We start from the raw sequence: 114,021 nt of genomic DNA, 5'->3' as shown, positions 1-114,021 counted from the left end.
AAGGTTGTCTTGCGACGTCTGTATTTGAGTAAATCAGAGTGATGGCCCTTTGCGATACGTTCAGACGAGCGGCGAGGCTTTGGCGCAAATCAGTAAGCGGTTGCCAGACAAAACGTTACAGCGCACTGTTCAAGTCAGCGCGAATGCGTGCGAGGGTCTAGATTGAGAGTATTCCCGATCATTCGTTAACGGCAGAAATGGAACTGCCGGCCCTGTGTGTTTTTGCAGTGCGGCCCTGGCGCTGGTCGTCAGGGCTACCCGCTCTGTACAGAAGGAGACGTTGAATGCCTTATCAACCGAACGACCTCTTGAGCCGTCATTTTCAGGAAAACGGCGACCTTATCAGCCAGCTCGAAGCCCTGCTCAACCGTGTTTCCACCGACAGCCCGAACATCCCTATCTACCGCGACATGATCCTGACCGTGCTGCGCATGGCCCAGGAGGATCACAACCGCTGGAACGCCAAGATCACCCTGCAAGCCCTGCGTGAACTGGAGCAGGCGTTCCGCGTGCTTGAGCAATTCAAGGGCCGGCGCAAAGTCACCGTGTTCGGCTCGGCGCGTACGCCAGTGGAACATCCGCTATACGCGATGGCCCGCGAACTCGGCGCAGCGCTGACGCGTGCAGAGATGATGGTCATCACCGGAGCCGGCGGCGGCATCATGGCCGCCGCCCACGAAGGAGCCGGCCGCGATCACAGCCTGGGCTTCAATATCACCCTGCCCTTCGAACAACATGCCAACCCCACGGTGGATGGTACTGACAAGCTGTTGCCCTTCCACTTTTTCTTCACTCGCAAACTGTTCTTCGTCAAAGAGGCTGACGCTCTTGTGCTGTGCCCGGGCGGTTTTGGCACCCTTGATGAAGCGCTGGAGGTGCTGACGCTGATTCAGACCGGCAAAAGCCCATTGGTGCCGGTGGTGTTGCTGGATGTTCCAGGCGGGACGTTCTGGCAAGGAGCGCTGGACTTTATCCGCAATCAGCTGGAAGAAAACCGCTATATTTTGCCGACCGATATGAAGCTGATGCGACTGGTCTACAGCGTTGAAGAAGCGGTGGATGAGATCAATCGGTTTTACAGCAACTTCCACTCCAGCCGCTGGCTCAAGCGCCAATTTGTGATCCGCATGAACCACAAGCTGAGCGACCAGGCACTGGCGCGGATGCAAGAGGAGTTCGCCGATCTGTGCCTGAGCGACGAGTTTCATCAACACGCCTACAGCGGTGAAGAACACGACGATGCACAGTTCAGCCATCTGGCACGGCTGGCGTTTGCCTTTAATGGCCGTCCCCATGGTCGTCTGAGGGAGTTGGTCGACTTTATCAACCTGCCGGAAAACTGGGCCGATTCAAAACCGCCCACTGCACAACGCTCACGCGAGCCTTCCAACGTGATTTGAAAGCAAAAAAAGGCCCGCTATTTTCTAGAAAATAGCGGGCCTTTTTTGTTGAATCGGTCTAATCGTCCATCCCTCGACCGCTGAACAAGCGGTTGATCATCTCCATCGAGAACCCTCGATACGCCAGAAACCGGCCTTGCTTGGCCCGTTCTTTCGCATCAATCGGTAAATGCCCGGAGAATTTGCGTTGCCACGTATCCTGAAGCTGCGCCTGCCAATTGATACCGCTTTCGCGCAGGGCGATTTCGATATCGGTACGTTGCAAACCCCGCTGACTGAGTTCCTCACGAATTCGCAGAGGGCCATAGCCGGAACGGGCGCGGTAGGAAACAAAACTTTCAAGGTAGCGGGCTTCGGAAAGCAGCCCCTCTTCCGTCAAACGGTCGAGGGCTGTTTCGATCAGCTCCGCCTCGGCGCCACGCTGACGCAGCTTGCGCGTCAACTCGACTCGACCATGCTCGCGACGTGCGAGCAGGTCCATGGCGGTTCGCCGCACCGCGACGAGGGTATCCAGTACGGCGGTGGTCATCGCTGCAATCAGAGGTCAGCGTCGGCCAGGTCGTCTTCGGTCTCTTTGACCGCCGACGCCTTGGAGTCCGCGATCACGGCTGGCGACAGCAGCTTGTCACGCAGCTGCTTTTCGAGCTTCGTGGCGATTTCCGGGTTATCCGCCAGGAACTTGGCCGAGTTGGCCTTGCCCTGACCGATCTTGGTGCCTTCGTAGGCATACCAGGCGCCGGACTTCTCGACGAAACCGTGCAGCACACCCAGGTCGATCATCTCGCCGTTGAGGTAGATGCCTTTGCCGTAAAGAATCTGGAACTCGGCCTGACGGAACGGCGAAGCCACCTTGTTCTTCACAACCTTGACGCGGGTTTCGCTGCCGACCACTTCGTCGCCTTCCTTCACCGCGCCAGTACGACGGATGTCGAGACGAACCGAGGCGTAGAACTTCAGCGCGTTACCACCGGTAGTGGTTTCCGGGCTACCGAACATCACGCCGATCTTCATACGGATCTGGTTGATGAAGATGACCAGGCAGTTGGCGTTCTTGATGTTACCGGTGATTTTACGCAGCGCCTGAGACATCAGACGTGCTTGCAGGCCGACGTGCATGTCGCCCATTTCACCTTCGATTTCAGCTTTCGGTACCAGTGCCGCCACGGAGTCGACGATGATCACGTCAACGGCGTTGGAGCGCACCAGCATGTCGGTGATTTCCAGGGCCTGTTCGCCGGTGTCCGGCTGGGAGACCAGCAGGTCATCGACGTTGACGCCCAGCTTGCCGGCGTACTCTGGATCGAGTGCGTGCTCGGCGTCGACGAATGCACAGGTCGCGCCGGCTTTTTGCGCCTGGGCGATCACGGACAAGGTCAGTGTGGTTTTACCGGAGGATTCAGGACCGTAGATTTCAACGATACGGCCTTTTGGCAGACCGCCGATGCCGAGTGCGATGTCCAGACCCAGAGAGCCAGTAGAGATGGCCGGGATCGCCTGACGGTCCTGATCGCCCATACGCATTACGGCACCCTTGCCGAATTGACGTTCGATCTGACCCAGGGCCGCAGCCAAGGCTTTCTTCTTGTTGTCGTCCATTAAAGTCCTCACGTAATCAATAAGGCCTGACGGCCAACACCTGTATAAGTAGCCAGTATTATTCCACAGCGCTCGAAGATCGCCTACCCCTGATTTTCGATTTCTCGTGCCGCTAGTCGCACAAGCCCCTCTAGCGCGGCCTTCACCGTTTGTCGGCGGACTTCATCACGGTTGCCGGGGAAGTGCTGAACCTCACTGTAAACCTCATCGCCCACACCCCAGGCCAGCCACACTGTGCCCACCGGTTTGTTCGGCGTGCCGCCGTCGGGGCCAGCGACACCGCTGACCGCCACGGCAAAATGCGCCAGGCTCTTGTCCCGCGCGCCACGCGCCATGGCCTCGACCACCTCGCGACTGACCGCGCCAACCGTCTCGAACAGCTCGGCCGGCACATGCAGTTGCTGGGTCTTCTGCCGATTGGAATACGTCACGTACCCCGCCTCAAACCAGGCCGAACTGCCCGGAATCCGCGTGATCGCTTCGGCAATCCCGCCGCCGGTGCAAGACTCGGCGGTGGTGACGTGGGCATTGAGCACTTGTAGACGTCGGCCCAGTTCTGCGGCCAGTTGGGTGGTCTCTTTCACGGCGAGCTCCGGATCGTGTGGAATGCCTTCACCGTACACGAGCCGGACGCGCTTTCAATACACAGAATCATTCAAAATGTTCGGACGCCAGCGCTCTGACATAGGCCTGACACGCCTGCAAGGCAATCAGTCCGCGGTCGCCGGTGTCGGTGATGGCGATAATTCTTTGAGCATGCGCCGGGTCAAGTCGGGCGCGTACGGTTGCAGGATCCACGCCGCCGGTGCCGGCGGTGGCTGGCACCGCACAACCGTGGGCAACGTCGCTGGCGTCGAGAAGGACTGACAACCGAACATCGGCAGTAGCAAGGCGATCGCGCAGGCGATCCTGATCACGTTGGGCATCGCTCAGCGCTCGATAATGGATGTGTTCACTCGCGGAGAGCCGCTGCTCCAGTGCCAGGCGTTTATCCTGCTCGTCCTGCTGTGCACTCGCGGCGGTTTGAGTGAGTTGATTTTGCGTCTCGGCGTTTAACCGCGCTTGGTCGGCCAATTGCCGACCGTAGCGCCAGTCCTGAAACTGCCACGCCGCTGCGAAAGCCCCGGCCACCAGAAACAACAGACCAATCACCCGCCAGGAGCCGGACATAGCACCGCCCTCGCCCGCGCCCAGATCTCGAGCCGATCCTGCAAGCCGTTCAACCCGCCGTTGATACGGCGGGTGATGGTGTTGAATTGGTCCGCGTCGGCCAGTTCATTCAGGCTCTTCTGCGCCCAGAACCACGCCGCCGATTCGGCCGCCCATTGCGGTTGCTCGAGCAATTCGGGCAACGCCAAAAGGCGCTCATCGCCAAACAACCCGAGGCTGCATTGTCGATAGTTGGCGCGACCGGTGATTTGTATTAGCCCACGTCCTCGGTACTTTTGCCCGTCGCCATCCGCCTCCGGCGTATTGCCCAGTCGCAGCGCCAGGGTGCCGGTGTCGTATTTGCTCAGGTATTGGTTGTTGCCCAATTCGCGCACGTAACGCAATTGGCCCGACTCGTGACCGACCTGTGCCAGAAACGCCGCGATGCGCTTGCGCGTATCGATGCGCTGCCTGGCCATCGCGGTGTTGAGTGGCGAAACAAAAACGCCCGCTTGTGTGCGGGCGTTGGGCATGATGTCGATAAGGTGTTTTTCAGTTATTTGCATGATGCTTGATCCTCCCTGGATATTGTCCCGATTGAATCACGGCTGGCGGCTGAAGCTTGCCAGCCATTTATTTGCCAGAGTTTTCCGCGAAAGTATTTGTGAGCGACGCTGGGTCAGGGCGTCGCTACCAACCAGCGCGGTGCCACCGGGCGATGCTCGCTGAAGGGAAAGGAAGACCCTTGCGGCCAATCGCGCAATTCACGTCGATAGGCTTGCAGTTCGGCATATTGTCCAGTGGTCAGCGTCGTGCCACCGCCATCCTCCAATTCATCGCGATCGCGTGCAACCATGCCATCGGTGGCTGCCAATTGCGCATTGCGCCATAGACGTTCAATGTCCTCGACTTCTGCTGCCGAGGGTGGCGGTGGATCAACCAGAATCGGGTAGCCATTGTCCGCACGCACCCCAATCATTTTCGCACTCACGGCCAGTTGCTGCAGCAGCGAGATCCAGTAACCCTGAGGAATTTCGATGACGTCGTCGGGGATGTCCGTCGAGTTGATGCCAGGTACGTAAACACCTCGGGTGGTGGCGCTGAATAAAACGTTGAAGGTGTTCATTCAATAGCCCTTTACGAAATAGTTGACGGTGCAGTTGGCAGCCAACTGCGCATTCGCATCGCGAATTTTCAAGGTGCAGCCCTGCTGGTTGGCGGCATTCAGCACGATCATTGCGGTGTCACCTCCCGCATGTGTGGCCACGAGCGAGAAATAGGCCCTCGGAAACGAGATTGGAAATGTCACGTAGACCAGTCCCGCAGCATTCGACAGACCTGAGCCCCATTGATCGATATTGCCGCTGGCGTGTTTTTGATAACCTTGGGCACTCGTCAATCCGGAAAAAAGCGAGGCATATTTCAGACTCGCCGTCCCGTGTACCGCCCAGGCTCCACTTTCCCTGACGATGGTGGCGCTCTCGCCACTGTTGATCACTATCGAATTCAACAAGACGCCTTGCGGGCTTATCTTGGCGGCGCCCGGGTGTGCAATCGTGACCGGAGCATTGCTGCGGCAGTGAAATGCAATGGCGGCGCCCATTGGAACCTTGTCGATGTCCGGCAGGGTCACGGTGTAAGGCGAGTTACCACCCAGACCTAACGACCAGCCCAGGTCAGCGAGAGTTAGTTGCGTAGTTGCAAGGATGTCACGCGCGCCCGCGTAGCTGCCAAGAGCCCGCTGAACATACTCGCAAGTCGCCGCCGAACGGCTGATATCGAAGGGTGCGGCGGTCCTAAAAAGCTGAGCGCTGCGCAGTGCGCCCAGCATTTGCGTGTTGGACGCTTCACTCGGCGTCAGCCCGCCGGCTTGAACGACACTCAGGATTTCCTGGGTGACACCATTGCCCCAACTCGCCGGAATCAGCGATCCCGGTCTGCCGTTCAGCGGGTCTTCATCAACAAAGCTGCCATCCACCAACCCTGCGCTGGGGACGCTTTTTGGGTAATCCATTACTGTTCTCCTGTTTTGATAGCGAGCCATGCGGGTGCCAGAGGGCGGGCATTCAACGCCGGGAAAAGCGCTGAGTCAGGCCAGTCGCGCAATGCCTGTCGGTACTCAAGCAGTTCCAGATACTGCGTGGGCTTGAGCGATGTGACGCGTCCCAGATCCTGTTCATCGCGATGCCGCGAGACCAACCATTCGTTCGTCGCGAGAGAGGCTTGGCGCCAGACACGGGCGGCCATCGCAGGTTCCTCCTCTGCAACAATGGGAGCCTGAGCTATCACGCGGCTCTGCTGTGCAGGCAATTCTCCGGCGACTGTCGGAAGCCCGCTGATCGGCGCACCGATCTCGACCTCTTGACCATCCAGCACGCGAACCATCGTATCGACGAAAGATGGAGCAAACAGTTGGCTGATCGCGTACTCACCGGTATCGATCCGTTCGACGACCACGCCGTTCTCGACCCGTGCATAAATGGCCATTATTCGTACTCCCAGATTTCACAGAAGGCGTTGCCGCCGGCGCCGCTGACCACTGAGGCCGTGGCCAGAACCGAACATGAGCCGCTGCCCCCGGAACCACGGGTGCCGGCGCTGCCTGGGGTGTCCGACCCCGTGAACGGGCCGCCTCCGTCGAACGCACTCGCGGCTCCGCAACCGGATAGCAAGCCCCAGTTAGCGTTGCTCATGCCGAATCCACCCGAAATGCCCCGAGCATTGCAAAGATTGCCACCCGTCACGGTCCCGCCAACACCGCCCTGAATGAATCCAGATGATGTAGCCGACGTCACGATCGCCAGTTTTTGCCCACCACCACCGCCCGAAACACTCATGTAGGCGCCAAAAGAAGCTCCACCGCCCGCCAGGCCTGTGGAGTTGCTGACCGCACCACCCGCGCCCAGCGAAACCGGGACACCGGCGAGCATTTGCGTGGTGACGTCATACAGGCTTTCCGCGTAACCACCTGAACCGCCACCTCCCCCCAGAATCTGGCTGCCCGCAGGCACCGGCCCACACCCGCCACCGGAACCACCCGCGCCCACCAACCGCACTCGGATCCGCTTTGCTTTGGGATTTGGCTTGTAAACCGTAATACCGACCGTCTCGATCTGTCTGACCGCCAGCAGCCGCCCCACTGCATCGGTGATGCCGTAGCCACTCAACGTCGTCGGGGTATTCTTTAATTTGGTGAAATCGACCAAGGCAACCAATGCCGTAGCCAACTGATCGGTTTTCGCCTCATCCGGCGTAAGGCCGGCCGCCTTGATCGCGTTGAGAATCTCTTGTGTAACGCTGTTGCCCCACACCGCCGGAATCAACGAGCCCGGTGTCCCCGCCACCGGGTTTTCATCGACGAAGCGGCCATCGACCAGTCCGACGCTGGGGACGCTTTTTGGATAATCCATAAGATGTTCGCACCTTGAAATGACAAATGACCGGCATCGGCAAAACGTTCTTCGCCTACCTGTTCACGGTCTGTTGTCAGAAAATAAAAAGCCCACATCGAAGTGGGCTTGGGTGACGCAGAACTGAGTTTTTGATTTAGCTGGATGGACTGTTGACCAGTTCGCGAATGGCGACCAATGCTTCGTCAACAGCACTGCGCGCCAGATCCATGGTGCCCTTGGCAGCCTGCGCACGAATCTGCGCTTTGGCCTTCAGTCGCAACGTACGCAGCGCCAACAGATGGTCGGTCAGTTGATCGGCCTTGCTCAGAATTTGCTCGGCGGCCTGTTTGGCGCTGCGCCCTTTGGCAACCCACGCTGCGACCGAAAGCGGCACCTCCTTTTTCGGGTAACCGGCGTCGCTGAAAGCCTGAGCGTCTGCGGCGGCCTGTGCGTACTCCATGGCCTTGAGTGGATCGCCGGCCAGTGCGTTGCGAGCGTTGTCTGCGGCGGCGTCGACTTTGGCGCAAAGGCGTTCGGCTTCCTGCAGATCCAGTGCAATTTGCATATCTGCATTGAAAATCCAGTTCTGCCCATCCCACTCGTGCGCAGCCGACGGTTGCGGCAGGCGCAACTCACCGTCGCACTGATGAAGCTCCTGAATAACGATCATCGAATAAGCTCCCACGAGAATTGCACGTTCACCGCGTCGGAAAAGTTGATGGCAATGCCCGCGCTGTAATCCGTGATGGGATGGGTTTTGATGCCCATGCTCAGCAATAGCTCATCGCTGTCGGCATTGGATTGGCCCAGGTTGTGCTCGGCCTGATAGCACTGCCACAGCGAGCGCAAATTTGCGTGGTCGAAACTCGCCGCCAACGTCGAAACCGTGACGTCATTAACGATGTTGTTGGTGAACAGTACGCACGGTGAAACCGTTGCCGGGTTCCACCCTCCCGGGTTGTTTGAACTGCCCGTCAGGATCGGCGACAGGAAGCAGTAGTTGCCTCCAGCCCAACCGGTGGACGGAAAGCCGACTGAGGTGACCGCCGTCGACGATGGCGTTGGATTACCGGCGACTAGCCGTGCCGCACGCGCGTGGGGGTCGAGCGGTAAAAATATCGCCCCTGTGCCATTTACCGTTTGCGTCCAGGTCAAACGAGCGCGGTTGTAAATGGTCCGCACAACCGGCACCGAACCGGGTGCTCCGGTTATCACCCACGCCAGACACATGTCCAGAGGCGTGGACTGAAAACCGCCGCCGGCAGCGCCGTTGACGGTACCTTTGAGTGAGTCAGGCACGACATCATGAATGCCACCGCGTTGGGTGTAGAACGTGAGTACCCCAGCGATAACTTGCGCTCGCAGAAAGTAATGGCTGCTGGGCAGCAAGTCGGCGCTGCTCCACGCCATCGTCACGAAGGTGCGCGCACGCCCGAGTTGGCCGGCCACTACTTCCTGGCCAAGGCTAATAAAGGTTCCCGCTGCGATCGAAATCCGGCCACCACTGGTTGAGGCCGCCGCCGGACTGACCGGCAGACGTGCATCGGCGGTAGCAACGGTGGGCAAAGGCAAAGCAGCCAGCGGCAGCGCCAGATCCTGGTTCCAGCCTTTGGCCGTCACCGATTGAATCGCCTGCAACAACTGATCATATTTCTTCTCGTCCGGCGTCAGATCCGCCGCCTTGATCACGTTGAGAATTTCCTGCGTAACTCCGTTACCCCAATCCGCCGGAATCAACGATCCCGGCGTCCCCGTCATGGGGTTCTCATCCACAAATTTGCCATTCACCAGTCCGGCGCTGGGCACGCTATTCGGATAGTCCATCTGCTCATCCCTCCCTAGTCATAATTGATGTGCACCTTGGTATGCGCCGGCGCGCTGCGGTGGATCAGGCATTCCAGCGCCGAGCCCGGGTTGACGCCGAAGCGCTCGCCCCAGTAGCTCGCGCCGTAACGCCGGCCGAGCAGCAGGCGGCCGCCGGTGTTGAGCGTCCACATGAACTGCGCTTCCCAGGTGCCCCAATGCGCCGAGCCGAAACGTGCACGGCCCATGCGCGGGGCTTCGTGTTCGGTGATGCTGGCGTTGGGGTAGCCCTGGCTTTTGGCGATGTCGAGGTAGTAGCCGATAGCCTGGCTGCCGACCGCGAGCAGGCGACGGCGTACGGCGAGGCGGCGATCGTCGAACAGCGGCGTGGTGCCCAGGCACGGGTCGGGAAGTTGCATGACGCGTTCCCAGTCGGGCACCAATTCGCTGACGCCGGCCGGGTCCATTTCGTTGAGCAGATCGGCAGCCCGGGCGTCGAGGCGGGCCAGTTCGACGGCGACGCCTTGCAACACTTCTTCGAGTTCCGGCACGCGTTCCGGATCCCATGCCGGGCCACTGGGCAGCAAAGCGCGCAGTTGCGCCTGGTATTGCGCGGCGGTTCTTATGCCCCCCATATGCAGCCTCCGAAGGTCAGCAGTTCGCTCTGCCCGGCCGGCACGTCGGCTGCCGGTGCGCTGAGGCTGTGATCGTATTCGCCGCCGGCGCTGCTGATCGCTTCGCGGATATGGCTGATCAGCAGCGGCACACCCAAATCTGCCTCGCGGTTATGCAGATCACGCAGTTGCGCTTCGACGGCGGCGCGAACCGCAGTGGTGTCCGGTTCGACGCGCTTGAAGCGATACACCACCGGCACTTGAACCGGCCGCTGCACATGCACTTCTGCGGTCACCGGACGCAGCGGTTCGATGTACTCCTGAACCTCCGCCAACTGCTCATCGTTCGGCACCGGTTGCGGGTCTTCATCACGCATGATGAACACCGTCACCGTGCCCGGCCCAAGCAGGCCGCCCCGGCACCACGCCCGCGTCACACCCGGCACTTCCAGTGCCCAGGTTTCGTAGTCGCTGGCCGCGCCACCGTGGGGAATCACGCGGTAGGATCGAATGACCCGCGAGCGCAGCGACTCGAGGCTTTCGCGCGCCACGCCACCGCTGAGGCCCGGCGCCAGCACCACGAAGCTGTTGCCGACAATCCCGGCAATCGGTTGCACCGGGGTCAGTGTCAGACCGGCGTCGGCGTTGCCCAGACTGCCGGCCTCCAGCGCCGCAATCGTGGTGGTGTTGCTGCCATTGACCGTGGTGCGCGCAGTGGTGACTTTGTAGGTCCGGCCATCGTTCGTTTGCAGCAGCGTGTCAACGTCGAGCACGGCGCCAGGTGTTGCAGTAAAACTGATGCTGCCGGTAGCCACCTGTGCGGCTTTGCGCGGCTGGTTGAGGCGCAGTGCGGCGATGCGTTCCAGGGTTGACTCGTCAGCCTTGTCCGGCAGGATCTGCTCGGCAATCCAGTCGAGATAACCGTACAGGCCATAAGCGGCGCCGCCGAGGGTACGGGCCAACACTTGCGCATCGGACTGGCGCAGCGAATCGCCGGCCAGGTCGCTTTGGGTGCGCTTGATCAGCACCGGCAGCGAAGGGGTTTCAAACGGCATAGATCACCTGCCAACTGTTATCGGGGTTGATATCCAGACGCTCGCCGTCAGCCAGAGTCAGGACCGTGCGCAGGTTCAGGCGCTGGGCGTCGAGGCGTTCGCTGATGATGTCGATCGCGCTGCAGTGGCCGTCGTCGAGCAGCCACTGCAGGGCTTCGCGGGCATAGAACTCTGCGTCCATCTGCGTTTGCCGGGTCAGCTTGACCCGGCGCAACAGCCACAGCCGCGAGCCGATGCGATCGTCGGCAACCGTGGGAAAACTGTCGCCCCACCAGCCGAAACGCTCTTCGTCATCGAGGGAGTCGTCATCGGCGGCGCGACGCCAGGTGAACAGGCTGATCAGGACGGCGCGGGTCAGCGCGGCGTGGAGGTTCTGGCTGATGAACATCATTGGCCTCCTGCCGGCGCGCCGGTCTGACCGTTGCCGGCCTGCACGCCAACATGCACGTGTTTGATCTGGCTGATGCCGCCGGCCAGTTGATCACCGGTGGAGACGATCTTGCCGGTCTGGTTTATCACCGGCGTGTCGAAGTTCACCGCGCTGCTGGCGCGGATGTTCAGCGTGGCGGTTTCGATGTCGATGATCCGCCCGCGCTTGAAGTGAATCCTGTCGCCCTCGTCGGTGTAGATCGCCACTTCACCGGCAGCGAGTGCTTGCAGGCGATAGCGGCGGTCGGCGATGACCAGGGCGATGGCGTGGGAGCGGTCGCCGCCGATGAAGGTGACGACCCCTTCAGCGCCAGCCAACGGATGGCTGGTGAAACCGTAGGGTTCGAAGTGTTCGAGGTCGTCGTTGACTTCACCGGCGGTGAGGCGCATTTGCAGCGATTGCAGTTTCGAAGCCGAATTGGCGAGCACGACAGTGCCGCGCGCCAGCAGGCGTGTCAGTAGGCTCATGGGGTGTCCTTGAAAAGAGTCGCCCGAATGGGATCAGTGTGGGAGCGAGCCTGCTCGCGAACGCGGCGGGTCAGGCGCTGTGATGTTGAGGCTGGCGACGCTTTCGCGAGCAGGCTCGCTCCCACAGGGTTCGGGGTCAGGCTCAGGTTTTTTTCGGGGGCGCCGGATCAGGATCAAAGGTATACGGCGGCGCCACTTGCAAGGTGGTCACCGATCCCTGCGCCGACAACGAATAGGTGACCTTGGAGATCAGCATGTCGCCATCGAAATCCAGCACCGGATCCTTGACCTTGACCAGTGTGTTATGGCGCCACAAATCACCGTTGCTCTGCCGCCAGCCCTGCACCTGATAGGTGGTGGTCTGTGCGCGGCCCATGCGGGTCGCGCTTTCCCACTGGGCACGCTGCTGCGCCAACTCAAAGGTCAGTTGCGTGCCTTCGTTGATCACCGTGGTGCGCCGCCGTTTGAAGCTCAGATCCGCCGCCGTCGACTCGACTTCGCTGACCGCCGCGCCGCTTTTTGCATCCGAGCCTTTTTGCTGGCCGATCACCCGGTACTCGGAGAACACCTGGCTGAAATCCATCGGCGTACTGGCCGACAGAATGTTCTTGCCCAGCTCCAGCGCATCGCTAGCGCGCCCGCCGCTGCCGGGTTTGGCCAACACCAACTGACCCAGCTCGTTGTCGGTGGAAAACACCCGCAGCAGCGACAGCAATCGGTCGATCGACTGGAATACCGTTTCACCCGGCACGATGGTGTGTTTGGTCAGGCGTGTGGTGTCGCTGATTTCGTTGACCACCCACAGCCCATATTCGCTAGCCAAATCCCGGACGATGCTGAGCAAGGGTTGTTGCTGCCATTGACTGGGCAGGTTGCGGGCGGCGCAATCGACCAGATCCTGGGTCTTCGAACTGCCTTCGATGGTCAGGCTGATCTGCCGCCCGTCATAGCGGACAGGTGCCTTGAACACGTAGCCGGTGAGCACCAGGTCCTTGCCGATTTTTACTTCGCAGGGGTCGCCGGGTTTGATCCTTTGATCCACGGTCTGACCGGGCCACTGCCAGGTAATGTCGAGCTTGAAAGTGCGGAACTGACGCTCCAGATCGGCAGTGATTTCGACGCTTTTCCAGCCGCCGTATTCCATGTCGTTGACCGTCAGCGTGACGTGGTTATCCAATTCGTTCATGGCATTACTCCCGCGAAACTTTGACATCGTTGGGCGAGAAACCGGGATGGGTGATCGCGTTGCGCTGAGTCACTTCTTCGACCCGCGTGGCGTCGCCAAACTGCTTGTAGGCTACGACCACTGCCGGAAAACTTTCCTGAAACGATTTGCTGACTTGCCGCACGCCCGAGGACGCCACCGCTTTGAGATGAGCCACCAGCGCTTCCTTAACATCGTTGATGGCCTGGAAGTGAGCAGGTCCGGCTTTCGCCAGCATTGGATCAATGGCGGCAGTCACCGCCGTGCGCAGCGCTTGCATGTCATCGCTGACGGGGACTTCCTGACGGCTGACCGGCGACGTCGACTGTTGAGCCACTGAGGGTGTCGACGCCAGTTTTACCGGCGTGGTCGCCACCGGCATCGACGCGACCCACTGCGCGACTTTGACCAGCATCGTGTCCTGCACCAGATCGGCCATGGCTTGCGCTGCGGCGTTGGTATCCTTGCCGGTGGTGATCTTCGGCGCATCGGCCTTGCGAATCGCTTCGAGTTGCTGCGACACGTCGGCAATCACGCCACGGTAGCCTTCCTTGGCGAACGCTTTCAGCTCCTTGATATCGCCGAGCAAACCCTTGAATTCCGCCGCCACTTCCTTGGGCAGTTCTTTCACGGCTTTGACCAGTTCAGTGATCTGCCGGTACTGCTCGATCAGCGGTTTGAGCTGTTCCTTGATCACTTCATAGACACCGGTAAGGCTGTTGCGCAGGTTGGTGATGCCGATCCGCGCGGCCTTGATCAGCGTCATCGCCTGTTCGAAACGCGCCACCGCCGAACCCAGCAGCCCGTCGGCCTTGGCCAGCAGCACTTTCTGCGTACTGACCGTGGCTGTCGGAAACGGCAGGGGTTGGTCGGGATAGAACTTCAAGGCGAACGTCACCAACCCACCGTCCTGGCGAGTGTGGGTCATGTCGCATTCGCCGACCTTGACCTGCAGGCGTCCGAGCCACGGATGCACCAGTTCGCCACGGCCCTGCTCCAGCGCCTTGAGCAGCTTGTCGCGCTGCTCCAGGCAATCAGGGCCGATGATGAACGCGGTCAGATCGTGGGTCTTGGCCTGCTGGCCGAGGTCCTCGAAAAACGGCAGGTCGCGTTGCGGGTATTCATGCAACTGCCCTTTGCGCCCGACCGGGGTCTTCGCCTGGTCGATCCAGAAACCGACACCGCGAAAGGATGCCGGCAACAAACGGTCACGCCAGTTCATTGGGAACCTCCCATCGACAGCGAGCGATAGCCGATGCGCGAAGACACGGCCAGGCCCGGTTGATTGGTTTGCGGTTGCTCGGTGCGCAGGCCCGCCGGTGCATTTTCGAAGCGCACGGTCAGACCGCCTTCAAGTTGCGTACGGTTGTTCGCGGCGCTTTGCTGGATCAGCGCGCTGGAGGTTTGTGGCAACGAACCGCTTTGCAGTGTGCCGTTGCCAGCAGGCGCCGGACTGGCAGCGAAGAACGCCGGCGCCAGTTCGCCTTTGCCTTCGGCATTGGTCTGGCGTTGTGCTTCAGTGAGAGTTTCAACCTTGCCGGTGACCTTGGCGATCAGTCCGGCGAAGCCCCCCTCGAACAACTCCTTGATTGGCGCAATGACGGTTTGCAGCTTTTGCCACAACTCGCCGAACCACTCAGTGATCGGCCCCCAACTCTCGATGATCTGATCCAGAGGCTTCCACTCGAACAGGCCGTGCAAAAAATCCACAACCGGCGCGGACAGCGCCAACACAACGCCCCAGATCGCCGAAAAGACTTCACCGACTGGCTGCCAATACTGGGCAATCTGCTCCAGCGGCGACCACTCGAACAGGCTGGTGAAAAAACCTCTGACCTGCTGCACAGACGTTTGCAGCGCCATCCAGATCGGTTCGAAGAACCCGACAATCCCACCCCAGGCGCTGGTGAGCATTTCCATCGGGAAAAAATCAAACAGCGTGCGCAGGATATCCCGAGTGCTGTGTACGGCCGATTGCAGCGTTGTGAACATCGGTTCGAAGAACGTCACGACACCACCCCACGCATCGGTAATCATCTGCATCGGCGAGAAATCGAACAGGTTTCTGAGAAACGCCGTCACCGGCACACTCAGAGCCTTGAGCAACTCCCAGATCGCCGAGAACAGACCGGTCAGCGGTCCCCAGTTTTCGATGATCATGCCGGCCGGCGACCACGCGAAAACCGATTTGAAGAAGTCGATCACTGGCGCCGTCACGGCCATGACCTTGTCCCAGATAGCCGAGAAAAATCCCGTGACCGGTTGCCACATTGCAGCCAGTGCCGCGAGCGGTCGCCAGTCGAGTACCGAGCGCAGCGCCGCCATCGCACCCGCCCCGGCGTTTTTCACGCCTTCCCACATCCCTGTGAAGAACGCGCTGATCGGTGTCCAGTTGGCCACGATCAAAGCGGCGGCCACGGCAATGCCCATGGCGATCAGCATGATCGGGTTGGTCTTGAGCACCATGCTCATGACGTCCATCACCTGCGTCATACCGGTGACGGCGGTTTGCATGGCGGAGAAGGCAATCGCCCCCGCCGCCAGGCCTTCGACCAGTTTCGGGTTGTCGGCGAGCAGGCTGCCGACCTGCGTCAGCATCGGTTCCAGCCCGACCACCAAGGCCCCCACCGCCGGCACCAGCGCGGCGTCAACGGCCGCCGAAACCTTCTGCATCGACGCACTGAACACGTTCATGTTCTGCGTGGCTGCAGTTGGCGCGGCGGGCAGATCGACGGTTTTCGCCGTGTCGCTGACTTCGCTCAATTTGCCCTGAAACGCCGCCGCCGACTTGATCCCTTCCACGAACGGCGTGATGACACTGCCGCCCTTGAACAGACCACTGATGTCCAGTTTGCCGAGGCCGGTCTGCTCGAGATTGTTTTTGAAACTCTCAACCTTCACGCGCAGGGCGCCCAGTTTGGGCGAGAGTTCATCGATGCCGGTGATCAGCACCGGTTTCGGGGTTTTCTTCTCTTCGTCTGCCATCACTGCACCTGCTGCATCGCATTGATCCGTTGCGCGTGCTCCAGCGATTCGCGGAGCACATCCAGTGGCCTGGCCATCATCTGTTCAGGGTCAACCTTCCAGAACCAGGCCAGGTCATAGGCGACGGCGATCAGGTCGGTGATGGCGCCGACGCCGCACTCATGAAAAAACTCGCAACGGCCCAGCTCAGCGCATTGAGGTCAGCCAGATCGAGCTGGTTGACCGACGACGGCGGGATGCCGGCGCACACGGCGATGTATTTGGCCGCCACGTCCATGTCGAGGCTGACTTCTTCGCTCTTGTCGATCTTGTACGGCAGCGCTTTGATCGCTCGCACTTCCTGCACCGTCGGACGGCGCAGAACGAGTTCGGTCAGAGGCTCGCCGTGGGCTTCGATTGCGACTTGAAGCTTCACGGCGCCGCTCATTGCCAGGTCCCCTTGATGCCTTCGAATTTCAGTTCGATGGTGGCGTCGTCGCCCTTGGAAACCGGCTCTTCGACGAGGTAGGCGCCGGCCAGCACGTAGACTTTGCCGTTGCTGAATTCGCAAGTGACGGTGATGTCGGTGCCTTCAATCAGCTTCTTCAGCGGGAAGTCGGGGGTGTGCAGCGCGGTCACTTTGAACGACGGTGCGATGTCGGTTTCCTTGTAGAAACCGGGCACGACGGTTTCACGTTTGACGGCCATCAGCGGGGCTTCGCAGCCGCCATTGATGGTCAGTTGTGCGCCGTCGACCTTGACGTAGCAGGTGCCTGCAATCAGTTGACCCATGGTGTTTCTCCCTTCAAATAAAAAGCCCACGCGAGGTGGGCTGAATGCTTAACGCCGACTGGGCCGATCAGGCCGCGTCGTCATACTGCAGACGGAACTGGTTGAGCAGTGCGAACACGCGCAGACCGTTGATGTAATCCGGCGGGAACAGCACGTTCACGCGGCTCGGGTCCTGCACGTCGCGCTCGACGATCAGGTGTTCGGCGAACAGTTCGGCGTTTTCCACATGGCCTTCGAGTTCGAGCTTGGCGTACTGCGCGATCAGCTCACCGCGAATGGTCGCCGGGGTGACGATCGGTTGGCCGGCGCCAAAACGAGTGCCGTCGGACGCCAGTTTGTGGCGGCCGTATTTGCTGGTGATCACGCTCTGCAGACGACGCACGATGAACGCCGACTGGTGCATGGTTTCGCTGTCCAGATAGGAGTTGTCGGCCTGGCCGTAGGCGTTCTTCTGGTAGGTGGTGATCGAACGCTGGATGCGCACATAACCGCCTTCGTAGTAAGCGGTGGCGATGCCGTAGTTGAGCAACGACTGACGCTCGGTCAGGGTAAAGCGCTCGCTCGCCGGCGCCGGGTCAACACCCGGCAGGCTGCCGCTTTGCGTCGGACGGCTGGCGTCGGCGGAGATGAACACCGCCGTGCGTGCAGCCAGCGCCGCCGCTTGTACCCAGAACGGTTGCGGTACGCCCGGCTCCAGCGCCTGAATGGTCATGTGCTGATCATTACGCGCCTGGCCTGCGGCGACCAGCGTACCGACGGTGCCGCGTTTGGCGCTGTAGACGTGACCGAACAGTTGCTTGGCCCACGACCAGCGCCCGGTGCTGTCATCCATGACCGCTTGCCAGGTGTTGAGGGTGGCCAGATCGGACCACGGCAAGGCGATGAATTCGAACGGCTCATCGCCCAGTGCTGCGACGGCAGCGATCTGATCCGGCACACCGACGCCGCCGGTCATGGCGGTGATTGCGCTGGTCAGGCCAGCCGGGGTTTCTTCGCCGTTGCTCTTGCCCAGGCGATTGAATTGCAGGCTGATGTCGTTGCCGCTGTCGCCGGTCCATTTGGCGTTCAGGGTGACCACACCTTCAGCAGCGCTAGCGCTGACCGGCAGGTCGGCAGTGGCGTTGATTTTCTGCGCCAAAGCAGTGGCCGCTTGAGCGGCGGTGGCGCCGTTGACCACGGTGGCTTGCACACGGACGCCGCCGACATAAAGGTTGAGCAGGCCCGCCTGAGTTGCGGTGCCGGTCAGGGTCAGCACACCTTTGGCGATTGCGCCTTCGCTGTTGTGCAGCGGCAGGCACCAGATCTCGCCGATCGGGTCGGCCTTGCGGAAGGTCTCGTACATCGAGGCGAGCATCGAGCCTTGGCCGCCAATGCTTTTCGCCAGCGCCACGCTGGAGACCAGCACCAGTTTGCCGACTTCGGTCGGGGCAATATTGTCGTTGACCTGAGCGACGATCAAACGGCGCATGGCCGATGTCGCGCTGTTGGCGGCCGAGTTGTCCATTTCGGCATAGAACAGCGGCACACGAATGTCCGCCGGGATGTTGCTGAATCCGATCGCCATTATTTGGCTCCCTGTGGTTTAGCCGCTTTCGCGGTTTTGAGTGTGATATCGCCGTCAGCCAGACGCCGGCGCCACCAGGCGCTGTCCAGCACTTCACGGCCTGCAGCTGGCAACAGGTCGCCCGCCTCCGGGTCAGGTACGACACGGCCAGCGGCCGGCACTACGGTGATGCGGTTGCTCATGGGGTTACGTCTCCAGAGAAAGTCATTTCCACCCGTCCATCCGGGCCCGGGCGGTGCAGGTTGGGGTCGGCCGGATCGATCGCATCGACCCGCACCGTCATCCCGGTAAAGGACGACAAAGCGTCCAGTTCGCGCTCGTGCCAACTTTCCGCCGGCTGACCGGGCAGATTGCGGCCGAGCTGGAACTCGGCATAGAAACGCAGCCGATAGAACACGCGGCTGCTGTTGATCGACGCGAGTTCACCGCCGTCGTAGACGATGGCGTTGTAGTCGGCATCGGGCTTGAACCCCACCAGCGCACGCCACAGTTCGGCGCGCAGGTCGTGCAACAGATCCAGCGCTTTTGTAGGGTCGGTAGCGTCAAGCACGAGGACGATTTCGAAGCGCTCGCGGATCGGTTGGATGATAAGGTTCTGTGCGCTGCCAGGACTGGCCAGATCAGCCAGCGGCAGTACGTGAGCCGAGGGTGTCGGTAGATCGGAGTTGCCTTGCAGCAACGCCAGATCGACACCCACCGAAATGTGATTGGCAAGCCCAGGGCATTGCCCACGCAATTGCGTGAGGATCGGGGTGATCTTCATGGGGGTGTTCCGGATAAGAGAAATTACAGAGGTCGCCGCAGTCCCTGTGGGAGCGAGCCTGCTCGCGAAAGCGGTCGATCAGTCACATCGATGCTGAAGCTGACGTCCCTTTCGCGAGCAGGCTCGCTCGCTCGCATAGGGCTATGCGCGGAGAATTAAGGCTGGTCGCGCGGCGGCACTTCGCAGACACCAATACGCTTGGCCGCCCAGCGTTCGTAAAGGCCGATGGCGACATCAGCGCCAGCCATGGCTGTCAGGCAGCCAAACGCGCCAGCGGCCCAGATCGACATGCCGGCGGCATACAGCAGCATGATCGCCGACACGCCGCAGATCATGCAGGCACCGGAGCGCAGGGCCAGGCGTCGTACCAGTGACCAGCCGCGGGCGCCCTCCTTGTCGGCGCGCCACATTTCGCCGGAAACCCCGCCGACGACGGCGAGGAGGATGACCAGCCAGATCGGCATGTCAGCCAACGCTTGTTGCTCGTTTGTCATGTCACGCCTCCATGGGTGATTGATGAGTGATGGGTGGGTTCAAACGATTTCTCTTGAGGCAGGCATTCCAAAAAGCCCGGCGCTTGTACACCGGGCTTTTCAGTAATGCGCTCCTTCGCCTTCCTTCCAATCCTGAGTTCGAGAAGGAAGCTGACTTTTCGGCGCTACTGGCGCGGTACGAGTCCATTCAGATTGTTTTTCCGACCGCGGTCCCTGCCCGCCGGATAACTGCTTCTGGTGCTTTACGCTGCACACCCGGGTCAGTTGCCAACCCTCTGAACCGTTGAGGCCGGTTCATCGCTGCCTGTTCTTGTGGAACTAAAGAGCTTGTTTTGCCAACCGCTTTGTCGAGCGGCTTGGTGGCAAGAATATGCATGGATGCATATACAGTCAATGCGTAAATGCATTTATTTATGCATTAAATTTGCGTATGCGCATGACACGCAAGCGGGCCAAGGGGTGGGGAGACTTCTGCAGGCGAAAAAAAACCTGCCGAGGGGCAGGTTTCAGTTGAATCGACAGGGGCTAGCGGGCGTACATGCCCCACCAGAAGACGTGACCGAGGATGACGATCTGCTCTTCCTGGATTTCCTGGAAGCTGTAGTCCTCATCCGGATGCTCGTCGCGATTGAAGCTGCGCAGACGGATGCCGGTGGGCAGCCGATAGAGTTGTTTCACGCGCAGCTGGCCGTTGTGATTGATCGCATACAGATCGCCATCAATGATGTCGCCGATACCGCACTTGCCGGCGTTGACGCCGACGGTGGCGCCATCACGCAGGACCGGCAACATGCTGTTGCCGCGCACCGTCACGCATTTGGCCTGGTCGAACTGCACACCGTTGTGGCGCAGGCTGCGCTTGCCGAAGCGCAGGCTGGAGCGCTCGCTCTCTTCGATGACGAATCTTCCTGATCCAGCAGCCAATTCAACCTCACGTAGAAAGGGCACCGACACCTCGTCGTCATCGACAGGCGTGTCGTCGTCCCACAGGCTTATGTCCTTGAGTTCCGCATGCACGTCAGCGCGCGTGCCGCCGGTCGTTGGCGCGACATCCGCGCGCCCGCGCAACTGATCGGTGCTGACGTTGAAATATTCAGCGATCTTCGAGATGTGTTTATCCGAAGGATCGACAATCTTCCCACTGAGAATCCGCGAGAGCGTTGATTGAGGCACGCCCGTGCGACGGTGGAGCTCCGTGGGGGAGATCCCGTGCTGGTCGAGCAGTGCTCTTAAGACGGAGGAAACGTTGCGTTTTTGCATAACGCGCATAGTGCTTGAAGTTTTTCCTGAAGACAAATGCTGATTTGCATAAATCGTGCATAGATCAACTTTTCACTGCAAGTAAACGCTCACCCGACCGCAGTGCCTGCGTCGGGCAGACTGCCCATGGTAACCTTGCGCCCATCGCGGAAAAGCCCGGCCACTGCCCGCGCTTTGCCCTACATCTTTTAACGAGTTGCCCGACAATCCGATGAATAAAGCCGTCTCCGACCTGTCCTCCCACACTCCGATGATGCAGCAATACTGGCGCCTGAAGAATCAGCACCCGGATCAGCTGATGTTCTATCGCATGGGCGATTTCTACGAGATCTTCTACGAAGATGCGAAGAAAGCCGCCAAGTTGCTGGATATCACCCTGACCGCGCGCGGACAGTCGGCGGGGCAGGCGATTCCGATGTGTGGGATTCCTTACCACGCGGCGGAAGGGTATCTGGCGAAACTGGTCAAGCTCGGCGAGTCGGTGGTGATCTGTGAACAGGTCGGCGATCCGGCCACCAGCAAAGGCCCGGTCGAGCGCCAAGTGGTGCGGATCATCACGCCCGGGACGGTCAGCGACGAAGCGTTACTCGATGAGCGCCGCGACAACCTGATCGCAGCGGTATTGGGCGACGAGCGTCTGTTCGGTCTGGCGGTGCTGGACATCACCAGCGGCAACTTCACCGTGCTCGAGATCAAAGGTTGGGAAAACCTATTGGCGGAACTGGAGCGGGTCAATCCGGTGGAGCTGCTGATTCCGGATGACTGGCCGAAAGACCTGCCGGCGGAAAAACGCCGTGGCGTACGTCGTCGTGCGCCGTGGGACTTTGAGCGTGACTCGGCGTTGAAAAGTCTCTGCCAGCAGTTTTCCACCCAAGACCTGAAAGGCTTCGGTTGCGAAAACCTGACCCTGGCCATCGGCGCTGCCGGTTGCCTGCTGGCCTACGCCAAGGAAACCCAACGCACCGCTCTGCCCCACTTGCGCAGCCTGCGTCACGAACGTCTCGATGACACCGTGGTGCTCGACGGCGCCAGCCGACGAAATCTCGAGCTGGATACCAACCTGGCCGGCGGCCGCGACAACACCCTGCAATCGGTGGTCGATCGTTGCCAGACCGCCATGGGCAGTCGTTTACTGACCCGCTGGTTGAACCGGCCGCTGCGCGATCTGACGGTGCTGCTCGCCCGTCAGACTTCGATCCGCTGCCTGCTCGACGGCTACCGCTTCGAAAAGCTGCAACCGCAGCTCAAGGAAATCGGCGACATCGAGCGGATCCTGGCACGAATCGGTCTACGCAATGCGCGGCCGCGCGACCTTGCGCGTCTGCGTGATGCTCTCGGCGCACTGCCCGAACTGCAAGTGGCGATGACCGATCTGGAAGCGCCGCATCTGCAGCATTTGGCGGCCACCACCAGCACTTACCCGGAACTGGCGGCGCTGCTGGCAAAAGCCATTATCGACAACCCGCCGGCGGTGATCCGTGACGGCGGCGTGTTGAAAACCGGTTACGACAGCGAACTCGACGAACTGCAATCACTGAGCGAAAACGCCGGCCAGTTCCTCATCGATCTCGAAGCCCGAGAGAAAGCGCGCACCGGTCTGGCCAATCTGAAAGTCGGTTACAACCGTATCCACGGCTACTTCATCGAGCTGCCGAGCAAGCAGGCTGAATCGGCGCCGGCCGACTACATCCGCCGGCAGACGCTCAAAGGCGCCGAGCGTTTCATCACGCCCGAGCTGAAAGAATTCGAAGACAAGGCGCTGTCGGCCAAAAGTCGCGCGCTCGCCCGGGAAAAAATGCTGTACGAAGCGCTGCTCGAAGACTTGATCAGCCAATTACCGCCATTGCAGGACACCGCCGGCGCATTGGCCGAACTGGATGTGCTGAGCAACCTCGCCGAGCGTGCGCTGAACCTCGACCTTAACTGCCCGCGCTTCGTCAGCGAGCCGTGCATGCGCATCACCCAGGGGCGTCACCCGGTGGTAGAGCAAGTACTCACCACACCGTTCGTGGCCAACGATCTGAGTCTGGACGACAACACGCGCATGCTGGTGATCACCGGCCCGAACATGGGCGGTAAATCCACCTACATGCGGCAAACCGCTTTGATCGTGCTGCTGGCGCATATCGGCAGTTTCGTGCCGGCCGCCAGTTGCGAGTTGTCGCTGGTCGACCGCATCTTCACCCGCATCGGTTCAAGCGATGATCTGGCCGGCGGTCGTTCGACCTTCATGGTCGAGATGAGCGAAACCGCCAACATCCTGCATAACGCTACCGAGCGCAGTCTGGTGCTTATGGACGAAGTCGGGCGCGGCACCAGCACCTTTGACGGTCTGTCGCTGGCGTGGGCGGCGGCCGAGCGCTTGGCTCATCTGCGCGCCTACACCCTGTTCGCCACGCACTATTTTGAACTGACCGTGTTGCCGGAAGCCGAACCTCTTGTAGCTAATGTTCACCTGAATGCTACCGAGCACAACGAACGCATCGTGTTCCTGCACCACGTTCTGCCCGGGCCGGCCAGCCAGAGCTACGGCTTGGCAGTGGCGCAACTGGCGGGTGTGCCGAGCGAGGTGATCCTGCGTGCGCGTGAGCATCTGAGTCGCTTGGAAGACACCGCCCTGCCCCACGAAGCGCCGAAACCGGCAGCCAAAGGCAAACCGTCGCCACCGCAGCAAAGCGATATGTTCGCCTCGCTGCCACATCCGGTGCTCGATGAATTGGCCAAGGTCGATCTGGACGATATGACGCCACGCCGTGCGCTGGAAATGCTCTATGCACTGAAGAAGCGGATATAAGCACTGAAGAAGCGGATATAACGCAATTCGCTTCAAGCTGTTAGAATCTCGCGCGGTTCGGGATGCTGCTGGCTCATAGCCTGGTCAGCAGGTATCGCTCCCGAACCTGGCGACCCCAACCGTGAAGGGGCAACGCTGCCGCCGCCTGAGGAGAAAATTAGAAATGACCTTCGTCGTCACCGACAACTGCATCAAGTGCAAGTACACCGACTGCGTAGAAGTCTGTCCGGTGGACTGCTTTTACGAAGGCCCGAACTTCCTGGTGATTCACCCGGACGAGTGCATCGACTGCGCGCTGTGTGAACCAGAATGCCCGGCTGTGGCGATCTTCTCGGAAGACGAGATCCCAAGCGGCATGGAAAACTTCATCGAGCTCAATGCCGAGTTGGCGGATATCTGGCCGAACATCACCGAGCGCAAGGATCCTCTCCCGGATTCTGCCGAGTGGGATGGCAAGCCGAACAAGATCGAACAACTCGAACGCTGATCTACCCCCGCGCTCGACTGAAAAGGCCCCTTGCGGGCCTTTTTGCTTTTGCAGGTTCTACTTTTCTGCAGACGAAAAAAGGGGCGGTATGACCCGCCCACATTTTTTCCCTATTCCCTGTATTCCTTTTCATCGTCCTGATGAATCGCCTCCTGCGATGTCCGTTCCCCTCTTCCGTGAAGGGCGTGTCTGTCCGTCGACACAGCCCTGATATTAGAGAGTTTCCGCAGCGGAGCAATCAGGCTCAGGTGAATGACTACGCTGACATAAATACATAACAAGTGAAAAATCATCATCTAAATCAGAAAGTTACCGATTGACGGCGATTGCAATCGCCTTCTGCCGAAGTGTAAAAATAGCGAAAACTTACGACACAGTAAGCAAAGGCTTACAGCGCGAGACTACAAACTCAGAAAATGCTGACCGCTCGTCTGGCACCTCGCTTGCCAGACCCGAAGCACGAGACAGGCATAAACAAAAAGCCCCGGCTGATTGAATCAGCCGGGGCTTTTTGCGGGCGGTCGATCAGGCGCTTATTGGAACAGCGACTCGCTCGACAGGCCATTCTTCTCCAGGATCTCGCGAAGGCGCTTGAGGCCTTCCACCTGGATCTGCCGAACCCGCTCGCGGGTCAGACCGATCTCCAGGCCGACATCTTCCAGCGTACTGCTTTCGTGACCGCGCAGGCCGAAGCGGCGGATAACTACCTCGCGCTGCTTATCGGTCAGTTCCGACAGCCATTGATCGATGCTCTGCGACAGGTCATCGTCCTGCAGCAGTTCGCACGGATCGGTCGGACGATCATCAGTGAGGGTGTCCAGCAGGGTTTTATCCGAATCCGGACCCAGCGAGACGTCGACCGAAGAAACCCGTTCGTTGAGGCCGAGCATGCGCTTGACCTCGCCCACCGGTTTCTCCAGCAGGTTGGCGATTTCTTCGGGTGAAGGTTCGTGGTCGAGTTTTTGCGTCAGTTCCCGTGCGGCCCGCAGGTACACGTTGAGCTCCTTGACCACGTGAATCGGCAACCGGATGGTCCGGGTCTGATTCATGATCGCGCGTTCGATGGTCTGACGGATCCACCAGGTCGCGTAGGTCGAGAAGCGGAAACCGCGCTCGGGATCGAACTTTTCCACCGCACGGATCAGGCCGAGGTTGCCCTCTTCGATCAGATCCAGCAGCGACAGCCCCCGATTGACGTAACGCCGGGCGATCTTGACCACCAGCCGCAGGTTACTTTCGATCATGCGCTTGCGCCCGGCAGGATCGCCACTTTGCGACAAGCGCGCAAAATGAACTTCTTCTTCCGGGGAGAGCAGAGGGGAAAAGCCGATTTCGTTGAGATACAGCTGCGTGGCATCAAGTGCCCGAGTGTAGTCGATGTATTTATGTTGTTTGAGTGTGGCGGAGTGTCTGGATTTGGAACGAACGGAAGGTGGAGCAGCCCCTTCATCATTCAACATCGAATCCGAATCGATGCCGGTCTCCATAAGGAGAACCTCATCGTCGATGTCAAACTCCGGCACTTCTTTACTGAGAGCCATTGTTATAGTCCTTTGGTGAGTTCGACCCCAAGCTCAAGCGACGCCTTTATCCTTGGCAACGCTGGAGCCTGTCCCCTCTACGCGACGGAACAGGCTGGCTTACAAATCAACGTCTTGGCAGGAACTGCAGCGGATCCACAGGTTTACCTTGGCGGCGAATCTCAAAATGCAGTTTCACCCGGTCTGTACCCGTTGACCCCATTTCGGCAATTGTCTGTCCGACCTTGACCTGCTGCCCCTCCCGAACCAACAGCCTGCGGTTATGTCCGTAAGCACTGACGTAGGTTTCGCTGTGTTTGATGATGACCAATTCGCCGTAGCCCCTTAAGCCACTCCCGGCGTATACGACCGTCCCATCAGACGCAGCTAAAACAGGCTGTCCCAAATCTCCGGCGATATCAATTCCTTTATTCAAACTACCGTTTGAAGAGAATTTTCCAATCAGAACGCCATTAGATGGCCATCCCCAGCCGGTCGGGGCCGGGCCTGCCGGAGGCAGTGGAGCGGGTGCAGGTTTGCTCGCGACGGACGGTACAACCCCTTTGGAACCGGTGGTTGTAGTGGTAGTAGTGCCATTCGCCTGGCGCCGGATTACTGTGGTTTTACTCGACGAAGAAGGTGAAGAACTGGAGTTGCTCACCACCGCTGTCGGCGTTGAACCGCTGCGCCCGTCGAAGCGAATTGTCTGACCCGGATGGATCGTATACGGCGTAGGAATATTGTTCCGGGCGGCGAGGGTTTTGTAGTCCCAGCCGTAACGAAAGGCGATCGAAAACAAGGTATCGCCGGGACGGACTACATATTGCCCGGTAGTAACGGTCGGACGTTGCGCGACCGAATTATTGCGATCGACAACCCGTACGTTGCTCGATTTGGTGCTGGAGCAACCGACCAGCAAGGTGCTCAAGACAAGGCCAGTCACCAGGCGCTGAAAGCTCGTGTTACCCATACGCTGCGCAATGACTGTGAGACTCACCCGCCGCTCCCTTTGTGGTGGCTGAAAATTCTGAATGCCGCGTTGCGGCATGAGGTGTCGCAAGTATAACGGGCCGAACCGGCTTTACCTTTAATGAAGCGAAATCACCGGGCGCACACGTTTGCCTATGGCAAGTACGCTGCGTTTAAAACCTGGCTGCCGGTGTAAGACCGGCGCCGTTGAAAGGAATTCAGCGCCTGTGTACAAATGCTCAAGCCAGTGGCCCGTTGAGCAAAGGCACGAAACGTACAGCGCCCAAAACGTGTCGGGAAAAGCCATGTTCTTCGCGCACGATCAGCATCAGTTGCTGTACTTCACCGGAGCCGACCGGAATCACCATGCGTCCACCTGGAGCCAGTTGATCAAGCAAGGCTTGCGGCACGTCGGTCGCCACGGCGGTAACGATGATGCCGTTGTACGGCGCCAGCGCCGGCCAGCCTTCCCAGCCATCGCCCCAGCGAAACACCACGTTGCGCAGGTTCAACTCGACCAGACGCTCCTTGGCGCGATCCTGCAGCACCTTGATACGTTCGACCGAAAACACCCGCTCAACCAGTTGCGACAACACTGCCGTCTGGTAACCGGAGCCAGTGCCGATCTCCAGCACCTTATCCAGCGGACCCGCTTCCAGCAGCAGCTCGCTCATGCGCGCCACCATGTAAGGCTGGGAGATGGTCTGGTTGTTGCCGATCGGCAGCGCGGTGTCTTCATAAGCGCGATGCGCCAGCGCCTCATCGACAAACAGATGACGCGGGGTGCGGCGGATCACTTCCAGCACTTTAGCGTTCGTCACGCCTTCTTCATACAGACGCTGGATCAGTCGCTCACGTGTACGTTGGGAGGTCATGCCAATTCCGCAACGCAGGCGGTCGTCATGTTCACGCATCAGCTCAGCCCTCCCAGCCAGCCATCGAGACTTCTGAAGGCATCATTGAAGGTGCGATCGAGCTGCAACGGCGTGATGGACACATAGCCCTGCATCACGGCATGAAAATCGGTGCCCGGGCCGCCATCTTCAGCATCGCCGGCAGCAGCAATCCAGTAACCGGCCTTGCCGCGCGGATCGACCACTTTCATCGGCGCCGCCGCGCGGGCGCGATGGCCAAGGCGGGTCAACTGAATGCCACGGATGTGATCGATGGGCAGATTGGGGATGTTCACGTTGAGTACCGTGCGCGGTGGCAGATCGAGCCCGGCGTGGGCCTCGACCAGTTTGCGCGCAAAGTAGGCCGCTGTCGGCAGGTTGTCCACCTGACGCGAGACTAGGGAAAAGGCAAACGATGGGCGCTCGAGAAATCGTCCTTCAAGGGCTGCCGCTACGGTCCCGGAATACAGCACGTCGTCGCCGAGGTTGGCGCCCAGGTTGATTCCCGAAACCACCATGTCCGCTTCGCGCTCAAGCAAGCCGTTAAGGCCCAGGTGAATGCAATCGGTCGGTGTGCCGTTGAGGCTGATAAAGCCGTTGGCCAGGTATTGCGGGTGCAGCGGACGGTCGAGCGTCAGCGAACTGCTGGCGCCGCTTTTGTCCTGCTCCGGGGCGATAACCACGCATTCGGTGTAATCCGCCAGCGCAGCATAAAGCGCGGCAAGACCGGGCGCGGTTACCCCATCGTCGTTAGAAATCAGAATACGCATGGGCTGTCCGTCTGCCCCACCGGCACCAGATCAACGAGCTCGCGCACCAATACGGTGGCGAAGCATCCGGCCGGGAGGACGAATTCCAGTTGCAGAATGTCAGGTTGGGGATAATGCCACGTCAACCCGCCAATGGGCAGCCGCAGGATGCGACGTTCATGGCTCATGCCGGCGTGGATCAACCAGTCGCGCAGCTCCGCTTCGCGGGCGGCGATCTCCTGCTCCAGTTCATGGACAGCACCAGCAGCCGGCGAGTCACCTTCGCCCCACTGCGGACCGGTCGGGTGCAGGTCGAGAATTGCCAGACGCGGGTCGCTGCATTCGGCTTCACCGGCAGGAAAAAAACTGCGGCTGTCAGTAAACGCCAGCAAATCGCCAACCCGCGCGGTGTTCCAGGAGCCATCGGCGACACGCGCCGCCAGCACCTGGTTGAAAAGAAAGCTGCGCGCCGTCGACAGCAAGCGCGAACGCACATTGCGCTGTTCGGGCAAAGCCTTGCGCGCCGCCCACCCTCGCGCATCGACGACGTTGCCGCCGTCATGGCCGAAGCGCTGGGCGCCGAAATAATTGGGAATGCCCTGCTTGGCGATCAGTTGCAGGCGCTGTTCAATCGCGTCCTTGTCGCCATTGAATTGCGTCAGGCGCAACGTGAAACCGTTGGCCGAATGCGCACCGCGTTGCAGTTTGCGTTTATGACGCGTGGTCTTGAGAATCTTCAGCGTGTCGTTTTCAGCCGCCGACAGATCCGGATCGGCCTTGCCCGGCAACTGCACGCTGAACCACTGTCGGGTCAGGGCCTGACGGTCTTTCAGGCCGGCATAGCTGACGGTGCGCAACGGCACGCCCGCCGCTTTGGCGATACGCCGCGCCGCTTCCTCGGTATTGAGGCCGCGCTTTTCCACCCAGATCCACAGATGTTCGCCGTCACCGCTGAACGGAATATCCAGCACTTCATCGACCTGAAAATCTTCGGCAATGGCTTTCAGTACCGCTGTGCCGAGCGCTTCGCCATAGGCCCGCGGGCCGAGCAATTGCAGTTCATTCATGCGCGCAGCAACAAGGCAACGGAGTGCACGGCGATGCCTTCTTCGCGACCGACAAAGCCAAGCTTTTCGGTGGTGGTAGCTTTGACGTTCACTTGATCCAACTCAACTTGAAGATCCGCCGCGATCAGCGCGCGCATCGATTCGATATGCGGCGCCATTTTTGGCGCCTGGGCAACAATGGTGTTGTCGACGTTGCCGACTTTCCAGCCCTTGGCGTGGATCAGACTGACCACATGACGCAGCAGGACACGGCTGTCGGCGCCCTTGAATTGCGGGTCGGTGTCCGGGAAATGTTTGCCGATATCACCCAGCGCCGCAGCGCCGAGCAAGGCATCGCTCAAGGCGTGCAGCAGGACGTCACCGTCGGAATGAGCGAGCAGCCCGAAGCTGTGTGCAATCTGCACGCCGCCCAGAGTAATGAAATCGCCTTCAGCGAAACGGTGCACATCGTAGCCGTGGCCAATACGCATAAAAAAACGCCCCGATTTTTGTCAGGGCGTGATTCTACCTGCATTAACCGCGCAGAGCGCGCGCGTGATGCTGCAAGTGGTCGTCAATGAAGCTTGCGATGAAGAAATAGCTATGGTCGTAGCCCGGTTGCAGGCGCAGCTCCAGCGGATGCCCCGCTTGTTTTGCTGCGTGTTGCAGGGCTTCGGGCTTGAGCTGGGTGGCCAGGAAATCATCGCGATCACCTTGATCGACCAGCAACGGCAACTTCTCGGTCGCATCGGCGATCAGCACACAGGCGTCCCACTCTTTCCATTTCGAGCGGTCTTCGCCCAAATAGTTGGAAAAGGCCTTCTGCCCCCACGGGCAATCGATCGGATGGGTGATCGGCGAAAAGGCCGACACCGATCTATACCGCCCAGGATTGCGCAAGGCACAGACCAAAGCACCGTGGCCGCCCATCGAGTGGCCGCTGATGCTGCGCTTGTCGGACGCGGGGAAATGCGCTTCAACCAGTGCAGGCAATTCCTTCACGACATAGTCATGCATCTGATAATGATGCGCCCATGGCTCCTGGGTGGCGTTCAGATAAAACCCCGCGCCGAGACCAAAGTCCCAAGCCTTGCCCGCATCGTCCGGGACATCCGGGCCACGCGGACTGGTATCCGGTGCGACGATGATCAGACCGAGCTCCGCAGCCATGCGCATCGCACCGGCCTTCTGCATGAAATTCTCATCGGTGCAGGTCAGCCCCGACAACCAGTACAGCACCGGCAGCTTGCCGCCCTGCTCTGCCTGCGGCGGCAGGTACACGGCAAAGACCATGTCGCAATTCAGCACTTCGGAACGATGGCGGTAGCGCTTGTGCCAGCCACCGAAACTCTTCTGGCAGGAAATGTTTTCCAGATTCATAGCACTTCAGCCGCAAGCTGCGAGCTTCAAGCTGCAAGAGGGCGTTGCGCCTGCTTGCAGCTTGTGGCTTGTAGCTTGCCGCTGCTCCTTAGAAATGAATGACTGTGCGGATGCTCTTGCCTTCGTGCATCAGGTCGAACGCCTTGTTGATATCTTCCAGGCCCATGGTGTGGGTGATGAAGGTATCCAGCGGGATCTCGCCGCTCTGGGCCATGTCGACGTAGCTCGGCAATTCAGTACGGCCACGCACGCCGCCGAACGCCGAACCGCGCCAGACGCGACCGGTGACCAACTGGAATGGGCGGGTGGCGATTTCCTGCCCGGCACCGGCAACGCCGATGATGACCGACTCGCCCCAGCCTTTGTGGCAGCACTCAAGCGCGGCGCGCATCAGTTGCACATTGCCGATGCACTCGAAGGAGAAGTCGACGCCGCCATCGGTCATGTCGACGATCACTTCCTGAATCGGACGATCGTAGTCTTTCGGGTTCACGCAATCAGTGGCACCGAGTTGTTTGGCGATTTCGAACTTGGCCGGGTTGATGTCGATGGCGATGATGCGCGCAGCCTTGGCTTTCACCGCGCCGATCACCGCCGACAAGCCGATACCACCGAGACCGAAGATGGCCACGGTGTCACCTGGCTTGACCTTGGCAGTGTTGAGCACGGCGCCGATGCCGGTGGTCACGCCGCAACCGAGCAGGCAGACCTTTTCCAGCGGCGCGTCTTTGGAGATCTTCGCTACGGAAATTTCCGGCAGTACGGTGTACTCCGAAAACGTCGATGTGCCCATGTAGTGGAAAATCGTTTCGCCCTTGTAGGAAAAGCGCGAAGTGCCATCCGGCATCAGGCCTTTGCCTTGGGTGGCACGAATGGCTTGGCAGAGGTTGGTCTTGCCCGACTTGCAGAATTTGCACTGGCCACATTCCGGGGTGTACAGCGGAATGACGTGATCACCGACGGCAACCGAGGTCACGCCCTCACCGATCGCTTCAACGATGGCGCCGCCTTCGTGACCAAGGATCGACGGGAAGATGCCTTCCGGGTCAGCACCGGACAACGTGTAGGCATCGGTGTGGCACACCCCGGAAGCGACGACGCGCAGCAACACTTCACCAGCCTTGGGCATGGCGACATCGACTTCTACGATTTCCAGCGGCTTCTTGGCCTCGAAGGCAACGGCGGCGCGCGACTTGATCATGCTGACTCTCCAGTGAATCCAGTGAATAAAAAAGCAGACAGACAGTGTAGTTCAGCGCGCTCTGAGGAATAATCCGGGCGAAAGCAAAACATTATTGCCATACAGGGATAATCCAAGTGTCGGAAAACCGCTGGGAAGGCATCGACGAGTTCGTTGCCGTCGCCGAATGCAACCAATTCACCGCCGCTGCCGAGCGTCTTGGAGTTTCTTCCTCGCACATCAGTCGACAAATCGTACGGCTCGAAGAGCGTTTGCAGACGCGCCTGCTCTACCGCAGCACCCGGCGAGTTACGTTGACCGAAGCCGGGCAGACTTTCCTGCAACATTGCCAGCGCCTGCAGGACGGTCGCGAAGAAGCCTTGCGCGCGGTAGGCGATCTGACCAGCGAACCGAAAGGCATGCTGCGCATGACCTGCGCGGTGGCCTATGGCGAACGCTTTATCGTGCCGCTGGTGACTCGCTTCATGGGGCTTTACCCGCAGCTGCGTATCGATATCGAGCTGAGCAATCGCCAACTGGAGCTGGTGCATGAAGGGCTGGATCTGGCGATTCGCTTGGGACGGCTACAGGATTCACGCTTGGTTGCGACACGCCTGGCGCCACGGAGAATGTACCTGTGCGCATCGCCGTCCTACCTGGAACGGTACGGGCGCCCACACAGTCTGTCGGAATTGAGTCGGCACAATTGCCTGATCGGCAGTTCGGATATCTGGCAACTGGAACAGAACGGACGGGAGTTTTCCCAGCGGGTGCAAGGTAACTGGCGTTGCAACAGTGGGCAGGCGGTGCTGGATGCGGCGCTTCAGGGTGTCGGTCTGTGTCAGTTGCCTGACTATTACGTGCTCGAGCATTTGCACAGTGGCGCGCTGATTTCCTTGCTCGAGGCGCATCAGCCGCCGAATACGGCGGTGTGGGCGCTGTATCCGCAGCAGCGGCATTTGTCGCCGAAGGTGCGCAAGTTGGTGGATTATTTGAAGGTGGGGCTGGCTGAAAGGCCGGAGTACAAGCTTTGAGTTATTGGTTGCCTGTGCGACCGCTTTCGCGAGCAGGCTCGCTCCCACAATTGACCGAGTTCGACAGCTGAATGTATTCCCACTGTGGGAGCGAGCCTGCTCGCGAAGGCAATGGCACAGCGACCACAAACCTCAGCGGCGATTCGCCCACCGCTGGCGCAACCACTCCAGATCTTCCGGCCGGGTCACCTTGAGGTTATCCGCCCGCCCTTCGATCAGACGCGGTGCCAGACCGGCCCATTCCATCGCCGAAGCTTCATCTGTTATCACGGCATCCGCAACCAGGCTGTCGGCCAACGCCCGATGCAACGCACCGAGGCGGAACATCTGCGGTGTATATGCCTGCCAGATCACGCTGCGATCCACCGTTTCAACCACACGACCGTTTTTATCAACGCGTTTGAGCGTGTCGCGAGCGGGCACCGCCAACAGACCACCGACCGGGTCTTCCGCGAGTTCGGCAAGCAACTTGTCGAGATCATCGCGACTCAGATTCGGTCGCGCAGCATCGTGCACCAACACCCAATCGTCATCGTCGGCACCTTGCGCATGCAGGTGCAGCAAGGCATTGAGCACCGAAGCGGAACGCTCCGCCCCGCCATCAACCCGCTGAATGCGCGAATCGTTGACGCACGCCAGATTCGGCCAATAGGGATCATCGACAGCAAGACTGACCACCAGGCCCTTGAGGCTCGGGTGATCGAGGAAACAGCCGAGGCTGTGTTCGAGAATTGTGCGCCCGCCCAGTTGCAGGTATTGCTTGGGACGGTCCGCGGCCATTCGGGCACCGACGCCCGCGGCAGGAATCACGGCCCAGAAGGCCGGCAGGGAATTGATCATTGGGCCAACTGGTAAAGGGTTTCGCCGTCCTTGACCATGCCCAGTTCGTGACGAGCCCGCTCTTCAACGGTCTCCATGCCTTTCTTCAGCTCGCTGACTTCAGCGTCCATCACCCGGTTGCGCTCCAGCAGGCCTTCGTTTTCGGCATGTTGGTCGGCGATCTGCTGTTTCAGCTCGGCGACCTGCGCCAGACTGCCATTGCCCACCCACAGGCGGTACTGCAGACCGGCCAGCAGCAAGAGCAAAACAAGAAACAACCAGTAAGGACTGCGCATCGAATATCAGGTATCCAGTGAAAAAAGACAGCCACGCATAATGTTGCAGCATCTGATAGCACGAAGCCTGGAAAGATCCAGGCTTGTGCTTAAGGCATCAGATTAGTGGCAAATCCATCGCTGTCACGACTTTTCCGACACAATCCGGTGTCCTTTGATCAGGTTGCGCTTAACCGCGGAACTCGGCGCGGCCGTTGTACTTGGCCTTGCCGTTCAACTGCTCTTCGATACGCAGCAGTTGGTTGTACTTGGAAACGCGGTCGGAGCGGCACAGCGAACCGGTCTTGATCTGGCCAGCCGAGGTGCCCACGGCCAGATCGGCAATGGTCGAATCTTCGGTTTCGCCGGAGCGGTGCGAGATCACTGCGGTGTAGCCGGCAGCCTTGGCCATCTGGATGGCTTCCAGGGTTTCGGTCAGGGTGCCGATCTGGTTGAACTTGATCAGGATCGAGTTGGCGATCTTTTTATCGATGCCTTCTTTCAGGATCTTGGTGTTGGTCACGAACAGGTCGTCGCCCACCAGCTGGGTCTTCTCGCCGATCTTGTCGGTGAGGATTTTCCAGCCGGCCCAGTCGGACTCGTCCAGACCGTCTTCGATGGAGATGATCGGATAACGCTCGGTCAGGCCTTTGAGGTAGTCGGCGAAACCTTCAGCAGTGAACACCTGGCCTTCACCGGACAGGTTGTACTTGCCGTCTTCGTAGAACTCGCTCGCGGCGCAGTCCAGCGCCAGGGTCACGTCTGTGCCCAGCTTGTAACCGGCATTGGCCACAGCTTCGGAGATCACTTTCAGCGCGTCTTCGTTGGACGCCAGGTTCGGTGCGAAACCGCCTTCGTCGCCAACGGCAGTGCTCAGGCCACGGGCCTTCAGCACGGCTTTCAAGTGATGGAAAATCTCGGTGCCCATGCGCAGACCTTCCGAGAAAGACTTGGCGCCAACTGGCTGGACCATGAATTCCTGGATGTCGACGTTGTTATCGGCGTGCTCGCCACCGTTGATGATGTTCATCATCGGTACCGGCATCGAGTACACACCCGGGGTGCCGTTGAGGTTGGCGATGTGTGCGTACAGCGGCAGGTCCTGATCCTGCGCAGCCGCCTTGGCCGCAGCCAGGGACACGGCGAGGATGGCGTTGGCGCCCAGGGTCGCTTTGTTTTCGGTACCGTCGAGCTTGATCATCGCCTGGTCCAGCGCTTTCTGGTCGCTCGGGTCAGTGCCCAGCAGCAGATCGCGGATCGGACCGTTGATGTTGGCTACCGCCTTGAGCACGCCCTTGCCCAGGTAACGGCTCTTGTCGCCATCACGCAGCTCGAGTGCTTCACGCGAGCCAGTGGATGCACCGGACGGCGCGCAGGCGCTGCCGATGATGCCGTTGTCGAGAAGCACGTCCGCTTCCACGGTGGGATTGCCACGGGAGTCGAGAACTTCACGACCTTTGATGTCGACGATTTTTGCCATTGTTGTAAACACTCCAAAGTTGACGAAAACGACGCAGCTAGAGGAAATCTTTATCGTCGGCAAGCGAGGTACAGCGGGCAGACTTGCAGACGACAGCGCTCAAGCCCGAGGGCCTGAGCGACAAATCGTGCGGTACTTTACCGGAGAATCGAGTGTTACGCGGTTTCTACCGTCGGAAAACTCTTCACCAGTTCATCCAGAGCTTTGAGCTGGGCCAGGAATGGCTCCAGTTTGTCCAGACGCAAGGCGCAAGGACCGTCGCATTTGGCGTTGTCCGGATCCGGGTGCGCTTCGAGGAACAGACCCGCCAGCGACTGGCTCATGCCGGCCTTGGCCAGATCCAGAACCTGGGCACGACGACCACCGGCGGAGTCGGCACGACCGCCAGGCATTTGCAGCGCGTGGGTCACGTCGAAGAATACCGGGTACTCGAACTGCTTCATGATGCCGAAGCCGAGCATGTCGACCACGAGGTTGTTGTAGCCGAAGCTCGAACCGCGCTCGCAGAGGATCAACTGATCGTTACCCGCTTCGACGCACTTGTTCAGGATGTGTTTCATTTCCTGAGGCGCGAGGAACTGGGCTTTTTTGATGTTGATCACGGCATTGGTCTTGGCCATCGCGACGACCAGATCGGTCTGACGCGACAGGAAGGCCGGCAGCTGAATGATGTCGCAGATTTCAGCGACGACCGCAGCCTGATCCGGCTCGTGGACGTCGGTGATGATCGGCACGCCAAAGGCTTGCTTGATGTCCTGGAAGATGCGCATGCCCTCTTCCAGGCCAGGACCGCGATACGAAGTCACAGAAGACCGGTTGGCCTTGTCGAAGCTGGCCTTGAACACGTATGGGATACCGAGTTTTTCGGTGACCTTCACGTACTCTTCGCAAACCTGCATGGCCATGTCACGGCTTTCCAGCACGTTCATGCCGCCGAACAGCACCATGGGTTTGTCGTTGGCAATCTCGATGTCGCCGACGCGGATGATCTTCTGTGCCATCGGGTTACGCCTTCTTCTGGTGTTGAGCCAACGCGGCTTTGACGAAACCGCTGAACAGCGGATGACCGTCGCGTGGGGTCGAGGTGAACTCAGGGTGGAACTGGCAAGCGACGAACCATGGATGATCCGGCGCTTCTACCACTTCGACCAGCGCAGCATCGGCGGAACGACCGGAGATTTTCAGGCCGGCTTCGATGATCTGCGGCAGCAGGTTGTTGTTCACTTCGTAACGGTGACGGTGACGCTCGACGATCACATCCTTGCCGTAGCAATCGTGCACTTTGGAGCCCGGCTCGAGCAGGCAATCCTGCGCGCCGAGGCGCATGGTGCCGCCCAGATCGGACGCTTCGGTACGCACTTCGACAGCGCCGGTGGCGTCTTCCCACTCGGTGATCAGACCGACAACCGGATGGCCGCTGGCACGATCGAACTCGGTGGAGTTGGCATCTTTCCAGCCCAGCACGTTACGGGCGAACTCGATGACCGCTACTTGCATGCCCAGGCAGATACCGAGGTACGGAACCTTGTTTTCGCGAGCGTACTGAACGGCAGTGATCTTGCCTTCCACGCCGCGCAGACCGAAGCCGCCCGGCACCAGAATCGCGTCGACACCTTCGAGCAGCGCAGTGCCCTGGTTCTCGATGTCTTCGGAATCGATGTAGCGCAGGTTGACCTTGGTGCGGTTGCTGATGCCGGCATGGCTCATCGCTTCGATCAGCGACTTGTAGGCGTCGAGCAGTTCCATGTACTTGCCGACCATGGCGATGGTCACTTCGTGTTCCGGGTTCAGCTTGGCATCGACCACTGCGTCCCACTCGGACAGGTCGGCGCTGCCGCACTGCAGACCGAAACGCTCTACGACGAAATCGTCCAGACCCTGCGAATGCAGGATGCCCGGGATCTTGTAGATGGTATCGGCGTCTTCCAGGGCGATCACCGCACGCTCTTCAACGTTGGTGAATTGCGCGATCTTGCGACGCGAGGACACGTCGATCGGGTGATCGGAACGGCACACCAGCACGTCTGGCTGCAGACCGATCGAACGCAGTTCCTTGACGGAGTGCTGGGTCGGCTTGGTCTTGGTTTCGCCAGCGGTGGCGATGTACGGCACCAGCGTCAGGTGCATCAGCATCGCGCGCTTGGCGCCGACTTCGAAACGCAACTGGCGGATGGCTTCGAGGAATGGTTGCGACTCGATGTCACCGACGGTGCCACCGATCTCGACCATCGCCACGTCTGCGTCACCGGCACCCTTGATGATGCGGCGCTTGATTTCGTCGGTGATGTGCGGGATCACCTGGATGGTTGCACCCAGATAGTCGCCACGGCGCTCTTTGCGCAGCACGTGCTCGTAGACACGGCCGGTGGTGAAGTTGTTGTTCTGGGTCATGGTCGTGCGGATGAACCGCTCGTAGTGCCCCAGATCCAGGTCGGTCTCGGCGCCGTCGTGGGTGACGAACACTTCACCGTGCTGGAACGGACTCATGGTGCCTGGATCGACGTTGATGTACGGATCCAGCTTCAGCATGGTGACCTTAAGCCCCCGCGCCTCCAGGATAGCCGCCAATGAAGCCGAGGCAATGCCTTTCCCCAATGAAGAAACAACACCGCCCGTGACGAATATGTAGCGCGTCATGAAAAACCCTAGAAGTCTGCGTTAAAGCGGAACGAGCCGCCGGGGAAAGCGAAGGAAGGCCGAAGCCCCCGATCACCTGCATTAATCACAGTGCACCTTTCGAAAAAACCGCCGCGTTGTGACAGACCGGCAGATGAAACACCGGTACGTTGCTCGCTACACATTTTTTGGAATCGCCCAGCAAAGACTGCTTGGTAATCGGCAACTCCTGCAATTCAGGCGAATCCACAGAAGTTGTATCAAGAAGGGAGCGTAGTCTACCGGAATGCTCCTTTCAGCTCAAACCCAGATCTTCACCACTTGGCTGCCAGTGCAATGTCCAGCCTTCGTGTATCTGACCATCCAGACCCGGCAGGTTCGCCACCGCGAGCAATTCTTCGCCACGAAACAGCAGCGGCAATCTGCCACGCACGAAGGCCGGTACCGCGCGCTCGTTGAGCAGACGCTTGAGATCACGGCTGCCGCGCTCGGCCAGTTGCATGACCTCACCGCCCTGCCGGTAGGCAATACGCAAAGGCCCGGATGGAGCATGCCCGTGGAGCATGACGCGTCCGTTATCCGGCAAGCGTAGCGCTGAAGTCGGGGTCTGCCAGTCGAAGCCGCTCACTGGCGTGCGCAACCAATTGCCGCTCAGCCACCAGACGCGACCGACGCTGCGGTGCAGCTCTCCGTCGGCCAGACGCCAGATCGGTGAAGCGTCGGCGCCGGCATTGCACAGCGTTGTCCAACCCGACCAATGGTCAGCATCTGGCAGCCGGGTCAACGGTTCGAGCCAGTGGCTGAGGGCATTTCGCTGGCGTGCGTCAGACAATGCCCTCAATGATGTCAGCTCCAGGGATGGCACACCCAGCCAAGCGAATTCATGGACCGTTTCGGCTTGTGCGAGATCGATCTGCGCCAGCTCATCGAGCAAGCCCTGCGCCTCACGCAGATGCCCAGCCGTGCGCGCCATGCTCGCCTGTGCTTGCGGCCAGCGCTCGGTGAGAACCGGCATGACTTGATGGCGCAGATAGTTGCGCGAAAACTGCCGGTCCTGGTTCGACGGGTCCTCAATCCAGCGCAACTGATGCGCCTGTGCATAACTTTCCAGCTCGGCGCGGCTGACGTCGAGCAACGGTCGAACCAGCGTGCCCTGCCCCACTGGGCGCCGCTGCGGCATTGCGCCGAGTCCGCGTACACCGGCACCGCGCAACAGCCGAAACAGCAGCGTTTCCGCTTGATCGTCGCGGTGCTGAGCGGTCAGCAGCACGTCAGTGGCCTGTGTCAGTGAACTGAACACCGCATAACGCGCATCCCGCGCCGCCCGCTCAATGCTCGCCCCCGACTGCACCGTCACATGCTCCACGCGCAACGGAACATCCAGCGCATCGCAAACCGCCTGGCAATGTTGCGGCCACGCATCGGCCGCAGCCTGGAGGCCATGATGGATGTGGATGGCGCTTAGCGCTGGGAGGGATTGGCTTTTCGCCAGAGTGGCGAGCAGATGCAAGAGGACGGTGGAATCGAGACCGCCGGAGAAAGCGATGCGCCAGTGAGCGGCGTGGCGCCAGGGCTCAAGGTTCAGCAGAAGCCGTGAAGGCAAATCCATCGAACGCTGACTCATATCCGCCTCTATGCCCCAATCAAATGTGGGAGCGGGCTTGCTCGCGAAGGCGTCTCAACATTCAACACATTCGTCGACTGTGATACCGCTTTCGCGAGCAAGCCCGCTCCCACATGGGTATTGCGCTCGACTTAGAGACCGTAGCTCATCAGACGATCATAACGGCGCTTGAGCAGCGCTTCGTTATCGAACTTCTTCAGCATCGCCAACTGCGAGCTCAGCTCGGCACGGATCGAAGCGGCGGCAGCAGCCGGATCACGGTGCGCGCCGCCCAGTGGCTCGCTGATCACCTTGTCGACGATGCCCAAGCCTTTCAGGCGCTCGGCAGTGATGCCCATCGCCTCAGCAGCATCCGGCGCTTTCTCGGCAGTTTTCCACAGAATCGATGCGCAACCTTCCGGCGAGATCACCGCGTAGGTCGAATACTGCAGCATGTTCAGCTGATCGCAAACGCCGATGGCCAGTGCACCACCGGAACCACCTTCACCGATAACGGTGGCGATGATTGGAGTCTTCAGGCGCGACATCACGCGCAGGTTCCAGGCAATCGCTTCGCTCTGGTTGCGCTCTTCAGCGTCGATGCCAGGGTAGGCACCCGGGGTGTCGATGAAGGTCAGGATCGGCATCTTGAAGCGCTCGGCCATCTCCATCAGACGGCAGGCCTTGCGGTAGCCTTCCGGACGCGGCATGCCGAAGTTGCGGCGGACTTTCTCGCGCACTTCACGGCCCTTCTGGTGACCGATGATCATCACCGGCTGATCTTCCAGACGGGCGATACCACCAACGATGGCAGCGTCGTCGGAGAAGTGACGGTCGCCGTGCAATTCGTCGAACTCAGTGAAGATGTGCTCGATGTAATCGAGGGTGTAAGGACGTTTCGGGTGACGCGCCAGGCGTGCGATCTGCCAGCTAGTCAGCTTGCCGAAAATGTCTTCGGTCAGCGTCTTGCTCTTGTCCTGCAGGCGGGAGATCTCATCGCCGATATTCAGCGAATTGTCATTACCGACCAAGCGCAACTCTTCGATCTTGGCTTGCAGGTCGGCGATCGGCTGTTCGAAATCTAGAAAATTCGGGTTCATAGGCGTCCGTCTTGGGTCGTGTCCCAAATGAGCTTGGGCCGGCCGGTTGTCTATTCGCGCCCTACCTTAAGGGAGAGGCGCGCTGAGGTCGAGATTAAAAATCCAGGTTGCGGGCAAGCGCAATGATGGCACCTGCCGGTCAACGGTATTGGAGGAAGACGTTGTCTCGCCCGAACTGGTCACGCAGGGCTTGAATCAACGTATCCGCCGGGTCGATCCGCCAGGTCTCGCCGAACTGCAGCAAGGTCTTCGCGTCGGGGCTGGTGTACTCCATGGTCACCGGGCACGCGCCGCGATGACGCTTGAGCAGTTCGCCCAACCAGCGTAGCTGATCGCCTTTCAAATCCTGGGTGTGCAGCTTCAAGCGCAGACTCTCGGCCAGATTGGTCCGCGCATCCTCCATGCTCATCACCCGCTTGACCCGCAGGCGCAGGCCGCCGGAGAAGTCGTCGTTGCTGACCTCGCCTTCAACCACCACCATCGCGTCGGTCTGCAGCAGCGACTGCGCCGAATGAAACGCATCGGCAAACAGCGACGCCTCGATCCGCCCGGAGCGGTCGTCGAGGGTGATGAAGCCCATCTTGTCGCCCTTCTTGTTCTTCATCACGCGCAGGGCAATGATCATCCCTGCCACCGTCTGTGTGTCGCGCGCCGGTTTCAGGTCGATGATGCGCTGACGGGCAAAACGGCGGATCTCGCCTTCGTATTCGTCGATCGGGTGACCGGTCAGGTACAGGCCCAGGGTGTCTTTTTCACCCTTGAGGCGTTCCTTGAGGGTCAGTTCCTTGGCCTTGCGATGGGACGCATAAACGTCGGCATCTTCTTCGACGAACAAGCCGCCGAACAGGTCGGCGTGGCCGCTGTCGTGGGTACGCGCGGTCTGCTCGGCAGCCTTGATCGCTTCTTCCATCGCCGCCAGCAGTACCGCGCGGTTACGGTCGATGTTGGCTTGATAGGCCTTTTGCTCGTCGTGGAAATACGGGCCGAGACGATCCAGCGCGCCGCTGCGGATCAGGCCGTCGAGGGTGCGCTTGTTGATGCGCTTGAGATCGACCCGCGCGCAGAAATCGAACAGATCCTTGAACGGGCCGGCCTGACGAGCTTCGGTAATCGCTTCCACCGGACCTTCACCGACGCCTTTGATCGCGCCGAGGCCGTAAACGATGCGGCCGTCGTCGTTCACCGTGAACTTGAACTCCGAAGTGTTCACATCCGGCGCGTCGAGGCGCAGCTTCATCGTCCGCACTTCTTCGATCAAGGTCACGACCTTGTCGGTGTTGTGCATATCCGCCGAGAGCACCGCGGCCATGAACGGCGCCGGGTAATGGGCTTTCAGCCAAGCGGTCTGGTATGACACCAGACCGTAAGCGGCGGAGTGGGATTTGTTGAAGCCGTAACCGGCGAATTTTTCCACCAGATCGAAAATGTTACCGGCAAGATCGGCGTCGATGCCGTTGGTCGCGCAACCCTCAATGAAACCGCCGCGCTGCTTGGCCATTTCTTCAGGCTTTTTCTTACCCATCGCCCGACGCAGCATGTCCGCACCGCCGAGGGTGTAACCGGCCATGACCTGGGCAATCTGCATCACCTGTTCCTGATACAGGATGATGCCGTAAGTCGGTGCCAGTACCGGCTTGAGGCCGTCGTACTGGTAGTCGGAGTGCGGATAGGCCAGTTCGGCGCGACCGTGCTTACGGTTGATGAAGTCGTCCACCATGCCCGATTGCAGCGGCCCCGGACGGAACAGTGCCACCAGTGCGATCAAGTCTTCCAGGCAGTCGGGCTTGAGCTTTTTGATCAGCTCCTTCATGCCCCGGGATTCAAGCTGGAACACCGCCGTGGTTTCTGCTTTTTGCAGCAGTTGGTAGGTCGGTTTGTCGTCCAGCGGAATAAAGGCGATATCGAGCGGCGGCTCGTTGACCTTGGCGCGGTCGCGATTGATGGTTTTCAGCGCCCAGTCAATGATCGTCAGCGTACGCAGACCGAGGAAGTCGAACTTCACCAGACCGGCGGCCTCAACGTCGTCCTTGTCGAACTGGGTTACCAGACCGTCGCCGGCCTCGTCGCAATAGATCGGCGAGAAGTCGGTCAGCTTGGTCGGTGCGATCACCACACCACCGGCGTGTTTGCCGACGTTACGCACCACGCCCTCGAGCTTGCGCGCCATCTCCCAGATTTCCGCCGCTTCTTCATCGACCTTGATGAAGTCACGCAGGATCTCTTCCTGCTCGTAGGCTTTTTCCAGGGTCATGCCGACTTCGAACGGAATCATCTTCGACAGACGATCCGCCAGGCCGTAGGACTTGCCCTGCACTCGCGCCACGTCACGGACCACAGCCTTGGCGGCCATGGAGCCGAAGGTGATGATCTGGCTTACCGCATTGCGGCCGTATTTCTCGGCCACATAGTCGATCACGCGGTCGCGACCGTCCATGCAGAAGTCGACGTCGAAGTCGGGCATCGAGACCCGTTCCGGGTTGAGGAAACGTTCGAACAGCAGGTCGTATTCCAGCGGGTCGAGGTCGGTGATCTTCTGTACGTAAGCCACCAGCGATCCGGCACCCGACCCACGACCCGGCCCCACCGGTACGCCGTTGTTCTTGGCCCACTGGATAAAGTCCATCACGATCAGGAAGTAACCGGGAAAGCCCATCTGGATGATGATATCCAGCTCGAAATTCAAGCGGTCGACATAGACCTGGCGCTTGGCTTCGTAGTCTTCGGTGGTGTCCTTGGGCAGCAGCACCGACAGGCGCTCTTCGAGACCTTCGAAAGAGACCTTGCGGAAATATTCGTCGATGGTCATGCCATCGGGAATCGGGAAGTTGGGCAGGAAGTGCGTGCCCAGCTTCACTTCGATGTTGCAGCGCTTGGCGATCTCGACGGTGTTTTCGATAGCGTCGGGAATATCGCTGAACAGCTCGAGCATTTCCTCGGCGCTTTTCAGGTATTGCTGATCGCTGTAATTCTTGGACCGACGCGGGTCGTCGAGGGCGCGGCCTTCACCGATGCACACACGGGTTTCGTGCGCGGCGAAGTCTTCCTGCTTGATGAAGCGCACATCGTTGGTCGCCACCAGCGGTGCGCCAAGCTTGTCGGCCAGCGCCACGGCGCCGTGCAGTTGTTCTTCGTCGTTGGGGCGGTTGGTGCGCTGGATCTCCAGATAGAAGCGATCCGGGAACACCGCCATCCACTCACGCGCAAGCGCTTCGGCTTCCGCCGGATTGCCGCCGATCATCGCCATGCCGATCTCGCCTTCTTTGGCGGCGGACAGCATGATCAGGCCTTCGTTGGCCTCCGCCACCCACTCGCGCTCGACGATGACCATGCCGTTGCGCTGGCCTTCAATGAAGCCCCGCGAGATCAGTTCGGTGAGATTGCGATACCCCTGAGCGTTCATCACCAGCAGGCTGAGGCGGCTCAGCGGTGCGTCCGGGTCCTTGTTCGCCAGCCACAGGTCGGCGCCGCAGATCGGCTTGATCCCGGCACCCATGGCGTTTTTGTAGAACTTGACCAGGGAACACATGTTGTTCTGGTCGGTGACCGCGACCGCCGGCATGTTCATGGCAGTCAGCGCTTTGACCAGCGGCTTGATCCGCACCAGCCCGTCGACCAGGGAGTATTCAGTGTGCAGGCGTAGATGAACGAATGAAGCCGGCATAGTGATCCTGTCCAGTTACATAGAGACAACGAGGCCCGGATTGTACCGGGCCTCGAATAAAACATCAGCCTTGCGCCTAAACCTGCGTCAGGCTTTCCCGCGCCTCGTAAGCCAGGCGCACCGGGGCGAACGAGCGGCGGTGAATCGGCGTCGGGCCGAGCCGCGCCAGTGCTTCCAGATGAACGGGCGTCGGATAGCCTTTGTGGCCGCCGATGCCGTAACCCGGGTAGATCAATTCGAACGCCGCCATTTCGCGATCACGACTGACCTTGGCCAGAATCGACGCCGCCGCGATCGCCGGCACCTTGCCGTCGCCCTGAATCACCGCCTCGGCACGCATCGGCAAATGCGGGCAGCGGTTGCCGTCGATCATCGCCAGTTTCGGCTGAATATGCAGACCGGCAACCGCGCGCTGCATGGCCAGCATGGTCGCGTGGAGGATATTCAGATCGTCGATTTCTTCGACTTCGGCGCGGGCGATGCACCAGCTCAGGGCCTTTTCGCAGATCTCGTCATAGAGCTTTTCGCGCTTGGCTTCGGTGAGCTTTTTCGAATCGTCGAGGCCGAGGATCGGCCGGTTCGGATCGAGAATTACCGCAGCTGTCACCACCGCACCGCACAACGGACCACGACCGACTTCATCGACACCGGCAACCAGTTCTTCGACTTCGGCAACCAGAGTGAAATCCAGGCCCATTTGCATGCTTGTCTTGCTCATTGTGGTTTGCCGATCAGGTCAAGGACGGCTTGCGCCGCCTGATTGGAAGCATCGCGCCGCAGCGTGCGGTGGATCTCGTCGAAGCCGCGGGTCTGTTCCTCGCCGCCATCGATCAATGGCGACAGTGTCTGCGCCAAGGCCTCGACAGTCGCATCATCCTGCAACAACTCCGGCACCAGCAAGCGCTGGGCGAGCAAGTTGGGCAGCGACACGTACGGGCTCTTGACCATGCGTTTGAGAATCCAGAACGTCAGCGGCGCCAACCGGTACGCCACCACCATCGGCCGCTTGTACAGCAGTGCTTCAAGGGTAGCCGTGCCTGACGCGATCAACACGGCGTTGCACGCGGCGAGGGCCAGATGCGATTTGCCATCAAGCAAAGTCACCGGCAAATCCCGGCCGGCCAGCAGCGCTTCGAGTTGCACGCGGCGTTCCGGATTGGCGCAGGGGATGACAAAGCGCACGCCCGGACGCATGCCGCGCAGCCGTTCGGCAGTATCAAGGAACAACGCGCCGAGGCGACTGACTTCACCGCCACGACTGCCGGGCATCAATGCCACCAGCGGACCGTCGGGCAAACCCAGCTCGGCGCGGGCGGCGGCGCGATCAGCTTGCAGCGGAATGGTATCGGCCAAGGTGTGGCCGACGAAACGCACCGGCACGCCTTTCTCTTCGTAGAATTTCGCTTCGAACGGCAGCAGGGTCAGCATCAGATCGCAGCCTTCGCGGATCTTCAACACCCGTTTCTGACGCCACGCCCATACCGACGGGCTGACGTAATGCACGGTCTTGATCCCGGCCTGGCGCAGCTGGAGTTCGATATTGAGGTTGAAATCCGGCGCATCGATACCGATGAACACGTCCGGTCTGGCGGCGATCAGCGTGGCAATCAAGTCTTTGCGGCGCTTGAGCAACTCACGCAGACGACCAAGAACCTCGACCAGGCCCATGACCGACAAGCGCTCCATGGGAAAGTACGAAGTCAGGCCTTCGGCCTGCATCAACGGACCGCCGACGCCAATGAACTCGACTGCCGGGTTCTGAGCCTTGAGCGCACGCATGAGGCCAGCGCCGAGAATGTCACCGGAAGCCTCACCCGCCACCAGCGCAATACGCAGACTGGCCATGATCAGCGGGTGATGCCGCGAGTCGACGCCTGGATCGAATCGCGGAACACGGCGACTTCAGGGAACTGCGCAGACGGCTCGGCCAGTTCGGCCAGCGCCTGCTCGACCGTCAGGCCCTGGCGGTAGACAGTTTTGTAGGCGCGGCGCAGCGCATGAATCGCGTCTTCGCTGAAACCGCGACGGCGCATGCCTTCGAAGTTCATGCTGCGCGCTTCGGCCGGGTTACCGAATACGGTGACGAACGCCGGAACATCCTTGCCGATCGCCGTGCCCATGCCGGAAAAGCTGTGGGCGCCGATGTGGCAGTACTGATGCACCAGGGTGAAACCGGAGAGGATCGCCCAGTCGTCAACGTGTACATGCCCGGCCAACGCAGTGTTGTTGACCAGAATGCAGTGGTTGCCGATGACACTGTCATGGCCGATGTGGGCATAGGCCATGATCAGATTGTGATCACCCAGGGTGGTTTCCGAACGGTCCTGAACGGTGCCACGGTGGATGGTCACGCCTTCGCGGATGACGTTATGGTCGCCGATCACCAGGCGGGTTTCCTCGCCTTTGTACTTCAGATCCGGGGTGTCTTCGCCTACCGAAGAAAACTGGTAGATGCGATTGTGCTTACCAATGCGGGTCGGCCCTTTGAGGATCACGTGCGGCCCGATCACGGTACCCTCGCCGATTTCCACACCTGCGCCGATGATCGACCACGGGCCGACCTCGACGCCGTCAGCCAGAACGGCGGACGGATCGATGATTGCGCGAGGGTCAATCAAACTCATACTTTCTGTTCCGCACAGATGATTTCTGCCGAGCAGACCGGCTTGCCGTCCACCGAAGCCTGGCACTCGAACTTCCAGATCTTGCGCTTGCAGCTGATGAAGGTCGCTTCAAGGATCAACTGATCGCCCGGCTTGACTGGCTGGCGGAAGCGCAGCTTGTCGGAACCGACGAAGTAATACAGGGTGCCGTCGGCCGGTTTGACGTCGAGCATCTTGAAACCGAGGATCCCGGCAGCCTGAGCCATCGCTTCGATGATCAGCACGCCCGGCATGATCGGATGCGCTGGGAAGTGACCATTGAAGAACGGTTCATTGATGCTGACATTCTTGTAGGCGCGAATTCGCTTGCCTTCAGTGTCCAGTTCCACCACCCGGTCCACCAGCAGGAACGGGTAACGGTGAGGCAGGTATTCGCGAATCTCGTTGATGTCCATCATTCAGGGGAAAGCCTATGTAAAGATTGGGAGCGCGACTGACGCGCACTCCTCTAGCAAATCAAGGAGGCAGTCTAGAGGCTGTGCACACTTGATATGGAAATGGTATCAGCCATCAGATGAAGCATTGCCGTCAGGGGTCACTTCCCCTACGCGCTTTTCCAGCTGTTTCAACCGCCGCGCGATGTCATCGAGCTGACGGATACGGGCCGCGCTTTTGCGCCATTCGGCCGCCGGTTGCATGGCTGTACCGGAAGAATAGGCGCCCGGCTCGGTAATCGAGTGGGTCACCATGGTCATTCCGGTCAGGAAAACGTTGTCGCAGATATCAATGTGGCCGACCAGACCGACACCACCGGCGAGCATGCAGTGCTTGCCGATTTTGGTGCTGCCGGAAATGCCGACGCACGCGGCCATGGCGGTGTGGTCACCGACCTGGACGTTGTGTGCGATCTGAATCTGGTTGTCGAGCTTGACGCCATTGCCAATCACGGTATCGGCCAGAGCGCCGCGGTCGATGGCGGTGTTCACGCCGATCTCGACATCATCGCCGATGGTCACACCACCGATCTGGGCGATTTTCTGCCATACGCCTTTTTCGTTGGCGAAGCCGAAGCCCTCACCGCCGATCACTGCGCCGGACTGAATAACCACACGCTTGCCGATGCGCACATCGTGATACAGCGTCACGCGCGGAGCCAGCCAGCCGCCTTCACCGATTTCGCTGCGCGCGCCGACCACGCAATGCGCGCCCAGCGTGACCTGTGCAGCAACGCGCGCGCCGGGTTCGATCACCACGAACGGACCGATGCTGGCACTCGGGTCAACCACCGCGTCCGCCGCGATCACCGCTGTCGGATGAATACCCGCAGGAGCCTTCGGCTTTGGATCGAACAGGTGCGAGATACGCGCGTAGGCCAGATAAGGGTCCGGCACCACCAGTGCGTTACCGGCAAAACCTTCGGCATCGGCCTCTTTGAGCAGCAACGCTGCCGCCTGCGAACCGGCCAGGTATTTGCGGTATTGGGGATTTGCCAGAAAGCTCAACTGAGCTGGGCCAGCCTCTTGCAAAGTGGCTAGCCCAGTAATTTGCGCCTCGGGGTCGCCACGCAGGGTGGCGCCGAGGTGCTCGGCCAACTGGCCGAGCCTGATAGTCACGGTCATGGGTTACTTCAGCTGATTCATGCGCTCGATAACCTGGCGCGTGATGTCGTACTGAGGTTTGACATCGATGACTGCGCCACGCTCGAACACCAAGTCAAAACCACCTTTCTTGATGACTTCTTCCACGGCGCTGTCCAGCTTCGGCTTCAGCTGCTTGAGCATCTCGCGGTCAGCCACGGCTTTGGCTTCGTTCAGTTCCTTGGACTGGAACTGGAAGTCACGGGCCTTTTGCTTGAATTCCAGCTCCAGACGCTCACGCTCGCCCTGCTGCATCTTGTCTCCACCGGCCATCAGACGGTCCTGAATGCCTTTGGCGCTGCTTTCCAGGGTTTTCAGCTTGGTCAGCTGCGGGCCGAACTTCTTCTCGGCATCCACGGCGTACTTCTTCGCCGCGTCGGATTCCAGCAGTGCCATCTGATAGTTCAGCACGGCAATTTTCATGTCGGCGAACGCCGGGCCTGCCACCAGTACGGAGGCCAGGAGAACCAATTGAGTCAACTTACGCACGATGCACTCCTACAAAATCCATTGTCGTTATCTTGGGTCAGACGCTTAGAACGTCTGGCCGAGGGAGAATTGGAACACTTGAGTTTCAGCGTCATCCGGTTTCTTGACCGGCATCGCCAGGGCGAAGCTCAAAGGCCCCAGTGCGGTGACCCAGGTCACGCCGACACCTACGGAACTGGCCATGTTGCTCAGGCTGATGTCGTTGCACTGAGTGCTGGACGTCGAACCCGCGCTCGCGTTGGTCGTCTTGTCGCACTTGGAATCAAATACGTTACCCACGTCCCAGAACACCGAGGTCCGCAGAGAACGCTGATCTTTCACGAACGGCAGCGGGAACAACACTTCAACGCCACCTTGAATCAACACGTTACCACCGAATGGCAGCGGATCCTGATCCGGATCGGCAAGTGTACCCGAGTTACCCGTTACAGCTGCACCGCGGCTCGGTGTACTGCGTGGACCCAGCGTGCTGTCCTTGAAGCCACGTACGGAGTTAAAGCCACCCGCATAGTAGTTTTCATAGAAAGGCAAGCCGTCGGTCGAACCGTAACCGTCGCCATAACCCAGTTCGGTGTGCAGGCGCATGGTGTAGTTTTCAGTGATCGGCTGGAACAGCTGGCCACGGTAATCAAGCTTGAAGAAGGACAGGTCGCTACCCGGGATGGTGGTTTCCAGAGTCAGGCTCTGGGACCGGCCACGGGTCGGCAGTACGCCTTTGTTCAAGGTGGATTCGGACCAGCCGGCAGACGCCTTGAAGTTCAGGTATTTGTCGCCTTCCTTGTTAACGAAGTCGAAAATCTCGTCGACGGTGTAGCTACCGGTACTGATTTCGTCCTGCTGAACGGAAGCACCGAAGGTCAGACGCGAAGTCTCACTGATCGGGTAGCCGACGTTGACACCGGCGCCCAGGCTGTCTACCGCGTAGCTCGAAAGATCGGTGTCGAGTTCGTCGTAGTCAGTGGTGCGATAGAACGCGTTGTAACCCAGGCTCACGCCATCGGCGGTCCAGTACGGGTCCACGTAGCCGAAGTTGTAGCGGCTCTGGTATTCGCTGCGCGTCAGGCCGATGCTGACGCGGTTACCGGTGCCGAGGAAGTTGTTCTGGGTGATCGAACCACCGAGGATCAGACCGGCACTCTGCGCGAAACCAACGCTGGCGGTAATCGAACCGGAAGCCTGTTCTTCAACGGCGTAGTTGACGTCAACCTGGTCATCGACACCTGGCACGGCCGGCGTTTCAACGTTGACTTCCTTGAAGAAGCCCAGACGCTCCAGACGGGTCTTGGACTGGTCGATCAGGTAGGTCGAAGCCCAGCCGCCTTCCATCTGACGCATTTCCCGACGCAGCACTTCGTCCTCGGACTTGGTGTTGCCACGGAAGTTGATGCGGTTGACATAGGCACGCTTGCCCGGATCGACAGCGAAGAGGATGTCCACAGTGTGGTCATCATCGTGCGGCTGAGGCACGCCGTTGACGTTGGCGAAGGTATAGCCCTCGTTGCCCAGACGACGGGTGATCAATTCAGAGGTGGTGGTCATCAGCTTGCGCGAGAACACCTGGCCTTTCTGCACGAGCAACAGCGACTTGACCTGATCTTCAGGGACTTTCAGGTCACCGCTGAGCTTGACGTCACGAACGGTGTACTTCTCGCCTTCGGTGACGTTGACGGTGATATAGACGTGCTTCTTGTCCGGGGTAATCGATACCTGGGTCGAAGCGATGTCCATGTTGATATAGCCGCGGTCCAGATAGTAGGAACGCAGACGCTCCAGGTCACCGGAGAGTTTTTCGCGGGCATATTTGTCATCGTTCTTGAAGAACGACAGCCAGTTGGTGGTTTTCAGCTCGAACAGGTCGGTCAGGTCTTCCTCAGGAAAAACCGTGTTGCCTACCACGTTGATGTGCTGGATGGCGGCGACGGTACCTTCGTTGATCTTCACCTTCAGACCCACGCGGTTACGCGGCTGCGAAACCACTTCGGTGTCGACGGTAGCCGAATAGCGCCCCTGGGCGACGTACTGACGTTGCAGTTCGTTACGCACACCCTCGAGGGTGGCGCGCTGGAAGATCTCGCCTTCGGCCAGACCGGATTGCTTGAGGCCCTTCATCAGGTCTTCAGTAGAGATGGCCTTGTTGCCTTCGATCTCGATACTGGCGACCGATGGACGCTCGACCACGGTGATGACCAGAACGTTGCCTTCGCGGCCCAGCTGGATATCTTGAAAGAAACCGGTTTTGAACAACGCACGAGTGGATTCCACCAGGCGACGATCATCCGCCTGCTCGCCGACGTTCAACGGCAAGGCACCAAAGACGCTACCCGCGGAGACCCGCTGGAGGCCATTGACGCGAATATCAGAGATAGTGAAGGACTCGGCGTGAACTTCGGCGATCATCAATACGGTGAGAACCGCAGTTAGCAGCAGACGTTTCATGAAGTCCTTTCTTATTCCAACTGGCAATAAACAAACTGCCGCAAAATGCGGCAGATTCGCAATTCAGCGAAGCGTTACAGTCGACCCAGATCGTTGACCAGAGCAAGCAACATCACCCCGACCACCAAACTGATACCGATCTGTATCCCCCAACCTTGCACCCGATCCGACAAGGGGCGACCACGCACCCACTCGATCAGATAAAACAACAAATGCCCCCCATCCAGTACAGGAATGGGCAGCAAATTCAGAACGCCCAGGCTAATACTCAGATAAGCAAGGAAATTCAGGAAATCAGCGACGCCCGACTGGGCAGAAGCGCCCGCCACTTTAGCAATGGTTATCGGTCCACTCAAGTTTTTTACCGAGAGCTCGCCGAACAGCATTTTCTTCAGTGAATCCAGCGTCAGAATGCTCATGGTCCAAGTGCGACGGGCGCCCTCGCCAATCGCGGCCAGCGGGCCATAACTGACCTCGCGGATCATTTCCGGCGGCCAATCGATAGCTTTCACGCCAGCGCCCAGATAACCGCTTGGCGCTTTGCTTTCACCGCGCGCCGCCAGCGTCACAGGGACGTCGATTTGAGCACTGTCGCGCTCGACGCGCAGCATGATTTTGGTATCAGGACGCGTACGAACGGTATCGACCACTTGTTGCCAGTCATCCAGCGGCTGACCATCAAGCGCCAGCAAGCGATCGCCGGTTTTCAGCCCCGCCGCCTGAGCCGGGCCTTTCGGATCGAGCTCGGCAAGCACCGGCGGCAAGGCCGGACGCCAGGGACGGATACCCAGCGAGCGAATCGGATCCGGCTCGTCGGCACCTTTGAGCCAGTTATCCAGTGCCAGCGTGCGCGGCGATTCTGCCGTCGAACCCTGCTCGCGCACCAGCAATTGAATTGCACCGCTCTCACCGAGACGACGCACCAGTTGCAGATTGACCGCAGCCCAACCCGAGGTCGGCTCGCCATCGATCGAGACAATCTCCTGGCCAGCGTTCAGACCCGCCTTGGCGGCAATGCTGCCAGACTCGACCGCGCCGATGACCGGACGCACCTGCTCGCTGCCGAGCATCGCCAAGACCCAGAAGAACACTAACGCCAGCAGAAAGTTGGCAATCGGACCGGCAGCGACAATGGCAATACGCTGACGTACCGATTTGCGATTGAACGACTGATCGAGTTGATCAACCGGCACCTCGCCTTCGCGCTCGTCGAGCATCTTGACGTAGCCGCCCAGAGGGATCGCGGCGACCACGAACTCGGTGCCTTGCTTGTCGTGCCAGCGCAGCAGCGGCATGCCGAATCCCACAGAGAACCGCAGAACCTTGACGCCACAGCGACGCGCGACCCAGAAGTGGCCGAATTCATGGAAGGTGACCAGCACACCCAAGGCGATCAGGGTGCCGGCAATCATATAGAGCGCGCTCATCTACTTTCTCCGCAATCCTGTTCAGTGTCGCGTGTCGCCGTTGCGTTACAAAAAACTATCGGCCGTGCCGACTCAACCACTGCTCAGCCAGCACTCGCGCTTTGGCATCCGCCGTAAACACGGCATCGAGGTCGCTCAGCGCCACCACCGGCTCCAGATTCAAAACTTCCTCGATGATACTCGCGATTTCCAGGTAGCGAACCCGTCCGTCGAGAAACGCCGCCACGGCCACTTCGTTGGCTGCGTTGAGCATCGCCGGCGCGCTGTCACCAGCTTCGGCCGCCTGCCGAGCCAAACGGAGGCAGGGGAAGCGGCTTTCATCGGGCGCCTCGAAATCCAGTCGCGCGATGGCGAACAGATCCAGTGGCGGAACGCCGGAATCGATCCGCTCAGGCCAGGCCAGGGCGTTGGCGATCGGTGTGCGCATGTCCGGGTTACCCAACTGCGCCAGCACCGAGCCATCGACATAATCGACCAGGGAGTGGATCACGCTTTGCGGATGAATCACCACTTCGACCTGAGCCGGTTTGGCATCGAACAACCAGCAGGCTTCGATCAACTCAAGGCCCTTGTTCATCATGCTCGCCGAATCTACGGATATCTTGCGCCCCATGGACCAGTTCGGATGCGCGCAAGCCTGTTCAGGCGAAACATCTGCCAGCTCGGCCATCGGCGTCTGCCGGAAAGGACCGCCAGAGGCTGTGAGCAATATCCGCCGCACACCCACCGAGCTCAAGCCGCGCGCGAAATCCGCGGGCATGCACTGAAAAATCGCGTTGTGCTCACTGTCGATCGGCAGCAGTACCGAACCGCTCTTGCGCACGGCCTGCATGAACAGAGCGCCGGACATCACCAGCGCTTCTTTGTTGGCCAGCAGAATTTTCTTGCCCGCCTCCACCGCAGCCAGCGTCGGACGCAAACCCGCCGCACCGACAATGGCCGCCATGACCGCGTCGACTTCAGGCGCGGAGGCAACCTGACAAAGGCCCTCCTCGCCCACCAGGACGCGAGTCGGCAAGCCGGCTGCACGCAAGTCATCCTGCAACCCACGCGCGGCGGGGCCTTCGGGCACCACCGCAAACTGCGGCACATGACGAACGCACAGCGCGAGCAATTCGCCAAGACGGGTGAAACCACTCAATGCAAAAACCTGATAACGCTCTGGATGACGGGCAATCACATCCAGAGTGCTCAGACCGATCGAACCGGTCGCACCCAACACGGTAATCTGCTGGGGACGACTCACGGCGCAGCCATCCAGAGCAATACGGCGAACACCGGAATGGCTGCGGTCAGACTGTCGATGCGATCCAGCACGCCGCCATGACCGGGCAGCAGATTACTGCTGTCCTTGATGCCGGATTGACGCTTGAACATGCTCTCGGTGAGGTCACCGACCACGGAAATGAAGACAATCACCGCAGCGCCGATCAAGCCTTTGAGCAGCTCGGCCACGGTCCAGTCGCGCACCAGCCCGACAATCGCAGTAATCACCAGACTCAGCGCCAGACCACCGTAGACGCCTTCCCAGCTTTTGCCCGGGCTGACGTGCGGCGCGAGCTTGCGCTTGCCGAACTTGCGCCCGGAGAAGTAAGCACCGATGTCCGCGCCCCAGACCAGCACCATCACGGCCATGATCAACCAGTTGCCCAACGGATATTGCTTGATCTGCACCAGGCCCTGCCACGCAGGCAGCAGGATCAGCAGGCCGATCAGCAGCTTGGTCGCCGCCGTGGACCAATGCGCGCTGGAGCGTGGATACGTCAGCACCAGATACGTAGCAACCGCCCACCAGATCACCGATGCACCGAGCACCCAGGGAGCAAGCCCCGGCAGCACATACATGACGAACAGCATCAGAGCGACCACGGCAGCAAAACCGACGCGGAACGACTGCGCGGTAAAGCCCGCCAGACGCGCCCATTCCCAGGCACCGAGGCTGACTACCAGACCGATGAACAGCGCGAAGCCGGCACCTTTGAGCAGGAAAAACCCGCACAAGGCAATCGGCAGCAGGATCAGTGCAGTGATGATTCGTTGTTTAAGCATTAAACCCGGGCTCCAGCTTCGACCTGTTCGCTCGTTTTACCGAAGCGACGCTGGCGCGAAGCGAAATCGGCCAGCGCGGTGCGCATGGCGTCGTGTTTGAAGTCCGGCCAGAACAGGTCGGAGAAGTACAACTCGGCGTAGGCCAGCTGCCACAGCAGGAAGTTGCTGATGCGGTGCTCGCCACCGGTACGGATGCAAAGGTCAGGCAACGGCAGATCGCCGGTAGCCAGGCAGGTCTGCAGCAGATCCGGAGTGATGTCTTCCGGGCGCAAGTGCCCGGCCTGGACTTCACGTGCTAGACGCTGCGCGGCCTGCGCGATGTCCCACTGGCCGCCGTAATTGGCAGCAATCTGCAGAACAAAGCGGTTGGCACCGACGGTCATGGCCTCGGCTTCGCGCATTGCCGCCTGAAGCTCAGGGTGGAAACGCGAGCGATCACCAATGATGCGCAGGCTGATGTTGTTGTCGTTAAGGCGCTTGGCCTCACGACGCAGCGCCTTGAAGAACAGGTCCATCAAGGCGCTGACTTCATCGGCCGGGCGCTGCCAGTTTTCACTGGAGAAGGCGAACAGGGTCAGGACTTCGACCTTGGCCTCAGCGCACACCTCGATCACCGCCCGCACAGCATCCACGCCCGCTTTATGCCCGGCGACACCCGGCATAAAGCGTTTTTTCGCCCAGCGATTATTGCCATCCATGATGATCGCGACATGGCGCGGCACCGCGGACGGCGCAGTCTGCTTGGTCTTGTCCATTTAAAGCTCGACCCTTATACGGCCATCAGGTCTTTTTCTTTCTCGTCCGTGGCCTTGGTGATCTGGGCCTCGGATTCCTTGGTCAGCTTGTCGATATCAGCGATGGCACGACGTTCTTCGTCTTCACTGATTTCCTTGTCCTTGACCAGTTTCTTCAGCTCGCCCAAGGCATCACGACGGATGTTGCGCACAGCAACGCGCGCGTCTTCCGCTGCGCTGCGCGCCTGTTTGGTGAAACCTTTGCGCGTTTCCTCGGTGAGGGCCGGCATCGGGATCAGCAGCAACTCGCCCAGGTTGGTCGGGTTGAGGTTCAGCCCGGCGCTCTGGATCGCCTTGTCGACGGCAGCGAGCATGTTGCGCTCGAAGGCCACGACCTGCAGGGTGCGCGAATCTTTCACGGTGACGTTGGCAACGCCGCTCAGCGGAGTGTCAGTGCCGTAGTAAGGCACCATGACGCTGCCGAGGATGCTCGGGTGAGCCTTGCCGGTACGAATCTGGCCGAACGCGTGGTTCAGAGATTCCAGGGATTTCTGCATACGCGCTTGGGCGTCTTTCTTGATTTCGTTGATCATTGTTGGCCTTCCTCGATCAAAGTCCCTTCAGCGCCGCCGTGCACAATGTTCAGCAGGGCGCCGGGCTTGTTCATGTTGAATACGCGCAGCGGCATCTTGTGATCGCGGCACAGGCAGATAGCAGTCAGATCCATTACGCCCAGCTTGCGATCCAGCACTTCATCATAAGTCAGATGATCGAACTTCTCGGCATGCGGGTCTTTGAACGGGTCTGCGGTGTACACGCCATCAACCTTGGTGGCCTTGAGCACAACGTCGGCGTCGATTTCGATTGCACGCAGGCAGGCTGCCGAATCCGTGGTGAAGAACGGATTGCCGGTACCGGCCGCGAAGATCACGACGTCTTTGGAGTTCAGGTGGCGCATGGCTTTGCGGCGATCGTAGTGATCGGTCACACCGACCATGGAAATGGCCGACATGACGATAGCCGAGATATTGGCACGTTCCAGCGCATCGCGCATGGCCAGGGCGTTCATCACAGTGGCCAGCATGCCCATGTGGTCGCCTGTTACCCGATCCATACCGGCTTTGCTCAGGGCTTCGCCACGGAACAGGTTGCCACCACCGATCACCAGACCGACCTGCACGCCAATGCCGACCAGTTGGCCGACTTCCAGCGCCATGCGATCCAGCACCTTAGGATCGATCCCGAACTCTTCCGAGCCCATCAGGGCCTCGCCGCTAAGCTTGAGTAGAATGCGTTTATAGCGAGCCTGATAACCACTGCCCTGCTGAGCCATTGCGAATCTCTCCTGCGGCGTATTTAAAATTCTTTGCGAGCTGTTTACAGCTGGCGTTCACTCTAGCTTGGCGCTGCTGCAGCGCCATCGGAACATGGCTTTGTAAGTCAGTTCCGGGTGGAAACCAAATAAAAAATTGGCACCCCATCTGAAAAGAGGCTGCGCGCGTGAGCGGGCAGCCTCTTTCGGGCGACAGTTGAAAAACCGTCTTATTGCTTGGCGGCAGCCAGCTGGGCAGCAACTTCTTCAGCGAAGTTGTCGACCGGCTTCTCGATGCCTTCGCCTACTTTGAAGTAAGTGAAGGAAACGATTTCTGCGCCGGCTTTCTTGGCCAGCTCGCCAACCTTGACTTCAGGGTTCTTGACGAACGCCTGCTCGACCAGGCTCGCTTCTGCCAGGAACTTGCTGATACGGCCCTTGACCATGTTCTCAACAATGTTTTCTGGCTTGCCTTTGATCTTTTCTTCGTTCAGCTGCAGGAACACAGCTTTCTCACGCTCGATCGCTTCGTCGGAGACTTGCGAAGGCAGCAGGAACTCAGGGTTGCTTGCAGCAACGTGCATAGCGATGTCTTTGGCCAGCTCGACGTCACCGCCTTTCAGGACAACAGCAACACCGATCTTGTTACCGTGCAGGTAAGTGCCGACAACGTCACCTTCTACGCGTACCAGACGACGGATGTTGACGTTCTCGCCGACTTTGGCAACCAGAGCTTCACGAGCCGATTCCTGAGCGGCGATCAGCGGAGCTGCGTCGGTCAGTTTGTCGTCGAAAGCTTTTTCTACGCTGGCAGCAACGAAGTTCTTGAAGTCGTCTTGCAGGGCCAGGAAGTCGGTCTGCGAGTTGACTTCCAGCAGCACGGCTGCCTTGTCATTCGATTTGATGGCGATTGCGCCTTCAGCGGCAACGTTGCCGGCTTTTTTCGCAGCCTTGATCGCGCCCGAAGCACGCATGTCATCAATGGCTTTTTCGATGTCGCCGTCAGCCTTTTCCAGGGCTTTCTTGCAATCCATCATGCCTTCGCCGGTACGCTCGCGCAGTTCTTTGACCAACGCTGCAGTAATTGCTGCCATTTTCAAATTCCTCTTGGATAGGTTTTCAACCATTCCACCCGATCGAACGGGCGTTCAATTCTTCCCGAACCACCCATGTTGGCTGCCGCACATGACAAATACAGACGTGGGCGCCGACAAATGGTTTTCGAGGTGGCAAAAAGGGGGCCAAGCCCCCTTTTTGCTTACTGAGTCAACGCCAGGGGCGTCGATTACTCAGCTGCAGCCTGAGTTTCTTCAGCTGCGAATTCAACAGTACCGCCAGCAACATTGTTGCGACCGCGGATAACTGCGTCAGCCATCGAACCCATGTACAGCTGGATAGCGCGGATGGCGTCATCGTTGCCTGGGATGATGTAGTCAACGCCTTCCGGGCTGCTGTTGGTATCGACAACGCCGATGACCGGGATGCCCAGCTTGTTGGCTTCGGTGATCGCGATGCGCTCGTGGTCAACGTCGATCACGAACAGTGCGTCTGGCAGACCACCCATGTCCTTGATGCCGCCCAGCGAACGATCCAGCTTCTCAAGATCACGGGAGCGCATCAGCGCTTCTTTCTTGGTCAGCTTGGCGAAAGTACCGTCTTCGGCTTGAACTTCAAGGTCACGCAGACGCTTGATGGAAGCACGAATGGTCTTGAAGTTGGTCAGCATGCCGCCCAACCAGCGGTGATCGACGTACGGCGAACCGCAACGTGCTGCTTCTTCAGCAACGATCTTGCCAGCGGAACGCTTGGTGCCGACGAACAGAATCTTGTTTTTGCCCTGGGCCAGACGCTCTACGAAAGTCAGAGCTTCGTTGAACATTGGCAGGGTTTTTTCAAGGTTGATGATGTGAATCTTGTTACGCGCGCCGAAAATGTACTTACCCATTTTCGGATTCCAGTAACGGGTTTGGTGACCGAAGTGCACACCGGCCTTCAGCATATCGCGCATGTTGACTTGGGACATGATAGTTCCTTGATAAGTCGGGTTTGGCCTCCACGTATCCCAATGACCAACCAGAGGCATAAAGCCCAAGGCACCCAGGTCATCGTGTCGACACGTGTGTGGATTTAAGCTTTTCGGGGCATACCCGGAAAGCGGCGCATTTTATACCACAGGGTGCGCAGAAACGGAACCCGGAATCTGTATTCGCACCAGTGACATGGGCGCAGCCCCCTTGGAATCGGCTCGATGGGCACCATTGTATAGGCACAAGCCAGACATGCAGACGCGGATTTGCGCCTCCCGTCTGGTAGAATCGCGTTTTTCAGGGTCGCAAAATGTACGCTTGCCACCCAATTCGTATCCGTAAGCGCCGCCGAGCGCAGAGAGAGCCTGTATGACCGTCAACCTCAAAACCCCCGAGGACATCGCTGGCATGCGTGTCGCCGGCAAACTGGCCGCCGATGTGCTGGAAATGATTGCCGAACATGTCAAACCGGGCGTGACCACCGATCAGCTCAACCAGATCTGCCACGACTACATCGTCAATGTGCAGCAGGCCATCCCCGCCCCGCTCAACTACAAGGGCTACCCGAAGTCGATCTGCACATCGATCAACCATGTGGTCTGCCACGGCATCCCGAACGACAAACCACTGAAGAATGGCGACACCCTGAACATCGACGTCACGGTGATCAAGGACGGCTACCACGGCGACACCAGCCGCATGTTTCACGTCGGCGAAGTGCCGGTCTGGGCCGAGCGCCTGTCGCAAGTCACCCAGGAATGCATGTACAAGGCGATCGAGATCGTCAAACCCGGCTGCCGCCTTGGCGACATCGGTGAAGTGATCCAGAAGCACGCGGAAAAGAACGGATTCTCGGTCGTGCGCGAGTTCTGCGGCCACGGTATCGGCAAGGTCTTCCACGAAGAACCGCAGATCCTTCACTACGGTCGCGCCGGCACCGGCATGGAACTGAAGGCTGGCATGACCTTCACCATCGAACCGATGATCAACCAGGGCAAGGCCGACACCAAGGTGCTGGGCGACGGCTGGACCGCGATCACCAAGGACCGCAAGCTCTCGGCCCAGTGGGAACACACCCTGCTGGTCACCGACACCGGCTACGAGATCTTCACCTTGCGCAGCGATGACACCATCGCGCGCATCTCGGCCTGACACCCAGAACGTTCCCAGCCTATAGAAGGAAAGCCAATCGATGCCGCAGGTGGATCCCGAACTCTTCGACCGCGGTCAGTTCCAGGCTGAACTGGCCCTCAAAGCGAGTCCCATCGCGGCGTTCAAGAAGGCGATCCGCCAGGCCCGGGAGGTCCTCGACACACGTTTTCGCAATGGCCGCGATATCCGCCGCCTGATCGAGGACCGCGCCTGGTTTGTCGACAACATCCTGCAAAAGGCCTGGGAGCAGTTCAACTGGAGCGAAGACGCCGATATCGCTCTGGTGGCAGTGGGCGGCTACGGTCGCGGCGAGTTGCACCCGTATTCCGACATTGATCTGCTGATTCTGCTCGACAGTGCCGACCACGAAGTTTTCCGCGATTCCATCGAGCGCTTTCTGACGCTGCTGTGGGACATCGGTCTGGAAGTCGGCCAGAGCGTGCGCTCGGTCGACGAATGCGCAGAAGAGGCCCGCGCCGACCTGACGGTGGTCACCAACCTGATGGAAAGCCGCACCATCTGCGGCCCCGAGCGTCTGCGCCAGCGCATGATCGAAGTGACCAGCACCTCGCACATGTGGCCAGCCAAGGAATTCTTCCTCGCCAAGCGTGCCGAACAGAAGGCTCGCCACCACAAATACAACGACACCGAGTACAACCTCGAACCCAACGTCAAAGGCTCGCCCGGCGGCCTGCGCGACATTCAGACCATTTTGTGGGTGGCCCGCCGGCAGTACGGCACCCTGAACCTGCGCGCCCTCGCCGGCGAAGGGTTTCTGGTCGAAAGCGAAAACGCCCTGCTCGCCTCCTCCCAGGAATTCCTCTGGAAAGTGCGCTACGCCCTGCACATGCTCGCCGGCCGCTCCGAAGACCGCTTGCTGTTCGATCATCAGCGCACCATTGCCGGCCTGCTCGGTTTTGAAGGAGACGACGCCAAACAGGCGGTCGAAAACTTCATGCAGCAGTATTTCCGCACGGTGATGAGCATTGCCCAGTTGAGCGATCTGATCATCCAGCACTTCGAGGAAGTCATCCTCGCCCCGGAAGACGAAGCGCCGCCGCAACCGATCAATTCACGCTTCCAGCTGCATGACGGCTACATCGAAGCGCGCAATGACAATGTGTTCCGCCGCACGCCGTTCGCCATGCTGGAAATTTTCGTGCTGATGGCCCAGCAGCCGGAAATCAAAGGCGTGCGCGCCGACACCATTCGTCTGCTGCGCGAGCACCGGCACCTGATCGACGACAACTTCCGCAACGATATTCGCAACACCAGCCTGTTCATCGAATTGTTCAAGTGCAAGATCGGCATCCACCGCAATCTGCGGCGGATGAACCGCTACGGCATTCTCGGGCGCTATCTGCCGGAGTTCGGCTTTATCGTCGGGCAGATGCAGCACGACCTGTTCCACATCTATACGGTCGATGCGCACACGCTGAATCTGATCAAGCACCTGCGCAAACTGCAGTACACCCAGGTTTCGGAGAAATTTCCGCTGGCGGCCAAGCTCATGGCCAAGCTGCCCAAGCCTGAGCTGATCTACATGGCAGGCCTGTACCACGACATCGGCAAGGGCCGGCACGGCGATCACTCGGAGATCGGCGCGGTCGATGCCGAGGCGTTCTGCCAGCGCCATCAGTTGCCGGTGTGGGACAGCCGCCTGATCGTCTGGCTGGTGCAGAACCATCTGGTGATGTCCACCACTGCGCAGCGCAAGGATCTGTCCGACCCACAGGTGATCCACGACTTTGCTCAGGCGGTCGGCGATGAAACGCGCCTCGACTACCTCTATGTGCTGACCGTGGCCGATATCAACGCGACCAACCCGACGCTGTGGAATTCATGGCGCGCCAGCCTGTTGCGCCAGCTCTACACCGAAACCAAACGGGCCCTGCGCCGGGGCCTGGAAAATCCGGTGGACCGCGAAGAACAGATTCGCCAGACGCAAAGTGCGGCGCTGGACATCCTGGTGCGCGGCGGCACCGACCCGGACGACGTCGAGCAACTGTGGGCGCAATTGGGCGATGACTATTTCCTGCGCCACACCGCCGGCGATGTAGCCTGGCACAGCGATGCGATCCTGCAGCAACCGGTCGATGGCGGGCCGTTGGTGCTGATCAAGGAAACCACCCAACGCGAGTTCGAGGGCGGCACGCAGATCTTCATTTATGCACCGGACCAGCACGATTTCTTCGCCGTGACCGTGGCAGCGATGGACCAGCTCAACCTGAACATTCACGACGCCCGGGTCATCACCTCGAGCAGCCAGTTCACCCTCGACACCTACATCGTGCTCGACAACGAAGGCGAGTCGATCGGCGACAACCCGACGCGGATCAAGCAGATCCGCGAAGGCCTGACCGAAGCCCTGCGCAACCCGGACGACTACCCGACGATCATTCAGCGCCGGGTGCCGCGTCAGCTCAAGCATTTTGCCTTTGCCCCGCAGGTCACCATTCACAACGACGCCCAGCGTCCGGTGACCGTGCTGGAACTGACCGCGCCTGACCGGCCGGGCCTGCTGGCGCGGGTCGGAGGGATTTTCCTCGAGTTCGACCTGTCGCTGCAGAACGCCAAGATTGCGACCCTGGGCGAGCGCGTGGAAGACGTGTTCTTCATTACCGACGCACACAACCAGCCGCTGTCCGATCCGCTGCTGTGCAGCCGCTTGCAGGACGCGATCGTCGAACAGCTGAGCGTCAATCAGGAACCGGATATCAAGCTTTCGCGGATCAGTATCTGAATCAATGAATTTTCCCTGTCGGACCGACCAGCGCCAATGACAGCCTGACAATGAAATCCTGTGGGAGCGAGCCTGCTCGCGAAGCGGTCATTCGGCACACACCAATGTTGAATGAGCCACCCTCTTCGCGAGCAGGCTCGCTCTCACAGAGCTCGTTCCAGGCTGATATTGCGCCGGGCCCTCCGACATCGACCGAGGCCCCCATGAACAACGCTCTGAACCAGCTCCAGCCGTACCCGTTCGAAAAGCTCCGCGCCCTGCTCGGCAGCGTTACGCCTAACCCGGACAAACGCCCGATCGCGCTGTCGATTGGCGAGCCGAAACACCGTTCACCGAGCTTTGTCGCCGAAGCGTTGGCGAACAATCTGGATCAGATGGCGGTATACCCGACCACCCTCGGCATTCCGGCCCTGCGCGAAGCCATCGCCGGCTGGTGCGAGCGGCGCTTCGGTGTGCCGAACGGCTGGATCGATCCGACGCGCAACGTGCTGCCGGTCAACGGCACCCGTGAAGCGCTGTTCGCCTTCACCCAGACCGTGGTCAATCGTGGCGATGATGCGCTGGTGGTCAGCCCCAACCCGTTCTATCAGATTTACGAAGGTGCGGCGTTCCTCGCCGGGGCCAAGCCGCATTACCTGCCGTGCCTCGATGCAAACGGCTTCAATCCGGACTTCGACGCGGTAGCGCCGCAGATCTGGCAGCGCTGCCAGATTCTGTTCCTGTGCTCGCCGGGCAATCCGACCGGCGCGCTGATTCCGGTCGAGACCCTGAAGAAACTGATCGCCCTCGCGGACCAGTACGACTTCGTGATCGCCGCCGACGAGTGCTACAGCGAACTGTACTTCGACGAACAGACCCCGCCGCCCGGCCTGCTGAGTGCTTGCGTCGAACTCGGCCGGAATGACTTCAAGCGCTGCGTGGTGTTCCACAGTCTGTCCAAGCGCTCCAACCTGCCGGGCTTGCGTTCGGGCTTCGTTGCCGGCGATGCCGACATCCTCAAAGGCTTCCTGCTCTACCGCACTTACCACGGCTGCGCGATGCCGGTGCAGACTCAAATGGCCAGCGTCGCTGCGTGGAATGACGAAGTGCACGTGCGCGCCAACCGTGCGCTGTATCGCGAGAAGTTTGATGCAGTGCTGAACATTCTCAGCCCGGTGCTGGACGTGCAGCGCCCGGATGGCAGCTTCTATCTGTGGCCGAACGTAAAAGGCGATGACGCGGCGTTTTGCCGTGATCTGTTCGAACAGGAGCATGTGACCGTGGTGCCGGGCTCGTACCTGTCTCGCGATGTCGATGGTGTCAATCCGGGGGCAGGCCGGGTGCGCATGGCGCTGGTTGCGCCGCTGGCAGAATGCGTCGAAGCCGCCGAACGGATTCGTGATTTCATCACCCGCCAGAAGTGAGCCCGGAGCGCTTGCGGCAGAACTCCTGCTGCAAGCGCTCAAGCGGTTATTTGACCTGTCCCAGCTTGGCCTCGCTCAAATCCAGTTCCCCGAGCACTTCTCGCAACACATCATCACCAATCTGGTGCTGACGACTGAGGCTGTACAGTTCCAGGCGTTGCGCGCGCAGCGCTTTCAACCGCAGTCGCCGTTCAAGCAGGTCCATCTGGAATGCCAGCGCCTGGGCTTCGGCAGAATCGTTGAAAACGTCGAGTTGATGGCGATATTCGGACATGATCCGCGCCTTGAGCTCCGCCGCCAGCGCCGCTTGCGCAGCATCCTGCGGCACGACTTCTTCGGTCTCCAGCGAATGGATCGCTGCTTCGGCAGTCTTGCGCCAGGCATCGCGCACTTCCTGACGACGCTTGTCGTCGGGACTTTTGTCGATGCCGCGCAGCAGCAAGGGCAGCGCGATACAAGCCGAGACCAGCGACAGCAGAATCACTCCGGCGGCAATGAAAATCAGCAAATCACGCTCGGGAAACGCATCGGCGCCGATCAGCATCGGCACCGACATCACACCCGCCAGCGTGACCGCCCCGCGCACACCGCCCACCGTCAGCAACCAGCATGAACGCGCCGTCGGCACTTGCGTGAGCTCGCCCTTGCCGCGCCATCGGCGAAACAACACCGACAGGCGCCAGATGCTTTGCACCCAGATGAACCGCAGCAGCACCAGTGCCACAAAGATCGCCAACACATCGAGACAGCGATAGAACAGCGTCGGCCACAAGGTTGGTTCGTGGCTGACCACGGCTTTGATGATGTCTGGCAATTGCAGGCCGAGCAGCAGGAAGATCAAGCCATTGAACGCAAATTCGAGCAGCGCCCAGACACTGCGATTGAGCAAGCGCGTGCTGGTCTGGCGTGGCAACAGATCGAGCCAGCTCTGCATCATCCCCGCCGCTACCGCCGACAGAATCCCTGAAGCACCCAAACGTTCGGCCAATACATACGCAGCGAACGGCAGGAGCAACATGAACACCACATGAGTGGCCGGATCGTCCCAGCCCCGGGCGATCATCCACGCGCGCAGGCGCCCGACCAGCCAGCTCAACGCTACGCCGACCGCCAGACCTCCCAGCGCCACCGCGACGAATGTCAGGCTGGCATTGGTCAGCGAGAACACGCCCGTGACCGCCGCAGCGAGGGCGAACTTGAAAGTCACCAGGCCCGAGGCGTCGTTCATCAGCGCCTCGCCTTGCAGCATGTGCATCAGCGGCGTCGGCAAGCGGTTCTGCGAAATCGCTGAAACTGCGACGGCGTCGGTCGGCGACAAAACCGCTGCCAGGGCAAAGGCCACCGGCAACGGAATCGTCGGCAACAGCCAATGAATGAAATAACCGGCACCGACCACGGTGAACAGAACAAGGCCAACGGCCAGGGTCAGGATCGGTCCGCGCAATTGCCAGAAGGCGCGTTTGGGCATGCGCCAGCCATCGGAAAACAGCAGTGGCGGCAAGAACAGAAACAGGAACAACTCGGGATCGAGGGCGACGTGCAGGCCCAACGTCGGCCAGGCGAGCAAGGCACCGGCGGCGATTTGCACCAGCGGCAACGGCAGCGGGATGACCCGCCCGACCAGGCGCGAGACGCTGACCAGCATCAGCAGGATGAGGACGGTGTAAGCAGTTTGCATAAAACCAAAATCTCAGGCGATCGACAGCGTTGAACTGCCATATTAGCGCCTTAGGCTGTGGCTGACCGTTGCACCTATGTCGCAGCCCTCGCTTTTGTAGGAGCTGCGGAACGCTGCGATCTTTTGATCTTTGAAAACAAGATCAAAAGATCGCAGCCTCGTTTCACTCGTCAGCTCCTACAGGGGTTTTGCATTGCCAAATCGACCTGAGGCGCCGCGAAACCGTCCGGTCATGGCATAATCCGTCACCATTTTTTTCCAGCACCTGTAAAGGGGGCGATTCCTTGGCCGTTTCAAGTAAAACGTTGCACCTTTTCGGCATCAAAGCCTGCGACACCATGAAAAAGGCGCGCACCTGGCTCGATGAACACGCTGTCAGCTATGACTTTCACGATTACAAGACTGCCGGCATTGACCGTGAGCACCTGACCCAATGGTGCGACGAGCACGGCTGGCAAACCGTGTTGAACCGCGCCGGCACGACCTTTCGCAAGCTCGACGACGAACGCAAAGCCGATCTCGACCAGTCGAAAGCTATCGATCTGATGCTCGCACAACCCTCGATGATCAAGCGCCCGGTGCTCGATCTCGGTGACCGAACCCTGATTGGCTTCAAGCCAGATATCTACGCGGCCGCTCTGAAGTAAGCAGCCCGTCACTCTTTGTAGAGGTATTCACATGTCCCATTCCCTGTTCAGCATCGCCTTTGGTGTCGGCACCCAGAACCGTCAAGGCGCATGGCTGGAAGTGTTCTACGCACAGCCACTGCTCAATCCTTCGGCTGAACTGGTCGCAGCCGTCGCGCCGATCCTCGGTTACAGCGAAGGCAACCAGGCCATCACCTTCACCACCGCCCAGGCAGCGCAACTGGCTGAAGCCGTGAAAGGCATTGACGCTGTGCAAGGCAAGCTGCTGACCCGCCTGGCCGAAAGCCACAAGCCGCTGGTCGCCACTTTGCTGGCAGAAGATGCACAACTGACCTCGACACCTGAGGCGTACCTCAAGCTGCATCTGTTGTCGCACCGTCTGGTCAAACCGCACGGCGTGAGCCTGGCCGGCATTTTCCCGCTGCTGCCGAACGTAGCGTGGACCAGCCAGGGCGCGATCGACCTCAGTGAACTGGCGGAAATGCAACTCGAAGCGCGTCTGCGCGGCGAGCTGCTGGAAGTGTTCTCGGTGGACAAGTTCCCGAAAATGACCGACTACGTCGTACCGGCCGGCGTGCGTATCGCTGATGCCGCTCGTCTGCGTCTGGGTGCCTATGTTGGCGAAGGCACCACCGTCATGCACGAAGGTTTCATCAACTTCAACGCCGGTACCGAGGGCCCGGGCATGATCGAAGGCCGCGTTTCCGCTGGCGTCTTCGTCGGCAAGGGTTCGGACCTGGGCGGCGGTTGCTCGACCATGGGCACTCTGTCGGGCGGCGGCAACATCGTGATCAAGGTCGGCGAAGGCTGCCTGATCGGCGCCAACGCCGGTATCGGTATTCCGTTGGGCGACCGCAACACTGTCGAGTCGGGTCTGTACGTGACCGCCGGCACCAAGGTTGCGCTGCTCGACGAGCACAACAATCTGGTCAAGGTTGTGAAGGCGCGCGAGCTGGCTGGTCAGACTGATCTGCTGTTCCGTCGCAATTCGGAAACCGGTGCGGTGGAATGCAAGACCCACAAATCGGCGATCGAACTGAACGAAGCGCTGCACGCTCACAACTAAGCGCTTCAGACCTGTTGGAGCGATCTGCTCGCGAAGCTTTTGGCGTCCTCAAGAACGCTTTCGCGAGCAGGCTCGCTCCCACAAGGTCTGGCGTACACCCCGCCCAATTTCACAGGGCTGAACACATGATGATCCCCTCCCCCTGGCGCGCCGATTTCCCGGCCATCGCCGCGCTGCAACGGCAAGACCAGACCTATCTGGACAGCGCCGCCACCACGCAAAAACCACAAGCCCTGCTCGACGCACTAACGCATTACTACGCCAACGGCGCGGCTAATGTGCACCGTGCGCAACACTTGCCCGGCGCTCACGCGACGCAAGCGTTCGAAGACAGTCGGCGCAAGGTTGGCCAATGGCTGAATGCCGGTGACAGCGGTCAGATCGTCTTCACGCACGGTGCCACCAGTGCGCTGAATCTCCTCGCCTACGGTCTTGAACATCTTTTCAATCCGGGCGATGAGATCGTCATCAGCGCTCTGGAGCATCACGCCAACCTGCTGCCGTGGCAGCAACTGGCAAAACGGCGCAATCTGAAACTGGTGATCCTGCCGCTGGATGCCGAAGGCCTGATCGATCTCGCCGCTGCCGTGCATCTGATCGGCCCGCGCACACGTTTATTGGCCGTCAGCCAATTATCCAACGTGCTTGGTGCCTGGCAGCCACTGACCGCCTTGCTCGGCATGGCCAAGGCGCAGAACGCGCTGACTGTAATCGATGGCGCCCAAGGCGTGGTGCATGGTCGGCATGACGTGCAGGCGCTGGGTTGCGACTTCTATGTGTTTTCCAGCCACAAGCTCTACGGCCCCGATGGCCTCGGCGTGCTGTTCGGGCGCAATACTGCGCTGGAGCAGTTGCAGCCATGGCAGTTCGGCGGCGAGATGGTGCTCGACGCCAACTATCAGGATTCGCGCTTCCGTCCGGCGCCGTTGGGGTTCGAGGCCGGCACACCGCCGATCGCCAGTGTCATCGGCCTCGGAGCCACCCTGGACTACTTGGCCGGTTTGGATCAGGACGCCGTATCTGCCCATGAAGCGGCACTGCACGACTATCTGCTGCGCGGCCTCGCCGCCCGCAATGGCATTCGCCTGCTCGGCAAGCCGGAATTGGCGCTGGCCAGTTTTGTCGTCGAAGGCGTGCACAACGCCGATCTGGCGCACCTGCTCACCGAACAAGGCATTGCCGTGCGCGCGGGGCATCACTGCGCCATGCCGCTGATGAAAAGCTTCGAACTGGCTGGCGCGATTCGCGTGTCGCTGGCGCTGTATAACGACTCGGAAGATCTGGAGCGCTTTTTCGAGGCGCTGGATCAGGCCCTGGAGATGTTGCGATGAGCCTGCCGGTGGAAGCGGCCGAAGCGCTGCAGACGTTTCAGACTGCGGCGGGCTGGGAACAGCGGGCGCGGCTGCTGATGCAGTTTGGTGATCGTCTGCCGGCGCTGGATGACGCGCAAAAGTGCGAGGCCAACCGGGTGCATGGCTGTGAGAGTCAGGTGTGGCTGGTCGGTGAGTTGCGCGACGGACACTGGCAGTTCAAGGCAAGCAGCGATGCGCGGATGATTCGGGGATTAGTGGCGTTGCTGCTGTTGCGGGTCAACGGGTTGTCGGTGGCGGAGTTGCAGCAGGTGGATTTGCCGGAGTGGTTCAATCAGTTGGGCTTGTCGCGGCAGTTGTCGCCTTCGCGCAGCAATGGCCTGAATGCGGTGCTCCAGCGGATGAATGAGTTGGCGCGCTAATCGCCTTCGCGAGCAGGCTCGCTCCCACAATTGGAATACGTTTCCCTGTGGGAGCGAGCCTGCTTGCGAAGAAGCCAGCAGCCCCAACATCAAGCCTGAGCTTTTACTCGGTCTGAAGGGCGCCGCACACCCGCCACAATCTTGTCCACAGCCTTGGTCGCCGCGACCATGCCAAATGTCGCGGTAACCATCATCACCGCGCCAAACCCGCCGGCGCAGTCGAGCTTCACGCCGTCGCCGACAAAACTCTTCTGCAGACAAATGCTGCCATCCGGTTTCGGGTAGCGCAGCTGTTCGGTAGAAAACACACACGGCACGCTGTAGTGACGGGTCACGGTGCGGGAAAAACCGTAGTCCCGGCGCAACGTCGAACGGACTTTCGAAGCCAGCGGATCGTTGAAGGTGCGGTTCAGATCGCAGACCTGAATCAGCGTCGGATCGATCTGCCCGCCCGCGCCGCCGGTGGTGATGATCTGGATCTTGCGGCGTTTGCACCAGGCGATCAGCGCCGCTTTGGCATTGACCGCATCGATGCAGTCGATCACGCAGTCGATGTTCGGCGTGATGTATTCGGCCATGGTATCGCGGGTGACGAAATCGGCCACGGCGTGCACCGTGCAATCAGGATTGATCCCGCGCAGACGCTCGGCCATCACCTCGACCTTGGGTTTGCCGACAGTGCTGTCCAAGGCGTGCAACTGGCGGTTGGCATTGCTGACGCAGACGTCGTCGAGGTCGAACAGCGAAATCTCGCCCACCCCGCAACGGGCCATGGCTTCCGCCGCCCAGGAACCGACGCCACCGACGCCGACGATCGCCACATGGGCGGCGCGCAAGCGTTGCAGGCCCTCGATGCCATACAAACGGGCGATGCCTGCAAACCGCGGATCTTCTGTACTCATGACCATTACCCCAAAAACCGGCGCGCATTATAGGGCTACGCGGCGACAAGTTTTAAGCTGCAAGCGACAAGTGTAAGAACTTAAGTCAGAGACGGCTGCCCAATGTCAGGCATTTTCCCGTCAGTTGTACGACTGGTTAACCGCCGGTGTAGGATGCGCGCCCCTCGGGCGTCTATCCGACCGATCCTTCGTTCCACAGCCTTTGGAACCCGAAACAGCTATGTCATCGCGTAAATTTGGACTCAACCTGGTGGTGGTGCTGGCCATCGCTGCCTTGTTCACCGGTTTCTGGGCGCTGGTCAATCGCCCGGTCACGGCGCCGAACTGGCCGCAGCAAATCTCCGGCTTCTCGTATTCGCCATTCCAGCAAGGCCAATTCCCACAGAAGGATCAGTATCCGTCTGACGATGAAATGCGCCGTGATCTGGAAATCATGAGCAAGCTGACCGACAACATCCGGATCTATTCGGTCGACGGTTCGCTGGGAGACATCCCGAAACTGGCTGAAGAATTCGGCCTTCGGGTCACCCTCGGCATCTGGATCAGCCCGGACCAGGAACGCAACGAGCGGGAAATCACCAAAGCCATCGAACTGGCCAACACCTCGCGCAGCGTCGTACGAGTGGTAGTCGGCAACGAGGCGCTGTTTCGTGAAGAAATCACTCCTGAGGCCTTGATCGTTCTGCTGGATCGGGTGCGCGCTGCGGTCAAAGTACCGGTGACCACTTCCGAGCAATGGCACATCTGGGAGAAATACCCGCAACTGGCCAAACATGTCGATTTGATCGCCGCCCACGTCTTGCCCTACTGGGAATTCATTCCGGTGGACAAGGCCGGCCAGTTCGTCTTCGACCGCGCCCGCGATCTGAAAAAACTCTTTCCGAAAAAACCGCTGCTGCTGTCCGAGGTCGGCTGGCCGAGCAACGGTCGCATGCGCGGTGGCGCCGATGCATCGCCGGCAGATCAGGCAATTTACCTGCGCACGCTGGTCAACAAGCTCAATCGCCAAGGCTTCAACTACTTCGTGATCGAAGCGTTCGATCAGCCGTGGAAGGCCAGCGATGAAGGTTCGGTCGGCGCCTACTGGGGCGTGTTCAACGCCGCGCGTCAGCAGAAATTCAATTTCGAAGGCCCGGTGGTGGCGATTCCGCAATGGCGCGTGCTGGCCATCGGCTCGGTGGTACTGGCGCTGCTCTCGCTGACCCTGCTGATGATCGACGGCTCAGCCCTGCGCCAGCGCGGTCGCACGTTCCTGACGTTTATCGCGTTCCTCTGCGGTTCGGTGCTGGTGTACATCGGGTACGACTACAGCCAGCAATACAGCACGTGGTTCAGCCTCACGGTCGGATTCCTGCTCGCGCTCGGTGCACTTGGGGTATTCATCGTCCTGCTCACCGAGGCCCATGAACTGGCTGAAGCGGTGTGGATTCACAAGCGCCGCCGGGAATTCCTGCCAGTGCTGGGCGATTCCGATTACCGGCCGAAAGTGTCGATCCATGTGCCCTGCTATAACGAGCCGCCGGAGATGGTCAAACAGACCCTCGACGCCCTCGCCGCCCTGGATTATCCGGACTTCGAAGTCCTGATCATCGACAACAACACCAAGGACCCGGCGGTGTGGGAACCGGTGCGCGATTACTGCGCAACCCTCGGCCCGCGCTTCAAGTTCTTCCACGTTTCGCCGCTGGCCGGTTTCAAGGGCGGCGCGCTGAATTACCTGATTCCGCACACCGCCAAGGATGCCGAAGTGATCGCGGTGATCGATTCGGATTACTGCGTGCACCCGAACTGGCTCAAGCACATGGTGCCGCACTTCGCCGACCCGAAAATCGCCGTGGTGCAGTCGCCGCAGGATTATCGCGACCAGAACGAAAGCACCTTCAAGAAGCTCTGCTACGCCGAATACAAAGGCTTCTTCCATATCGGCATGGTCACCCGCAACGACCGTGACGCGATCATTCAGCACGGCACCATGACCATGACCCGCCGTTCCGTGCTGGAAGAATTGGGCTGGGCTGACTGGTGCATCTGTGAAGACGCCGAACTCGGTTTGCGCGTGTTCGAGAAAGGCCTGTCGGCGGCGTATTACCACGACAGCTACGGCAAGGGTCTGATGCCGGATACCTTCATCGACTTCAAGAAGCAGCGTTTCCGTTGGGCCTACGGCGCAATTCAGATCATCAAGCGCCACACCCGCAGCCTGCTGCGCGGCAAGGACACCGAACTGACTCGTGGTCAGCGTTATCACTTCCTCGCTGGCTGGCTGCCGTGGGTCGCCGATGGCATGAACATCTTCTTCACCGTCGGCGCGTTGCTGTGGTCGGCGGCGATGATCATCGTGCCGCAACGGGTCGATCCGCCGTTGCTGATTTTCGCGATCCCGCCACTGGCGCTGTTCGTGTTCAAGGTCGGCAAGATCATCTTCCTTTATCGCCGCGCCGTCGGTGTGAATCTGAAGGATGCGTTCTGCGCGGCACTGGCCGGGCTGGCGTTGTCGCACACCATCGCCAAAGCGGTGCTGTACGGTTTCTTCACCAGCAGCATTCCGTTCTTCCGCACACCGAAAAACGCCGACAACCACGGTTTCTGGGTGGCGATCAGCGAGGCTCGCGAGGAGCTGTTCATCATGCTGTTGCTGTGGGGCGCGGCGCTGGGGATCTTCCTCGTGCAGGGCATTCCGAGCAATGACATGCGCTTCTGGGTAACCATGCTGCTGGTGCAGTCGCTGCCGTATCTGGCGGCGCTGATCATGGCGTTCCTGTCGTCGCTGCCCAAACCGGCGGCCAAGGCTGAGCCGGCACCGGTCGTCTAAATCCGCAACGCAGCACTAAACGGCGGCCAATGGTCGCCGTTTTGCTTTAAGATAACCGCCATTTTGCGGGGCTTGGCGTGATAACCGGTCTGATTGACCACCCCTGTCCCTTGTGGGAGCGAGCCTGCTCGCGAAGGCGTTGTAACATTCAACCTTTAAGGTGCCTGGTAGACCGCTTTCGCGAGCAGGCTCGCTCCCACATTAGAAGCCCAAGCTCATACCCCATGATCCCGGAGTTTTCCATGACGGCCCACGCCGACCTATCGCCGACCCTTCAACTGGCCATCGACCTGATCCGCCGTCCTTCCGTGACCCCGGTCGATGCCGACTGCCAGAAGCAGATGATGCAGCGCCTGGGCGATGCCGGTTTCACTCTGGAGCCGATGCGCATCGAAGATGTGGATAACTTCTGGGCCACTCACGGCAACAATGACGGCCCGGTGCTGTGCTTCGCCGGCCACACCGACGTAGTGCCGACCGGTCCGGTTACCGCATGGCAGATTGATCCGTTCAATGCCGTGATCGACGAACACGGCATGCTCTGCGGCCGTGGCGCGGCAGACATGAAAGGCAGCCTGGCATCGATGACAGTCGCCGCTGAACGCTTCGTCGCCGACTATCCGAATCACAAGGGCAAGGTCGCTTTCCTGATCACCAGCGATGAAGAAGGCCCGGCGCATCACGGCACCAAGGCTGTGGTCGAACGTCTGGTCGCGCGCAAAGAGCGTCTGGACTGGTGCATCGTTGGCGAGCCATCGAGCACCACGCTGGTCGGCGATGTGGTGAAAAACGGCCGTCGCGGCTCCCTCGGCGCCAAGCTCACGGTCAATGGCGTGCAAGGTCACGTGGCCTACCCGCATCTGGCGAAGAACCCGATCCACCTCGCCGCTCCGGCGCTGGCCGAACTTGCCGCCGAGCACTGGGACCACGGCAACGATTTCTTCCCGCCGACCAGTTTCCAGATTTCCAACCTCAACTCCGGCACCGGCGCGACCAACGTGATTCCCGGTGATCTGGTGGCGGTGTTCAACTTCCGCTTCTCCACCGAATCGACCGTCGAAGGCCTGCAGAAACGCGTTGCCGATATCCTCGACAAGCATGGTCTGGACTGGCACATCGACTGGGCGCTGTCCGGCCTGCCATTCCTCACCGAACCGGGCGCGCTGCTCGATGCGGTGTCGTCGAGCATCAAGGACATCACCGGTCGCGAAACCAAGGCGTCGACCAGCGGCGGCACCTCCGATGGCCGCTTCATCGCGACCATGGGCACGCAAGTGGTTGAACTGGGCCCGGTCAACGCGACCATCCACCAGGTCAACGAACGGGTGCTGGCAGCCGATCTCGATGTGCTGACCGAAATCTATTACCAGACCCTGATCAAGTTGCTCGCCTGATGCTCGCATGCCCGATCTGCAGTGAACCGCTCAATGCGGTGGACAACGGCGTGGTCTGCCCCGCCGGGCATCGGTTCGACCGTGCGCGTCAGGGTTACCTGAACCTGCTGCCAGTGCAGCACAAGAACAGCCGCGACCCGGGCGACAATCAGGCCATGGTCGAGGCGCGTCGCGATTTCTTGAACGCCGGACATTACGCGCCAGTGGCCAAACGTCTGGCGGAATTGGCGGCCAGTTTTGCGCCGGAGCGCTGGGTCGACATCGGTTGTGGCGAGGGTTACTACACCGCGCAAATCGCCGAGGCTTTGCCCAATGCTGACGGCTACGCGCTGGACATTTCCCGCGAAGCCGTCAAACGCGCCTGCAAGCGCAACCCGGCGATTACCTGGTTGATCGCGAGCATGGCCCGCGTGCCATTGGCGTCAGGCAGTTGCCAGTTTCTCGCCAGCGTCTTCAGTCCGTTGGATTGGGAGGAAGCCAAGCGTCTGCTCAGCGTCGGCGGCGGCCTGATGAAGGTCGGCCCGACTCGCGGCCATCTGATGGAATTGCGCGAACGCCTGTACGACGAAGTGCGCGAGTACACCGACGACAAGCATCTGGCGCTGGTGCCGGCAGGCATGGCGCTGGCACACAGCGAAACGCTGGAATTCAAACTGACCCTGGACAAGCCCGAGGACCGCGCCAACCTGTTGGCGATGACGCCCCACGGCTGGCGTGCCAGTGCCGAGCGTCGTGCGACGGTGATCGAACAGGCCGAGCCGTTCGAGACCACCGTGTCGATGCGCTACGATTATTTCGTTCTTCAATAACTTTGGGTCTCGGGCACAGGCCCGGGGCCGGCTAAATCCGCGAATGGATTTTTCAGACCCGCAGCGAGGACATCCATGCGCCAACCGGACATCGAGATTTACCTGAAAGACGCCGACGTCGACCACAAGGCCATTTCCGCCTGGCTCGGCGCAGCGCTGGGCCCGTGCAGCGACTGGGTGCAGAAAGGCCAGACGTACAAGTGCAAGGCCGGCAATGTGCCGGTGACCTGGCTGCCGAAAGCCGTGGGCAAGTGGAACAGCCTGTACCTGGAAAGCGACCAGACTCCCTGGGACGACGACATTGCCTGCGCCCGCGCAGCCTTTGCCGCACTGAACGTCGAAGTGCGCTGTGCACCGGGGACTTGGGTCGAAGAAGAAGGTGAAGAAACCGCCGATCGCTGGATTCGCATCAGCGAAGACGGAGAAGAAGAGATCACCTGGAAGACCGCCTAACCACGGGCAACGTAGGGCCCATGTGGGAGCGAGCCTGCTCGCGAATGCGCAGTGTCAGCCGATATGAATGGTGACTGATACACCGCATTCGCGAGCAGGCTCGCTCCCACAGTGGTTTTTAGCGTTCTGGAGGTTTGTGTTACAGGCCTACAACGTCTTCCGCCTGCAACCCCTTCTCGCCGGTGATCACCGCGTACTCGACCTGTTGACCTTCAGTCAGCGAGCGGTGCCCTTCGCCGCGAATCGCGCGGTAGTGCACGAACACGTCCACCCCGTCTTCGCGCTGGATAAAGCCGTAGCCTTTGGCGTCGTTGAACCACTTCACGTTGCCGGTTTCGCGTGTTGCCATCTGTTCATACTCCTTTTTTATTATTGAACAGGCTTTTCGCAGGAAAGCCTTTGAGGAACGTCAGCCTGCGTCCGACGTCCATGACAGGGCACCGGCAACAGACCGCCGAGTATATGACAGGTGAAGAAACTCTCAACAGGAGATTACTTCGGCGCTTTTTTGCCGATTTTCAGCGAATCCGTCACACTATCGACCGCCCGAGCGCCTGCTCGGTTTTATTCACTCACGCAGAAGCCGTATGACCCGTTCCCCGTTCCGCCGTCTTGTGTTTGGCACCCTGCGCCGCCTGTTGTATCTCTGGGTTCGCTCCGAGACCATCAATCAGTCGTCGTTCACTCTTAACCTCGACCGCAGTCGTCCGGTGTTCTACGTCCTGCAAAACCCTTCGCTGACCGATCTGGCGGTGGTTGACACCGAGTGCACCAAGGCCGGTCTGCCACGCCCGGTGCTGGCGGTATCGGTGGGTTCACTCATCGAACCAGCGGCGTTTTTCTACCTGACGCCGGACCCGGACTGGCTCGGCCGCCAGGACAAACGTGGTGCGCCGCCGACCCTCACCCGTCTGGTCAGCGCACTGACGCAGAACGCTGCCGAAGACGCGCAGATCATTCCGGTCAGTGTGTTCTGGGGCCAGTCGCCGGACAGCGAAAACAGTCCGTGGAAACTGTTGTTCGCCGACAGCTGGGCGGTTACCGGACGCCTGCGCCGGCTACTGAGCATCATCGTCCTCGGGCGTAAAACCCGCGTGCAATTTTCCGCGCCGATCCACCTGCGCGAACTGATCGATCACAACAAGGGCCACGAGCGCACCGTGCGCATGGCCCAGCGCGTCCTGCGCGTGCACTTCCGCAACCTGAAAGCTGCGGTGATCGGCCCGGACATTTCTCACCGGCGCAATCTGGTCAAAGGCCTGCTCAACCAGCCGCTGGTCAAACAGGCGATCCTCGACGAAGCCGAGCGCGAAAAAATCTCACCGGAAAAAGCCAAGGCCCAGGCCCTGCGCTATGGCAACGAGATCGCTTCGGACTACACCTACACCGCGATCCGTTTTCTCGAAGTGGTGCTGAGCTGGTTCTGGAACAAGATCTACGACGGCATCAAGGTCAACCACATCGAGGGCGTGCAGAACGTCGCGCAAGGTCACGAAGTGATCTACGTGCCGTGCCACCGCAGCCATATCGACTACCTGCTGCTTTCCTATTTGCTGTTCCGCAACGGCCTGACCCCACCGCACATCGCCGCCGGGATCAACCTCAACATGCCGGTGATCGGCAGCCTGCTGCGTCGCGGCGGTGCGTTCTTCATGCGCCGCACCTTCAAGGGCAATCCGCTGTACACCTCGGTGTTCAACGAATACCTGCACACCCTGTTCACCAAAGGCTTCCCGGTCGAGTATTTCGTCGAGGGCGGCCGCTCGCGCACCGGGCGCATGCTGCAACCGAAAACCGGCATGCTCGCAATCACCCTGCGCAGCTTCCTGCGTTCGTCGCGGATGCCGATCGTCTTCGTGCCGGTGTACATCGGTTACGAACGCGTGCTCGAAGGCCGCACCTACCTCGGCGAACTGCGTGGGGCGAGCAAGAAAAAAGAATCGATCTTCGACATTTTCAAAGTGATCGGCGCCCTCAAGCAGCGCTTTGGCCAGGTCGCGGTGAACTTTGGCGAGCCGATCAAACTGGCGGAATTCCTCGACGCCGAGCAACCGGACTGGCGCCGGCAGGAGCTCGGCCCGCAGTTCAAACCGGCGTGGCTCAACGAAACCACCAACCGCCTCGGCGAGAAAGTCGCCCGGCACCTCAACGAAGCGGCGGCGATCAACCCGGTCAATCTGGTAGCGCTGGCCTTGCTGTCGACCACGCGTCTGGCCCTGGATGATCGAGCCATGGCGCGGGTGCTGGATCTGTATCTGGCATTGCTGCGTAAAGTCCCATATTCGCCACACACAACCTTGCCGGAAGGCGATGGCCGGGCGCTGATCGAGCATGTGAAAGACATGGATCTGCTCGCTGAGCAGAACGATGCGCTGGGCAAGATTCTTTATCTGGACGAGCAGAACGCGGTCCTGATGACTTACTACCGCAACAACGTCCTGCACATTTTCGCTCTGCCCTCGTTGCTGGCGAGTTTCTTCCAGAGCACCTCGCGCATGAGCCGCGAGCAGATCCTGCGCTACACCCGCGCGCTGTATCCGTACCTGCAATCGGAGCTGTTCATCCGCTGGAGCCTGGACGAACTTGATGCAGTGATCGACCAGTGGCTGGAAGCGTTCGTCGAGCAGGGTTTGTTGCGTTTCGAGAAAGACCTGTACCTGCGTCCGGCGCCGAGTTCGCGGCATTTCGTGCTGCTGACGCTGCTGTCGAAAAGCATCGCGCAGACCCTGCAGCGCTTCTACATGACCGTGTCCCTGCTGCTCAACAGCGGCCAGAACAGCATCAGCGCCGAAGAGCTGGAAGACCTCTGCACAGTGATGGCCCAGCGCCTGTCGATCCTCCATGGCCTCAATGCGCCGGAATTCTTCGACAAGAGCCTGTTCCGCCACTTCATCCAGACTCTGCTCGACCTCGACGTGCTGCGCCGCGACGAAGCCGGCAAGCTCAGCTACCACGAGCTGCTTGGCGAGCTGGCCGAAGGCGCGGCCAAGCGCGTGTTGCCGGCGGAGATTCGCCTGTCGATCCGCCAGGTCGCGTTGCATCGCAGTGAAGATGCAGCGGATCAGGTCACGCCACAGCCTGAGGCTTGATGTCTTACCCCCTGTGGGAGTGAGCCTGTTCGCGAAGGCGGAGTGTCAGTCGACATTTATTTTGACTGAACCAGCGCTTTCGCGAGCAGGCTCGCTCCCACATTGAAAGGAGCTCCACCCATGAAAATACTGCTGACCTTCGCTGCCGCCACCCTGCTCAGCGCCTGCCAATCGACCACCCCTGCCGGCAAGGCCAGCCTCGACGGCGAGGTCTTCTACCTGCAACGCATCGCCCTGCCCCCGAGCGCAACCCTGAGCGTGAGCCTGCAAGACGTGTCGCTGGCCGATGCACCGGCCGTCGTCCTCGACCAACAGAACGGCCCGATCAAAGGCCAGGTGCCGCTGCCATTCCATTTGAGCTACGATCCGGCGCAGGTCAAACCCGGCCATCGTTATTCGATCAGCGCACGCATTGAAGTCAACGGCGAGCTGATGTTCATCACCACCGAAAACCACGCTGTGCAACTCGACGGCAACGACCCGCAGCCGCTGAAAATTCGCGTCGACGCCGTTCGTTAATCCATTTTTCGCCACAAGGAAGCCGCCATGCGCCGCCCTACCCTTCGCTTCGCCGCCGCCTGCGCCGGCTTGCTGATCTCCGCCAACGCCCTGGCCCTGTCGCTCAACGACCTGTCCCAGCAAGACGCCACAGGCGGCCTCAAGGACGCCCTGACCCAAGGCGCACAGATCGCCGTGAAACAACTCGGCACCCCGGGCGGCTTCAGCAACAATCCTGAGGTGAAAATCGAACTGCCGGGCAAACTCGGCAAAGCCGCGAGCAAGATGAAAGCCTTCGGCATGGGCGCCCAGGTCGAAGAACTGGAAACCGCGATGAACAAAGCCGCCGAATCCGCCGTGACCCAAGCCCAGCCCATCCTCGTCGACGCGGTGAAAAAAATGAGCGTCGCCGACGCCAAAGGCATCCTCAGCGGCGGCAACGATTCCGCAACCCAATACCTGAACAAATCCAGCCGCGAACAGATCCGCGCGAAATTCCTGCCCATCGTCAAGCAAGCCACCGACAAGGTCGGCGTCGCGCAGAAGTACAACGCCTTTGCAGGTCAAGCTGCTGCGTTTGGCGTGGTGGACGCGAAGAGCGCCAATGTCGAGAACTACGTCACCGAGCAAGCGCTGAATGGCTTGTTCGAAATGATCGGAAAACAGGAAGAAACCATCCGCCAGAACCCGGCCGCTGCGGCGACGAGTCTGGCGAAGAAAGTGTTTGGTACGCTTTAAGTCGTTACAACATGGGGGCGATTCAATTCGCTCCCATGCTGGCCTCCACGTAAAGAACTACGTAAAAAAAACACCCACTCCCGCCCCATCTTCCTTCTCTCAAAAAGCTGCAATTGGTCCAGCCCTTCCAGAATCGACGCCGCCTCGCTACCCGAGCAGGAAAAATTTGCCGCGACATTGCTCGCCGTGAACTCCTTCGCCTCCCCGCTTTTAGCCACCTGATACACCGCGCGCTGCCGTTCCGTCAGTTGAGCAATTACGCCAGAGCTCGTCAGCCAGCGCTGAAAGTCCTGAGTGTCTGCCAGACTCTTGCGGTACACAGTTGTAAAACCGACCACGGCTCGCAAAACAACCGCGCATTGAAACTCGATGAAATAAGTCAGATCCAGCTCATCCGCCTCGGTGTGCAGGTAGGAGCGTCCGTATTTCACCGGTGCATTGCGCAGCAGCAGACTGATCGCAATGTAGCGAAACGCCGCGAACTCATGTTTGAACATGAACCAGTAAAACAAGGCTCTCGCGACCCGCCCGTTACCGTCGCGAAATGGATGTTCATAACCCATGGCGAAATGCAGCGTCACGGCCTTGATCAGTGGATGCAGATAATTTTTGTCCAGAATCGAGGCAGCGGGCCGGTTGATCCAGGCGGACAGCCTCGCCAACCGCGCAACCAATCCTGCAGCAGGAGGTGGTCGGTGCACGGTGTTGCCTGAACCATCCTGAACAACCACCTCATCATTGGCCCGGAACAATCCTGGGGAATACTGCTCGTCATCGATCCCCTCCACACCCACTCGATGGATCTCTGCAATCAGCTCAATGCTCAGAGGTTCATAACGCTTTTCCCAAGCGAAATTCATCATTCGATAATTACCCATGACCATGCGCTCATCCGGCGTCCGCGGCTGGCGCTGATGCTTGAGCATGTCCTTGGCTACGCGCGTGGTAGTCACCGCGCCCTCCAACTGGCTACTGGCGATGGCTTCGTCTTCGATCAGGTCATTGAGCAGACAGGAGAAATGCGCCCGCTCGCCGATCTGACTGGTCATGTAATCCAGCGCGGCCGTACTGGCGTAACGATCCACCACAGCCAAGGTTTTCTGCGCCAACGGCGTTGGCACGTATTTGCCCCACTGCACCGGCTCGCCCAACGGCAACAAATGAATGTACTGGGCCGCCCGCGCCTTCTTCACCAACGCCCAACAAAGATTCGCGTCCAACCCAGCCGCCCAGCGATAGCGCAACGCCTCGAATGGCAGATAGCGCCCCTGATCATCGAGCGGCTTGAGCAGCGCCAGATAATCCGCAAGTCGTTGCTTGTGGGGCGAGCGGGCCAACAGGTCGAAAACAGGATCCGTTCTGCCAGCTAATGTCGGTGGTTTCTTCATCAGACAGACTCAAGGACTCGGAAAAGCAGAACCCGGAGTACAGCATTGGACGGCCAGCGCCTCAAGATCGGAGGACTCTGAAAAAGCTGTAGGAAGGCAGCGTGAATTGGCGATTCGAAATGAATTGGCTGTCAGACCGCCTTCGCGAGCAGGCTCGCTCCCACAAAAGCAAAGCAGCGCAGCTGCCCGCGGCAAAGCCGCCCCACTCAACAATGAGCGCAAGCTCGAGTGCTCTTGATCTTGATCCACCGGCGACGTCGGAAGGCTGAGTGGAGGGATTGATCCGGGCGTGGGAGCGCAGCGACCGTCTGGCGCAGCCAGACACAGCGGAAGGAGGTGCAGCGAAGCAAACCGTAGCCGCTGCGCCCGGATCGATCCCGCAGCGAAGGAACCCGAGCCTGCGAGGGCCGAACGTAGGAGCAAGCGTTTTGGGTTACCTTTTTGGCGTTTGAAAAAGGTGACCCGCCGTAAGGGCGGAACCGTAATCAGCAACACCCACAGCAAGGGATATACACCCAAAACCCCCAAGTCATGGTCGGCCCGAAGGCCGCCCCGACAAAGAAACTCAAGCCTCCTTACGCACCCGAAACCACGCCGCATACAACGCCGGCAAAAACAACAGCGTCAGCGCCGTAGCCACAATCAACCCGCCCATGATCGCCACCGCCATCGGCCCGAAAAACACACTGCGCGACAGCGGAATCATCGCCAGCACCGCTGCCAGCGCCGTCAACACAATCGGCCGAAAACGCCGCACCGTCGCCTCGATGATCGCCTGCCAGGGCCTGAGCCCCGAGGCGATATCCTGCTCGATCTGATCGACCAGAATCACCGAATTGCGCATGATCATCCCGGACAACGCGATCGTCCCGAGCATCGCCACGAACCCGAACGGCTGCCGGAACACCATCAGAAACAGCGTCACCCCGATCAAGCCCAACGGTGCGGTGAGAAACACCATCGCCGTGCGCGAGAAACTGCGCAACTGCACCATCAGCAAGGTCAGCACCACGACAATGAACATCGGCACCCCGGCATTCACGGACTTCTGCCCGCGCTCGGAATCTTCCACCGTGCCGCCGACATCCAGCAGATAACCATCGGGCAACTCAGCGCGAATCGGGTCCAGCGTCGGCATGATCTGTTTGACCAGCGTCGCCGGTTGCTCCTTGCCATAGATGTCAGCGCGCACGGTCACGTTCGGCAGCCGATTGCGGTGCCAGATGATGCCTTCCTCGAAGCCATATTCCAGCGTGGCAATCTGCGACAACGCCACACTGCGGCCGTTATCGGTCGGCACCGCGAGACTCGGCAACAACGACAATTCAGTGCGCTCATGCACGGTGCCACGCAGCAGAATCTCGATCAATTCGTTGTCTTCGCGGTACTGGCTGACCGTCGAGCCGACCAGCGAACTCTGCAGGAATTTCGCCAGATTGGCCGTACTTACACCCAGCGCACGGGCCCGATCCTGATCGATGTTCAGGTAGACAACTTTGCTTGGCTCCTCCCAGTCCAGATGCACGTTGACCACATGCGGATTCTCGCGAACCTTTGCCGCCACTTTGCGCGCCAACGCACGGACTTCTTCGATGTGTTCACCAGTAACGCGGAATTGCACCGGATAGCCAACCGGTGGACCATTTTCCAGACGAGTAACCCGCGAACGCAGGGCCGGGAACTGTTCGTTGAGAGTTTCGATCAACCAGCTGCGCAGCGCTTCACGCTCTTCGATGGTTTTTGCCAACACCACAAACTGGGCAAAACTCGCCGCCGGCAGTTGCTGATCCAGCGGCAGGTAGAAGCGTGGCGAACCGGTGCCGACATAGGCCACGTAATTGTCGATGCCTGCGTGCTCCTTGAGCAGCGCTTCGAGGCGTTTGACTTCGCTGGTGGTATTGGCCAGCGAAACACCTTCGGCGAGTTTCAGATCGACCATCAACTCCAGCCGATTCGAGGCCGGGAAGAACTGCTGCGGGACGAAGCGGAACAGCATCACCGAGGCGATAAACAGGCCCACGGTGAGCACAATTACCGTCTTTCGGTGCGCCACACACCACTCCACCAAACGCCGGACGCGCTGATAAAACGGCGTCGCATACGGGTCCGGCTGACCATCGCCAGAGCCATGTTTCGCCGCATGAATTTTCGCCAGATCCGGCAGGAGTTTTTCCCCCAGATACGGCACGAACATCACCGCCGCCACCCACGAGGCGAGCAAGGCAATAGTCACCACCTGGAAAATCGAGCGGGTATATTCGCCGGTGCCGGACTGCGCAGTGGCAATCGGCAGGAAGCCGGCGGCGGTGATCAACGTGCCGGTAAGCATTGGGAATGCAGTGCTGGTCCAGGCATAACTCGCCGCGCGAATGCGGTCGAAGCCCTGCTCCATTTTGATCGCCATCATTTCCACGGCAATGATCGCGTCGTCCACCAGAAGCCCCAGCGCCAGCACCAGCGCACCGAGGGAAATCTTGTGCAGGCCGATGCCGAGGTAATACATGCAGGCGAAGGTCATTGCCAGCACCAGCGGAATGGTCAGCGCGACGACCATGCCGGTGCGCACGCCGAGGGAGAAGAAGCTCACCAGCAAGACGATCGCCAACGCCTCGACCAACACCTGGACGAACTCACCGACGCCGGTTTTTACCGCTGCCGGCTGATCGGACACCTTACGCAGCTGCATGCCGGCCGGAAGGTTTTTCTGGATCCGCGAGAACTCACCTTCCAGCGCCTTGCCCAGCACCAGAATGTCGCCGCCGTCCTTCATTGCCACGGCCAGACCGATCGCGTCGTCGCCCATGAAACGCATGCGCGGCGCCGGTGGGTCGCTGAAACCGCGACGCACATCGGCGATATCGGAGATACGGAACGTACGATCGGCGACGCGGATCGGAAAGTTCTTTATCTCATCGACTGTCTGAAAATTTCCCGAGACGCGTAGCTGCAAGCGCTCGCTGCCGGTTTCGAAGAACCCCGCCGTGGACACCGCGTTCTGTTCTTCCAGCGCCTGCTGCACCGCCGCCAGCGGCAAGCCGAGAGTGGCGAGTTTGACGTTGGACAGCTCGACCCAGATTTTCTCGTCCTGCAGGCCGAGCAGTTCGACCTTGCCGACGTCCTTGACCCGCTGCAGCTGGATCTGGATGCGGTCGGCGTAATCCTTGAGCACGGCATAGTCGAAACCGTCGCCGGTCAACGCGTAGATATTGCCGAAGGTGGTGCCGAACTCATCGTTGAAGAACGGCCCCTGGATTCCCGGCGGCAGGGTCTGGCGGATGTCACCCACCTTCTTGCGCAACTGATACCAGAGGTCGGGAATGTCCTTGGAGTGCATCGAATCGCGGGCGATGAAGGTGACCTGGGACTCACCGGGGCGAGAGAACGACATGATGCGTTCGTACTCGCCGGTTTCCATCAGCTTCTTTTCGATGCGTTCGGTGACCTGGCGCGAGACCTCCTGCGCGGTCGCACCGGGCCAGCGGGTCTGGATGACCATCGCCTTGAAGGTGAACGGCGGGTCTTCGCTCTGGCCGAGTTTGGTGTAGGACAACGCGCCGACAACGGCGAGCAAAAGCATCAGGAACAGTACGATCTGGCGATTACGCAACGCCCATTCGGAGAGGTTGAAGCGCATCGGGGCTTACTCCTTGTTCGCCAGATTGACCACACGGTTGGAGCGATCCACTGGTCGCACCTGCTGGCCGTCGAGGAGCACATGAACGCCGGCAGCCACCACCCAGTCGCTGGCATTCAGGCCTTCGAGCACCGCCACGTTTTTCTCGCCGAACGGACCGACCCGCACCGGGGTTTTCTTCAACGTGTTGTTGCCGTTGACCACCCAGACGTAAGTCGCGCCGTTTTCAGCGGTCAGCGCGGAAAGCGGTATCGACAGCGAGACACTGTCAGCCGATTGCACGAACACCCGGGCGCTCTGCCCCAGTTCGGCCGGAACTTTGCCGCTGGTGAACGAGATACGCGCGGCGAAGGTGCGCGAGCGCGGGTCAGCGGACGGCGACAGCTCGCGGATCTGCCCGGCAAAACGTTGATTCTGCTGCGCCCACAATTCCACGGTAACCGGCTGACCGACCTTGAAGCGGCCGAAGCTTTGCTCCGGCAGGCTGATCAACACTTCGCGCTCACCATCGGTGGCAAGGGTGAACACGGTTTGCCCGGCAGCGACCACTTGACCGACTTCCACCGAACGTTTGGCCACCACACCGTCCTGTGGCGCACGCAGCACCGCGTAACTGGCCTGGTTGGTCGACACGTTGAATTCGGCTTTGATTTGTTTAAGGCGGGCTTCGCCGGAGCGGTATAGATTTTCGGCATTGTCGTAGGCCGAGCGGCTGACCATCTGCCGATCCATCAGGGTTTTATAGCGATCGCGCTCGGCGCGGACCAGATTCAGATTGGCCTCGGCGGCGGCGACCTGCGCGCGGGTGGCTTCCAGTTGCAGGCGCACATCCTGCGGATCAAGTTCGGCCAGTGGCTGATCGGCCTTGACGCGCTGGCCTTCGTCGACCAGTCGTCGGCTGACTTTGCCGCCGATGCGGAACGCCAGATCAGGCTCATAGCGGGCACGCACCTCGCCCGGATAACTTTCCATCGCCTGCGCCGAAGGCTCGGGCTGTACCACCATGGCCGGGCGTACGGTGACTTTGGTCACCTCTTCCTGACCGCACGCCGATAACAGGAACGCCAGACTGACTGGCACGGCAAAGGACAACGCATGGCGGAACATGGTGACGGACCTTTCGCGAATGAGGCTTGGAATATTTATACTGGCGGGTATGGTATTAATAGCAAACTCACCAGTCCAGTATTAAAAGCGAAGAATGTCGAACAATCTTTCAGCTCCAAACGGCCCGGGCCGCCCCAAGGATCTGGCCAAGCGCCAGGCGATCCTTGATGCGGCGAAAACATTGTTTCTCTGTCATGGCTACGCCAACACCAGCATGGACGCGGTTGCCAGCGAGGCCGGCGTGTCGAAGCTGACGGTCTACAGCCATTTCAACGACAAGGAGACGCTGTTCTCCGCTGCCGTCGTCGCGAAATGCGAGGAACAATTGCCACCGCTGTTCTTCGAATTGCCGGACGGCATCGCGGTGGAGAATGTGTTGCTGAACATTGCCCGGGGCTTTCACCAACTGATCAACAGCGATGAATCGGTGAACCTGCACCGTCTGATCATGGCGCTGGGCAGTCAGGACCCGAAGCTGTCGCTGATCTTCTTCGAGGCCGGCCCCGAGCGCGTGGTCAACGGCATGGAAGGTCTGCTGGCGAAAATCCATGCGACCGGCGCGCTGAGCATCGACCAGCCACGCAACGCCGCCGAGCACTTCTTCTGCCTGATCAAAGGAGCGGGAAATTTCCGTTTGTTATATGGCTGCGGCGAGCCGCCGACTGGAGAGGCAGCGGAGCGGCATGTGCGCGAGGTGGTGGGGTTGTTTATGCGGGCGTACAAACCCTGAAAGTTTTGCGGTACTTGTGCAGACCGCTTCGCGAGCAGGCTCGCTCCCACACTGGAATGCATTTCAACTGTGGGAGCGAGCCTGCTCGCGAATGAGGCGACACGGTCTCAGGGTTTAAGCGCTTTCTTCGGATAAATGTCATACCGGCTCGATTTGCCATCCAGCGCATGGCTCGGTTTCGGTCCTTCGATGCACGGTGCCTTGCGCGGACGCTTGACCACCACCCGGTGGGTGGCCAGTGCCAGCGCGGCTTCAAGCAGGGCCGGGGCATCCGGATCATCACCGACCAGCGGGCGGAACAGGCGCATTTCCTTTTTCACCAGCGCGGTTTTCTCGCGATGCGGGAACATCGGGTCGAGATAGATCACCTGCGGCGGCTCCCCTTCCCAACTGCGCATCACTTCGATGGAGTTGCCCCTGAGCAATTTCATCCGCGCCACGATCGGTGCCACGTCGAAATCTTCCGCCGCCCGCGCCAAGCCGTCCTCAAGCAATGCGCCGATCAACGGCTGGCGCTCGATCAGGCTCATTTCACAACCGAGACTGGCCAGCACGAACGCATCCTTGCCTAGCCCCGCCGTGGCATCGAGCACGCGCGGGCGCACGCCTTGGGCGATGCCGACAGCCTTGGCGATCATCTGCCCGCTGCCGCCGCCATACAATCGACGATGCGCCGCACCGCCCTCAACGAAGTCGACCCGCACCGGTCCCGGCGCGTCCGGGCCGAGCTGCTGCAACTGCAAACCCTGCTCGCCGACCTGCAAGGCGAACTCGCCGTCCGCCTCGCCGAGCGGCAGGCCGAGACGTTCGGCCCAGTGTTCGGCTTGCGCTTGAAACGTCGGGGCGAGGGCCTGGACATGGATGCGGCAGGCCGCGGGTGACTCGATCATGAAAAAACGCTCAAAAAAGTTAAGGATCGACAAAAACCGCCGATAAACCATTCAACGCGCATTTTGCCAGAGCTGAGCGTCAACCGAAAAAAATGTCAGGCATTCTTCCCACATCGATTGGCTACGTTTCGCCCCATGGCGACTTCAGCCGTCATAACACTCAAGCACTGAGCGGCGTCAGTCACCTGTGGCAGGATTTCTTTGCCCAGGCCCTGGCCGAACAGACGAGTGAAGTGGTGCCTGCCTGTGGCACGTTTCCACCGGTTGACCTGAACAGCCCGGAAGAACCAACCGTTGGCAGCGAGCTGCACGCCCACATCGTCAGCCAGCGTGAGTGCGACGTGGTAGAAACCCAGGTTCGCCCGCCAGAGCCGCTGTTCCTGCCGATCGCCGAGTTTGAAATGGAGCTGCTGGACAAGCCGTTCCCACCGTTCCCGCCAGAAGAACTCAAGGCTCAGCAAGAGCAACAGGATTTCGACAGCAGCTGGGTCCGCCCGATCGTGATCAACAATGGCCAGCCACTGCCGGAGCCTGGCCCTGCTCCGCAGAAACGTCCGCTGTACCTGCCGATCGCCGAGTTCGACCTGGACTTGCTGCAAAAGCCTTACCCGCCGTTCCCGCCGGAAGAAATCGTCGAGCAACAGAAAGCTCTGGACTTCGATAATGGCTGGGCTCGCCCGATCGTTCTGCAGAACCTGCGCCTCGCCGCCTGATTCTCAGCGACACACGCTCCAGCGCCCGACATCGAGATGAAAGTGATTGCGATGAGCGGCGTTGTAGTCCGGACTCAACACCACACTGAATGACTCACAGGCGCCGTCACGCAGCTGTCGCAGAAACTCTGCGTCCTGATTTTGCTTGGGCCAATCCTTGAGCACGCTGATCGTGCGTCCGTCAGCCAGGCGGAAACCGGCGATGTCCAGCGCGTCGGCACTGGCATGTCGGCTAAGGGCACCGCTCTCACGGTTATAGACATTGCGACAGGCAAAGCTGCCAAGGTGATCGACCCGCGCGATCCTCTGGCGGTAAACCGATTGCGCGGCCGGTTGCAGGGTGTGGTGTTCAAACATTGCGTAGGCCACCGCCAGCGGGCAACTGGCGATGAAACTGCTGCTTAGCGCCACTTCACCGCCCTGCACACGCAGAGCGCCGATCAGCGGACACTTGGCCCCGGGACTGTCGGCTTGACGGCTGTAGCGCAAATCCGAGCTGCTCAATGCCTGTGCGCACAATTCAGGATCACTGCGCAGGCGCATGAGTTTGTAACCGGTCAGCCAGTTGGGCGCGGCTTTTATGTCCAATGGCGCCCATGGGTTCCACTGCGGCGGCACCTCCAGCCAGCCGCGCCAGACACTTACCGCAGCACCACCCATCGCGAGCAACAGCACCCCGAACAGCCAACGTCCCATGCTCAGTCCTTGAAGAATTGATTGGCCTTGGCGTACGGCATCGACTGTGACGTGAAGCCAAAGGTGCCGGATTGCTGGATTTCTTCAGCCGCGCGAAAGAACTCGCCGAACGCCGCCAGCGCCAGTGCCGAGCCGGTGCTGATGCGGCGTACGCCCATTTCCTCGAGTTGTTGCACGGTCAGTTTCAAACCGCCAGACATCAACGCATTGACCGGCTTCGGCGCCACCGCTTGCACCACAGCGCGCACTTCTTCGGCGCTGCGCAAACCCGGCGCATAGAGCACGTCGGCACCCGCTTCGGCAAATGCCTGCAAACGGCGAATGGTGTCGTCGAGATCAGGGTTGCCGTGCAGGTAATTTTCCGCGCGAGCAGTGAGGATGAAGGGAAACGGCAGCGTGCGCACCGCCGCGACAGCGGCTTCAATGCGCGCCACGGCGTGTTCGAAGCAATAGATCGGCGCGTCCGGACGGCCCGTGGCATCTTCGATCGACCCGCCCACCGCGCCCGCTTCGGCGGCGCACAAAAGACTCTGCGCAGACTCGACCGGGTCATCGGCAAAGCCGTTTTCCAGATCCACCGCCACCGGCAGATCCGTCGCCGCGACAATCGCTCGAACATTGGCCAGGGTCTCGTCGAGACTTAGCGCGCCATCAGCCTTGCCCTGAGAAAACGCGAAACCTGCACTGGTGGTGGCCAAGGCCTGATAGCCGAGACTGGCGAGCATCTTCGCCGAGCCGGCATCCCACGGATTGGGAATCACGAAGCTTTTCTGGCGATCATGCAGGGCCTTGAAGGCTTGGGCTTTGAGGAGTTGCTGTTGACTGACTTGGACGTTCATCGACGGGCTCCCGGGCAGAAAAATGCCGCCTCAGAGCAAGCCAAGCTGCTCGGCTGCGGGCTCTCTGTATAGCTCAGGCAGCGCGGGCAAGCCAGGCAAACGTTGCATCAGCTGGGCGTGAAAACGTTGCGCCAGTTTCGCTGCCAACAGGTTATCGGCCGTATGCAGAAAGACGTAGGGCGTGCGGCCCTCTTCGATCCATTCAGCGACTTTCGCCACCCACGGCACAAGAAACGCATCGTTGGCCTCAAGCTCGGGATGGCCGATGAAGCGCACCTGCGGAAACTGGGTGAACGCCGCCGGACGCGTCGGTACACGCGGTTTTTTCGACTGCGCGTGGATCACCGAGGACTCGGTCGACAAGCAACTGAACAGCGCACGCGGGTCGAGACAGATGCGCTCGACACCACGATCCAGCAGCAAACGATTGAGCAGGCGCTCACTCTCGCCCTTGGCGAAGAACTGTTCATTGCGCACCTCGACCGCGAGCGGGCAATCCAGTGCATCGATAAACGCCGCGAGCTCCGGCAGACGCTGCGGCGTGAAGCTTTTCGACAGTTGCAGCCACAGCGGCGAAACACGTTCGCCTAACGGCTTGAGTAATTGCAGGAACGTTTGGGCAGCGGTCAGTTGCTCGCGCAGGTCGCCGCTGTGGCTGATGTCGCCGGGGAATTTTGCGGTGAAGCGAAAGTGCGCCGGCATGATCTCGGCCCAGCGCTGCACGGTGGCTGGCGATGGGCTGGCGTAGAAGGTGGTGTTGCCTTCGACGGCGTTGAACACCTGGCAGTAGAGAGCGAGAAAGTCGGAGGTTTTTGCGTCTACCGGATACAGATACTCGCGCCAGGCATTTTCGCTCCAGGACGGGCAACCGAGGTAGTAAGGCAAATCCATCAGATATACAGATCGAGGCCCAGCACGTCCGCATCCCAGTCGACAAAACCGGCGGTGCTCAGGTAGCTGGCCAGGGCCATGGCTACGCTTTTCTTCATCGCGCGGTGGTAGATCATGTCTTGTTGACGGGCAGGCAGATTGCTCAGGCGTTGCGCGGTGGCTTGAGCAGCACGGGCGGCCATCTGCTCTTCGCTCGGGAATTCCAGCTCGCCGTCGATGATGTCGACGGATTCATCCAGCGCCGCATTGCCTTTACGCGGCTTGCGCTTGATGGGGTAGGACTGAGTGGAAACGCCGTCTATACGCATAATGTCATGCTCGGTATCAATGATGGCAATTTAGCGGCACTTGACCGACTTAGCAAACCGCCGAGTGATAACTAGAACACAGAAAGCGCAAAAGGTTTTAAGCGAGGGGTCGGAAACTGACGATTGGCGATATTTATATGTGACCAGCGAACCTGTGGGAGCGAGCCTGCTCGCGAAGGGTCCAGCACATTCAACACATGCATTGACTGACCAGAAGCCTTCGCGAGCAGGCTCGCTCCCACAGGAGAAAGTGTCGTATCAGCGGGCTTTCGGGGTGGCGACTTTATCGCGCAGGTAAACCGGCTGGGCGTCATCTGCCGGGATGGCTTCGCCGCGCTCCCAGGCGAAACGCGCCAGGGTCAGCAGGTCCTCGGCGTGGGGCAGCATGCCGGCGTCAGAGCCGCTCAGATTGACCGCGATGCGCTCGTCGTAGCCCCAGCCGGTACCGGCACCGAACCAGTTGCCGCTGGCATCGGCCGGCAGCGCCGCGACTTCCGGCGGCAACACCGCTTCGGCGCCAATCAGACGCATCTCCCCCGCCGTCTCGCGGTAGCAGCCCCAATACACTTCATCCATCCGCGCATCGATGGCGGCCGCGACCTGGCTTACGCCATGCTCGCGAAAGGCACGCTGCGCCAGTACGGCAAGGTTGGACACCGGCAACACTGGTCGATCCAGCGCAAACGCCAAACCCTGCACTACGCCAATGGCAATACGCACACCGGTAAACGCGCCCGGGCCACGGCCGAAGGCAATCGCGTCGACCGCTTGCAGCGTGGTACCCGCATCGGCGAGCAATTGCTGGATCATCGGCAGCAACTTCTGCGCGTGCAAACGCGGGATCACCTCGTAATGGCTCGTGACCTTGCCGTCATGCAGCAAGGCAACGGAGCAAGCTTCAGTCGCGGTGTCCAGGGCCAGCAAGGTGCTCATCGATGTTTCCAAAACAGGGGTGGGGAAAAAGTGCGTCAGTATAAACAACTACGGCCCGCAAGCGGGCCGTGGATTGATGCTGCGGTTCAGACTTTTCAGCTCAGCGCAGCCAACACCTTGGCGGTGATCGCATCGACCGAACCCACGCCCGGAATGTGGCTGTACTTCGGCTTGCCACCATTGGCGGCCGACAGCTTCTGGTAGAACTCCACCAGCGGCTTGGTCTGCGAATGGTAGACCGACAGGCGATGACGCACGGTTTCCTCGGTATCATCCTTGCGCTGCACCAGCTCTTCGCCGGTGATGTCGTCCTTGCCAGCCAGTTTCGGCGGGTTGTAGACGATGTGGTAAACGCGGCCGCTGGCTTCGTGAACACGGCGACCGGCAATACGCTGCACGATTTCTTCGTCTTCTACAGCGATCTCGACCACGGCATCCAGCTCGACACCGGCAGTGACCAGCGCTTCAGCCTGCGGAATGGTGCGCGGGAAGCCGTCGAACAGGAAACCGTTGGCGCAATCAGGTTGAGCGATGCGGTCCTTGACCAGCGCGATGATCAGGTCATCCGACACCAGGCCGCCGGCATCCATGATGCTCTTGGCTTGCACGCCCAGTGGAGTGCCAGCCTTGACCGCAGCACGCAGCATGTCGCCGGTGGAGATTTGCGGAATGCCGAATTTCTCGGTGATGAACTTTGCCTGAGTACCTTTACCGGCCCCGGGAGCTCCCAGCAGAATGACGCGCATCGATGTGCTCCTCAATTTTTTATATAAAAGCTTTACAAAACAAAGGATTCGCTCGTAACCGGCGGATCCTGAAAAATACGGGTCGTGGCCGCACAAACGGCCAAAGGCTGATCAAGATACACAGCAGGCTGCGCCCACACAAGACGCCAAAAGTCGGAGAAACCGACGCCCGCCGTGACCTCGCGACGCGGTAACCCAAGTCGCAACCCCTACATTAACTGTCGCCTGGCGGCACTTTCCTACGGCAGGAGAAGCGGCATCCGACCCTCATCGCGAATGCCGCCAGAGGTGCTCAGCAACCTTAGCCGGTATTGCGCAATCCGGCGGCGATTCCCGCCACAGACACCAGCAGCGCCTGTTCCACCGGGCTGCCTTGCTCGACTTCCTGCTGCCGCGAGCGCGCCAGCAACTCCGCCTGCAATAGATGCAGCGGGTCGAGGTAGGTGTTGCGCAAGCGGATGAATTCGAGGGTGTCCGGGCTGTGCGCCAGCAGCTGCGACTGCCCGGTCAGACCAAGCACCACCGCGCACGCCTGCGACAATAGGTCGCGTAACTGCGCGCCCAATGGCAGCAGATTAGCCTCGACCAAACGTTCATCGTAAGACTGCGCGATATCCGCGTCGGCTTTGGCCAAGACCATTTCCAGCATATCGATACGGGTGCGGAAGAACGGCCACTGCTCGCGCATCTGCCCGAGCAATTCGCCCTCGCCGCGCTCGAGCGCCTTGCTCAGTGCGGTCTCCCAGCCCAGCCAGGCCGGAAGCATCAGTCGGGTCTGGGTCCAGCCGAAAATCCACGGGATCGCCCGCAGGCTTTCGATACCGCCGGCACGGCGTTTGGCCGGGCGACTGCCGAGCGGCAAACGTCCCAGCTCCTGCTCTGGGGTCGACTGCCGGAAATACTCGACGAATTGCGGATTTTCCCGCACCACCTGGCGGTAAGCGCTGACACCGTCCGCCGCCAATTCGTCCATCAGATGGCGCCATTCAGGCGTCGGCGGCGGCGGTGGCAACAAGGTCGCCTCGAGCACGGCGGCCAGATACAGATTGAGGTTTTGCTCGGCGATGTCCGGCAGGCCGAATTTGAAACGAATCATTTCGCCCTGCTCGGTGGTGCGGAAACGCCCGGCCACCGAGCCCGGCGGCTGCGACAGAATCGCCGCGTGCGCCGGACCGCCGCCACGGCCCACGGTGCCGCCGCGACCGTGGAACAGCAGCAGTTCGACTTGCTGCTCGCGGCAGATTTCCACCAGTCGTTCCTGCGCCCGATATTGCGCCCACGCCGCAGCGGTGGTGCCGGCATCCTTGGCCGAGTCGGAATAACCGATCATCACTTCCTGCGGGCCATGCAGGCGCGCGCGATAGCCCGGCAACAACAGCAGACGTTCCATCACCGGCCCGGCGTTGTCGAGGTCGGCGAGGGTTTCGAACAGCGGCACCACGCGCATCGGCCGCAGTACGCCGGATTCCTTGAGCAGCAGTTGCACAGCAAGCACATCGGAAGCGGCGCCGGCCATGGAGATCACGTAGGAGCCCAGCGACGCAGCGGGCGCGGCGGCGATTTCCTTGCAGGTGTTGAGCACTTCGGCGGTGTCGGCCGATGGTTTGAAATGCGCGGGCAGCAACGGACGACGGTTGCTCAGCTCCTCGGTGAGGAAGTTGATGCGCTGCTCTTCGTCCCATTCCTCATAGCGGCCGAGGCCGAGGTAATCGGTGATTTCCGTCATTGCCGAGCTGTGCCGCGTCGAATCCTGACGCACATCGAGGCGCACCAGGAACAGGCCGAACGTCACCGCCCGACGCAGGCAATCGAGCAACGGCCCGTCGGCGATGACGCCCATGCCGCATTCGTGCAGCGAGTTGAAACACAGCTGCAACGGTTCGAGCAGATCACGATTGTCGTGCAGCACATCGGCGGTAGCCGGGGTCGGCGCGGTCAATGCAGCGTGCGCCCAATTGCGCGTCGCACGCAGACGTTCGCGCAATTGTTTGAGCACCGCGCGATAGGGTTCGGCACTGTCGCCGGCCTTGGCCTTCAGCGCGTCGCTGGCCTGCTGCATCGACAGTTCGGCAGCGAGATGATCGACATCGCGCAGATACAAATCAGCGGCCATCCAGCGCGCCAGTAACAAGACTTCGCGAGTGACGGCGGCGGTGACATTGGGGTTGCCGTCACGGTCGCCGCCCATCCATGAGGCGAAGCGGATCGGCGCGGCTTCCAGCGGCAAGCGCAGGCCCGTCGCGGCGAACAGCGCCTGATCGGCCTTGCGCATATGGTTGGGGATCGCCTGCCACAACGAATGCTCGATCACCGCAAAGCCCCATTTGGCTTCATCGACCGGCGTCGGGCGGGTTCGGCGGATTTCTTCGGTGTGCCAGGCTTCGGCGATCAGCCGTTGCAGTTTGCTCTGGATCTGCTCGCGTTCGGCGCTGGTCAGGTCGCGATGATCCTGCGCGGCCAGTTGCGCGGCGATCGCGTCGTACTTCTGGATAAGTGTGCGTCGCGCCACTTCGGTGGGGTGCGCGGTCAGTACCAGTTCGATTTCCAGCCGCGCCAGTTGCCGGGCCAGGGACTCGGCGCTGTGGCCTTCGCTGCGCAGGCGCGCGAGCAGTTCCGGCAACACCCGCGACTCGAACGGCGCCGGTTGTGACTCCTCGCGGCGATGAATCAATTGATACTGCTCGGCGATGTTGGCCAGATTGAGGAACTGGTTGAAGGCCCGCGCGACCGGGAGCAATTCGTCTTCGCTCAATTGATTGAGGCTGGCGCTCAGTTCAGCGTCCATCGAGCCACGCCGGTCGGCCTTGGCGCCCTTGCGAATCTGCTCGATCTTGTCGAGGAACGCCTCGCCGTACTGGTCTCGAATGGTGTTGCCCAACAGCTCTCCGAGCAGGTGAACGTCTTCGCGCAAGCGTGCATCAATATCGGTCATCAGCAGTTCTCCAGCGGTAATCGGGGACAGCGCAGAAATGAATGCTTTGCCAGAGAGTGCCGCTCTGCGCCGCTTCTTACAAGCAGGCGACGAATCGACTTAAACCTTGCGCGCGAAAGCCAGTCTCAACAGTAAGCCGTACGACGGCCCGCCGCCGGCGCTGCCGGACACTCACCCAGGCCTGCCATCAGCAGGCGCTAAATGAGGTCATCATGAAAATTCGTGAACTCGCCCAGCATTGGGAAGAAAACGCCAAAGGTCGCCTGACCGACACCGGCTACACGATTCATCTGGATGTTGAAGCCGCCGCACGACTGGCGGCGATTGCCGAGATGTACCCCAAACGTCATCCCGAGGAGCTGCTCGGTGAACTGATCGGCGCCGCGCTTGAAGAGTTCGAAGCAAGCCTGCCGTATGTGAAAGGTTCGACGGTGGTGGCGACGGATGAGGAAGGTGATCCGTTGTATGAGGATGTCGGCCCGACGCCGCGTTTTCTGGCGTTGTCGCGGCGGCATTTGCATGATTTGTCCTCGGCTGAGAACAAGCAGAAGCACTGATTCGACACAGGTCTAAACCGTGGGAGCGAGCCTGCTCGCGAATGCGGATTTTCATTCAGCATTTGCGCTGACTGACACATCGCATTCGCGAGCAGGCTCGCTCCCACATGGGCTGTATTGCAGTGCGAAAATTGGTTTATCAATGGACAAATCTACACCCGCGCGTACCGATTGAAACCGCCAAAGTTCCCGTCCCAGAGCCTTGTCCAAACGGTCAATTTAATTTTTGGCGATAGGCCATCTTTTCTGAACTTTTCAAAAATGCCGCCGGTCGGAACAGGTAACCACGCCTGGAACGAGCGTTTCAATTCGCGTCTACAAGCGATGCTTTCGCCTCCTCTGCCAGGATGGATTCAGTTGTATTTTCAGGAGATGCCTAATGGAGTTGAAGACCATGAAAACCCAAACCTCGTTTTCCCACCTGCGCGGTCTGAAACTGGCCGCTCTGGCCATCGGCACCAGCTTCGTACTGGCCGGTTGCGCCGGCAACCCACCGACCGAGCAGTACGCCGTGACCCAATCGGCCGTCAACAGCGCCGTCAGCGCTGGCGGTACCGAGTTCGCTGCGGTGGAAATGAAGCAGGCTCAGGACAAACTGAAACAAGCTGAAATCGCCATGCACGACAAGAAGTATGACGAGGCCCGTCGCCTGTCCGAACAGGCTGAATGGGACGCTCGCGTCGCTGAACGCAAGGCTCAGGCCGCCAAGGCCGAACAGGCTGTGAAGGATTCCCAGAAAGGTGTTCAGGAACTGCGTCAGGAAAGCCAGCGCACTGTGCAGTAAGCGCGCATCCCGACCGCAAAGCTGAAACTCTTACCGATAGAAAGGACGAAAAATTATGCGTAAGCAACTGATGATTCCCGCTCTTCTGGCCGCAAGCGTTGCACTGGCTGCCTGCTCTACTCCGCCTAACCCGAACCTGGAACAGGCGCGCACCAACTACGCCGGCCTGCAGGCCAACCCACAGGCGAGCAAAGTCGCGGCGCTGGAAACCAAAGACGCCAGCGATTACCTGGACAAGGCCGACAAGGCTTATCTGGACAAGGAAGACGCGGCCAAGGTTGACCAACTGGCTTACCTGACCAACCAGCGCGTCGAAGTGGCCAAGCAGACCATCGCTCTGCGCACCGCTGAAAACAACCTGAAAAACGCCGCAGTCCAACGTGCTCAGGCTCGCCTGGACGCGCGTGACCAGCAGATCAAACAGCTGCAGGACAGCCTCAACGCCAAGCAGACCGATCGCGGTACGCTGGTGACTTTCGGTGACGTGCTGTTCGCCACCAACAAGGCTGATCTGAAATCCAGCGGCCTGGTGAACATCAACAAACTGGCGCAATTCCTTCAGGAAAACCCGGATCGCAAAGTGATCGTCGAGGGTTACACCGACAGCACCGGCACCGCGAGCTACAACCAGTCGCTGTCCGAGCGCCGCGCGACTTCCGTGCAGATGGCCCTGATCAAGATGGGTGTCGATCCTTCGCGCATCGTCGCTCAGGGTTATGGCAAGGAATACCCGGTAGCGGATAACGGCAGCGTCTCGGGCCGTGCGATGAACCGTCGCGTGGAAGTGACCATTTCCAACGACAACCAGCCAGTAGCACCGCGTTCTTCGGTGAGCTCGAACTAAGCTTCACCCGGTAACGCAAAAGCCCCGCCTGACTTGATCAGGCGGGGCTTTTTAATGCGCGACCAGAAATTCCTTGTGGGAGCGAGCCTGCTCGCGAAAGCGGCGTGTCATTCACATCAATGTTGAAGGTGAATCCGTATTCGCGAGCAGGCTCGCTCCCACATTAGATGCGGTTACTGCTGGAGTTTTTGTGGGGTTTCCTCACCCATGCAACGCACCGCTTTCTTCTGCGCGTTGACCAGCACCCCGGTCAGGCCTTTCTGCTCAGTATCAAACAGCACCAGCACGCCATCAATGCACTGCGCCACTTGCGGCGCGGGGCTCAGCGAGACTTTGTAGTCCTCGCCCGGCACGGTCTTGAGCATGGTGAATTCGCTGAGCAGCAACGCATCCTCCGGCTTGGCAAAATGTAGGTAGCCGTAGTACCAGAGCGCCCCGACGGTGCCGAGGATACTGCAGATACCGGTGATGATCAGCGGAATGGCATTACGTTCTTCAGTCATTGCGGGGTCTCATCTTCGGAATTCGGGGGCGGCGGATAGTTGGGGATTTCGCCGAGGCGGCGCAGGCCGTCGAAGTGTTCGGGATCATCGAGATAGCGCAGCATGACCTGACGCCACACCGGGTCGCCGAAGGTTTGCACATGACCGCCACGGGTCAGCTGCAACACGCGCGGCGGCGGCGCTGCCTGATACAGACGAATGCCGTTGACCATTGGCACCAGCGGATCGTCGATGCTGTGGAAGATCAGCTTGGGCACGCCCGTCAGCTGCGCCATCGAGTTGATCGCGCTGTCGCCATCCGGCACCAGCCACGACAGCGGCACCTGTAACGGCCAGGTCAGCCACGAAGTGCTGAGGGCGAATTGGCCGACACTGCGATAACTGGCCGGTACGCCATCCAGCACCAGCGCCTTGAGTTGTTTTTGCCGCTCCGGGTGCTGCGCCAGCCAATGCACCGACATCGCGCCGCCCAGACTTTGCCCGAGCAGCACCAGCGGTTTGCCTTTGACCTCGGGTGCATTGTCGAGCCAGGCGAACGCCGCGTCGATGTCCTGATAGATAGCCGGCAGGCTCGGCTTGCCTTCGGACAAACCGTAGCCGCGATAGTCGACCAGCAGCACCTGATAGCCGTTCTTCGGTAACCACCAGCTCCCGCCCAGATGCATCGGCAAATTGCCGCCGTTGCCGTGCAGATGCAGGACCGTGCCTTTGACCTCGACGCCAGGTTTGGCCGGCAGCCACCAGGCGTTGAGTTTCAAGCCATCAGCGGTGAGCAGAGTGACGGTGCGGTATTCGAGTTTGGCTTTGTCCGGGGTGAAGATCTGGCCCGGTTCAGGGTAGAACAGCAGCGAACTGCAACCGCCGAGGGTCAAGAGCAGGCAAAGAATGCCGAGGATTCTCATCCGGTGAAACCTCGCAAAGAAGAGAACTGAACACAAATCAAACCTGTGGGAGCGAGCCTGCTCGCGAAAGCGGTGTATCAGCCAACATGAATGTTGAAGGTGAAATCGCATTCGCGAGCAGGCTCGCTCCCACAAGGGGGTCGGTGCTGGGGTTAGAGGATATTGGAGTAGTCCGCCTCAATCCGGTCCAGGCTCAAATGGTTGAGGAAGTTGGAGAAACACATCCACGCCGACAACGCATTCAAGTCCCGGAACTGGTCCGGCAGATACTTCGGCGGCACCACCAGCCCTTCATCCACCAGTTGCCGCAAGGTACGCATGTCTTCCAGTGTGGTCTTGCCACAGAACAACAGCGGAATCTGCTCGAGCTTGCCTTTGCGCACGGCCAACTGAATGTAGTTGTAAACCATGATGAAGCCCTTGAGGTAGGACAAGTCTTTGGTGAATGGCAGACCGGTCGGCGTCGAGCCACGGAAAACCCGGCTGGCATTGCCGTAGCTTTCGGCCATCTCGAAACCCTGCTCGCGGAAGAATTCGTAGATCTGCAAGAAGTCCGCGCCCTCTTCGACCATATGAATTGCACGGGTGCGGTTGGTCAGTTTGCGCAGGCGACTCGGGTAGGAGGCGAAAGTAATGATCTCCATCAGGATCGCCAGGCCTTCCTGGGTCACCGTGGACGAGGGCGGGCCTTTCGACAGGAACGTGCAGATCGGCTGATTCAAGCCATTGAGCGTAGTGCCGACGTGCACCAGACCTTCGTGGACTTCCAGTGCGCGCACGTCGCGGTCGTTGAACAGCGCGTCGGTGCGAATCTTGATGTAGTCGGCGCCCGCCGCGGCGTCGGCGACGATGCCGTCGGACTCGAACACGCGAATGGTCTCTTCGGCCTCGCCGAACACTTTGTTCAGTCGGGTTTGCAGCAGGTGCACCGCGTCTTTGGCGGTGAGGATCTTCGGCTCGTCCTTGAGATCGCCGCGTCCGTCGATGTTGTTCAGGTAGTCGGACATCATCAGGCCAAGGTCGGCGAGGGTCGGGTCACCGGCGTGGAAAGCATCGGACGCCGCGCCGTACAGCTCCTGCGAGATCAGGCCGAAGTCCTCGGTGCCGCGCGCCTCGAGCATGCGCACCACCATGCGGTATTCCTTGCACATGCGCCGCATGATCTGCCCGACCGGGTTGAACTGGCCGAGCTGGCGGGTGATGTCGCGCTCGATGTTCTGGAACTCCAGTTTGACCTGGCTCGAATCGAACGACAGCGGGCGGTTGAGGTAGTAGTCGCGATCCACCGCCGGCATTTCCTTGCCTTTGGCCTTGAGGAAGCCCTTGCGCACGTTGTCGTCCCACTTGACCGCATCGAGCACGCGGATCGGCGTCTGCGCCAGCACAATGCGATCGGACAACATGCGTATCGTCTGCTGGTAATCGTCCACCCGAAACTCCTGTAGAAAACGTGACGCTTTGAATGACTGGGCGCGGGCTCCCTGCAGGAGCCGCCGAAGGCTGCGATCTTTTGATCTTGGTCTTCTAAAAGCAGATCAAAAGATCGCAGCCTTCGGCAGCTCCTACAGGGGGATCGGCGTCAGACGGACGGCATTGTGTTACACCGACGCCAATACAAGGTGCATATACCGCGTCAGAATCCCGAGCATGTCCTCTTCGGCCAACGGCTCGGCGTCGTTGAGCAGGCCCTGATATTCCATCCGCCCGATAATCGCCGTCAACACCTTGGCATCCTGCTGTGGTTCGCGCGAGCCCAGTACCTGGAACAACTGGCAGGTGCCCTGCAACAGAATCTGCTGATGCGAACGCACCAGAATGGCCAGACGCGGATTAAGCAGCGCTTCCTGACGGAACGCCTGTTCGGCCATCAGATGCTCGCGGCGGTTGATCAGTTGCCGGTGCACGTAATCGGCCATCAGCCGCGCGATGTCATCGGCCAGCTGCGAGCGCGACTCCGGGCTGCCGTCAGCGCTGACCACCATTTCGCGCAACAGGCCTTCGTTGTTGATCCACAACTTGGCCATGTACGCCGCGCTACGTTCAACGTATTGGGCGAAGGTATCGGTGAGCAGGTCATCGATGTCCTTGAAGTAGTACGTGGTCGCCGACAGCGGCACACCGGCCTCCGCCGCGACCGCACGATGGCGCACGGCACGCACGCCGTCGCGCACGACAATGCGCATTGCGGCGTCGAGAATGTCCTGGCGACGCTGCTCACTGCCCTGTCGGCTGGCCTTGCGGCCCTGGTACTGAACACTTTCAGCGACCGCAGTGGCGATACCCGCTGCACCTTCTTGAGCTAATGCACCCATCACGACAGCACTTCCTCTACTAATTCCAAATTAACCAATTGATACATTTGTACCAGACAGGCAATAAAAAGCCGCCTGTTTTAGGCGGCTTTTTAACTGAAACGTTTACGCTTGCGGTCGCATGTGCGGGAACAGGATCACATCGCGGATCGACGGCGAGTTGGTCAGCAACATCACCAGACGATCGATGCCGATACCTTCACCGGCGGTTGGCGGCATGCCGTACTCCAGCGCACGGACGAAATCGGCGTCGTAGTGCATGGCTTCGTCGTCACCGGCGTCCTTGTCCGCAACCTGCGCCATGAAGCGCTCGGCCTGGTCTTCGGCGTCGTTCAACTCGGAGTAGGCGTTGGCGATTTCACGGCCACCGATGAACAGCTCGAAGCGGTCGGTGACGTTCGGGTTCTCGTCATTGCGACGGGCCAGCGGCGACACTTCGAACGGGTACTGAGTGATGAAGTGCGGCTGCTCCAGCTTGTGCTCGACCAGCTCTTCGAAAATCATCACCTGCAGTTTGCCCAGACCTTCGAAGCCCAGCACCTTGGCGCCGGCCTTCTTGGCGATGGCGCGAGCCTTGTCGATGTCGTTCAGATCATCGGCGGTCAGCTCAGGGTTGTACTTGAGGATCGAGTCGAACACCGACAGGCGCACGAACGGCTCGCCGAAGTGAAACACCTTGTCGCCGTACGGCACGTCGGTGCTGCCCAGCACCAGCTGCGCCAGCTCGCGGAACAGTTCTTCGGTGAGGTCCATGTTGTCTTCGTAATCGGCGTACGCCTGATAGAACTCCAACATGGTGAATTCAGGATTGTGGCGGGTCGAAACGCCTTCGTTACGGAAATTGCGGTTGATCTCGAAGACTTTCTCGAAACCACCGACCACCAGACGCTTCAGATACAGCTCAGGGGCGATACGCAGGAACATTTCCATGTCCAGCGCATTGTGGTGCGTTTCGAACGGCTTGGCCGCAGCGCCGCCGGGAATGGTCTGCAGCATCGGCGTTTCGACTTCGAGGAAGTCGCGCTTCATCAGGAAGCTGCGAATGTGCGCGATCACTTGCGAACGCACGCGGAAGGTCTGGCGCACGTCTTCGTTGACGATCAGGTCGACGTAGCGCTGACGGTAGCGCTGCTCGGTGTCGGTCAGGCCATGGTGCTTGTCCGGGAGCGGACGCAGCGATTTGGTCAGCAGGCGCACGTTGGTCATTTCAACGTACAGGTCGCCTTTGCCGGAACGCGCCAGGGTGCCTTCAGCGGCAATGATGTCGCCCATGTCCCAGGTTTTCACTGCCGCCAGGGTTTCTTCCGACAGCGTCTTGCGGTTGACGTAGACCTGAATGCGCCCGGTCATGTCCTGGATCACCATGAACGAGCCACGGTTGAGCATGATGCGACCGGCAACCTTGACCGGGATTGCAGCCTCTGCCAGTTCTTCCTTGGTCTTGTCCGCGTACTGTTTCTGCAAGGCATCGCAGTAGTTTTCGCGGCGGAAGTCGTTCGGGAAGGCATTGCCCTTGGCGCGCTCGGCAGCAAGCTTTTCCTTGCGCAGGGCGATCAGGGAGTTTTCTTCCTGTTGCAGGGCTTGCGGGTCGAGTTGTAGGTCGCTCATGTCTTTAAGTATTCCATCAGGTTCGTTGCCCCCAGCCTTCGGCTGGGGATCGCGGGCGAGCCCGCTCCCACAGAGGGTGTTACAGGCCGGATTTCAGGCTCGCTTCCAGGTACTCGTCGATGTCACCATCGAGCACCTTGTCGCAATCGCTGCGTTCGATGTTGGTACGCAGATCCTTGATCCGCGAGGCATCGAGCACGTAAGAGCGGATCTGGTGACCCCAGCCGATGTCCGACTTGGTGTCTTCCAGCGCTTGCGAGGCGGCGTTGCGCTTCTGCATTTCCTGCTCGTACAACTTGGCCCGCAGCATTTTCATCGCGGTGTCCTTGTTGGCGTGCTGGGAACGCTCGTTCTGGCAGCTGACCACGGTGTTGGTCGGTACGTGGGTGATACGTACGGCCGAGTCGGTGGTGTTTACGTGCTGACCACCGGCACCGGAGGAACGATAGGTGTCGATCCGCAGGTCTGCCGGGTTGATTTCGATTTCCACCTTGTCATCGATCTCTGGCGAGACGAAAACAGCGGAGAACGAGGTGTGACGACGGTTGCCGGAGTCGAACGGGCTCTTGCGCACCAGACGGTGCACGCCGATCTCGGTACGCAGCCAGCCAAAGGCGTATTCGCCCTTGATGTGCACGGTCGCGCCCTTGATCCCGGCGACTTCACCGGCGGACAGTTCCATGATGGTCGCGTCGAAACCGCGTTTGTCGGCCCAGCGCAGGTACATGCGCAGCAGGATGTTGGCCCAGTCCTGCGCTTCGGTGCCGCCGGAACCGGCCTGGATGTCCAGGTAGGCGTTGTTCGGGTCCATTTCATGGCTGAACATGCGGCGGAATTCCAGCTTGGCCAGATTTTCCTCGAGACGGGCCAGCTCGGCGACGACATCGCCCACTGCGCCTTCGTCGTTTTCTTCGACGGCCATGTCCAGCAGGTCGCGGCAATCGGCCAGACCGCCGTTCAGTTCGTCGAGGGTGTCGACGATCTGCGCCAGCGCGGCACGCTCGCGGCCCAGCTCCTGGGCGTATTCAGGTTTGTTCCAGACACTCGGATCTTCAAGCTCGCGATTGACCTCGGTCAGACGCTCATGCTTTTGATCGTAGTCAAAGATACCCCCGAATAGTTTCGGAGCGCTCGGACAGGTCCTTGATGGTGTTCAGGATCGGGTTGATTTCCATGACGGGCAGCACTCGTTGGCGAACTTTTGAAAGCCGGCGAGTATAACGTAAACAGGCTGTCGCGGCAGCCCGTCTGGCGGGTGTGGGGGTGATTCACTTGACACAGTCTCACTGTAGGAGCTGCCGAAGGCTGCGATCTTTTGATTTTGCTTTCAAGATCAAAAGATCGCAGCCTTCGGCAGCTCCTACCAGGATCGCGGGCCTATTCGATCCCGACCTGATTACGCCCGTTATTCTTGGCCAGATACAACCCGCGATCCGCCGCCGAAATCAGCAGCCGGCAATCGCTTCCGGACTGCGGCACCATGGTTGCCAGACCAATGCTGATGGTCAGACTGGAGCCTTCGGTCGGCGTGTTATGGGGAATCTTCAACGCCGCCACAGTCTGGCGCAGCTTCTCTGCCAACAGCCGCGCGCCGCCCGGCGAAGTGTTCGGCAGGACCAGCACAAACTCCTCGCCACCATAACGCGCCGGCAGGTCCGACGGGCGCGCGCTGGCGTCACGGATGGCTGCGGCGACCTTGCGCAACGCTTCGTCGCCTTCAACGTGACCGAAACTGTCGTTGTACGATTTGAAGTAATCGACGTCGATCATCAGCAGTGAAAGCTGCGTCTGATCGCGCAGCGAACGGCGCCACTCCAGTTCCAGGTACTCGTCGAAGTGGCGGCGGTTGGACAGCCCGGTCAGGCCATCGGAGTTCATCAGCCGTTGCAGGACCAGATTGGTGTCGAGCAATTGCTGCTGGCTGACCCGCAACGCACGGTACGCGGCGTCGCGTTGCAGCAACGTCATGTAGGACCGCGAGTGATAGCGGATGCGCGCGACCAGTTCGATGGTGTCCGGCAGTTTCACCAGGTAATCGTTGGCGCCGGCGGAGAACGCCGCGCTTTTGATCAGCGGGTCTTCCTTGGTCGAGAGGACGATGATCGGGATGTCCTTGGTCGCCGGGTGATTGCGGTATTCGCGCACCAGGCTCAGGCCATCGAGGCCGGGCATCACCAGATCCTGAAGGATCACCGTCGGCTTGATCCGCACCGCCTGCGCGATCGCCTGCTGCGGGTCGGAGCAGAAGTGGAAGTCGATGTTTTCCTGATTCGACAGCCCACGGCGCACCGCTTCGCCGATCATCGCCTGATCATCCACCAACAACACCATGGCGGCGTTCTCGTCGGTTTTAATGTCGTCGATCTGTAAATCATTCATGAGCGGTCACCTGAGTACTGCGGGGGCCTGGATTGCCGATCAACCTGTTCATTTGGGGAAAATCTCCAGCAATCGTGGCGCTATCTTTTCCAGCGGGCGGATTTCCACCGCGGCATCGATCGCCGCGGCGGCCTTGGGCATGCCGTACACCGCACTGCTGTGCTGATCCTGCGCAATGGTCAAATAACCCTGCTGGCGCATGAGCTTAAGCCCTTGCGCGCCATCGCGCCCCATCCCGGTCAATAAAACCCCGACGGCGTCACCGTTCCAAAAACTGGCGACGCTCTCGAAAAACACATCGATAGAGGGGCGATAGATCTCGTTGACCGGTTCGGCGGTGTAGGCCAGCGTGCCGTTTTTCAACAAGCGAATATGGTGATTGGTCCCGGCCAGCAGCACCGCGCCACTTTGCGGCGGCTCGCCTTCACGGGCCAGACGCACATCAAGGCCACTGGCGCTGGCCAGCCATTCGGCCATGCCGGCGGCGAACACTTGGTCGACATGCTGCACCAGCACGATCGCGGCGGAAAAATCTCTCGGCAGGCCTTTGAGCAACATTTCCAGCGCCGCCGGCCCACCCGCAGACGACCCGATCGCCACCAGCCGCTGGCGTGACGGCGAACTGCGCGGCGAACTCGGCGCCGGGCGTGCACGTGGCGCCTTGTCGCCGATCAGCCAGCCGATGTTGAGGATCTTGCGCAACAACGGCGCCGCCGCTTCCTGGGCATTGCCCGCGCCGATCGCCGGGGTGTCGACCACGTCCAGCGCGCCGTGGCCCATCGCCTCGAACACACGGTGCACGTTCTGTTGACGGTCGACAGTGACGATGACAATCGCGCACGGCGTCTCGGCCATGATCCGCCGCGTGGCTTCGACGCCGTCCATGATCGGCATGATCAGGTCCATCAAAATCAGGTCTGGCGTGCACTCGGCGCAGCGTTGCACCGCCTCGGCGCCGTTGCTGGCGACCCAGATCACCTGATGCGCCGGCTCGAAGGCCACCGCTCGGCGCAGGGCCTCCACCGCCAGGGGCATGTCGTTGACGATTGCGATCCTCATGCCCGCGCTCCTCCGATGAGCTCGACCACTGCATCGAGCAGGGCGTCGTCATGAAAACTGGCTTTGGCTAGATAATAGTCGGCGCCGGCGTCCAGTCCACGGCGGCGGTCTTCTTCGCGATCCTTGTACGACACGACCATCACCGGCAGCGACTGCAGACGGTTGTCGCGGCGCAGCAGCGTGACCAGCTCGATGCCGTCCATGCGTGGCATATCGATGTCGGTGATCAGCAGATCGAAGTTCTCCGAACGCAGCGCGTTCCAGCCGTCCATGCCGTCCACCGCCACCGCGACGTCGTAGCCACGATTGAGCAGCAGTTTGCGTTGCAGTTCGCGCACGGTCAGCGAATCGTCGACCACCAGCACCCGTTTGCGCGCGGCTTCGGCAGCTTGATTGCCATGACGAGCGATGCGCTCCAGGCGCCCGGTGTTGAGCAGCTTGTCCACCGAACGCAGCATGTCTTCGACATCGACGATCAGCACCACCGAGCCATCATCGAGCAAGGCCCCGGCGGAAATGTCCTGAACCTTGCCCAGACGCTCGTCCAGCGGCAACACCACCAGCGTGCGCTCACCCACGAAGCGCTCGACCGCCACCCCATAAATCGCTTCGCGCTCGCGGATCACCACAACTTTCAGGGTAGCGCCATCGTTCTGGCTGGCCGGGCGATTGAGCAATTGGCTGGCGGCAACCAGGCCGACATGCTGGCCTTCGTGCCAGAAATGCTGACGCCCCTCAACCTGCACGATGTCTTCCGGGGCCAGATCGCACATGCGTTCGATGTGCGCCAGCGGGAACGCGTAAGCCTCTTCGCCGACCTCCACCACCAGACTGCGCACAACCGACAAGGTCAGCGGCACTTCCAGATGGAAACGGCTGCCCTCGCCTGCCGTCTGCTCCAGCACCACGGCCCCACGCAACTGGCGAACCATGTGCTGAACAGCGTCGAGACCGACGCCACGCCCGGACACTTCGGTGACTTTGTCGCGCAGGCTGAAGCCCGGCAGAAACAGGAAGGTCAGCAGCTCCTCTTCGCTCAACTGCGCTGCGGTTTCGGCTGGTGACAACTGCCGTTCAACGATGCTGCGGCGGACTTTCTCCAGATCGACACCACCGCCGTCATCGCTCAATTCCAGCACCAGCAAACCGGCCTGATGGGAGGCGCGCAGGCGAATCAGGCCCTCTTCCGGTTTGCCTTTGAGCAGGCGTTGTTCCGGGGTTTCGATGCCGTGATCGACAGCGTTGCGCAGCAAGTGAGTCAGCGGCGCTTCGAGCTTTTCCAGCACATCGCGATCGACCTGGGTTTTCTCGCCTTCGATCTCCAGGCGCACTTGTTTGCCGAGGCTGCGGCCAAGGTCGCGAACCATGCGCGCCTGCCCGCTGAGCACGTCGGCGAACGGGCGCATGCGACAGGCCAGCGCGGTGTCATAGAGCACTTGTGCGCGCTGACTGGCCTGCCAGGCGAACTCGTCGAGTTCGGCGTTTTTCTCGCTGAGCAATTGCTGCGACTCGGCGAGCAAACGTCGCGCATCTTCCAGCGACTCGAGCGCTTCCAGGCTCAGCGCATGCTCCTTCAGGTGCACATTGAGATTTTCCAGCGCGCGCAGGCCATTGTTCTGCATGCGCTTGAGGCGCTGCATGGTCGCCAGATGCGGCTTGAGACGCTGGGTTTCCACCAGCGATTTGCTCGACAGATCGAGCAGGCTGTTCAGGCGTTCGGCAGTGACGCGCAAAACGCGCTCGCCGCCTTCGGTGGTGCGTTTGTTTTTACGCGGGGCCGGCTCGACGGGCTCTTCAACTATCGGCGCTGGCTCGATCGACAACTCGGCCATCGGCGGCGTGGCAACCACAGCGGCTGGTGCCGACGGATCGAGCAAACGCCCCATCAGCGCCACGTAGGCATCAATGTCCGCAGGTTGCGGCGCATTGGCCGGCGTGGCGATGCGCATCAGCAGATCGGTGCCCTGCAGCAATGCGTCGATGTGCTCGGGCCGCAGCAACAAACGGCCTTCCTGCGCGCTGACCAGGCAATCTTCCATGACGTGGGCGACGCTGACGCCGCTGTCGATACCAACGATCCGCGCCGCGCCCTTGAGCGAGTGCGCCGCGCGCATGCACGATTCCAGTTGATCGGCCTGGGTCGGGTTGCGCTCCAGCGCCAGCAACCCGGCGCTGAGCACTTGGGTCTGGGCTTCGGCTTCGAGGCTGAACAGTTCGAGCAGTGAGGCGTCGCGCATTTGCTCGGGGGTCATGTCAGGCTCCGGGTCACGGCGGACAACAGCTGTTCTTCATCCAGCCAGCGCAGGCTGCGACCACGATATTGCAGAACGCCACGGGTGTACTTGGCACTGGCCTGCGCACCGGACTGTGACGCCGCGTCGAGGATGCGTTCGTCGATGGCATGAATGCCGTCAACCTCATCGACCGGCACCACCACCGGCCCGCCATGGGCGGCGATGATCAGCATGCGCGGCATGATTCGCCCGCCGCTGGCCGGCGCAACGCTGCCGTCGAGGTCGAGCAACTCCACTAGCGACAGACACGCGACCAGTGCGCCACGGACATTGGCCACACCGAGCAAGGCCCGCGAGCGCTGGTGCGGTAGCGAATGTACCGCCTGTAACGGCGCGACTTCGACGAGGCTGCGCGTTGCCAATCCGAGCCATTCCTCGCCGAGGCGGAACATCAACAGCGAGCGGGTCTTGACGTCGATTTCGACTTTGCTGACCACCGCTTCGCGCTGATCCTGCTGCAACGAATAGCGGTCAAGCAGGCGCGTGGCGGCGGCGGAATACACCGAGCAGTTGCGGCAATGGATGTGCTCTTCCAGCAACGGGCAGGACTTGTCGCCATGAATGCCGATGCGATTCCAGCAATCGTCGATGGCGCGGGCGTCTTCGTGGGTAACGTTCAAGGTGTCGGACGCGCTCATCGTTTACGCTCACTGTCGGCGGTGCGCCCGCTACGGGCGGCGCGCTCCTGCAATCGTCGGGCACCCGCCGTGTCACCCTGGGCCTGCAGCAACGCGGCCAGGTGCATCAACGCTTCGGGGTGTTGCGGTTCGAGGTACAAGGCCTTGCGGTAATAACCCTGGGCTTCGAGGCTCAAGCCGGCGACATCGCTGAGCAGGCCAAGCCAATAGAACACCTGCGCCACCGGCTCATGGCTGCGCAGATAGTATTCGCACGCGGCACGGGCCTCGGCGCTTTTGCCTTCGTTGGCCAGTGCAGCGATTTGGGCCAGCAATGTCGCGGCGTCGGGGTTGGCAGTTTTTTTCGTTACCGGCAAAGGCGTCACGGCAGCGAACGGCCGGTTGCGCACTGGCGCTGGCGGCGCGCTGCGCATTGGTTGGCTGGCCGGCACGGCGACCGGTTTAGGCATCGGCAGCGGTTCGGGGTGCGGCTCGCTGTGACGGCTGAAAGCGAACGACTGCGGGATGCCGATCGAGCGCATGCCCAAACGCCCGAGCAGACTGCCCTCCGCCGGGCCGATAAACAGCACGCCGTCGACATGAGTCAGGCGCTTGAGCACTTCGAACACCTGCTTCTGGGTCGGCTGGTCGAAGTAGATCAGCAGGTTGCGGCAAAACACGAAATCGAAGGCAGGCTCGTTCGCCAACAGCGTTGGATCGAGGACATTGCCGACCTGCCAACGCACTTGTTCGCGAACGTATTCGTTGACCCGGTGGCCGTCCTGCTCGGCAAAAAAATGTCGTTCGCGGTATTCCAGATCCTGACCGCGAAACGAGTTCTTGCCATACACCGCACGCCGCGCCTTCTCCACCGAAAGCGGGCTGATGTCCATGCCGTCGACCTTGAATTGATGCGGCTGCAATCCGGCATCAAGCAAGGCCATGGCAATCGAGTAGGGTTCTTCGCCGGTGGAGCACGGCAGGCTGAGGATGCGCAAGGCGCGCATATTGTTGAGTTCTTTAAGCCGAGCTCGCGCCAGTTTGCCCAGCGTCGCGAAGGATTCCGGGTAACGGAAAAACCACGTTTCCGGAACGATCACCGCTTCGATCAGCGCTTGCTGTTCATCCCGCGAGCCTTGCAACAGCTGCCAGTATTCGTCGGCGTGGGCGGCTTGGGACAACGTCGTGCGCTGGCGCACGGCACGCTCGATGATCGCCGCGCCCACCGACGCGACATCGAGGCCGATGCGTTCCTTGAGGAAATCGAAAAAGCGCTGATCACCACTCATGGCTGCGCCTCTAACTGCGCCGGATCACGCGGCGGATCGGGGAACAGCAAACCGCGCACGGCGTCATCGAGCAAGTCATTGACCCGCACCCATTGCAGCAATCCCTGCGCATCTTCGCGCACCGGGCCGAGGTACGGTGCCTCGCGGTTGTCGAGGCCGTAGGGCTGGAAATCCTGCGGATGACAGCGCAGCGTGTCGGTGGCCTGTTCGAGAATCAGCCCGAGCCATTGCGCTGGTTGCGATTGCTCCGGCTGATAATTGACCAGCACCAGCCGCGTGCTGGTGCGCGCCTCGGCGGGCTGACCGAAAGTGAGCGCGCTGAGGTCGATCACCGGCACCACCGCCCCGCGATAGGCGAACACCCCGGCCACCCACTGCGGCGCCCGGGCAATCGGTTTCAGCGGCAGGCGCGGCAGCACTTCGGCCACTTCCGTGGCGCGCAGGGCGTAGCGTTCGCTGCCGATGCGAAACAGCAGGAACAGCGCCGGCTTCGCCACTGGCGCACTGCCTCGTTTGGCGATGATTTCGCTCATCAGACTTTGAATCGCGAAACGCCGCTGCGCAGGCCGACGGCCACCTGGCTCAGTTCGTCGATAGCGAAACTGGCCTGACGCAGCGACTCGACGGTCTGACTGCTGGCATCGCCCAACTGCACCAGCGCATGGTTGATCTGCTCGGCGCCAGTGGCCTGGGCCTGCATGCCTTCGTTGACCATCAGCACGCGCGGCGCCAGCGCCTGCACCTGATGGATGATCTGCGACAGCTGCTCGCCGACCTGCTGCACTTCCGACATACCGCGGCGTACTTCTTCGGAAAACTTGTCCATGCCCATCACCCCAGCCGACACCGCCGACTGGATCTCGCGGACCATCTGTTCGATGTCGTACGTGGCCACGGCGGTCTGATCGGCCAGACGCCGGACTTCGGTGGCAACCACGGCAAAACCGCGACCGTACTCGCCGGCCTTCTCGGCTTCGATCGCCGCGTTGAGTGACAGCAGGTTGGTCTGGTCGGCCACCTTGACGATGGTCACCACCACCTGATTGATGTTGCCGGCCTTCTCGTTGAGGATCGCCAGTTTGGCGTTGACCAGATCCGCCGCGCCCATCACCGAGTGCATGGTGTCTTCCATACGCGCCAGGCCTTGCTGGCCGGAGCCGGCGAGCACCGAGGCCTGATCGGCAGCGGTGGACACTTCGGTCATGGTGCGCACCAGATCCCGCGAGGTCGCGGCGATCTCCCGGGAGGTTGCGCCGATTTCGGTGGTGGTCGCTGCGGTTTCGGTGGCGGTGGCCTGTTGCTGCTTGGATGTGGCAGCGATTTCGGTCACCGAGGTGGTCACCTGCACCGAGGAGCGCTGGGCCTGGGACACCAGCGACGTCAGCTCGGTCATCATGTCATTGAAACCGGTTTCGACCGCGCCGAACTCGTCCTTGCGATCAAGGTTCAGGCGCGAACTCAGATCACCGGTGCGCATGATGTCGAGGATGGTCACGATGCGGTTCATCGGCGCCATGATCGCGCGCATCAACAGCAGGCCACAGAGGCCGGCGGCCAGCACCGCGACCAGCAGGGAAATGACCATGCTGACTTTGGCCGTTGCTACGGCGTCGTCGATGTTGGCCATGGCGTTATCAGCGACGACTTTGTTCTCGCCAATGATGTCGTTGAGTTTCATCCGCCCGGTGTACCACGCCGGGGTCAGTTTCTCATTGAACAGCTTGATGGCATCGGCTTCCAGATTGCGCTTGTGCAGGTCCAGCACGGCATCCTGAATCTGCATGTAGGTATCGTGGTACTTCTCGAACAGGGCGAATTCGGAGCGGTCTTCATCGGTGGCCATGGTCTTGCGATAGCTGGCCATGTGTTCTTGCAGACGCGCCTCGAACGCCTTGTAGTCGGCAGCGTCTTCACTGGAAACGCCCTGGCCTTCCTTGAGGCCAAGCAGTTTTTGGGTCTGCAAATAACTGTCGACCCAAGCGCCGCGAATCATCGAGCTGTAATAGACGCCGGGGATGGCATCGTCGCGTACGCTGTTTTCACTGGCCTCGATCTTCAACAAACGTGAGTAGGACAGCACCACCATCAACAACATGATGGCGATAATCACCGCAAAGCTCGCCAAAATGCGTTGGCGCAACGTCCAGTTCTTCACAGTGAATCCTCGTGCCTGATCGAAATGCGGGGAGTATAGCCGAGCGCGGTGTTTCATTTATAAGACGCTTTCCAACCCGCATTTCGCGCGCACCTGTAGGAGTGAGCCTGCTCGCGATAGCGGAGTTTCAGTCACCCCATGCTTTGCCTGACCCACCGCCTTCGCGAGCAAGCCCGCTCACACATATTCCGGGGTGGGCTCCAGGTTGCGGGCAAACCACAAATCCGGTGTAGGAGTGAGCTTGCTCGCGAAAGCGGTGTAACAGTCACCGATGATGTGGCTGGAAAGACGCCTTCGCGAGTAGGCTCGCTCCCACAGGTTTTGCGGCTTAAGCCAAATTCGGCAACTCATAATTCCCGTGTGGGAGCGAGCCTGCTCGCGAAGCAGACACCTCGGTCCGGGCAAATACCAACTGCGCAAGAAGTTGCGCAGTTGGTCGTAATATTTCAGGGGTGAATTGCCCTGCAGCCCACGCCGGGCAAGCCCTGCAGCCAAGTGCGCAAGAAGTTGCGCAGTACTGCGCAACTT

Annotated in this window: 107 protein-coding genes; 23 read left to right on the top strand and 84 right to left on the bottom strand. The window is 60.3% G+C overall.

The genetic code is table 11. The annotated features are described in order from the left end of the window. Nucleotides 1–284 precede the first annotated feature (284 nt). The gene (locus AC4IHP_RS02930; protein ID WP_490830835.1) at nt 285–1,400 is read left to right on the top strand and encodes an LOG family protein; all 1,116 of its coding nucleotides are present in this window, start codon (nt 285–287) and stop codon (nt 1,398–1,400) included. A gap of 58 nt (nt 1,401–1,458) precedes the next feature. On the opposite strand, the gene recX is transcribed toward AC4IHP_RS02930, so the two are convergent. The 25 genes from recX to AC4IHP_RS02805 form a co-directional block, all read right to left on the bottom strand. Continuing rightward, entirely contained in the window at nt 1,459–1,929 is a 471-nt protein-coding gene (gene recX / locus AC4IHP_RS02925) for a recombination regulator RecX (protein ID WP_024011877.1), read from the bottom strand. Nucleotides 1,930–1,937: 8 nt separating this feature from the next. Further along, nucleotides 1,938–2,996: a recombinase RecA gene (recA, locus tag AC4IHP_RS02920; RefSeq protein ID WP_460124562.1), complete on the bottom strand. Its 1,059-nt coding sequence runs from the start codon at nt 2,994–2,996 to the stop codon at nt 1,938–1,940. A gap of 83 nt (nt 2,997–3,079) precedes the next feature. Further along, nucleotides 3,080–3,580 (bottom strand): CinA family protein, encoded by a 501-nt coding sequence (locus AC4IHP_RS02915; RefSeq protein WP_460124559.1) that lies wholly within the window; start codon nt 3,578–3,580, stop codon nt 3,080–3,082. A 67-nt stretch (nt 3,581–3,647) separates the two neighbouring features. Further along, a complete protein-coding gene (locus AC4IHP_RS02910; protein WP_490830834.1) occupies nt 3,648–4,166 on the bottom strand; it encodes a lysis system spanin subunit in 519 nt (172 codons plus the stop codon). After that, nucleotides 4,145–4,711 (bottom strand): glycoside hydrolase family 19 protein, encoded by a 567-nt coding sequence (locus tag AC4IHP_RS02905; protein ID WP_490830833.1) that lies wholly within the window; start codon nt 4,709–4,711, stop codon nt 4,145–4,147. The genes AC4IHP_RS02910 and AC4IHP_RS02905 overlap by 22 nt, the downstream gene beginning before the upstream one ends. A gap of 113 nt (nt 4,712–4,824) precedes the next feature. After that, on the bottom strand, nt 4,825–5,271 hold the full coding sequence (locus tag AC4IHP_RS02900; RefSeq protein WP_490830832.1) for a phage tail assembly chaperone: 447 nt from the start codon (nt 5,269–5,271) through the stop codon (nt 4,825–4,827). Continuing rightward, nucleotides 5,272–6,159: a gp53-like domain-containing protein gene (locus AC4IHP_RS02895; protein WP_460124547.1), complete on the bottom strand. Its 888-nt coding sequence runs from the start codon at nt 6,157–6,159 to the stop codon at nt 5,272–5,274. Further along, nucleotides 6,159–6,632, bottom strand: a complete 474-nt coding sequence (locus tag AC4IHP_RS02890) for a tail fiber assembly protein (protein WP_490830831.1) — start codon at nt 6,630–6,632, stop codon at nt 6,159–6,161. Before AC4IHP_RS02890 ends, AC4IHP_RS02895 begins: the two co-directional genes overlap by 1 nt. Further along, the gene (locus tag AC4IHP_RS02885; protein ID WP_490830830.1) at nt 6,632–7,555 is read right to left on the bottom strand and encodes a hypothetical protein; all 924 of its coding nucleotides are present in this window, start codon (nt 7,553–7,555) and stop codon (nt 6,632–6,634) included. The genes AC4IHP_RS02890 and AC4IHP_RS02885 overlap by 1 nt, the downstream gene beginning before the upstream one ends. A 136-nt stretch (nt 7,556–7,691) precedes the next feature. Continuing rightward, a complete protein-coding gene (locus tag AC4IHP_RS02880) occupies nt 7,692–8,207 on the bottom strand; it encodes a phage tail protein (RefSeq protein WP_490830829.1) in 516 nt (171 codons plus the stop codon). Further along, on the bottom strand, nt 8,204–9,361 hold the full coding sequence (locus tag AC4IHP_RS02875) for a phage tail protein (RefSeq protein WP_490830828.1): 1,158 nt from the start codon (nt 9,359–9,361) through the stop codon (nt 8,204–8,206). Before AC4IHP_RS02875 ends, AC4IHP_RS02880 begins: the two co-directional genes overlap by 4 nt. A 14-nt stretch (nt 9,362–9,375) precedes the next feature. Then, nucleotides 9,376–9,975, bottom strand: coding sequence for a YmfQ family protein (locus AC4IHP_RS02870; protein ID WP_460124532.1), 600 nt, complete (start codon nt 9,973–9,975; stop codon nt 9,376–9,378). Further along, nucleotides 9,963–11,009 (bottom strand): baseplate J/gp47 family protein, encoded by a 1,047-nt coding sequence (locus AC4IHP_RS02865; RefSeq protein WP_490830827.1) that lies wholly within the window; start codon nt 11,007–11,009, stop codon nt 9,963–9,965. The genes AC4IHP_RS02870 and AC4IHP_RS02865 overlap by 13 nt, the downstream gene beginning before the upstream one ends. Continuing rightward, complete coding sequence (locus tag AC4IHP_RS02860; protein ID WP_490830826.1) at nt 10,999–11,397, bottom strand: phage GP46 family protein; 399 nt, start codon at nt 11,395–11,397, stop codon at nt 10,999–11,001. Before AC4IHP_RS02860 ends, AC4IHP_RS02865 begins: the two co-directional genes overlap by 11 nt. Further along, on the bottom strand, nt 11,397–11,906 hold the full coding sequence (locus tag AC4IHP_RS02855; protein ID WP_039762553.1) for a phage baseplate assembly protein V: 510 nt from the start codon (nt 11,904–11,906) through the stop codon (nt 11,397–11,399). Before AC4IHP_RS02855 ends, AC4IHP_RS02860 begins: the two co-directional genes overlap by 1 nt. Before the next feature lie 142 nt (nt 11,907–12,048). Further along, nucleotides 12,049–13,092, bottom strand: a complete 1,044-nt coding sequence (locus AC4IHP_RS02850; protein ID WP_490830825.1) for a phage baseplate assembly protein — start codon at nt 13,090–13,092, stop codon at nt 12,049–12,051. A 4-nt stretch (nt 13,093–13,096) separates the two neighbouring features. After that, nucleotides 13,097–14,332, bottom strand: a complete 1,236-nt coding sequence (locus tag AC4IHP_RS02845) for a DNA circularization protein (protein ID WP_197891657.1) — start codon at nt 14,330–14,332, stop codon at nt 13,097–13,099. Next, complete coding sequence (locus AC4IHP_RS02840; protein WP_490830824.1) at nt 14,329–16,095, bottom strand: phage tail protein; 1,767 nt, start codon at nt 16,093–16,095, stop codon at nt 14,329–14,331. The genes AC4IHP_RS02845 and AC4IHP_RS02840 overlap by 4 nt, the downstream gene beginning before the upstream one ends. A 130-nt stretch (nt 16,096–16,225) precedes the next feature. Next, nucleotides 16,226–16,522 (bottom strand): phage tail assembly protein, encoded by a 297-nt coding sequence (locus AC4IHP_RS02835; RefSeq protein WP_007908778.1) that lies wholly within the window; start codon nt 16,520–16,522, stop codon nt 16,226–16,228. Beyond that, a complete protein-coding gene (locus AC4IHP_RS02830; protein WP_249485163.1) occupies nt 16,519–16,866 on the bottom strand; it encodes a phage tail tube protein in 348 nt (115 codons plus the stop codon). The genes AC4IHP_RS02835 and AC4IHP_RS02830 overlap by 4 nt, the downstream gene beginning before the upstream one ends. Before the next feature lie 67 nt (nt 16,867–16,933). Continuing rightward, on the bottom strand, nt 16,934–18,430 hold the full coding sequence (locus tag AC4IHP_RS02825) for a phage tail sheath subtilisin-like domain-containing protein (protein ID WP_460124513.1): 1,497 nt from the start codon (nt 18,428–18,430) through the stop codon (nt 16,934–16,936). After that, nucleotides 18,430–18,612, bottom strand: a complete 183-nt coding sequence (locus tag AC4IHP_RS02820) for a DUF2635 domain-containing protein (RefSeq protein WP_024011856.1) — start codon at nt 18,610–18,612, stop codon at nt 18,430–18,432. Before AC4IHP_RS02820 ends, AC4IHP_RS02825 begins: the two co-directional genes overlap by 1 nt. Then, a complete protein-coding gene (locus AC4IHP_RS02815) occupies nt 18,609–19,193 on the bottom strand; it encodes a phage tail terminator protein (RefSeq protein WP_490830823.1) in 585 nt (194 codons plus the stop codon). Before AC4IHP_RS02815 ends, AC4IHP_RS02820 begins: the two co-directional genes overlap by 4 nt. A gap of 155 nt (nt 19,194–19,348) precedes the next feature. Further along, nucleotides 19,349–19,687 carry a phage holin family protein gene (locus AC4IHP_RS02810; RefSeq protein WP_024011844.1) on the bottom strand — a complete coding sequence of 113 codons (339 nt, stop codon included), beginning with the start codon at nt 19,685–19,687 and terminating at the stop codon, nt 19,349–19,351. A 525-nt stretch (nt 19,688–20,212) separates the two neighbouring features. Then, nucleotides 20,213–20,956 carry a LexA family transcriptional regulator gene (locus tag AC4IHP_RS02805; protein ID WP_110600122.1) on the bottom strand — a complete coding sequence of 248 codons (744 nt, stop codon included), beginning with the start codon at nt 20,954–20,956 and terminating at the stop codon, nt 20,213–20,215. Between the two features lie 202 nt (nt 20,957–21,158). On the opposite strand from AC4IHP_RS02805, the gene mutS reads away from it, so the two are divergent. Both mutS and fdxA read left to right on the top strand, forming a co-directional pair. Further along, nucleotides 21,159–23,741, top strand: coding sequence for a DNA mismatch repair protein MutS (mutS, locus tag AC4IHP_RS02800; protein WP_490830822.1), 2,583 nt, complete (start codon nt 21,159–21,161; stop codon nt 23,739–23,741). A gap of 163 nt (nt 23,742–23,904) precedes the next feature. Then, nucleotides 23,905–24,228 carry a ferredoxin FdxA gene (gene fdxA, locus AC4IHP_RS02795; protein WP_101157903.1) on the top strand — a complete coding sequence of 108 codons (324 nt, stop codon included), beginning with the start codon at nt 23,905–23,907 and terminating at the stop codon, nt 24,226–24,228. Nucleotides 24,229–24,761: 533 nt separating this feature from the next. On the opposite strand, the gene rpoS is transcribed toward fdxA, so the two are convergent. The 8 genes from rpoS to AC4IHP_RS02755 form a co-directional block, all read right to left on the bottom strand. Continuing rightward, nucleotides 24,762–25,769: an RNA polymerase sigma factor RpoS gene (gene rpoS / locus AC4IHP_RS02790; RefSeq protein WP_016771451.1), complete on the bottom strand. Its 1,008-nt coding sequence runs from the start codon at nt 25,767–25,769 to the stop codon at nt 24,762–24,764. A gap of 106 nt (nt 25,770–25,875) precedes the next feature. Beyond that, entirely contained in the window at nt 25,876–26,745 is an 870-nt protein-coding gene (locus tag AC4IHP_RS02785; protein WP_016771452.1) for a peptidoglycan DD-metalloendopeptidase family protein, read from the bottom strand. 211 nt (nt 26,746–26,956) lie between these two features. Next, nucleotides 26,957–27,592, bottom strand: a complete 636-nt coding sequence (locus AC4IHP_RS02780; RefSeq protein WP_460124498.1) for a protein-L-isoaspartate(D-aspartate) O-methyltransferase — start codon at nt 27,590–27,592, stop codon at nt 26,957–26,959. Between the two features lie 38 nt (nt 27,593–27,630). Continuing rightward, nucleotides 27,631–28,380, bottom strand: a complete 750-nt coding sequence (surE, locus tag AC4IHP_RS02775; protein WP_024011837.1) for a 5'/3'-nucleotidase SurE — start codon at nt 28,378–28,380, stop codon at nt 27,631–27,633. Further along, a complete protein-coding gene (gene truD, locus AC4IHP_RS02770) occupies nt 28,368–29,426 on the bottom strand; it encodes a tRNA pseudouridine(13) synthase TruD (protein WP_460124495.1) in 1,059 nt (352 codons plus the stop codon). The genes surE and truD overlap by 13 nt, the downstream gene beginning before the upstream one ends. After that, nucleotides 29,423–29,896 carry a 2-C-methyl-D-erythritol 2,4-cyclodiphosphate synthase gene (gene ispF / locus AC4IHP_RS02765; RefSeq protein ID WP_016771456.1) on the bottom strand — a complete coding sequence of 158 codons (474 nt, stop codon included), beginning with the start codon at nt 29,894–29,896 and terminating at the stop codon, nt 29,423–29,425. The genes truD and ispF overlap by 4 nt, the downstream gene beginning before the upstream one ends. A 43-nt stretch (nt 29,897–29,939) precedes the next feature. Then, nucleotides 29,940–30,785: an S-formylglutathione hydrolase gene (gene fghA, locus AC4IHP_RS02760; protein ID WP_460124491.1), complete on the bottom strand. Its 846-nt coding sequence runs from the start codon at nt 30,783–30,785 to the stop codon at nt 29,940–29,942. An 88-nt stretch (nt 30,786–30,873) separates the two neighbouring features. Further along, nucleotides 30,874–31,986, bottom strand: a complete 1,113-nt coding sequence (locus AC4IHP_RS02755) for an S-(hydroxymethyl)glutathione dehydrogenase/class III alcohol dehydrogenase (protein WP_110600129.1) — start codon at nt 31,984–31,986, stop codon at nt 30,874–30,876. A gap of 116 nt (nt 31,987–32,102) precedes the next feature. On the opposite strand from AC4IHP_RS02755, the gene AC4IHP_RS02750 reads away from it, so the two are divergent. After that, entirely contained in the window at nt 32,103–32,999 is an 897-nt protein-coding gene (locus tag AC4IHP_RS02750) for a LysR family transcriptional regulator (RefSeq protein WP_490830821.1), read from the top strand. Between the two features lie 132 nt (nt 33,000–33,131). Here AC4IHP_RS02750 and ispD read toward each other — a convergent pair whose 3' ends face one another. The 23 genes from ispD to rpsB form a co-directional block, all read right to left on the bottom strand. Continuing rightward, a complete protein-coding gene (gene ispD, locus AC4IHP_RS02745) occupies nt 33,132–33,839 on the bottom strand; it encodes a 2-C-methyl-D-erythritol 4-phosphate cytidylyltransferase (protein WP_460124486.1) in 708 nt (235 codons plus the stop codon). Next, nucleotides 33,836–34,114, bottom strand: coding sequence for a cell division protein FtsB (ftsB, locus tag AC4IHP_RS02740; protein WP_007964293.1), 279 nt, complete (start codon nt 34,112–34,114; stop codon nt 33,836–33,838). The genes ispD and ftsB overlap by 4 nt, the downstream gene beginning before the upstream one ends. A gap of 169 nt (nt 34,115–34,283) precedes the next feature. Next, nucleotides 34,284–35,573, bottom strand: a complete 1,290-nt coding sequence (gene eno, locus AC4IHP_RS02735; protein ID WP_041478121.1) for a phosphopyruvate hydratase — start codon at nt 35,571–35,573, stop codon at nt 34,284–34,286. A 155-nt stretch (nt 35,574–35,728) separates the two neighbouring features. Further along, a complete protein-coding gene (gene kdsA, locus AC4IHP_RS02730) occupies nt 35,729–36,574 on the bottom strand; it encodes a 3-deoxy-8-phosphooctulonate synthase (protein ID WP_460124482.1) in 846 nt (281 codons plus the stop codon). A gap of 4 nt (nt 36,575–36,578) precedes the next feature. Next, on the bottom strand, nt 36,579–38,210 hold the full coding sequence (gene pyrG, locus AC4IHP_RS02725) for a CTP synthase (RefSeq protein ID WP_016771462.1): 1,632 nt from the start codon (nt 38,208–38,210) through the stop codon (nt 36,579–36,581). Nucleotides 38,211–38,484: 274 nt separating this feature from the next. Beyond that, on the bottom strand, nt 38,485–39,813 hold the full coding sequence (gene tilS / locus AC4IHP_RS02720) for a tRNA lysidine(34) synthetase TilS (protein ID WP_490830820.1): 1,329 nt from the start codon (nt 39,811–39,813) through the stop codon (nt 38,485–38,487). Between the two features lie 131 nt (nt 39,814–39,944). Continuing rightward, entirely contained in the window at nt 39,945–40,892 is a 948-nt protein-coding gene (locus tag AC4IHP_RS02715) for an acetyl-CoA carboxylase carboxyltransferase subunit alpha (protein WP_108225216.1), read from the bottom strand. A 139-nt stretch (nt 40,893–41,031) separates the two neighbouring features. Further along, nucleotides 41,032–44,553, bottom strand: coding sequence for a DNA polymerase III subunit alpha (gene dnaE, locus AC4IHP_RS02710; RefSeq protein WP_460124476.1), 3,522 nt, complete (start codon nt 44,551–44,553; stop codon nt 41,032–41,034). Between the two features lie 76 nt (nt 44,554–44,629). Next, nucleotides 44,630–45,256, bottom strand: a complete 627-nt coding sequence (gene rnhB, locus AC4IHP_RS02705) for a ribonuclease HII (protein ID WP_016771466.1) — start codon at nt 45,254–45,256, stop codon at nt 44,630–44,632. Nucleotides 45,257–45,267: 11 nt separating this feature from the next. After that, nucleotides 45,268–46,398 carry a lipid-A-disaccharide synthase gene (lpxB, locus tag AC4IHP_RS02700; RefSeq protein ID WP_490830819.1) on the bottom strand — a complete coding sequence of 377 codons (1,131 nt, stop codon included), beginning with the start codon at nt 46,396–46,398 and terminating at the stop codon, nt 45,268–45,270. Nucleotides 46,399–46,400: 2 nt separating this feature from the next. Continuing rightward, entirely contained in the window at nt 46,401–47,177 is a 777-nt protein-coding gene (gene lpxA, locus AC4IHP_RS02695; RefSeq protein ID WP_016771468.1) for an acyl-ACP--UDP-N-acetylglucosamine O-acyltransferase, read from the bottom strand. Next, the gene (fabZ, locus tag AC4IHP_RS02690; protein ID WP_016771469.1) at nt 47,174–47,614 is read right to left on the bottom strand and encodes a 3-hydroxyacyl-ACP dehydratase FabZ; all 441 of its coding nucleotides are present in this window, start codon (nt 47,612–47,614) and stop codon (nt 47,174–47,176) included. Before fabZ ends, lpxA begins: the two co-directional genes overlap by 4 nt. Nucleotides 47,615–47,719: 105 nt before the next feature. Continuing rightward, on the bottom strand, nt 47,720–48,775 hold the full coding sequence (gene lpxD, locus AC4IHP_RS02685; RefSeq protein ID WP_490830818.1) for a UDP-3-O-(3-hydroxymyristoyl)glucosamine N-acyltransferase: 1,056 nt from the start codon (nt 48,773–48,775) through the stop codon (nt 47,720–47,722). A 3-nt stretch (nt 48,776–48,778) separates the two neighbouring features. Next, nucleotides 48,779–49,282, bottom strand: a complete 504-nt coding sequence (locus AC4IHP_RS02680; protein WP_003222140.1) for an OmpH/Skp family outer membrane protein — start codon at nt 49,280–49,282, stop codon at nt 48,779–48,781. 45 nt (nt 49,283–49,327) lie between these two features. Beyond that, nucleotides 49,328–51,718: an outer membrane protein assembly factor BamA gene (bamA, locus tag AC4IHP_RS02675; RefSeq protein WP_460124467.1), complete on the bottom strand. Its 2,391-nt coding sequence runs from the start codon at nt 51,716–51,718 to the stop codon at nt 49,328–49,330. Nucleotides 51,719–51,792: 74 nt separating this feature from the next. Then, nucleotides 51,793–53,145 carry a sigma E protease regulator RseP gene (rseP, locus tag AC4IHP_RS02670; RefSeq protein WP_434767867.1) on the bottom strand — a complete coding sequence of 451 codons (1,353 nt, stop codon included), beginning with the start codon at nt 53,143–53,145 and terminating at the stop codon, nt 51,793–51,795. Nucleotides 53,146–53,200: 55 nt separating this feature from the next. Continuing rightward, complete coding sequence (gene ispC, locus AC4IHP_RS02665) at nt 53,201–54,391, bottom strand: 1-deoxy-D-xylulose-5-phosphate reductoisomerase (protein WP_490830817.1); 1,191 nt, start codon at nt 54,389–54,391, stop codon at nt 53,201–53,203. After that, the gene (locus AC4IHP_RS02660) at nt 54,388–55,194 is read right to left on the bottom strand and encodes a phosphatidate cytidylyltransferase (RefSeq protein ID WP_460124461.1); all 807 of its coding nucleotides are present in this window, start codon (nt 55,192–55,194) and stop codon (nt 54,388–54,390) included. The genes ispC and AC4IHP_RS02660 overlap by 4 nt, the downstream gene beginning before the upstream one ends. Next, nucleotides 55,194–55,949, bottom strand: a complete 756-nt coding sequence (uppS, locus tag AC4IHP_RS02655; protein ID WP_016771475.1) for a polyprenyl diphosphate synthase — start codon at nt 55,947–55,949, stop codon at nt 55,194–55,196. The genes AC4IHP_RS02660 and uppS overlap by 1 nt, the downstream gene beginning before the upstream one ends. A gap of 14 nt (nt 55,950–55,963) precedes the next feature. Next, entirely contained in the window at nt 55,964–56,521 is a 558-nt protein-coding gene (gene frr / locus AC4IHP_RS02650) for a ribosome recycling factor (protein WP_007954771.1), read from the bottom strand. Next, entirely contained in the window at nt 56,518–57,261 is a 744-nt protein-coding gene (pyrH, locus tag AC4IHP_RS02645; protein WP_003222124.1) for a UMP kinase, read from the bottom strand. Before pyrH ends, frr begins: the two co-directional genes overlap by 4 nt. A gap of 209 nt (nt 57,262–57,470) precedes the next feature. After that, nucleotides 57,471–58,334 carry a translation elongation factor Ts gene (gene tsf / locus AC4IHP_RS02640; RefSeq protein WP_460124458.1) on the bottom strand — a complete coding sequence of 288 codons (864 nt, stop codon included), beginning with the start codon at nt 58,332–58,334 and terminating at the stop codon, nt 57,471–57,473. Nucleotides 58,335–58,525: 191 nt separating this feature from the next. Further along, nucleotides 58,526–59,263: a 30S ribosomal protein S2 gene (rpsB, locus tag AC4IHP_RS02635; protein ID WP_003222119.1), complete on the bottom strand. Its 738-nt coding sequence runs from the start codon at nt 59,261–59,263 to the stop codon at nt 58,526–58,528. 373 nt (nt 59,264–59,636) lie between these two features. Between rpsB and map the strand changes: the two genes are divergently transcribed. From map to dapC, 3 genes are all read left to right on the top strand, one after another. Continuing rightward, nucleotides 59,637–60,419: a type I methionyl aminopeptidase gene (gene map / locus AC4IHP_RS02630; RefSeq protein ID WP_056783207.1), complete on the top strand. Its 783-nt coding sequence runs from the start codon at nt 59,637–59,639 to the stop codon at nt 60,417–60,419. Between the two features lie 40 nt (nt 60,420–60,459). After that, on the top strand, nt 60,460–63,162 hold the full coding sequence (locus AC4IHP_RS02625) for a [protein-PII] uridylyltransferase (RefSeq protein ID WP_460124455.1): 2,703 nt from the start codon (nt 60,460–60,462) through the stop codon (nt 63,160–63,162). Between the two features lie 203 nt (nt 63,163–63,365). Beyond that, nucleotides 63,366–64,565 carry a succinyldiaminopimelate transaminase gene (dapC, locus tag AC4IHP_RS02620; RefSeq protein WP_490830816.1) on the top strand — a complete coding sequence of 400 codons (1,200 nt, stop codon included), beginning with the start codon at nt 63,366–63,368 and terminating at the stop codon, nt 64,563–64,565. A gap of 46 nt (nt 64,566–64,611) precedes the next feature. On the opposite strand, the gene AC4IHP_RS02615 is transcribed toward dapC, so the two are convergent. Continuing rightward, nucleotides 64,612–66,243: a Na+/H+ antiporter gene (locus tag AC4IHP_RS02615; RefSeq protein ID WP_490830815.1), complete on the bottom strand. Its 1,632-nt coding sequence runs from the start codon at nt 66,241–66,243 to the stop codon at nt 64,612–64,614. 284 nt (nt 66,244–66,527) lie between these two features. On the opposite strand from AC4IHP_RS02615, the gene AC4IHP_RS02610 reads away from it, so the two are divergent. From AC4IHP_RS02610 to AC4IHP_RS02595, 4 genes are all read left to right on the top strand, one after another. Beyond that, nucleotides 66,528–66,890, top strand: coding sequence for an ArsC family reductase (locus AC4IHP_RS02610; protein ID WP_460124446.1), 363 nt, complete (start codon nt 66,528–66,530; stop codon nt 66,888–66,890). A 31-nt stretch (nt 66,891–66,921) separates the two neighbouring features. Further along, nucleotides 66,922–67,956, top strand: a complete 1,035-nt coding sequence (gene dapD, locus AC4IHP_RS02605; RefSeq protein WP_460124443.1) for a 2,3,4,5-tetrahydropyridine-2,6-dicarboxylate N-succinyltransferase — start codon at nt 66,922–66,924, stop codon at nt 67,954–67,956. 125 nt (nt 67,957–68,081) lie between these two features. Next, nucleotides 68,082–69,287 (top strand): aminotransferase class V-fold PLP-dependent enzyme, encoded by a 1,206-nt coding sequence (locus tag AC4IHP_RS02600; RefSeq protein ID WP_490830814.1) that lies wholly within the window; start codon nt 68,082–68,084, stop codon nt 69,285–69,287. Continuing rightward, complete coding sequence (locus tag AC4IHP_RS02595) at nt 69,284–69,688, top strand: SufE family protein (protein WP_490830813.1); 405 nt, start codon at nt 69,284–69,286, stop codon at nt 69,686–69,688. The genes AC4IHP_RS02600 and AC4IHP_RS02595 overlap by 4 nt, the downstream gene beginning before the upstream one ends. An 89-nt stretch (nt 69,689–69,777) precedes the next feature. Here the strand turns inward: AC4IHP_RS02595 and tcdA are convergent, their stop codons facing one another. After that, nucleotides 69,778–70,596, bottom strand: coding sequence for a tRNA cyclic N6-threonylcarbamoyladenosine(37) synthase TcdA (tcdA, locus tag AC4IHP_RS02590; RefSeq protein WP_490830812.1), 819 nt, complete (start codon nt 70,594–70,596; stop codon nt 69,778–69,780). Between the two features lie 214 nt (nt 70,597–70,810). Between tcdA and AC4IHP_RS02585 the strand changes: the two genes are divergently transcribed. The 4 genes from AC4IHP_RS02585 to AC4IHP_RS02570 all read left to right on the top strand — a co-directional run bounded on the left by AC4IHP_RS02585 (nt 70,811) and on the right by AC4IHP_RS02570 (nt 76,058). Continuing rightward, nucleotides 70,811–73,402 carry a glycosyltransferase gene (locus AC4IHP_RS02585; RefSeq protein WP_110645889.1) on the top strand — a complete coding sequence of 864 codons (2,592 nt, stop codon included), beginning with the start codon at nt 70,811–70,813 and terminating at the stop codon, nt 73,400–73,402. A gap of 242 nt (nt 73,403–73,644) precedes the next feature. After that, on the top strand, nt 73,645–74,796 hold the full coding sequence (dapE, locus tag AC4IHP_RS02580) for a succinyl-diaminopimelate desuccinylase (RefSeq protein ID WP_490830811.1): 1,152 nt from the start codon (nt 73,645–73,647) through the stop codon (nt 74,794–74,796). After that, nucleotides 74,796–75,605, top strand: a complete 810-nt coding sequence (locus tag AC4IHP_RS02575) for a putative RNA methyltransferase (RefSeq protein ID WP_460124429.1) — start codon at nt 74,796–74,798, stop codon at nt 75,603–75,605. Before dapE ends, AC4IHP_RS02575 begins: the two co-directional genes overlap by 1 nt. Before the next feature lie 75 nt (nt 75,606–75,680). Continuing rightward, nucleotides 75,681–76,058 carry a hypothetical protein gene (locus AC4IHP_RS02570; RefSeq protein ID WP_115146380.1) on the top strand — a complete coding sequence of 126 codons (378 nt, stop codon included), beginning with the start codon at nt 75,681–75,683 and terminating at the stop codon, nt 76,056–76,058. A 139-nt stretch (nt 76,059–76,197) separates the two neighbouring features. Here AC4IHP_RS02570 and AC4IHP_RS02565 read toward each other — a convergent pair whose 3' ends face one another. Further along, entirely contained in the window at nt 76,198–76,407 is a 210-nt protein-coding gene (locus tag AC4IHP_RS02565) for a cold-shock protein (protein ID WP_007908870.1), read from the bottom strand. 238 nt (nt 76,408–76,645) lie between these two features. On the opposite strand from AC4IHP_RS02565, the gene plsB reads away from it, so the two are divergent. The 3 genes from plsB (at nt 76,646) to AC4IHP_RS02550 (ending at nt 80,383) form a co-directional block, all read left to right on the top strand. Beyond that, a complete protein-coding gene (gene plsB, locus AC4IHP_RS02560; RefSeq protein ID WP_490830810.1) occupies nt 76,646–79,147 on the top strand; it encodes a glycerol-3-phosphate 1-O-acyltransferase PlsB in 2,502 nt (833 codons plus the stop codon). 120 nt (nt 79,148–79,267) lie between these two features. Next, nucleotides 79,268–79,666 (top strand): YbaY family lipoprotein, encoded by a 399-nt coding sequence (locus AC4IHP_RS02555; protein ID WP_490830809.1) that lies wholly within the window; start codon nt 79,268–79,270, stop codon nt 79,664–79,666. A 27-nt stretch (nt 79,667–79,693) separates the two neighbouring features. After that, nucleotides 79,694–80,383 (top strand): DUF4197 domain-containing protein, encoded by a 690-nt coding sequence (locus AC4IHP_RS02550; RefSeq protein ID WP_460124418.1) that lies wholly within the window; start codon nt 79,694–79,696, stop codon nt 80,381–80,383. Here AC4IHP_RS02550 and AC4IHP_RS02545 read toward each other — a convergent pair. The 3 genes from AC4IHP_RS02545 to AC4IHP_RS02535 form a co-directional block, all read right to left on the bottom strand. Continuing rightward, on the bottom strand, nt 80,380–81,771 hold the full coding sequence (locus AC4IHP_RS02545; RefSeq protein WP_490830808.1) for a Fic family protein: 1,392 nt from the start codon (nt 81,769–81,771) through the stop codon (nt 80,380–80,382). The two genes, AC4IHP_RS02550 and AC4IHP_RS02545, sit on opposite strands and share 4 nt — an antisense overlap. A 565-nt stretch (nt 81,772–82,336) precedes the next feature. Further along, nucleotides 82,337–85,405, bottom strand: a complete 3,069-nt coding sequence (locus AC4IHP_RS02540; protein ID WP_460124412.1) for an efflux RND transporter permease subunit — start codon at nt 85,403–85,405, stop codon at nt 82,337–82,339. Between the two features lie 6 nt (nt 85,406–85,411). Continuing rightward, nucleotides 85,412–86,512 carry an efflux RND transporter periplasmic adaptor subunit gene (locus AC4IHP_RS02535; protein ID WP_490830807.1) on the bottom strand — a complete coding sequence of 367 codons (1,101 nt, stop codon included), beginning with the start codon at nt 86,510–86,512 and terminating at the stop codon, nt 85,412–85,414. 94 nt (nt 86,513–86,606) lie between these two features. Between AC4IHP_RS02535 and AC4IHP_RS02530 the strand changes: the two genes are divergently transcribed. Continuing rightward, nucleotides 86,607–87,242 carry a TetR/AcrR family transcriptional regulator gene (locus tag AC4IHP_RS02530; RefSeq protein WP_490830806.1) on the top strand — a complete coding sequence of 212 codons (636 nt, stop codon included), beginning with the start codon at nt 86,607–86,609 and terminating at the stop codon, nt 87,240–87,242. A gap of 107 nt (nt 87,243–87,349) precedes the next feature. On the opposite strand, the gene AC4IHP_RS02525 is transcribed toward AC4IHP_RS02530, so the two are convergent. Then, complete coding sequence (locus AC4IHP_RS02525; protein WP_490830805.1) at nt 87,350–88,132, bottom strand: class I SAM-dependent methyltransferase; 783 nt, start codon at nt 88,130–88,132, stop codon at nt 87,350–87,352. 92 nt (nt 88,133–88,224) lie between these two features. On the opposite strand from AC4IHP_RS02525, the gene AC4IHP_RS02520 reads away from it, so the two are divergent. Then, the gene (locus AC4IHP_RS02520; RefSeq protein WP_016770666.1) at nt 88,225–88,845 is read left to right on the top strand and encodes a hypothetical protein; all 621 of its coding nucleotides are present in this window, start codon (nt 88,225–88,227) and stop codon (nt 88,843–88,845) included. 3 nt (nt 88,846–88,848) lie between these two features. Here the strand turns inward: AC4IHP_RS02520 and AC4IHP_RS02515 are convergent, their stop codons facing one another. From AC4IHP_RS02515 to ppc, 7 genes are all read right to left on the bottom strand, one after another. Continuing rightward, on the bottom strand, nt 88,849–89,541 hold the full coding sequence (locus AC4IHP_RS02515; RefSeq protein ID WP_490830804.1) for an extensin-like domain-containing protein: 693 nt from the start codon (nt 89,539–89,541) through the stop codon (nt 88,849–88,851). Nucleotides 89,542–89,543: 2 nt separating this feature from the next. Then, nucleotides 89,544–90,380 (bottom strand): isocitrate lyase/PEP mutase family protein, encoded by an 837-nt coding sequence (locus tag AC4IHP_RS02510; RefSeq protein ID WP_490830803.1) that lies wholly within the window; start codon nt 90,378–90,380, stop codon nt 89,544–89,546. Nucleotides 90,381–90,410: 30 nt separating this feature from the next. Further along, the gene (locus AC4IHP_RS02505; protein WP_490830802.1) at nt 90,411–91,271 is read right to left on the bottom strand and encodes a DUF72 domain-containing protein; all 861 of its coding nucleotides are present in this window, start codon (nt 91,269–91,271) and stop codon (nt 90,411–90,413) included. Next, entirely contained in the window at nt 91,271–91,579 is a 309-nt protein-coding gene (locus AC4IHP_RS02500) for a hypothetical protein (protein ID WP_042606956.1), read from the bottom strand. The genes AC4IHP_RS02505 and AC4IHP_RS02500 overlap by 1 nt, the downstream gene beginning before the upstream one ends. Nucleotides 91,580–91,837: 258 nt before the next feature. Then, nucleotides 91,838–92,512, bottom strand: coding sequence for a tRNA (adenosine(37)-N6)-threonylcarbamoyltransferase complex dimerization subunit type 1 TsaB (gene tsaB, locus AC4IHP_RS02495; protein WP_490830801.1), 675 nt, complete (start codon nt 92,510–92,512; stop codon nt 91,838–91,840). 95 nt (nt 92,513–92,607) lie between these two features. Then, nucleotides 92,608–93,258 (bottom strand): adenylate kinase, encoded by a 651-nt coding sequence (gene adk, locus AC4IHP_RS02490; protein ID WP_217864255.1) that lies wholly within the window; start codon nt 93,256–93,258, stop codon nt 92,608–92,610. A gap of 301 nt (nt 93,259–93,559) precedes the next feature. After that, nucleotides 93,560–96,190: a phosphoenolpyruvate carboxylase gene (gene ppc, locus AC4IHP_RS02485; protein WP_490830800.1), complete on the bottom strand. Its 2,631-nt coding sequence runs from the start codon at nt 96,188–96,190 to the stop codon at nt 93,560–93,562. 212 nt (nt 96,191–96,402) lie between these two features. Between ppc and AC4IHP_RS02480 the strand changes: the two genes are divergently transcribed. The 3 genes from AC4IHP_RS02480 to lptF all read left to right on the top strand — a co-directional run bounded on the left by AC4IHP_RS02480 (nt 96,403) and on the right by lptF (nt 98,375). Continuing rightward, nucleotides 96,403–96,747: a hypothetical protein gene (locus AC4IHP_RS02480; protein WP_016771500.1), complete on the top strand. Its 345-nt coding sequence runs from the start codon at nt 96,403–96,405 to the stop codon at nt 96,745–96,747. A gap of 379 nt (nt 96,748–97,126) precedes the next feature. Continuing rightward, nucleotides 97,127–97,531 (top strand): DUF4398 domain-containing protein, encoded by a 405-nt coding sequence (locus tag AC4IHP_RS02475; protein ID WP_024011747.1) that lies wholly within the window; start codon nt 97,127–97,129, stop codon nt 97,529–97,531. Between the two features lie 55 nt (nt 97,532–97,586). Next, the gene (lptF, locus tag AC4IHP_RS02470) at nt 97,587–98,375 is read left to right on the top strand and encodes a lipotoxin F family OmpA-related lipoprotein LptF (RefSeq protein ID WP_490830799.1); all 789 of its coding nucleotides are present in this window, start codon (nt 97,587–97,589) and stop codon (nt 98,373–98,375) included. A gap of 173 nt (nt 98,376–98,548) precedes the next feature. On the opposite strand, the gene AC4IHP_RS02465 is transcribed toward lptF, so the two are convergent. The 14 genes from AC4IHP_RS02465 to AC4IHP_RS02400 form a co-directional block, all read right to left on the bottom strand. Next, nucleotides 98,549–98,878 (bottom strand): PA3694 family proteiin, encoded by a 330-nt coding sequence (locus AC4IHP_RS02465; RefSeq protein WP_460124387.1) that lies wholly within the window; start codon nt 98,876–98,878, stop codon nt 98,549–98,551. Beyond that, entirely contained in the window at nt 98,875–99,780 is a 906-nt protein-coding gene (locus AC4IHP_RS02460) for an alpha/beta hydrolase (RefSeq protein WP_460124384.1), read from the bottom strand. The genes AC4IHP_RS02465 and AC4IHP_RS02460 overlap by 4 nt, the downstream gene beginning before the upstream one ends. A 152-nt stretch (nt 99,781–99,932) precedes the next feature. Then, nucleotides 99,933–101,183, bottom strand: a complete 1,251-nt coding sequence (locus AC4IHP_RS02455; protein ID WP_166554750.1) for a flavohemoglobin expression-modulating QEGLA motif protein — start codon at nt 101,181–101,183, stop codon at nt 99,933–99,935. 195 nt (nt 101,184–101,378) lie between these two features. Beyond that, a complete protein-coding gene (locus AC4IHP_RS02450) occupies nt 101,379–102,092 on the bottom strand; it encodes a TetR/AcrR family transcriptional regulator (RefSeq protein WP_016771505.1) in 714 nt (237 codons plus the stop codon). 105 nt (nt 102,093–102,197) lie between these two features. Beyond that, complete coding sequence (gene lysS / locus AC4IHP_RS02445; protein ID WP_076566067.1) at nt 102,198–103,700, bottom strand: lysine--tRNA ligase; 1,503 nt, start codon at nt 103,698–103,700, stop codon at nt 102,198–102,200. Nucleotides 103,701–103,779: 79 nt separating this feature from the next. Beyond that, nucleotides 103,780–104,875 (bottom strand): peptide chain release factor 2 gene (gene prfB / locus AC4IHP_RS02440; protein ID WP_099758102.1). Its coding sequence is split into 2 segments (ribosomal slippage): nt 103,780–104,802 and nt 104,804–104,875, totalling 1,095 coding nucleotides; the frame shifts between segments, so codons are not numbered across the junction. A gap of 202 nt (nt 104,876–105,077) precedes the next feature. Further along, the gene (locus tag AC4IHP_RS02435) at nt 105,078–106,079 is read right to left on the bottom strand and encodes a diguanylate cyclase domain-containing protein (RefSeq protein ID WP_460124380.1); all 1,002 of its coding nucleotides are present in this window, start codon (nt 106,077–106,079) and stop codon (nt 105,078–105,080) included. A 48-nt stretch (nt 106,080–106,127) separates the two neighbouring features. Next, nucleotides 106,128–107,138: a chemotaxis response regulator protein-glutamate methylesterase gene (locus tag AC4IHP_RS02430; protein WP_490830798.1), complete on the bottom strand. Its 1,011-nt coding sequence runs from the start codon at nt 107,136–107,138 to the stop codon at nt 106,128–106,130. Next, nucleotides 107,135–109,390 (bottom strand): hybrid sensor histidine kinase/response regulator, encoded by a 2,256-nt coding sequence (locus AC4IHP_RS02425; protein WP_490830797.1) that lies wholly within the window; start codon nt 109,388–109,390, stop codon nt 107,135–107,137. Before AC4IHP_RS02425 ends, AC4IHP_RS02430 begins: the two co-directional genes overlap by 4 nt. Continuing rightward, complete coding sequence (locus tag AC4IHP_RS02420) at nt 109,387–110,070, bottom strand: chemotaxis protein CheW (RefSeq protein ID WP_490830796.1); 684 nt, start codon at nt 110,068–110,070, stop codon at nt 109,387–109,389. Before AC4IHP_RS02420 ends, AC4IHP_RS02425 begins: the two co-directional genes overlap by 4 nt. After that, nucleotides 110,067–111,338: a CheR family methyltransferase gene (locus AC4IHP_RS02415; RefSeq protein WP_490830795.1), complete on the bottom strand. Its 1,272-nt coding sequence runs from the start codon at nt 111,336–111,338 to the stop codon at nt 110,067–110,069. Before AC4IHP_RS02415 ends, AC4IHP_RS02420 begins: the two co-directional genes overlap by 4 nt. Beyond that, nucleotides 111,335–111,871, bottom strand: a complete 537-nt coding sequence (locus AC4IHP_RS02410) for a chemotaxis protein CheW (protein ID WP_460124365.1) — start codon at nt 111,869–111,871, stop codon at nt 111,335–111,337. The genes AC4IHP_RS02415 and AC4IHP_RS02410 overlap by 4 nt, the downstream gene beginning before the upstream one ends. Next, complete coding sequence (locus AC4IHP_RS02405; protein WP_076566055.1) at nt 111,871–113,493, bottom strand: methyl-accepting chemotaxis protein; 1,623 nt, start codon at nt 113,491–113,493, stop codon at nt 111,871–111,873. Before AC4IHP_RS02405 ends, AC4IHP_RS02410 begins: the two co-directional genes overlap by 1 nt. 177 nt (nt 113,494–113,670) lie before the next feature. After that, nucleotides 113,671–114,021, bottom strand: a 351-nt coding sequence (locus AC4IHP_RS02400; protein ID WP_490830794.1) for a hypothetical protein, incomplete at its 5' end; no start/stop codon positions are given.

This window comes from Pseudomonas sp. UF-293, assembly GCF_058245595.1.
This window is presented reverse-complemented; position numbering and strand designations above follow the sequence as displayed.

Excerpts from the sequence above, each read along its gene's own strand:
- AC4IHP_RS02890 (WP_490830831.1), bottom strand. The coding sequence starts at position 6,632 with ATGGCCATTTATGCACGGGTCGAGAACGGCGTGGTCGTCGAACGGATC.
- mutS (WP_490830822.1), top strand. The coding sequence starts at position 21,159 with ATGAATAAAGCCGTCTCCGACCTGTCCTCCCACACTCCGATGATGCAG.
- truD (WP_460124495.1), bottom strand. The coding sequence starts at position 29,426 with ATGAATGAACTGCAATTGCTCGGCCCGCGGGCCTATGGCGAAGCGCTC.
- eno (WP_041478121.1), bottom strand. The coding sequence starts at position 35,573 with ATGGCAAAAATCGTCGACATCAAAGGTCGTGAAGTTCTCGACTCCCGT.
- AC4IHP_RS02565 (WP_007908870.1), bottom strand. The coding sequence starts at position 76,407 with ATGGCAACACGCGAAACCGGCAACGTGAAGTGGTTCAACGACGCCAAA.
- AC4IHP_RS02425 (WP_490830797.1), bottom strand. The coding sequence starts at position 109,390 with ATGACCCCCGAGCAAATGCGCGACGCCTCACTGCTCGAACTGTTCAGC.
- AC4IHP_RS02555 (WP_490830809.1), top strand. The coding sequence starts at position 79,268 with ATGAAAATACTGCTGACCTTCGCTGCCGCCACCCTGCTCAGCGCCTGC.
- AC4IHP_RS02505 (WP_490830802.1), bottom strand. The coding sequence starts at position 91,271 with ATGGATTTGCCTTACTACCTCGGTTGCCCGTCCTGGAGCGAAAATGCC.
- AC4IHP_RS02835 (WP_007908778.1), bottom strand. The coding sequence starts at position 16,522 with ATGAGCGGCGCCGTGAAGCTTCAAGTCGCAATCGAAGCCCACGGCGAG.
- fabZ (WP_016771469.1), bottom strand. The coding sequence starts at position 47,614 with ATGATGGACATCAACGAGATTCGCGAATACCTGCCTCACCGTTACCCG.
- AC4IHP_RS02905 (WP_490830833.1), bottom strand. The coding sequence starts at position 4,711 with ATGCAAATAACTGAAAAACACCTTATCGACATCATGCCCAACGCCCGC.
- AC4IHP_RS02450 (WP_016771505.1), bottom strand. The coding sequence starts at position 102,092 with ATGGGTGCATTAGCTCAAGAAGGTGCAGCGGGTATCGCCACTGCGGTC.
- lptF (WP_490830799.1), top strand. The coding sequence starts at position 97,587 with ATGCGTAAGCAACTGATGATTCCCGCTCTTCTGGCCGCAAGCGTTGCA.
- AC4IHP_RS02870 (WP_460124532.1), bottom strand. The coding sequence starts at position 9,975 with ATGGGGGGCATAAGAACCGCCGCGCAATACCAGGCGCAACTGCGCGCT.
- dapD (WP_460124443.1), top strand. The coding sequence starts at position 66,922 with ATGTCCCATTCCCTGTTCAGCATCGCCTTTGGTGTCGGCACCCAGAAC.
- AC4IHP_RS02830 (WP_249485163.1), bottom strand. The coding sequence starts at position 16,866 with ATGGGTCAACTGATTGCAGGCACCTGCTACGTCAAGGTCGACGGCGCA.
- AC4IHP_RS02900 (WP_490830832.1), bottom strand. The coding sequence starts at position 5,271 with ATGAACACCTTCAACGTTTTATTCAGCGCCACCACCCGAGGTGTTTAC.
- AC4IHP_RS02615 (WP_490830815.1), bottom strand. The coding sequence starts at position 66,243 with ATGCAAACTGCTTACACCGTCCTCATCCTGCTGATGCTGGTCAGCGTC.
- AC4IHP_RS02585 (WP_110645889.1), top strand. The coding sequence starts at position 70,811 with ATGTCATCGCGTAAATTTGGACTCAACCTGGTGGTGGTGCTGGCCATC.
- AC4IHP_RS02855 (WP_039762553.1), bottom strand. The coding sequence starts at position 11,906 with ATGAGCCTACTGACACGCCTGCTGGCGCGCGGCACTGTCGTGCTCGCC.
- AC4IHP_RS02850 (WP_490830825.1), bottom strand. The coding sequence starts at position 13,092 with ATGAACGAATTGGATAACCACGTCACGCTGACGGTCAACGACATGGAA.
- rpoS (WP_016771451.1), bottom strand. The coding sequence starts at position 25,769 with ATGGCTCTCAGTAAAGAAGTGCCGGAGTTTGACATCGACGATGAGGTT.
- AC4IHP_RS02545 (WP_490830808.1), bottom strand. The coding sequence starts at position 81,771 with ATGAAGAAACCACCGACATTAGCTGGCAGAACGGATCCTGTTTTCGAC.
- AC4IHP_RS02865 (WP_490830827.1), bottom strand. The coding sequence starts at position 11,009 with ATGCCGTTTGAAACCCCTTCGCTGCCGGTGCTGATCAAGCGCACCCAA.
- AC4IHP_RS02540 (WP_460124412.1), bottom strand. The coding sequence starts at position 85,405 with ATGCGCTTCAACCTCTCCGAATGGGCGTTGCGTAATCGCCAGATCGTA.
- tsaB (WP_490830801.1), bottom strand. The coding sequence starts at position 92,512 with ATGAGCACCTTGCTGGCCCTGGACACCGCGACTGAAGCTTGCTCCGTT.
- AC4IHP_RS02885 (WP_490830830.1), bottom strand. The coding sequence starts at position 7,555 with ATGGATTATCCAAAAAGCGTCCCCAGCGTCGGACTGGTCGATGGCCGC.
- fghA (WP_460124491.1), bottom strand. The coding sequence starts at position 30,785 with ATGAATCTGGAAAACATTTCCTGCCAGAAGAGTTTCGGTGGCTGGCAC.
- tilS (WP_490830820.1), bottom strand. The coding sequence starts at position 39,813 with ATGAGTCAGCGTTCGATGGATTTGCCTTCACGGCTTCTGCTGAACCTT.
- AC4IHP_RS02535 (WP_490830807.1), bottom strand. The coding sequence starts at position 86,512 with ATGTTCCGCCATGCGTTGTCCTTTGCCGTGCCAGTCAGTCTGGCGTTC.
- AC4IHP_RS02805 (WP_110600122.1), bottom strand. The coding sequence starts at position 20,956 with ATGCGCGTTATGCAAAAACGCAACGTTTCCTCCGTCTTAAGAGCACTG.
- AC4IHP_RS02510 (WP_490830803.1), bottom strand. The coding sequence starts at position 90,380 with ATGAACGTCCAAGTCAGTCAACAGCAACTCCTCAAAGCCCAAGCCTTC.
- bamA (WP_460124467.1), bottom strand. The coding sequence starts at position 51,718 with ATGAAACGTCTGCTGCTAACTGCGGTTCTCACCGTATTGATGATCGCC.
- ispD (WP_460124486.1), bottom strand. The coding sequence starts at position 33,839 with ATGATCAATTCCCTGCCGGCCTTCTGGGCCGTGATTCCTGCCGCGGGC.
- ftsB (WP_007964293.1), bottom strand. The coding sequence starts at position 34,114 with ATGCGCAGTCCTTACTGGTTGTTTCTTGTTTTGCTCTTGCTGCTGGCC.
- AC4IHP_RS02715 (WP_108225216.1), bottom strand. The coding sequence starts at position 40,892 with ATGAACCCGAATTTTCTAGATTTCGAACAGCCGATCGCCGACCTGCAA.
- AC4IHP_RS02930 (WP_490830835.1), top strand. The coding sequence starts at position 285 with ATGCCTTATCAACCGAACGACCTCTTGAGCCGTCATTTTCAGGAAAAC.
- AC4IHP_RS02895 (WP_460124547.1), bottom strand. The coding sequence starts at position 6,159 with ATGGATTACCCAAAAAGCGTCCCCAGCGCAGGGTTGGTGGATGGCAGC.
- lpxD (WP_490830818.1), bottom strand. The coding sequence starts at position 48,775 with ATGACCGTGACTATCAGGCTCGGCCAGTTGGCCGAGCACCTCGGCGCC.
- AC4IHP_RS02570 (WP_115146380.1), top strand. The coding sequence starts at position 75,681 with ATGCGCCAACCGGACATCGAGATTTACCTGAAAGACGCCGACGTCGAC.
- AC4IHP_RS02810 (WP_024011844.1), bottom strand. The coding sequence starts at position 19,687 with ATGACAAACGAGCAACAAGCGTTGGCTGACATGCCGATCTGGCTGGTC.
- dapE (WP_490830811.1), top strand. The coding sequence starts at position 73,645 with ATGACGGCCCACGCCGACCTATCGCCGACCCTTCAACTGGCCATCGAC.
- AC4IHP_RS02780 (WP_460124498.1), bottom strand. The coding sequence starts at position 27,592 with ATGACCTCCCAACGTACACGTGAGCGACTGATCCAGCGTCTGTATGAA.
- lpxB (WP_490830819.1), bottom strand. The coding sequence starts at position 46,398 with ATGGCCAGTCTGCGTATTGCGCTGGTGGCGGGTGAGGCTTCCGGTGAC.
- fdxA (WP_101157903.1), top strand. The coding sequence starts at position 23,905 with ATGACCTTCGTCGTCACCGACAACTGCATCAAGTGCAAGTACACCGAC.
- recX (WP_024011877.1), bottom strand. The coding sequence starts at position 1,929 with ATGACCACCGCCGTACTGGATACCCTCGTCGCGGTGCGGCGAACCGCC.
- AC4IHP_RS02465 (WP_460124387.1), bottom strand. The coding sequence starts at position 98,878 with ATGACTGAAGAACGTAATGCCATTCCGCTGATCATCACCGGTATCTGC.
- frr (WP_007954771.1), bottom strand. The coding sequence starts at position 56,521 with ATGATCAACGAAATCAAGAAAGACGCCCAAGCGCGTATGCAGAAATCC.
- dnaE (WP_460124476.1), bottom strand. The coding sequence starts at position 44,553 with ATGCCGGCTTCATTCGTTCATCTACGCCTGCACACTGAATACTCCCTG.
- tcdA (WP_490830812.1), bottom strand. The coding sequence starts at position 70,596 with ATGGTCATGAGTACAGAAGATCCGCGGTTTGCAGGCATCGCCCGTTTG.
- AC4IHP_RS02595 (WP_490830813.1), top strand. The coding sequence starts at position 69,284 with ATGAGCCTGCCGGTGGAAGCGGCCGAAGCGCTGCAGACGTTTCAGACT.
- AC4IHP_RS02660 (WP_460124461.1), bottom strand. The coding sequence starts at position 55,194 with ATGCTTAAACAACGAATCATCACTGCACTGATCCTGCTGCCGATTGCC.
- map (WP_056783207.1), top strand. The coding sequence starts at position 59,637 with ATGACCGTCAACCTCAAAACCCCCGAGGACATCGCTGGCATGCGTGTC.
- AC4IHP_RS02755 (WP_110600129.1), bottom strand. The coding sequence starts at position 31,986 with ATGATCAAGTCGCGCGCCGCCGTTGCCTTCGAGGCCAAGAAGCCGCTG.
- AC4IHP_RS02860 (WP_490830826.1), bottom strand. The coding sequence starts at position 11,397 with ATGTTCATCAGCCAGAACCTCCACGCCGCGCTGACCCGCGCCGTCCTG.
- AC4IHP_RS02820 (WP_024011856.1), bottom strand. The coding sequence starts at position 18,612 with ATGAGCAACCGCATCACCGTAGTGCCGGCCGCTGGCCGTGTCGTACCT.
- AC4IHP_RS02875 (WP_490830828.1), bottom strand. The coding sequence starts at position 9,361 with ATGGACTATCCGAATAGCGTGCCCAGCGCCGGACTGGTGAATGGCAAA.
- AC4IHP_RS02880 (WP_490830829.1), bottom strand. The coding sequence starts at position 8,207 with ATGATCGTTATTCAGGAGCTTCATCAGTGCGACGGTGAGTTGCGCCTG.
- AC4IHP_RS02415 (WP_490830795.1), bottom strand. The coding sequence starts at position 111,338 with ATGAGTGGTGATCAGCGCTTTTTCGATTTCCTCAAGGAACGCATCGGC.
- uppS (WP_016771475.1), bottom strand. The coding sequence starts at position 55,949 with ATGGACAAGACCAAGCAGACTGCGCCGTCCGCGGTGCCGCGCCATGTC.
- AC4IHP_RS02575 (WP_460124429.1), top strand. The coding sequence starts at position 74,796 with ATGCTCGCATGCCCGATCTGCAGTGAACCGCTCAATGCGGTGGACAAC.
- AC4IHP_RS02475 (WP_024011747.1), top strand. The coding sequence starts at position 97,127 with ATGGAGTTGAAGACCATGAAAACCCAAACCTCGTTTTCCCACCTGCGC.
- plsB (WP_490830810.1), top strand. The coding sequence starts at position 76,646 with ATGACCCGTTCCCCGTTCCGCCGTCTTGTGTTTGGCACCCTGCGCCGC.
- AC4IHP_RS02500 (WP_042606956.1), bottom strand. The coding sequence starts at position 91,579 with ATGCGTATAGACGGCGTTTCCACTCAGTCCTACCCCATCAAGCGCAAG.
- rseP (WP_434767867.1), bottom strand. The coding sequence starts at position 53,145 with ATGAGCGCGCTCTATATGATTGCCGGCACCCTGATCGCCTTGGGTGTG.
- AC4IHP_RS02525 (WP_490830805.1), bottom strand. The coding sequence starts at position 88,132 with ATGATCGAGTCACCCGCGGCCTGCCGCATCCATGTCCAGGCCCTCGCC.
- adk (WP_217864255.1), bottom strand. The coding sequence starts at position 93,258 with ATGCGCGTCATTCTGCTGGGAGCTCCCGGGGCCGGTAAAGGTACTCAG.
- AC4IHP_RS02845 (WP_197891657.1), bottom strand. The coding sequence starts at position 14,332 with ATGAACTGGCGTGACCGTTTGTTGCCGGCATCCTTTCGCGGTGTCGGT.
- rpsB (WP_003222119.1), bottom strand. The coding sequence starts at position 59,263 with ATGTCCCAAGTCAACATGCGCGATATGCTGAAGGCCGGTGTGCACTTC.
- recA (WP_460124562.1), bottom strand. The coding sequence starts at position 2,996 with ATGGACGACAACAAGAAGAAAGCCTTGGCTGCGGCCCTGGGTCAGATC.
- AC4IHP_RS02460 (WP_460124384.1), bottom strand. The coding sequence starts at position 99,780 with ATGAGAATCCTCGGCATTCTTTGCCTGCTCTTGACCCTCGGCGGTTGC.
- AC4IHP_RS02435 (WP_460124380.1), bottom strand. The coding sequence starts at position 106,079 with ATGAATGATTTACAGATCGACGACATTAAAACCGACGAGAACGCCGCC.
- tsf (WP_460124458.1), bottom strand. The coding sequence starts at position 58,334 with ATGGCAGCAATTACTGCAGCGTTGGTCAAAGAACTGCGCGAGCGTACC.
- AC4IHP_RS02455 (WP_166554750.1), bottom strand. The coding sequence starts at position 101,183 with ATGTTGTCCGATCGCATTGTGCTGGCGCAGACGCCGATCCGCGTGCTC.
- AC4IHP_RS02550 (WP_460124418.1), top strand. The coding sequence starts at position 79,694 with ATGCGCCGCCCTACCCTTCGCTTCGCCGCCGCCTGCGCCGGCTTGCTG.
- surE (WP_024011837.1), bottom strand. The coding sequence starts at position 28,380 with ATGCGTATTCTGATTTCTAACGACGATGGGGTAACCGCGCCCGGTCTT.
- ispF (WP_016771456.1), bottom strand. The coding sequence starts at position 29,896 with ATGCGTATTGGCCACGGCTACGATGTGCACCGTTTCGCTGAAGGCGAT.
- AC4IHP_RS02530 (WP_490830806.1), top strand. The coding sequence starts at position 86,607 with ATGTCGAACAATCTTTCAGCTCCAAACGGCCCGGGCCGCCCCAAGGAT.
- pyrG (WP_016771462.1), bottom strand. The coding sequence starts at position 38,210 with ATGACGCGCTACATATTCGTCACGGGCGGTGTTGTTTCTTCATTGGGG.
- AC4IHP_RS02515 (WP_490830804.1), bottom strand. The coding sequence starts at position 89,541 with ATGGGACGTTGGCTGTTCGGGGTGCTGTTGCTCGCGATGGGTGGTGCT.
- AC4IHP_RS02840 (WP_490830824.1), bottom strand. The coding sequence starts at position 16,095 with ATGGCAGACGAAGAGAAGAAAACCCCGAAACCGGTGCTGATCACCGGC.
- AC4IHP_RS02825 (WP_460124513.1), bottom strand. The coding sequence starts at position 18,430 with ATGGCGATCGGATTCAGCAACATCCCGGCGGACATTCGTGTGCCGCTG.
- rnhB (WP_016771466.1), bottom strand. The coding sequence starts at position 45,256 with ATGCAAATGGGCCTGGATTTCACTCTGGTTGCCGAAGTCGAAGAACTG.
- AC4IHP_RS02600 (WP_490830814.1), top strand. The coding sequence starts at position 68,082 with ATGATGATCCCCTCCCCCTGGCGCGCCGATTTCCCGGCCATCGCCGCG.
- ppc (WP_490830800.1), bottom strand. The coding sequence starts at position 96,190 with ATGACCGATATTGATGCACGCTTGCGCGAAGACGTTCACCTGCTCGGA.
- pyrH (WP_003222124.1), bottom strand. The coding sequence starts at position 57,261 with ATGGCTCAGCAGGGCAGTGGTTATCAGGCTCGCTATAAACGCATTCTA.
- AC4IHP_RS02430 (WP_490830798.1), bottom strand. The coding sequence starts at position 107,138 with ATGAGGATCGCAATCGTCAACGACATGCCCCTGGCGGTGGAGGCCCTG.
- dapC (WP_490830816.1), top strand. The coding sequence starts at position 63,366 with ATGAACAACGCTCTGAACCAGCTCCAGCCGTACCCGTTCGAAAAGCTC.
- AC4IHP_RS02480 (WP_016771500.1), top strand. The coding sequence starts at position 96,403 with ATGAAAATTCGTGAACTCGCCCAGCATTGGGAAGAAAACGCCAAAGGT.
- kdsA (WP_460124482.1), bottom strand. The coding sequence starts at position 36,574 with ATGGCACAGAAGATCATCCGCGTCGGCGACATCGAGATTGCCAACGAC.
- AC4IHP_RS02625 (WP_460124455.1), top strand. The coding sequence starts at position 60,460 with ATGCCGCAGGTGGATCCCGAACTCTTCGACCGCGGTCAGTTCCAGGCT.
- lpxA (WP_016771468.1), bottom strand. The coding sequence starts at position 47,177 with ATGAGTTTGATTGACCCTCGCGCAATCATCGATCCGTCCGCCGTTCTG.
- AC4IHP_RS02520 (WP_016770666.1), top strand. The coding sequence starts at position 88,225 with ATGTCAGGCATTCTTCCCACATCGATTGGCTACGTTTCGCCCCATGGC.
- AC4IHP_RS02910 (WP_490830834.1), bottom strand. The coding sequence starts at position 4,166 with ATGTCCGGCTCCTGGCGGGTGATTGGTCTGTTGTTTCTGGTGGCCGGG.
- lysS (WP_076566067.1), bottom strand. The coding sequence starts at position 103,700 with ATGAGCGACCTACAACTCGACCCGCAAGCCCTGCAACAGGAAGAAAAC.
- AC4IHP_RS02420 (WP_490830796.1), bottom strand. The coding sequence starts at position 110,070 with ATGAGCGCGTCCGACACCTTGAACGTTACCCACGAAGACGCCCGCGCC.
- AC4IHP_RS02410 (WP_460124365.1), bottom strand. The coding sequence starts at position 111,871 with ATGAGCGAAATCATCGCCAAACGAGGCAGTGCGCCAGTGGCGAAGCCG.
- AC4IHP_RS02815 (WP_490830823.1), bottom strand. The coding sequence starts at position 19,193 with ATGAAGATCACCCCGATCCTCACGCAATTGCGTGGGCAATGCCCTGGG.